Here is a 112329-nt window from a genome sequence, read left to right on the forward strand (position 1 = left end):
CACTTTGTTGGCAGAAGTGAAGTCGGACCACTGGACTTATGTGTTGCCCTTACAGGATCACCCGAACTGGCTTGTGCGTGGCGCTGCTGCCAACCTTACCTTCCCCCGTGCGGCATTTTTCCGAGCTTTGTTGCGTACGGTTGTTGAGTTGGATGAGCAACGGCAGCGCAGTGAAGACCTAGCCACCAGTCAGCGAAAACTGTAGGACACCCCCGCATACACCCCGAACCCTTCCCCCGGCGTCGAGCGGGCGATGTCCTGCCCGGCATCGTTGTACCCCGGCGTCACCGTCGCCGCGTAACGCTTGTTGGTCAGGTTGCGCAAGTCCAGCCAGGTCTGCCAGTCGCGCTTGGGCGAGTCCCAGCCCAGCCGCGCGCCGAGCAGGGCGTAGGCGTCGGCGTGGTAGCTGTTGGCATAGTCCACCTGCACCTTGGAGGCCATCTGCGTGTTCACCCCCGCGTAGAAGCCCGCCGGCCAGTCGTAGCGCAGTTCGGCCTGGTAGTAGTGCATGGGGATGCCGGGCAGGCGGTTGTCGCCGAACTTGTCGTCGTCGCGGTAGTGGAAGTCACTGAAGGCGTAGGCTTGGCGCAGGCTGAGCTTGCCGGTGCCGGGTTGCTCCCAGAGGAGGCTGTCCAGGCCGGCTTCGAGGCCCTGGTGCACGGTGGGGCTGGCGTTGAACTCCTTGAACGGCAAACCTTGCACGACTTCCACGTTCAGCAGTTCGTGGCGCACTTGGGCGTAGTACCAGGCCAGGTCCCAGCGCCCCAGGGCCGAATCACCGCGGGCGCCCAGTTCCAGGGTAGTGGCGGTCTGGTTCTGCATCTTCATCGGCTGGTTGTTTACCGGCGCGCTCCAGACCAGCGACCACGGGTGCGGCGGCTCCACCGAGCGGCTGAGGTTGCCGTAGACCTGCAGGTCCGGGCGGATGTCGTAACGCAGGCCCAGGCGTGGCGCATAATCCCAGTCATGCTGGCTGACCTTGCCGCCACTGCTTGGATAGGTGACATCGCTTTCACGGCGGGTGTAGATCATCGCCAGGCCCGTGGTCAGCCACAGGTTCGGAATAAGCTCCAGATCGTTGCCTGCATGCAACACAGTGTCCGAACCTTGGTAGCTGAAGTCGCGGGTGCGGGCCCCGAAATTGTCGCCGCCGGGGCGGGCGAACTGCGAGGCGCCGCTGTTGGGCAGGTGCTTGGTGGTGCGCCAGCCTAGCGTGGTCTTGCTCTCATGGCCAAACAGGGTGTCACGACGCAAGTAGTTCAGCGTGCCGCTGACATCGGTGTAGGCGACCTTCAGGCGCATCGGGCCTTCACGCAGGTCCATCGGGTAGTCGTGATAGACCAGCCCCGCCTCCAGGCGCGAATCGTCATCCAGGAAGAAGGTCGTCTTGTTGCCGACCCAGGTGCTGCCCGGTTGCGGGCGGCTGTCATCGCGGGCCAGGTAGGCAGGGTTTGCCGCGCGTGGATCGTGCTTGATCTGGCCTTTGGTCAGGCGTCCGGCCAGATCGTTCTCGGTCTCGCGGTAGCGCAGGTAGAAGCGCGTCTCCAGGTTCGGGTTGAAGCGATAGCCGACGTTGGCGGCGATGCCCTTGGCGCTGCCACTGCTGTGCCGCTGGAAGCCGTCGTACTCGGCGTCGGTAAGCGCTACGTAATAGTCGAGGTTGCCCAGCACCTGCCCGGAGCTGATGTGCCGGCGCTGGTAGCCACGGCTGCCGACTTCGTAGCGCACCTGCAAGGGTGCGGCATCGTAGCCGGTGTGGGTCACGTAGTTGATCGCGCCGCCCAGGGCCAGCGAGCCCTGGGCGAAACCGTTGGCACCGCGCAGCACTTCGGCGCGGCTCAGCCACAGCGGTTCGAACAGCTCATAGGGCGTGCCGCCGGGACCTGTCAGCGGCAGGCCGTCGAACATCGTGTAGACGCCCGAACCGTGGGCACCCGGCGCGCGGTTGATGCCCGAACCACGGATCGACAGCTTGATGCCGTCGTTGCCCGCCGACTGGGCGAACACTCCCGGCTGGTAGGCCAGCACATCCTGATTGGTCGCCACCCGGCCCTGGCCCACCTTGTCCATGTCCACCAGGTTGCTGGCGCCGGGGATTTCACGCAGGTGATCGGCGGCGGCTTCCAGCTCGGACTGTTGATGGTCCTGGATCAGCACCTGGTCGAGTTCGACGCGGTTGGCGGCCTGGGCGGAGCCGGCGACGAACAGGGCCAGCAGGGAGTAGGGCAGGGTGGGGCGCATGGGGACGAGGTTCCAGATCGGGTGCGGGAGTCTGACGCTGCAAAGGGCAGACGAAGCACAGTGGTCGATCTGTAATAGCCATGGGGCTGCGTTGCAGCCCTTTCGCCGGCAAGCCGGCTCCCACAGGGATCGCTGTTGTTCTGTGGGAGCTGGCTTGCCGGCGAAAGGGCCGCAAAGCGGCCCCAAAAAAGAACACCCCGCCGAGGCGGGGTGTCTTGTGTTGCTGGCAGCCGATCAGCCGATCAGTTGCAAACCAGCCTGCTGCACCATCTCCAGCAGCGGCTGCGGGTACACGCCCAGCACGAAGGCAAGGATCGCGATGGCCAGCAGCATCACGCCGCCGGTGCGCTGTTCCCACTTCAGCGGGGCGTCGTGGCGACGCAAGTTCGGCTCGACCAGGTACAGGGTGACCATGACACGCAGGTAGTAGTACACGCCGATGGCGCTACCGATCACCAGGGCGCCGACCAGCCACCAAAGGTGCGACTCGACGCCGGTGGCGATGATGTAGAACTTGCCGATGAAGCCTGCGGTCAGCGGGATACCGGCCAGCGACAGCATCATCACGGTCAGTACCGCGGTCAGGTACGGACGGCGCCAGAACAGGCCGCGGTACTCGTACAGGGCGTCGGCGTCACGGCCGGCGTATGGCGAGGACATCAGGGTGATCACGCCGAAGGCGCCGAGGCTGGTGATCACGTAGGTGACCAGATACACGCCCATGGCTTCCAGGGCCAGGCCCTTGCTGGCGACCAGGGCGATGACCAGGTAGCCGAAGTGGGCGATGGATGAGTAACCCAGCAGGCGCTTGAGGTTGCTCTGGGTCAGCGCCAGCAGGTTGCCGATGATGATCGACGCCACGGCGATGACTGCCAGTACGGTGCTCAGTACGCCGCTGCTGGCGGCGGGGGAGAGCATGAACAGGCGCACGACCACGGCGAATACCGCGACCTTGCTGGCGGTGGCCAGGAACGCGGCGACCGGCGCCGGGGCGCCTTCATACACGTCCGGGGTCCACAGGTGGAACGGCACCAGCGACAGCTTGAAGGCCAGGCCCACCAGCATCATGCCCAGGCCCAGTTGCGCCAGCAGGCTTGGCATGCTGGTAGCGGCCAGGGCCTTGCCCAGCTGGTCGAAGGTCAGGGCGCCGGCGTCGGCATACAGCAGCGCCATGCCGAACAGCAGGAAGGCGGAACCGGCGGCCGACAGCACCATGTACTTGATGCCGGCTTCCAGCGAGCGCTTGTTGAAGAACGCATACGCCACCAGGCCGTAGACCGGCACCGACAGCAGCTCCAGGCCGATGAACAGGCCGGCCAGGTGGTTGGCGCTGACCAGCACCAGGCCACCCAGTGCCGACATCAGCAGCAGCAGGTACAGCTCTTCACGGTTGCCTGGGAAGCCTTTGGAGCCTTCGCCGAGGTAGGCGTGGGCGAGGGTGACGCAGGCCAGGGTGGCCACCAGGATGATCGCCATGTACAGGCAGGCGAACTTGTCGATGGTCACCAGCGAGGTCACCGCCAGGGGCGCGACCTTCAGCGCCGGCAGGATCGACAGCAGGGCCAGGTTCAGGCCCACGGTGGACAGCAGGAAGGTCTGCGAGTGGTTGCGCTTCCAGGCGATCGCCAGCATCACCACCACCGTGGTGATGGTGGTGATCAGCATCGGCGCCAATGCGATGAAGTGTTGAGTGGTGAATTCCATAGCGCTCTTACCGGGCCGAAGCGAGTTGAGTGAAAGCGGAACCGAGCCACTGCTGCACACCGCTCATGGTGGCGGCAGAGGTGTCGAGGAACGGCTGCGGATACACGCCCAGCAGGATCAAGAGGCCAGCCAGGCCCAGCACCATGATCAGCTCGCGACTGTCCATGCCGGCCAGCACGGTGTCGGCCTTGGCCGGGCCGAAGTAGGCGCGGTGGATCATGATCAGCGAGTACACCGAGCCGAACACAAGGCCGGTGGTGGCGATCACGGTGATCCATGGGACGTGGGCGAAGCTGCCGATCAGGATCAGGAACTCGCCGACGAAGTTGCCGGTACCCGGCAGGCCCAGTGAGGCGGCGGCGAAGAACAGGCTGATGGCTGGCAGATAAGCGATGCGGTGCCACAGGCCACCCATCTCGCGCATGTCACGGGTGTGCAGGCGCTCGTACAGCTGGCCGGCCAGGATGAACAGCGCGGCGGCCGACAGGCCGTGGGCCAGCATCTGGATCACCGCGCCCTGCAGGGCCTGCTGGCTGCCGGAGTAGATGCCGATCAGCACGAAGCCCATGTGCGAAACGCTGGAGAAGGCCACCAGGCGCTTGATGTCGGTTTGCGCGAAGGCCAGGAAGGCCCCGTAGAAGATACCGATCAGGCCCAAGGTCATGGCGATCGGCGCGAACTCGGCCGAAGCGTTCGGGAACAGCGGCAGGGCGAAGCGCAGCAGGCCGTAGGCCGCAGTCTTCAGCAGGATACCGGCCAGGTCCACGGAACCGGCGGTCGGCGCCTGGGCGTGGGCGTCCGGCAGCCAGGAGTGGAACGGCACCACCGGCAGTTTCACCGCGAAGGCGATGAAGAAGCCCAGCATCAGGATGTACTCGACGCCGGCCGGCAGTTCGGCCTTGAGCAGGTCGCTGTAATTGAAGGTGATTACGCCGGTGCTGTTGTAGTTGACCAGCACCAGACCGAGGATCGCCACCAGCATGATCAGGCCGCTGGCCTGGGTGAAGATGAAGAACTTGGTCGCCGCGTAGATCCGCGTCTTCTTGCCGTCCGACGAGCTGTGACCCCAGAGCGCGATGAGGAAGTACATCGGCACCAGCATCATTTCCCAGAAGAAGAAGAACAGGAACAGGTCCAGGGCCAGGAACACACCGACCACGCCGCCGAGAATCCACATCAGGTTGAGGTGGAAGAAGCCGACGTGGCGCTGGATCTCTTTCCACGAACACAGCACCGACAGCACGCCGAGCAGGCCGGTGAGCAGGATCATCAGCAGCGACAGGCCGTCGAGGGCCAGGTGGATGCTGATGCCGAAGCGCTTGATCCACTCGACCTTGTATTCGAGGGCCCAGGCCGGTTCGGCACCCGGCGCCGGGGCCAGAGTGTAGTTGCCGTTCGCCCACAGCCACAGGCCGATGCCAAGCAGCAGGGACATGGTCAGCAGCGCGATCCAGCGCGGCAGGGTGGAGCCGAAGCGCTCACCCAGCCAGCACAGGAAGCCGCCGATGAAGGGGATCAGGATCAGCCAAGGCAAAATCATGACGGGTTGGTTTCCTTTGGCAAAGTCGCAAGATTCATGGTCATACCGCGGCCACTACCACGGCACCGAGTACCAGTACGGCACCGACGGCGATCGAAGCGGTGTACCAGCGCAGCTGGCCGGTCTCGGTCTTGCTCATGGCGACGTGACCGCCGCGAGCCAGGCGAGGAATGAGGCCGATGCTGCGGTCAACCGGATCCTTGCGCAGGATGTGGCTGATCAGCAGGTAAGGTTTGACGAAGAGCTTGTCGTAGATCCAGTCGAAGCCCCAGGCGGCGAACCACCAGGCCGACAGGACGCGACCGATACCACTGTTGGCGATCGCGGTGACCAGGCGACGCTTGCCCAGGAACAGCAGGGCCGACAGCAGGATACCGGCGATGGCGATGGCGCCCGAGGCGATTTCCAGCGAGTGCTTGGCTTCGCCACCGGCGTGGCCGGCGCTTTCAGGCAGCACGCCTGCCAGTGGCGGGTGGATCCAGGCGCCGACGAAGGTCGACAGCACGATCAGCACGCCCAGCGGCAGCCAGTGGCTGATGCCGTGGCCGGCGTGGGCTTCGGTCTTGGCTTCGCCGTGGAAGGCGATGAAGATCAGGCGGAAGGTGTACAGCGAGGTCATGAATGCGCCGACCAGGCCGGCGTACAGCAGGCCGCTGTTGCCGCTGGCGAAGGCTTCCCAGAGGATCTCGTCCTTGGAGTAGAAGCCCACGGTCAGGATCGGCAGGGCGGCCAGGGCGGCGCCACCGACCACGAAGCTGGCATAGGCCAGCGGCAGCTTCTTCCACAGGCCGCCCATCTTGAAGATGTTCTGCTCGTGGTGGCAGGCGACGATCACCGCACCGGAGGCAAGGAACAGCAGGGCCTTGAAGAAGGCGTGGGTCATCAGGTGGAAGATCGCCGCGTCCCAGGCGCCGACGCCCAGGGCCAGGAACATGTAGCCGATCTGGCTCATGGTCGAGTAGGCGAGGATACGCTTGATGTCGGTCTGCACCAGGGCGGCGAAGCCGGCCAGGACCAGGGTCACGCCGCCCACGACGCCGACCAGGTGCAGCACATCCGGCGCCAGCAGGAACAGGCCGTTGGTACGGGCGATCAGGTACACGCCCGCGGTCACCATGGTGGCGGCGTGGATCAGTGCCGAAACCGGGGTCGGGCCGGCCATCGCGTCGGCCAGCCAGGTCTGCAGCGGCAGCTGGGCCGATTTACCGACCGCGCCACCCAGCAGCATCAGGGTCGCCAGGACCATCCAGGTGTCACCGGCCTGGAACTTCTGCGGCGCCAGTACCAGCAGTTCCTGCACGTTCAGGGTACCCAGCTGGACAAACAGGATGAACAGGCCGATGGCCATGAACACGTCGCCGATGCGGGTGACGATGAATGCCTTCAGTGCCGCGTTACCGTTGTTGCGGTTGCTGTAGTAGAAACCGATCAACAGGTACGAGCACAGGCCCACGCCTTCCCAGCCGAAGTAGATGAACAGCAGGTTGTCGCCCAGCACCAGGAACAGCATGCTGGCGATGAACAGGTTGGTGTACGAGAAGAAGCGCGAGTAGCCGGCTTCGCCACGCATATACCAGGAGGCGAACAGGTGGATCAGGAAGCCCACGCCGGTGACCACGCCCAGCATGGTGACCGACAGGCCATCCACGTACAGGGTGAAGTTCGGCGCGAAGCCGTCCACCGACATCCACTGCCACAGCAGCTGGCTGTAAGCGCCGCCTTCAGGCGGGGCAACGTTGAACTGCCAGATCACGTAGGCGGCGGTGGCCGCCGACAGACCGACCGAGCCGACGCCGATCAGCGCCGACAGGTTCTCGGACCAGCGGCCGCGCGAGAACGACAGCAGCAGGAAGCCGATCAGGGGGAATACGAACGTCAGGAAGATAAGGTTCATCCGCGCATCTCACTGGCAGCATCGATGTCGAGAGTGTGGAAGCGGCGATACAGCTGCAGCAGGATCGCCAGGCCAATGCTGGCCTCGGCGGCTGCCAGGCTGATCACCAGAATGAACATCACCTGGCCGTCGGGTTGGACCCAACGGGCACCGGCGACGATGAACGCCAGGGCAGCGGCGTTCATCATGACTTCCAGGCTCATGAGCACGAAGAGGATGTTGCGGCGGACCATCAGGCCAACCAGACCTAAGCAGAACAGGATGCCGGCGACCGCCAGACCATGCTCGAGAGGGATAGCACCCATGATTTACTCCTTCGCCTCGTTGCGGCCCAGGTGGAAGGCGGTGACGGCTGCCGCGAGCAGCAGCATCGACGCCAGTTCGACCACCAGCAGGTACGGCCCGAACAGGCTGATGCCGACCTCTTTGGCGCTGACGGTGGTACCGCTGATGGCGGCGCCCGACGGGGTGACGAACAGCACGTAGAGCAGCTCCAGCAGCAGCAGGGCGGCGAGGATCACAGGCCCCGCCCAGATACCCGGCTTGAGCCAGCCACGCTCTTGGGCGACCGAGGCCGGCCCGAGGTTGAGCATCATCACCACGAAGACGAACAGCACCATGATGGCACCGGCGTAGGCGATCACTTCCAGGGCACCGGCGAAGGGGGCGCCGAGGGAGAAGAAGATCATCGCCACGGAAATCAGCGAGATGATCAGGTAGAGCAGGGCGTGCACCGGGTTGGTGCCGGTCACCACGCGCAGCGTGGAGACAACGGCGACACCGGATGCGAAGTAGAAAGCGAATTCCATCTTTCTGTCCTTATGGGAGCAAGCTCTTCACGTTGATCGGCTCGGCTTCGTTCTGTGCTGAGCCCTTCGGCTTGCCAGCGATCGCCATACCCGCAACACGGTAGAAGTTGTAGTCAGGGTTCTTGCCGGGGCCGGAGATCAGCAGATCTTCTTTCTCGTACACCAGGTCCTGACGCTTGAACTCGGCCATTTCGAAATCCGGAGTCAGCTGGATCGCGGTGGTCGGGCACGCCTCTTCGCACAGGCCGCAGAAGATGCAGCGCGAGAAGTTGATGCGGAAGAACTCGGGGTACCAACGGCCGTCCTCGGTCTCGGCCTTCTGCAGCGAGATACAGCCGACCGGGCAGGCCACCGCGCAGAGGTTGCACGCCACGCAGCGCTCCTCGCCGTCGGGGTCGCGGGTGAGGACGATGCGGCCACGGTAGCGCGGCGGCAGGTACACGGGTTCTTCGGGGTACTGCAGGGTGTCGCGCTTGCGGAACCCGTGGGAGAACACCATTGCCAGGCTGCGCAGCTGGGTGCCGGTGCCCTTAACGATGTCGCCGATATACTTGAACATGGGTCAAATCCTCACTGGGCCGCGACGGCTGGCGTGTTGTAAAGCACGATCGCAGCGGTCACCAGCAAATTGATCAGGGTCAGCGGCAGGCAGAACTTCCAGCTGAAGTCCATCACCTGGTCATAGCGTGGGCGCGGGATCGAGGCGCGCAGCAGGATGAACAGCATGATGAAGAACGCGGTCTTCAGGGCGAACCACAGGAACGGCACCTGCGGCAGCAGGCCGAACGGGCCGTGCCAGCCACCGAAGAACAGGGTCACCAGCAGCGCCGAGATGAGGATGATGCCGATGTACTCACCGACGAAGAACATGCCCCATTTCATGCCGGCGTATTCGATGTGGTAGCCGTCGGCCAGTTCCTGTTCCGCTTCCGGCTGGTCGAACGGGTGACGGTGGGTCACGGCGACGCCAGCGATGAAGAAGGTGCAGAAGCCGAAGAACTGCGGAATGATGAACCACAGGTTCTGGGCCTGGTAGTCAACGATGTCGCGCATGTTGAACGAACCCACCTGCACCACCACGCCCATCAGCGCCAGGCCCAGGAACACTTCGTACGACACGGTCTGCGCCGAGGCCCGCAGGCTGCCGAGCAGGGCGTACTTGTTGTTCGACGACCAGCCGGCGAACAGCACGGCGTAGACCGACAGGCCGGCCATGGCGAAGAAGAACAGCAGGCCAATGTTCAGGTCGGCCACGCCCCAGCCCGGGGTGATCGGGATGATCGAGAAGGCGATCAGCAGCGCACTCATGGCCACCACAGGCGCCAGGGTGAAGATCATCTTGTCGACGAAGGGCGGGTTCCAGTCTTCCTTGAAGAACATCTTCAGCATGTCGGCGGCGATCTGGAACATGCCGAACGGGCCGACGCGGTTCGGGCCGTAGCGGTCCTGCCACCAGCCCAGCAGGCGACGCTCGACGAAGCTGAGCAGCGCGCCGCAGACCACCACGGCCAGCAGCACCACGATGGCCTTGACGACCTGAATGATCACATCGATCACTTCGGGGGTGAACCAGCTCATTGTGCTGCCTCCTGCAGGCCTTCGACGGCTGCACCGAAGATGGCGGGCGGAATGCCGGCCAGGCCTTTGGGCAACGCAACCAGGCCAGCGCCCAGTTCTTCATTGATACGCAGCGGCAGGCGCAGTGACACGCCGGCCACGTTCAGGCTCAGCATCGCACCGTCGTTGACGCCCAGGCGGTCGGCTTCGGACTTGGCCAGGCCGACGTAGGCGGCCGGAATGCGCTCCTGCACCGGGGCGGCGCGGGAAGAGGACTCTTCGCTGCCGAACAGGTGGAAGAAAGGTACCGCGGTCCAGGTGCCGCGAGCCGGGTTGAACGCGCCCGGGATGGCGCTGAACCAGCTCAGGCGATCGCCTTGCGACTCGATCAGGCGCACGCCCGGGTCACCGGCACGCAGGTGGCCACCGACTTCGTCCTGGAACTTGTTCCAGGCTTGCGGCGAGTTCCAGCCCGGCGACCAGGCGAACGGCACCTGCTGGCGCGGTTCGGCCGAGCCCGAGTAGCCTTCCATGGAGAAGGCGAACGCGGTGTCCTTGTCCTGTGGGGTACGCGGCTCGTGCACGCTGATGTTGGCGCGCATGGCGGTACGGCCAGAGTAGCGCAGCGGCTCGCGGGCCAGTTTCATGCCCTTGATGCGGAATGCGGCGCTTGGCGCTGCGTTGACAATGCCGGCCAGTTGCGGGGCGGCTTCGGCGCAGGCGCTGGTGACGTGGTCCAGTTGGGTCCAGTCCACCGGCTTGTTCAGCAGGGTCGCACGCAGGGCGTGCATCCAGCGCCAGCCTTCGTGGATCTGGATGCTGCTGTCCAGGTACTGCGGGTCGAACACCTGGAAGAAGCGCTGGGCACGGCCTTCCTGGCTGACCAGGGTGCCGTCGCCTTCGGCGAACGAGGCGGCTGGCAGCACCAGGTGGGCGCGGTCGACTGTTGGGGTTTTCGAGTGGTCGGCGACGATCACCACCTTGGCCGCGGCCATGGCTGCGTCGACCTTGGCGGCCGGTACGCGGGCGTACAGGTCGTTTTCCAGCACGACGATGGCGTCGGCCTTGCCGCTGATCACGGCGTCCAGCGCCGCGTCGACGGACTCACCGCCCATCATCGCCATGCCCAGGCTGTTGGCCTCAGGCACGACCAGGCTCAGCGAACCGTTCTTCTCGCGCAGCTTGAGGGCCTTGGCGATGTTGGCGGCGGCTTCGATCAGCGCAGGATCCGCCAGCGAGGTACCGGCGACCACCAGCGGGCGGTTGGCAGCGACCAGGGCGTCGGCGATGCGCTGGGCCAGGGCCTTGGCTTCAGTGTCCAGTCCTTCGACGGCAGGGGCGCTTGGGTCGATGGCGTGGGCCACGGCGAAACCGATGCGGGCCAGGTCCGCAGGTGCGGCGTGTACACACTCTTCGGCCACGTCGTCCAGCTTGGTTTCAGCCAGCGAAGCGATGAACAGCGGGTACAGCGCGTGCTGGCCGATGTTCTTCACCGCGGCGTCCAGCCAAGGCTGCACGCGCATGGCGTCGGCCATGGCCTCGGCCTTGCCCTTGGTGGCCTGGCGCACGGCCAGGGCAACACGGGCGGCGGTCTGGGTGAGGTCTTCGCCGAGCACGAACACGGCGTCGTGGTCTTCGATGTCGCGCAGGGTCGGCACCGGCAGCGGGCTGTCGTTCAGCACGTTCAGCGCCAGGCGCACGCGGGCCAGTTCGCCAGCTTCCATACCGGAGTAGAAGTATTCGGCACCGACCAGCTCGCGCAGGCCGTAGTTGCTCTCGAGGCTGGCGCGTGGCGAGCCGATACCGACGATGGTGCGGCCGCGCAGCAGGTCGGCGGCCTTGTCCAGGGCGGCGTCGAGGGACAGCTTGGTGCCGTCGGCCAGGTGTGGCTGGCGTGGGCGGTCCTTGCGGTTGACGTAGCCGTAGCCGAAGCGGCCGCGGTCGCACAGGAAGTACTGGTTCACCGAGCCGTTGAAGCGGTTCTCGATGCGGCGCAGTTCGCCGTAGCGCTCGCCGGGGCTGATGTTGCAACCGCTGGAGCAGCCATGGCAGATGCTCGGGGCGAACTGCATGTCCCACTTGCGGTTGTAGCGCTCGGAGTGGGTCTTGTCGGTGAACACACCGGTCGGGCAGACCTCGGTGAGGTTGCCGGAGAACTCGCTTTCCAGCACGCCGTCTTCGACGCGACCGAAGTACACGTTGTCGTGGGCGCCGTATACGCCCAGGTCGGTGCCGCCGGCGTAGTCCTTGTAGTAGCGCACGCAGCGGTAGCAGGCGATGCAGCGGTTCATCTCGTGGGCGATGAACGGGCCGAGGTCCTGGTTCTGGTGGGTACGCTTGGTGAAACGGTAGCGGCGCTCGTTGTGGCCGGTCATTACCGTCATGTCTTGCAGGTGGCAGTGACCGCCTTCCTCGCACACCGGGCAGTCGTGCGGGTGGTTGGTCATCAGCCATTCGACGACGCTGGCGCGGAACGCCTTGGACTCTTCGTCTTCGATGGAGATCCAGGTGCCGTCGGAGGCAGGGGTCATGCAGGACATGACGATACGACCACGGGTGTCGTTCTCGTCGGTGTACTGCTTGACCGCACACTGCCGGCAGGCACCGACGCTACCAAGCGCCGGGTGCCAGCAGAAATAAGGGATATCGAGGCCGAGTGACAGACACGCCTGTAACAGGTTGTCCGCACCGTTGACTTCGAGCGCTTTGCCGTCTACGTGGATAGTGGCCATTGTTCAAAGTTCTTCGTTGGCCCGCGTGAGCGGGCGTGGCTAATGGAAATCTGTACGCCTGTGGCACGCCACGCTTCATGCGGGCCGGCCTGCAGGCTGGCGGGTGGCACGGACCACCCGCGTTCTATCTTTTTATGCGCCGACCACAATCGGCTTCGCCAGGTTCGGGCGCAGAGTGTCGGTAGCAGTTGCTGGCGCGACACCGGCCTCGAACTCGGACCTGAAGTATTTGATGGCACTGCCCAACGGCTCGACGGCACCTGGTGCGTGAGCACAGAAGGTACGGCCTGGGCCGAGGAAGTTGACCAGCCCCAGCAGCGTCTCGATGTCTTCGGCGCGGCCCTGGCCGTTTTCCAGTGCGCGCAGCATCTTCACACTCCACGGCAGGCCGTCACGGCAAGGGGTGCACCAGCCGCACGATTCGCGGGCGAAGAACTCTTCCATGTTGCGCAGCAAAGACACCATGTTGACGCTGTCGTCGACCGCCATGGCCAGGCCGGTACCCATACGGGTGCCGACCTTGGCGATGCCACCCGCATACATCTGCGCATCGAGGTGCTCGGGCAACAGGAAGCCGGTACCGGCGCCACCAGGCTGCCAGCACTTGAGCTTGAAGCCGTCGCGCATGCCGCCGGCGTAGTCCTCGAACAGCTCGCGGGCGGTGACGCCGAACGGCAGCTCCCACAGGCCCGGGTTCTTCACCTTGCCGGAGAAGCCCATCAGCTTGGTGCCGTGGTCTTCGCTGCCTTCGCGGGCCAGCGACTTGTACCAGTCGTTGCCGTTGGCGACGATGGCCGGCACGTTGCACAGGGTCTCGACGTTGTTCACGCAGGTCGGCTTGCCCCACACGCCGACAGCGGCCGGGAAGGGCGGCTTGGAGCGCGGGTTGGCGCGACGGCCTTCGAGCGAGTTGATCAACGCGGTTTCTTCACCGCAGATGTAACGCCCGGCACCAGTGTGCACGAACAGCTCGAAGTCGAAGCCCGAACCGAGGATGTTCTTGCCCAGCAGGCCGGCGGCCTTGGCTTCATCGATGGCGCGGTTGAGGTTCTTCGCCGCGGTGGTGTATTCGCCACGCAGGAAGATGTAGCCACGGTAGGCCTTCAGCGCGCGGGCGCTGATCAGCATGCCCTCGACCAGCAGATGGGGCTGTTGCTCCATCAGCATGCGGTCTTTCCAGGTGTTGGGCTCCATTTCGTCCGCGTTGCACAGCAGGTAGCGGATGTTCATGGATTCGTCTTTGGGCATCAGGCCCCACTTCACGCCAGTGGGGAAGCCCGCGCCGCCACGGCCCTTGAGGCCGGAGTCCTTGACGCTCTGCACGATGTCGTCGGCGGACATGTCGGCCAGCGCCTTGCGCGCGGCGGCATAGCCGTTCTTCGATTCATACTCGGTCAGCCAGACCGGCTCGCCGTCGTCACGCAGGCGCCAGGTCAGCGGGTGGGTTTCGGCCGAGCGCGCGATGCGGTTGGCCGGGCCGAAGGAAGTGATGGTCATACGTAACCCTCCAGCAGCTTGGAGACGCCGGCAGGTTGCACGTCGCCAAAGGTGTCGTCGTCGATCATCAGCGCCGGGGCCTTGTCGCAGTTGCCCAGGCAGCACACCGGCAGCAGGGTGAAACGCCCGTCCGCGGTGGTCTGGCCGAGGCCGATGCCCAGCTCGCTCTGGATCTGGCTGACCACCGACTCATGGCCGCCGATGTAGCAGACCATGCTGTCGCATACGCGGATGATGTGGCGGCCGACCGGCTGGCGGAAGATCTGGCTGTAGAAGGTGGCCACGCCCTCGACGTCGCTGGCGGGGATGCCCAGCACTTCGCCGATGGCGTAGATGGCGCCATCCGGCACCCAGCCGCGCTCTTTCTGCACGATCTTCAGGGCTTCGATGGACGCCGCGCGCGGGTCCTCGTAGTGGTGCATCTCGTGCTCGATGGCCGAGCGCTCGGTTTCGCTCAGGGCGAAACGGTCGGTTTGGATAAGCGTGCTGTTCATGCTTAGCGGTCCACGTCAGCCATAACGAAGTCGATACTGCCCAGGTACGCGATCAGGTCCGCGACCATGCTGCCTTTGATCACCGAAGGGATCTGCTGCAGGTGCGGGTAGCTCGGGGTACGGATCCGGGTGCGGTAGCTCATGGTGCCGCCATCGCTCGTCAGGTAGTAACTGTTGATGCCCTTGGTCGCCTCGATCATCTGGAACGACTCGTTGGCCGGCATGACCGGGCCCCACGAGACTTGCAGGAAGTGGGTGATCAGGGTCTCGATGTGCTGCAGGGTGCGCTCTTTCGGCGGCGGCGTGGTCAGCGGGTGATCCGCCTTGTACGGGCCTTCCGGCATGTTGCGCAGGCACTGGTCGATGATGCGGATGCTCTGGCGCATCTCCTCGACACGGACCATGCAGCGATCGTAGGCATCGCCGTTGTGGGCCAGCGGTACTTCGAATTCGAAGTTCTCGTAGCCGGAGTAGGGGCGCGCCTTGCGCAGGTCGAAGTCGCAACCGGTGGAGCGCAGGCCGGCACCGGTGGTGCCCCAGGCCAGGGCTTCCTTGGTGTTGTACGCGGCGACGCCGATGGTACGGCCCTTGAGGATGCTGTTCTGCAGGGCAGCCTTGGTGTATTCGTCGAGGCGCTTGGGCAGCCATTCGACGAAGTCCTTGACCAGCTTGTCCCAGCCGCGCGGCAGGTCGTGGGCGACGCCACCGATGCGGTACCAGGCCGGGTGCAGGCGGAAACCGGTGATCGCCTCGATCACGGTATAGGCGCGCTGGCGGTCGGTGAAGGTGAAGAACACCGGGGTCATGGCGCCGACGTCCTGGATGTAGGTACCCAGGAACAGCAGGTGGCTGGTGATGCGGAAGAATTCGGCGAGCATGATGCGGATCACGTCGACCTTCTGCGGCACCTGGATGCCGGCCAGCTTTTCCACCGCCAGTACGTACGGCAGGTTGTTCATCACCCCGCCGAGGTAGTCGATACGGTCGGTGTAGGGGATGAAGCTGTGCCACGACTGACGCTCGGCCATCTTCTCGGCGCCACGGTGGTGGTAGCCGATGTCCGGGACGCAGTCGACGATCTCTTCGCCGTCCAGCTGCAGGACGATACGGAAGGCACCGTGGGCCGAAGGGTGGTTGGGGCCGAGGTTGAGGAACATGTAGTCCTCGTTGGCGCCCGAACGCTTCATGCCCCAGGCTTCCGGGTTGAAGCGTGCCGATTCCTCTTCAAGCTGCTGCTTGGCCAGGGTCAGGCTGTAGGGGTCGAATTCGGTGGCGCGGGCGGGGTAGTCCTTGCGCAGCGGGTGGCCTTCCCAGGTCGGCGGCATCATGATGCGGCTCAGGTGCGGGTGGCCGGCGAAGTCGATGCCGAACATGTCCCAGACTTCACGCTCGTACCAGTTGGCGTTGGGCCAGATGCCGGTCACGGTGGGCAGGTTCAGGTCGCCTTCGCTCAGCGACACCTTGATCATCACGTCGCTGTTACGCTCGACCGACAGCAGGTGGTAGAACACGCTGAAGTCGGCGGCCGGCAGGCCGCGGCGCTGAGTGCGCAGGCGCTCGTCGACGCCGTGCAGGTCGTACAGCATGCTGTACGGCTTGGCGACGTTGCGCAGGAAGGTGAGGATTTCCTTGAGCTGGGCACGCTTTACCCACAGTACCGGCATGCCGGTACGGGTTTCCTGGGCGACGAAAGCGTCGGCGCCGAATCGGTTGTGCAGTTCGACGACCACATCCTGGTCGTCAGCCTTGTAAGGCGGAATATAAATAGCGTTGTCCGCTGTCATGGTCTCGGTCGCTTTGGGTCAACGTTAAGAATGAAGCCAGGCCGCCGGCTCCTGGGGGAGCGGGCGGCAGGTCGCTGGATCAGACTTCGTCGGGGCTGCGCAGGTTGGTTACCGCGATACGCTGTTCGCGACGCAGGTCTTTCTGGGCGGGCATCTCGGCACGGTAGATGCCTTGATCGCCAACCACCCAGGAAAGCGGGCGTCGCTCCTGGCCGATCGACTCCTGCAGCAGCATCAAGCCTTGCAGGAACGCCTCGGGGCGCGGTGGGCAGCCGGGCACGTACACGTCCACGGGGAGGAACTTGTCGACCCCCTGAACGACCGAGTAAATGTCGTACATGCCGCCGGAGTTGGCGCACGAGCCCATGGAGATGACCCACTTGGGTTCGAGCATCTGCTCGTACAGGCGCTGAATGATCGGCGCCATCTTCACGAAGCAGGTACCGGCGATGACCATGAAGTCGGCCTGACGCGGCGAGGCCCGGATGACTTCGGCGCCGAAGCGGGCGATGTCGTGGGGCGCCGTGAAGGCCGTGGTCATTTCCACGTAGCAGCAGGAAAGGCCGAAGTTGTACGGCCAGAGGGAGTTCTTGCGACCCCAGTTGACCGCGCCACGCAGCACATCTTCGAGTTTCCCCATGTAGATGTTCTTGTGGACCTGGTCTTCCAGCAGTTGATCGGTGACGGTTTCCCGTTCACCGACCGGATACTGCTCGTTAGGTGCGTCCGGATCGATTCTGGTGAGATTGTATTGCATGCCAAAGCCTCATTGTTTCAGCTTCGCTTGCCGCTTGCGGCGACCTTCGGGAGCCCAATCGAGCGCCCCGACGCGCCATAGGTAGACAAGACCTGCCAACAGAATTGCTATGAAAACGAGTGCTTCGACGAATCCGGTCCAGCCGCTTTCGCGGACGGACACAGACCATGCATACAGGAAGAGGGCTTCGATATCGAAGATCACGAACAGCATCGCGACCAGATAGAATTTGGCGGACAGGCGCAGGCGGGCGCTGCCGACGGGCAGCATGCCGGATTCGAAGGGTTCGTTCTTGGCGCGACCCCAGGCCTTGCTACCGAGCAGGCTGGACAGGCCGAGCATGAAGGCACACAGGCCGACGACACCCAGGAGGAAGATGGCAAAGCCCCAGTTGTGGGCGATGAGTCCTGCCGAATCGGACATGCTAGAAATCCTTATACAGAGACCCAGCTCTGCAGTCTGAAATAAGTAGAGCGGCGACGTGGTGTCGCAGACGCAGTGACCAAATGTCGCAGCTGAATCAATCGCGCTGATTTTATGGGTAAACCCAGTGCAAGTAAAATTTCCGTTGCAAATTTATTCGTAGGTTTAAGAACAAAAATCTTTCGTAACTGGCTGAAAGCCTTGAGTTTCGGGCATTGCACGTGGATTTGTTAATTATGTTTCTTACCTCGCGTAATGACTGGTTAGTTGCGTAATGATAATTAATATCATTTAACCTGAGCTGTATTGTTTTAGCTGTTCTGGGCCTTGCAAAGTTCATCAGCCGATCTGCCCACTTGCAAATGCGAAAAACTCTCGTTCTAGCAGCTTCCGGCGCAGCGCGTACCGCTCTGGATCAATGCTTTGTCGTTTGTGCTGCGGCTGACCGACGCGGCAATGAGCCACTGGCCGAGCCAGTAGGACAGGATGATCAGGTACTCGGCAGCGGCAAACGGGCTGACGAAGCGGTCGATGCCGATCAGGCTGTCGGAGAAGACGAAGGCGCAGGCACCCAGTGCGGCGACACCGCCGCAGGCCAAGGCGCGCCAGAGCATGCAGCCGATCGCCAGGGCATACAGCGCCACCGGGATCAGCAGTGGGCCCAGGCCGTGGCTGGCGAGCAGGCCGAACAGCGAGGCGCCCACCAGCAGTGCGAGGGCCAGTGACGGGTAGGCCGGGCGCTGGATCAGGCTGCAGTAACCGCGAAGGTACGCCAGGTGGGCGCAAAGGAATGCGGCCAGGCCGAACACGAACAGATCGCGGGGGATGGCCAGGAGGATGTCGCCCAGTACCGAGAAGGCCAAGCCGATCATGATCCAGCGACGGTAGGGCGTGGTGGGCATGGTCCTAAGCCAGGCGATCAGGGCCAGTACCGGAATGGGTTTGACCAGTAGGCCAAGCAGGGCATTGTCGCTCGCCAGTGCATATAGATAGCAGGTGGCGGCTGCGACGGCGATGGTGAGCAGGTGGCCAGGGCGGGGCATGGGCAGTCCTTGCTATGGGGTAGCCACAAGCTTAGACCTGATCTGCAACTTTGCTGGTGCGACGCGATTGCTGTAGGAGCGGCTTCAGCCGCGATCACCCGCGAAGCGGGTGCCAGATACCGCGTTGCCTGCATCGCGGCTAAAGCCGCCCTAAAAAAAGCGGAAAGCCCAGGAACCTTGCGGAACCTGGGCTTTCTGTTCAGTTCACCAGACTCAGTGGAACTGCTCTTCCTCGGTCGAACCGGTCAGTGCGGTTACCGACGATGCACCACCCTGGATCACGGTGGTCATGTCGTCGAAGTAGCCGGTGCCGACTTCCTGCTGGTGCGCCACGAAGGTGTAGCCTTTGCTGGCGTCGGCGAATTCCTGCTCTTGCAGCTTCACGTAGGCGGTCATGTCGTTGCGGGCGTAGTCGTGCGCCAGGTTGAACATGCCGTGCCACATGTTGTGGATGCCGGCCAGGGTAATGAACTGGTGCTTGTAGCCCATGGCCGACAGTTCGCGCTGGAACTTGGCGATGGTGGCGTCGTCCAGGTTCTTCTTCCAGTTGAAGGAAGGCGAGCAGTTGTACGACAGCAGTTGGTCCGGGTATTCCTTCTTGATCGCTTCGGCGAAGCGACGGGCTTCGTCCAGGTCCGGCTTGGCGGTTTCGCACCAGATCAGGTCGGCATACGGCGCGTACGCCAGGCCGCGGGAGATCGCCTGGTCGAGGCCGGCGCGGACTTTGTAGAAGCCTTCACGGGTGCGCTCGCCGATCACGAACGGCTGGTCGTACGGGTCGCAGTCGCTGGTCAGCAGGTCAGCGGCGTTGGCGTCGGTACGGGCCAGGATGATGGTCGGTACACCGGCAACGTCGGCGGCCAGACGGGCAGCCACCAGCTTCTGTACGGCTTCCTGGGTCGGTACCAGTACCTTGCCGCCCATGTGGCCGCATTTTTTCACCGAGGCCAGCTGGTCTTCGAAGTGCACGCCGGCGGCGCCCGCTTCAATCATGTTCTTCATCAGTTCGTAGGCGTTCAGTACGCCGCCGAAACCGGCTTCGGCGTCAGCCACGATTGGTGCGAAGTAGTCGATGTAGCCTTCGTCACCTGGGTTCTTGCCAGCTTTCCATTGGATCTGGTCGGCGCGGCGGAACGAGTTGTTGATGCGCTTGACCACGGTCGGTACCGAATCCACCGGGTACAGCGACTGGTCGGGGTACATCGACTCGGCCGAGTTGTTGTCGGCGGCAACCTGCCAGCCGGACAGGTAGATGGCCTGGATGCCGGCCTTGACCTGTTGCACTGCCTGGCCGCCGGTCAGGGCGCCCATGCAGTTGACGAAATCTTTTTCTGGGCGGAAGGACGGGTGGGCACCTTGGGTGACCAGCTTCCACAGTTTTTCCGCGCCCTGGCGAGCCAGGGTGTGCTCTGGTTGCAGCGAGCCACGCAGGCGAACGACATCGGCGGCGGTGTAGGTACGGGTCACGCCTTTCCAGCGCGGGTTTTCGGCCCAGTCTTTCTCGAGGGCTGCAATTTGCTGTTCGCGTGTCAGTGCCATGGAAATAAACCTCGTCGCATCGATCTTGAGTGTAATTGTGCTGATGCTCGGATACGCGGGTCAGAGGGCCAGGCTGCGCTGTCCGGGGGAGTGCGGCGGCGAACGGGGAAGTGCGAAGGGGAAGGGTGGGCAGGCCAGGCGAAGGTGTGCCCTGCAGGTTGGCTCGTGGATGCCTTGCTGCGGTGCGACGCGATTGCCAGAACTGCGGTGATGCGCTTCCGTCCCTCGGGACAACTTCTTCGTTGCAGTCGCAATCCCGTCGAACCGCCTTGTGGGCCGTATGGACACGAGGTGCCTCCACGGTGGGAGGAGCGCACCTCGAAGACCCTTGCCAGGGCCTCTGATTAGCGGGAGCGAGGCCATCATGCCCTTGGCGAAAAGAGCCTGTCAAACATTTTGTAGTGCTTTTTTCGGCTTACTACATCTTTGGTCTAATGCGACTTGGCGGTCAGTTTCAAGGCCCTTGGTCGAGGCCTTGAATTGCCTGGGTTCAGTCGAGAAGGTCGACTTTGACTCGCAAAGTCATGTTTTCACCGCGCTGGGTGCTGTAACTGAGGCTTGACGCACTGCGATCGGACTGACTCTGCTGGTTGAATCCGGCCAGGGTGATCCACTCGCCGAGCTTGCCGGTGACGGTCGTGTCGGTGCTCTGCACTTTCACTACATCGGCACGTTCCTGGCTCATTCGGTCGTTATTGGTGCTGATTTGCAGGCGAACGTTATCACCGCTCAGGCGTGGCGTGACGTAGAAGCCCCGGGTAACGTTGCGGTATTCGGTGTTGCTCTGGATGCGCCCGTAACCGTCGGTGGAAGTACTGGTGACGGGGATGCTCTGGCCCACCTGGATCAGTGCCGGCTGGCCGTCGCTGGCCTGTACCTGCTGCATGCCGCCTTCGCGGTTGGCGGTGCCGTAGCGGATCACGCGGGCATTGCCGCGGTTGTCCTGGAAGTTGCTGTCGTTGTTGTCGACGCTGATCAGCAGGCGTTTGGGCGCGGTGTCGAGCTGTTGCAGCAGGGCGCGCAGATCGTCAATGCGTTCCTGGCTGGCGTTGACGATCAGCTTGTCCTCGAAGGTGCTGACGCTGCCGTCCTTGCCCAGGAAGGACTGGGCGGCGGGCAGCAGTTCGGCGCTGCTGCGGTGTTGCAAGGGAATGACCTCGGTGGCGGCCTGGGCCGTAAGGCTGGCGGCCAGCAGCAGCGAGGCGAGGAGGGGGCGTAGCGGCATGTCCATGATCTCCGCGGGTGGAATGGACATGATGGCAAATTTGTCGGCATCTTGCTGGTTGTGGATCACAGCGGCATGCACAGGTCGGCTTTGCAGTGGTTGCAGTCAGGCAAATTCCGTAACATCCCGATCCTCGATTTCAAGCTCATTCCCTCGGCATTACGCTGCGTGGGAGCGGGCTTGCCCCGCGATTGCGTCCGGCCAGGCAATGATGAGTCGCCTGCAAGGCCTTGTCGCGGGGCAAGCCCGCTCCCACGCAGCGTAATGCCGGGGTTGTTTACAGGATCTCCATGAAACCCGCACGCCTACGCGCCGACCTGCTCGCCGGCCTCACCACTTCGTTCGCCCTGGTACCGGAGTGCATCGCTTTCGCCCTGGTGGCCCACCTCAACCCGCTGATGGGCCTGTACGGCGCCTTCATCATCTGCACCCTGACCGCGCTGTTCGGCGGCCGCCCGGGGATGATCTCCGGCGCCGCCGGTTCGATGGCGGTGGTCATCGTCGCCCTGGTGGTGCAGCACGGCGTCCAGTACCTGCTGGCCACGGTGCTGCTGGGCGGGCTGGTGATGATCCTGTTCGGCGCCCTGCGCCTGGGCAAGCTGGTGCGCCTGGTGCCGTACCCGGTGATGCTCGGCTTCGTCAACGGCCTGGCTATCGTCATCGCCCTGGCCCAGCTGGAGCACTTCAAGGAAGGCGAGCACTGGCTCAGCGGCGCGCCGCTGTACCTGATGATCGGCCTGGTGGCGTTGACCATGCTGGTGGTCTACGTGCTTCCCAGACTGACCCGCGCCGTGCCGCCAGCGCTGGTGGCGATCCTCGGCGTCGGCCTGCTGGTCTATCTGCTTGGCCTTCCAACCCGCACCCTCGGCGATATGGCGCACATCGCCGGCGGCCTGCCGAGACTGGCGCTGCCGGACATCCCCTGGAACCTTGAGACCTTGAAGATCATCGCGCCCTACGCGGTGCTGATGGCCATGGTCGGCCTGCTGGAAACCCTGCTGACCCTCAACCTCACCGACGAGGTCACCGAGAGTCGCGGTTACCCGGACCGCGAGTGCGTGGCCTTGGGCGCGGCCAACATGGTCTCGGGCCTGTGCGGCGGCATGGGCGGCTGCGCGATGATCGGCCAGACCGTGATCAACCTCAGCTCCAATGGCCGTGGCCGACTGTCGGGCGTGGTGGCGGGGGTGATGATCCTGCTGTTCGTGCTGTTCCTGTCGCCGTTGATCGAGCGTATTCCGCTGGCGGCGCTGGTCGGGGTGATGTTCGTGGTGGCCCAGCAGACCTTCGCCTGGGCATCGCTGCGGGTGCTGCACAAGGTGCCGGTGAGCGATGTGCTGGCGATCATCGCCGTGACCGTGGTCACGGTGTTCACCGACCTGGCCACGGCGGTGCTGTTCGGTATCGTCATCGCGGCCATCAATTTTGCCTGGCAGCACGCGCGCGAGCTGTATGCCGACAGTCATGAGGACGCCGAGGGGAGCAAGCATTACCAGGTGCACGGCACGTTGTTCTTCGCCTCGACCACGCCGTTCCTCAACCAGTTCGACCCGGCCAACGACCCGGCCAAGGTGACGCTGGATTGCCAGCACCTGAGCTTTGTCGATTATTCGGCGATCGCGGCGCTCAAGACCCTGCGCGAGCGCTATGCCAAGGCGGGCAAGCAGTTGCGGGTGGTGCATCTTTCCGAGCGCTGCAAGAAGCTGTTGAAGCGGGCAGGGGAGCAGCATTGAAGGCAATGGTTGCCTGCACCGGCCCTATCGCCGGCAAGCCGGCTCCCACAGGATTGTCACTGCACTCAAGAACTGTGCAGTACCTGTGGGAGCCGGCTTGCCGGCGATAGGGCCGTTATAGGAGAAAGGCTTACTCCCCGCGGTTTTTCTTGACGATGGTGTCGGCAATACTCGCCGGCGCCTCGGCGTAGCGGGTGAACTCCATCGAGAAACTCGCCCGGCCCTGGGTCATCGAGCGCATCGAGGTGGCGTAGCCGAACATCTCGCCCAAAGGCACCTCGGCACGGATCACTTTGCCGGCCGGGGTTTCGTCGCCATCCTGGATCATGCCCCGGCGCCGGCTCAGGTCGCCGAGGATATCGCCCTGGTACTCCTCGGGCGTCACCACCTCGACCTTCATCACCGGCTCCAGCAGCACCGCGCCGCCTTTCTGCGACAGCTGCTTGGTGGCCATGGAGGCGGCAATCTTGTAGGCCATCTCGTTGGAATCGACGTCGTGGTACGAGCCGTCGAACACCGCCGCCTTGAGGTTGATCAGCGGGTAGCCGGCGAGCACGCCGTTCTTCATCTGCTCCTCGATGCCTTTCTGGATCGCCGGGATGTATTCGCGCGGGACCACGCCGCCGACAATCTCGTTGACGAACTCCAGCCCTTCCTTGCCTTCGTCGCCGGGGGCGAAGCGGATCCAGCAATGGCCATACTGGCCGCGTCCGCCTGATTGGCGCACGAAACGCCCTTCGATTTCGCAGGTGTTGCGGATCTTCTCGCGGTAGGCCACCTGCGGCTTGCCGATATTGGCTTCGACGTTGAACTCGCGGCGCATGCGGTCGACGATGATGTCCAGATGCAACTCGCCCATGCCGGAAATGATGGTCTGGCCGGTTTCCTCGTCGGTCTTGACCCGGAACGACGGGTCCTCCTGGGCCAGCTTGCCCAGGGCGATGCCCATTTTCTCCTGGTCGCCCTTGGTCTTCGGCTCCACCGCCACCGAGATCACCGGGTCGGGGAAATCCATGCGCTCGAGGATGATCGGCTTGTCCATGTCGCACAGGGTGTCGCCTGTGGTCACGTCCTTCATGCCGATCAGTGCGGCGATATCGCCGGCGCACACGTCCTTGATCTCGGCGCGCTGGTTGGCGTGCATCTGCACCATGCGGCCGATGCGCTCCTTCTTGCCCTTGACCGAGTTGAGCACCGCATTGCCCGAGCTGAGCACGCCGGAATACACCCGGGCGAAGGTCAGGGTGCCGACGAACGGGTCGGTGGCGATCTTGAAGGCCAGGGCCGAGAACGGCTCCTTGTCGTCGGCGTGGCGTTCCAGGTGCTTGTCTTCATCGTCCGGGTCAGTGCCCTTGATCGCCGGGATTTCGGACGGGGCGGGCAGGTAGTCGATCACCGCGTCGAGCATCAGCGGCACGCCCTTGTTCTTGAATGACGAGCCGAGGATGGTCGGGACGATTTCGTTGGCGATGGTGCGTTGGCGCAGGGCGGCCTTGATTTCCTCGGTGGTGAATTCCTCACCTTCAAGGTACTTCAGGGTCAGTGCTTCGCTGGCATCCGCCGCCGCTTCCAGCATATGGGCACGCCACTCGTCGGCCAGGGCCTTCAGTTCAGCGGGGATCGCTTCCTCGCGGTAGCTGGTGCCCTGGTCGGCATCGTTCCAGTAGATGGCTTTCATCTTCACCAGGTCGATCTGGCCGATGAAGTTCTCCTCGCTGCCGATGGCCAGCTGGATCGGCACCGGGTGGTGGCCCAGGCGCTGGTCGATCTGTTTCACCACACGCAGGAAGTCCGCGCCCTGGCGGTCCATCTTGTTGATGTAGGCCAGGCGCGGCACATGGTACTTGTTGGCCTGGCGCCACACGGTCTCGGACTGCGGCTCGACCCCATCGGCGCCGCTGAACACCACCACCGCGCCATCGAGCACGCGCAGCGAGCGCTCCACCTCGATGGTGAAGTCGACGTGGCCTGGGGTGTCGATGATATTGAAGCGGTACTTGTGCTTGAACTGCTTGGTCGAGCCCTGCCAGAAGGCCGTGGTGGCCGCCGAGGTGATGGTGATGCCACGCTCCTGCTCCTGAGCCATCCAGTCCATGGTCGCGGCGCCGTCGTGCACCTCGCCCATCTTGTGGTTGACCCCGGTGTAGAACAGGATCCGTTCGGTGGTGGTGGTCTTGCCGGCATCCACGTGAGCGACAATGCCGATATTGCGGTACAGCTCGATGGGAGTCGTGCGGGCCATGGCGGGTCACCTGCGGGTGAGGATTCTCCCAAGGTAGCAGAGCGGGAGAATCCTGCCGGGGCGACCGTCAGTCGGCGAGCACCTGCAGCTGCCATTGGCCCTCGGCTTCACGCGCCAGGCCGCTGGCCGGCAACAGGGCCAGCAGGCGTTCGTGCAGGGCTGCGTCGGTGAAGGCCTTGAGGGTGGTCATGTCGAGCGCGCCGACGGTGATCAGTTCGGCCTTGGTGTAGGACAGCCACGCCTTTTTCAGCACCATCAACACGTCGCTGCCGGCGGTGCTGGCGAAGCGTCGGTGCAAGGTGCGGCCTTCCAGTTCGAAGCTGTGGCGGTGGCTATAGGTGCTCTCGTCACCATTGCCCTCGACGCAGCGGTGGCAGCGGCAGGGGCCGTCGCCGAAAGCGTTGCGCAGGTAGGCATTGAAGTCCACGACGGGCTTGAGGGTCAGGCGTTTGTCGACCTCGAACAGGTCGGCGATCAGGGGAAGTTCTGCGCTCACTCGGTATCCTCGCGTGGTGTGGCGTGCATCGGCGGGCACCCTAACAGATCGGGGCGGGGGAGGCCATGCCGTACCATCCATGAGGCCGCTAGAGACAACAACCACCGTCTGCCGTACCCTAGCGCCAATTTTCGCACCCTACCCCGAGGTAACCCCGCTTGAGCAGCAAGTACCCCTACATCGCCACCGTGACCGTCAGCGCCGAAGACCGTGGGGGCGACACCGAGGCTTCGGAAAACAGCAACATGCGCGTGGGCCTCGAGGCGGTAACCGAAGTGCTGAAGAAGGTGCATTTTGTCGGTACGCTCGCGGCACCGGAAAAAGGCGCCACGCACATCTGCGTCACGCTGGAGAATGGCCTTACTTACTACGGCCTGATCGTCAACGGTCATGCCGAACTCGAAGGCGGCTGGATCGCCTTCGAATGCGACATGCCCACCCCCGAAGAGCTGGGCCTGTAAGCCTTACCCCAGTTCAGCCAGGCACTGCTCGAGGATATCCAGCCCTTCCTCGAGCACCTCGGCCTCGATGGTCAGCGGCGCCAACAGGCGGATGATATGCCGCGCCTTGCCACTGGGCATCAGCAGCAACCCCTTGGCACGCGCCGCCTCCAGCACCTTGGCCAGTTGCGCCGGTGCCGGGCTGCCATCGCCGTTGACGAACTCCAGCCCGCGCATGGCGCCGACGCCGGTCAGGCGGCCGAGCGAACTGGACAATCCTGCGGCTTTCCAGCGTGCATGGCGTGCGACGATGGCCTGTTCCTGGCGTTCGCCCCAGGTGGCGAGGTTGGCGTCGGTCATCTGCGCAAGGCTCGCCAAGGCCGCCGCACAGGCGATCGGATTGCCCGAGTAGGTGCCGCCCAGGCCGCCCTTGGGCAGCGAGTCCACGATCTCCCGGCGGCCGACCACCGCGCCCAGGGGCATGCCACCGGCGATGCTCTTGGCCAGCAGCAGCAGGTCCGGCTCGATACCCAGTCGGGGGAAGGCGAAACGTTGCCCGGTGCGGCCGAAACCGGACTGGATCTCGTCGACGATGATCAGTATCCCGTGGCTGTCGCAGAAGCGGCGCAAGGCCTGGGCAAAGCTCGGATCGAGGGCGAGGAAACCACCTTCACCCTGCACCGGCTCGAAGATGAACGCCGCCACGTCCTCCACCGCCAACTCCACGCTGAACAGGCGTTCCATGGCCTTGAGCGCCTGTTCGCAGCTCACTCCGGTGTCCGGGCTGGGGTAGGGCAGGTGATAGACCGGGCCTGGCAGTTCCCCCACGCGTTGCTTGTACGGGGCTACCTTGCCATTGAGGTTGAGGGTGGCCAGGGTGCGGCCATGGAAGCCGCCGTCGAAGGCGACGACAGCGCGCTTGCCGGTGGCGCCGCGGGCGACCTTCAACGCGTTTTCCGCCGCTTCCGCGCCGCTGTTGGTGAGCATGCCGGCCAACGGGTAGCTGACCGGGACGAATTCACGCAGGCGCTCCATCAGCTCCAGGTAGGGGCCGTGGGGCGCGGCGTTGAAGGCGTAGTGGGTCAGGCGCGTGGCCTGCTGCTGGATCGCTTCGACTACCGCGGGATTGCAGTGGCCCAGGTTGAGCACGCCGATGCCGCCGACGAAGTCGATGTAGCGCTTGCCGGTGATATCCCAGACTTCGGCATTGCGACCATGGGAAAGCGTGATCGGGTGAACGATGGCAATGGACTGGCTGATGCTTGGCTGATTCATGTGCGCGGCGCCTGTGATTCGATGGCGTGAATATCGAAGTGTGCCGGGGGTATCCGCAAACGATTTATTGGATTGCTGTCATTCCTTTGAGTCATGAAATTATGCGGGGCCTGCCTACGCCGCCCGCTTGCTGGAATCGCGCCAAGATAAAAGGCGGCTGTGCCTTAAGGGGCAGCCGCCTTTTGCTGTTTCGCCTCGAGCCTTCGACCGTTGGGGTCAGTGGCGACGCTTGTGCTTGCGGTTGCTGTCGCCCATGTGGTTGCCGATGGCGCCACCGGCCGCGCCGCCCAGACCTGCGCCAATGGTCGATCCGTTGGAGCCGCCGAGCTTGCCGCCAATCAGCGAACCGCCCGCCGAGCCCAGGCCGCCACCGATGGCCGCTTCGGTACGGTTGCCCTTGCGCGCGCCGACCGCGCTGCCGGCCGCGCCACCGAGACCGGCGCCGATGGCCGCACCGGTGCTGCCGCCGATCTGTTTGCCCACGACGTTGCCCAGGGCGCCACCCAGGCCGCCGCCGATGGCCGCGGTGCCGTCACCGGCGAAAGCGCCCTGGCAGAGCAGCAGGCCGAGGGCGAGGGAAGGCAGAGTCAGACGCATGTTATGAACCTCAGGGGAGTCATCAGGGGGGGATTGCCGCACGGTCGCGGCAAGTCAGGGTTGCAAGGACGCTTCAGCGGTAGTAGCGGTCACGGTACTGGCGATCGTCATCGTCACGGTCATGACGATGGTGGTGACGGTGGCCGCGGTCACGATCGCGCCAGCCATCGTCATCATCGTGGTAATGGTTGCTGTAGCAGCCGCCGAGCAGCAGCAAGGTGGCGACCATGGAAAGGCTTGCAAGGCGTGTCATCACGATATAGGTCCTTGATCCGCAACGGTTTACGCGGTACCTCCTGAGACCGAAGGCGATCGATTTGGTTCTTGGGCGCGCAAGATTTTATCGCGGCGGCGATGAACGGCAGCGGCGATTCACCTAGTGTGGTGTTTTGCAAATACGACCAATAACTCGCGAGGGATTTTTGCGCTCAGGCAAGGCGTCGCGACGAGTCGTAGCCCAGCTACGGCGAGGAGCGACAACGCCGCATGAGCGCAAAAAGCGCCGCGAGTTATGGTCGTTATTTGTGAAACACCACACTTGTGCCCCGGCAGTGCTAGAGTCACCTTCTTTTTTGTCCCGAGGATGGAACATGCGAGCAATTCTGCCGATCACCGTGGCGCTGCTGCTGGCGGGCTGTGCATCGTCGACCATGGAAGCGGCGCGCGGCGGCGCACCCACCGCGCAGCTGGATTCGCACAAGACGCCGGATCTGGTGGCACAGTGCATCCAGTTCAGCTGGCAGGAAGAGAACACCTTCGGGGTCGACGCCAGCGGCTACCTGGAGGCTCGCAAGCAAGGTGGATTCACGGTTTACACCCGCGAAGCCGAGTCGTTCGTCGACGTTTACGCCCAGGCCGGCGGGACGCGGGTGGACTACTACGCGCAGAAGAACGACGGCATGGCCCTGCGCCGGCGGGCGGCAGCCGCGACCTGCCTGTAGGCCGCGCCCGGTCAGTGGCCCGATATCACATCGGCAGCAGCCGGTCCTGAATCACCTCCTTCATCACTAGCGTCGAACTCAGGCGCTTCACATTGGGAATGCTGGTCAGCTGTTCGTCATACAGCTTCTGGAAGGCCGGCAGGTCCCTGGCCACCACGTGCAGCAGGTAGTCGGGGTCGCCGAACAGGCGCTGGGCCTCGACGATCTGCGGGATCTCCCCCAGCGCCGCCTCGAAGTCCGCCACCGGCTGGCGGGTCACCTCGCGCAGGGTCACGAACACCAGCGCGGCGAAGTTCAAACCCAAGGCCGCCGGGGCCAGGCGGGCGTGATAACCGAGGATGGCGCCTGAGTCCTCCAGCGCCTTGAGGCGCCGGTGGCAGGGCGACAGGCTCAAGCCGACGCGGTCGGCCAGTTCGGTCACGGACAGGCGCCCGTCTTTTTGTAGCTCGGCAAGGATCTTTCGATCTGTTCGATCCATGGGGAAGATTATTCCATTACTTGGCTTGGTACGGGGAATATACGAAAGAAAATCCCTGGGCGATATCCGTAGTCTTTCTTTCACCGAAACCTGTGTAAGGAAGGCTCGAAATGGCCATGAATGTACTGACGGCGTTCTGGGCCGTTTCCCTGCTGTTCGTGATCACCCCCGGCGCCGACTGGGCCTACGCCATCTCGGCCGGCATGCGCGGGCGCTGGGTAGTGCCGGCGGTGGCGGGCATGCTGTCCGGCCATCTACTCGTCACCCTGGTGGTGGCCGCCGGCGTCGGCAGCCTGATTGCCGGGCACCCGCTGGCGCTGAGCTTGCTGACCCTTGCAGGTTGCATGTACCTGTTGTGGCTGGGCGGCAACCTGCTGCTGAGCCCGGCCGTGCCCGAGGCCGGCGCCGGAGGTGGGCAGGACTCGGGGTCGCGCTGGGCATTCAAGGGCCTGTGCGTCAGCGGCCTCAACCCCAAGGTGTTCCTGCTGTTCCTGGCGTTGCTGCCGCAGTTCACCGACCCGCAGTCGAGCTGGCCGCTGCCCTTGCAGATCCTGCTGCTGGGGTTGGTGCACCTGAGCAGTTCGCTGGTGATCTACCTGATGGTCGGTTATGGTGCCAAGGCCGTGTTGCGCACCCGGCCTGCCGCGGCGCAGGCCGTGGGACGGTTGTCCGGCGGGGTGATGATCCTGATTGCCGTGGGGCTGATAGCCGGGCAGTTGCGTTGAGCCTGTCAAGGACGGCGGGTTGGGCTATGCTGACGGCCCTCACGATTCGGACCTGACCCTCATGAAATACGCCGCCGTACTTCTGCTCAGCCTGCTGGCGCTCGTGGCCCACGCCGCGCAACCCGGCGACACCCTCGCGCCCTGGACATTGCTCGATCAGTACGACCAGCCCTACAGCCTGGGGGCCGATACCCGGGTCCTGCTGGTCGCCCGCGACATGGACGGTGCCAAGCTGGTCAACGCGGCCCTGGCCGAACAGCCCAAAGGCTACCTGGAGGCGCGGCATGCGGTGTTCGTCGCGGATATCCAGCGCATGCCGGCGCTGATCAGCAAGCTGTTCGCCATCCCGGCCATGCGTGACTACAGCTACCGCGTGCTGCTCGACCGCGAAGGCCGGGTCGCCAGCCGCTATGCCGGGGACGAAGGCAAGGTGCTGTGGCTGGCGCTGGATAACGGCGTGGTGGCAGCGCGCAACAGCTACGCCGATGCCGATGCCTTGAAGGCTGCGTTGGACCAGGCTGGCCGCTGAACCGGCCTGCCCGGTAGCTCAGACGAAGGCCTGGCGCAGCAGTTGCGGCAGCACCTCACCCGCCTTGCCGGGCAACATGAACGCCCGCGGGTGCTCGCAGGGCACGGGCTGCGGATTGACATGCACCACCGTTGCCCCCGCCGCCAGTGCCATGCGAGGTATCGAGGCCGCCGGCTGTACCAGGCCTGAGGTGCCTACCGACAGCAGTACATCGCACTGCTGCGCGGCGGCGAATGCCTGCTCCAGTACAGCCTCGGGCAACATCTCGCCAAACCACACCACACCGGGGCGCAGAGGCCCGGCGCAGCAAGCGCAGCGCGGTGGTTCCATACGGCAGCCGTGAGCGGCCTCCTCGGGCAGTGCCACGGGCTCATCCGCCGGGCGCGCGCAGTCCAGGCAGCGAAAGGCATCCAGCCGCCCATGCAGGTGCAGCACGGCGCGGCTGCCGGCGCGTTCGTGCAGGTCGTCGACGTTCTGCGTTACCAGGGTCAGCTTCGACACCTGCGCGGCCAGCGCGGCGATGGCCAGGTGACCCGCGTTGGGCGCGGCCTTGGCGATCCCGGCGCGGCGCATCTGGTACCAGCCCCAGACCAGCGCCGGGTCGGCGCGAAAGCCCTCGGCGCTGGCCAGCTGCGCCGGATCGAAGCGCGCCCACAGGCCGGTCAGCTTGTCGCGAAACGTGGCTATGCCACTTTCCGCGGACACCCCGGCACCGGTGAACACAACCACGTGGCGGGCCTGGGCAAGCAGCGTCGGATCGAATGGCATGAGGGCTCCCATGGTGCGGTGCAGGGCGGTCGGTCACTGTGCCAGTGGGTCGCGGGCCGGACAAGATCCGAGTGAACCCTCGGCGCGCGTGGCAACCCAAGCCAGTACAGCCAATAGGAGAAGACTCATGGAAATCGGAACAATCTGGTTCGTTGTCGCGCTCGTCGTCATCCTCCTGGAAATCTGGGCCATCTGGCACATCATCGGCAGTGATCGGCGCGCCGAGCGCAAGATGCTGTGGGTGGTGTTCGTCGTTTATGCACCGTTTCCGGGCTTGTTGTTCTGGGCCTGGCGTGGGCCGCGCGCGGTGAAGGGCAGGGCGGTGTTGCAGGAAAAATAGGCGCCGATCAAGGTGTGGCAGGCGGGGCTTGACCTCGACTTAACCTGAGGTTTGATACTCGGCCGCTCTTTCCATCGATGGAGCGCTAACATGACCCAGCCAGCCGCCTTTGCCCTGAGCAACCCCGAAGGCCTCTACGACCCCAGCGGCAATGCCTATTCCCACGTCGCCGAGGTACGCGCCGGCAGCCGCCTGCTGTATATCGCCGGCCAGGGCGGCGAGGACCTGCAGGGCAAGTTGTCGGCACGTTTCGACGAGCAGGCGCGCCAGGCCCTGGTGAACCTGAAGATCGCCCTGGCTTCCCGTGGGGCAACGCTTGAGCACGTGTGCAAGCTCACCCTGCTGGTGGTCGACCATTCCGAGGCGCGGCTGCGCCAGTGGGTGGCTGAGGCCGAGCGTGCCTGGGGCGGCAGGATGACCCCGACCTGCACCTTGATCCCGGTCCCGCGCCTGGCGCTGGACGGCATGCTGGTGGAAGTGGACGCGGTGGCGGCCTTGCCGCAGGGGTGACAGAACCCGTATCCATCGTCGTGGCGACGCGCCGCGAGGATGGATGCGACGCCGCCCCGCTGCAAACACCTGAGCGCCCAGGTAGACTCGCGCTCCCGCATTCATCGAGCCTGTACCATGACCCTCCCCGTCGACCTGCTCCAGACCGGCCCCGAGCATGCCGACCTGGTGCGCAACCTCTACCAGTTCTACGCCTACGAGTCTTCTGGCTGGGAGCAGGAAGATGTCGAGGCGGATGGGCGCTTCTACCTCCATGAGCCACACTTCACCCGCTACTGGCAAACCCCGGGCTGGAGCGCCAGCCTGATACTGGTGGACGGTTTCATCGCCGGCTTCCTGCTCATCGAGCGCAGTGAACTGCCCGGCATCGACGCCTGGGAGCTGGCCGACCTGTTCGTGCTCAAGAAATATCGCCGCCAGGGCGTGGGCCTGGCGGTAGCGCGGCGCACGCTGTGCGAGGGTCAAGGCGACTGGTTGGTGCGGTGCTACGGCGAGGATGCCCCGGCCCTGGCGTTCTGTCAGGCGGTACTGGCCGACCTGCCACGGCCAGTGCAGGAGATTGCCCTGGATGACGAGCCGTCGCTGCGCAATTTCCTGGTGACCCCGCGATTGCACTGAAGGACTGCGGGTCGAGCGCCAGCATGCTTTGTGCTCTCGCTGCCAGCGAAGATCGCTGGCGTTGACGGACATGTGCGAAAGTGGCCGATCAGCGAACGGAATGTACTGATTGGACCACAATGCTTTGTCCACCCTGTGGCTTCTCTTCTAGAATCCGCCCATGCCTGGGCGTCATGCCGGGGCAATCGCCCGAGAGCCCCATGAGTTCCAGTACACCGTTGTCCGGAGTCAACCAGCCACTGCGCGGTATCGCCCTGGTGGTCGTGGCCACCTTCCTGTTCGCCAGCCACGACGCTTTGTCGAAATTCCTCGGCGGGATCTATCCGATCATCATGGTGGTGTGGGTCCGTTACCTGGTGCACACCTTGCTGATGGCCGGGATCTTCCTGCCCAAGGCCGGCCTGGCGGTACTGCGCACCCGCCGACCGTTGTTGCAGACCTTGCGTGCGCTGAGCCTGCTCAGCACCAGCCTGCTGTTTACCGCCGGGCTGCAATACCTGCCGCTGGCGGAGGCGACCTCGGTCAACTTCCTCGCTCCGGTGCTGGTCACCGCATTGTCGGTGCCGCTGCTCGGGGAGCGGGTGAGCGCGGGGCAGTGGCTGGCGGTGGTCATGGGCTTCGTCGGCGTGCTGGTGGTGGTGCACCCGGGCGGGGCGATGTTCACCCCGGCAATCCTGTTCCCCTTCGGTTCGGCCCTGGGCTTTTGCTTCTACCAGTTGCTGACGCGCAAGCTGGCGGCCCATGACAGCCCGACCACCAGCAACTTCTACGCGGGCTTATGTAACACCCTGATCATGACAGCGCTGGTGCCGTTCTTCTGGCAGACGCCGCAGTGGCCGCATATACCGCTGATGCTGGCGCTGGGCGGTTGCGGGATGACCGCCCACCTGCTGCTGACCCAGGCGTTCCGCCACGCTGCGCCGGCGTTGCTGGCGCCGTTCAGCTATTGCCAGATCGTGTTCGCCGGGTTGCTGGGCCTGGTGGTGTTCGGGCAGGTGCCGGACGGTACGAGCCTGGTGGGCATCGCGGTGATCTGCCTCAGCGGGCTGGGGGCAGCCTGGATGCAGCGGCGGCGTTGAACGGCCCTTAACCCGCGCGTCCTTCGTGCTGTTTGCGGTATGCCCCCGGCTGCACCCCGATGGCCTTGGCGAACGCCCGGGTGAATGCCGCCACCGACTGATACCCCGCCTGCGCGCCTACCTGCTCGACGGTATTGCCAGCCTTGAGCAACTGGCAGGCATGGCGCATGCGCAGCGCCAGCAGCACTTGCCCGGGGGATTGCCCAGCCAGTTCGTTGAAGCGCTTGAAGAACGCCGAGCGCGACAGCCCCGCGCAGGCCGCCATGGCCTCTAGCGTCCAGGCCTGGCCTGGCGCCTCGATCAAGCGCTCCAGCAACCCGGCGAAGGCCGGCTGGCGGGCGAGGGCGACCAGCCCTCCCAGTGCCTGGCCGTCATGCACCTGCTGGCGCAGCACGTAGAGAAACAGCAGGTGGGTCAGGCGCTCCAGCAGCGCCTGCGAGGGTTGCGGGCGGCGGCACTCCTCGAGGATCAGCCCGAACAGCGCCCGCGCCGCGCTGCCGGCCGGATCGCTGGCGCGCAGCAGGATCCAGTCCGCCAGCCCGTCGACGATCAATGACGACAACCCCGACTGAAAGTGGAAGAAACCGCATACCAGCCCCACGCCGTCCCCGGCTTCCATGTCCAGCGCCCGCATGCTCCGGCGCGGCTGGGCACAGGCGTTGGCGGCATCCTCGTCGCCGGACAACCGATAGGCCAGGTCACGCAAGAGGAACACCGCGTCGCCGCTTTCCAGGCGCAGCGGCTGCGCCTGGCCGTCGATGTGCAGCCAGCAATGGCCCTGCACCACCAGGTGGAAGCTGGCCCGGCCCAGGCCTTGGGTGCTGGCGTGCCAGCCGCCGCAGTAGCGGCCCACATGGAACAGGCTGGCATCGAGCTCCAGGCTCTCTAATAACCAATCGACGAGGGGGCTGGAAGAAATCATCTAATGCAAGGACTCTGGAGCAAGGAAAGACGACTGATGAATATGGATGCTACTTCTTATAACCAACAGACTGTAGCGACCTACATCAAAGGAGACCACTCCAATGTCCGCGCGCATCACTCTACACAGCCTGCAGACCGCTCCGGAAGCCGCCCGCCCGTTCCTCGAGAACGCGCAGAAGAACTCCGGCTTCATCCCCAACCTGCTGGGCATCCTGGCCAACGCCCCGGCGGCGCTGGAAACCTACGTCACCGTTTCGGCGCTCAACGGCAAGTCCGAGCTGACCCTGGCCGAGCGCGAAGTGGTGCAGCTGATCGCCGCCACCCAGCACGGTTGCGACTTCTGTGTCGCCGGCCACACCGCGGTGGCCCTGAACAAGGCCAAGCTGCCTCAGGAAGTGGTCGATGCCCTGCGTGCCCGCGGCGAACTGCCCGACGCCCGCTACGAGACCCTGGCCGCGTTCGCCCGTGAAGTGATCGCCACCCGTGGCAACGTCAGCGACGCCACCTACCAGGTCTTCCGTGAAGCCGGTTTCAGCGAAGGCAGCGCGCTGGAAGTGATTCTCGGTATCAGCCTCGCAACCCTGTGCAACTTTGCTAATGTGTTCGCCCAGACGCCGCTCAACGACGAGCTCGGCAAATACCGCTGGCAGCCTTCGGCCTGACCGAGGCCTGATGCCGGCGCGCCCGGCGTTTCAAAAGGAGTTAGGGACATGCTTGACCATGCATTTCGACAATGGCTGGATGCCAATGCCGAGGCCATTGACCAGGGCCAGTGCGATCCGCACCTGGTGCTGGCGCAGATCGCCGAGTCGCAGTTGCTGCGCGTCGGCGTCGACCCGGCCCTGGGTGGCACGGGCGGCGACGTCAGCGAGGCGGTCGAGGCCATCGCCGCCATCGCCAGCCGGTCGCTGGCCGCGGCCTTCGTCTGCTGGGGCCAGCGCGCCTTCATCGAATACCTGCTGCAAAGCCCCAACCGGGAGCTGTGCAAACGGCTGATGCCCGACCTGCTCAAGGGCGAACTTGCCGGGGCCACCGGCCTGTCCAATGCCATGAAGTTCCTCTCTGGCATCGAGGCCTTGCAGGTGCGTGGCCGCCTTGCGGCCGATGGCTGGAACCTCGAAGGCCGGCTGCATTGGGTGACCAACCTGCGCAAGCGCGGTTTCGTGGTGGCGGCGGCTATTGAGGATGACGCCGGCGGCGCGCCGTTCGTGGTCGCCATACCCTCCAACGCGCCGGGCCTGGAGCGTTCCGACGATCTGCAACTGATGGGCCTGCAGTCGAGCAACACCGCGGCGCTGGCGTTCCACCAGGTGCCACTGGCCCGCGACTGGCTGCTGCATGACAACGCCCGCGAGTTCCTGCCCAAGGTACGCCCGGCGTTCCTGGCGCTGCAGTGCGGCATGGCCATGGGCCTGGCCCGGCGCGCGCTGGATGAAGTGCAGGAACACCTGCAAGGCCGTGGCTCGTTCCTCGAAGAGGCCCGCCAGGTGCTCAAGGAACGCCTGGAGAATACTGTCGGCGAGCTCAAGCAGGGGCTGCTCGACGGGCGCTTCCAGGGCCAACCGGCCGCCTTGTTCAAGTTGCGCATCACCCTCGCCGAATGCGCCGCCGATGCCGTGCAGCTGGAGCTTCAGGCCAGCGGTGGCAAGGCCTACCTGACGGCCTATGGTGAAGGCTTCGCCCGGCGTTGGCGCGAGTCGGCGTTCGTGCCGATCGTCACCCCGAGCCTGGTGCAGCTGCGCGCCGAACTGCAACGCCAGGCGGCCAGCGCATGACCGAAGTGCTGCTCGAAGCCTGTGAGATCAGCCTGGGCTACCCGCGCGACGATGGCTGGCAGGCGGTGCTGGAGCAGTTCGACCTGGCGCTGGCGCCCGGCGAGGTGGTAACCATCCTTGGCCCAAGCGGGGTCGGCAAGTCCAGCCTGTTGCGCGTACTGGCCGGGCTGCAACAGCCCCGTGGCGGTAGCGTGCACCTGCGCGGCGAGCCACTGCAGGGCCCGCACCCGCGCCTTGCGGTGGCGTTCCAGGACCCAAGCCTGCTGCCCTGGCTGAGCCTGGAAAAGAACGTCGCCTTCGGCCTCGACTTCGCCCGCCAGCCTAAGCTGGCGGCGGCCGAGCGGCGTGCACGGATCGACCACGCCATCGACGCGGTGGGCCTGGCCCATGCCCGTGGGCAGTACCCGGCGCAACTGTCCGGCGGCATGGCCCAGCGCACCGCGCTGGCCCGCTGCCTGGCGCGCCAACCCGAGGTGCTGTTGCTGGACGAGCCGTTCGGCGCGCTGGACGAGGTGACCCGCGCCGACATGCAGCAACTGCTGCTGCAACTGATCGCCACCCACAACACCGCCGCCGTGCTGATCACCCACGACATCGACGAAGCCCTGCTGTTGTCCGACCGCGTGCTGCTACTGGGCAACCACCCGGCGCGCACCCTCGGTCAGTGGCACATCGACCTGCCGCAGCCGCGGGCGCAGCGGGTCGAGGAGCTGGGCGCACTGCGTATCGAAATCCTCAAAACCCTTCGGCGGGCAAGCCGCACAGCCGAACCCACCCCATCCCCCTTGCCCTCGGAGGCTGTCCATGTGCATGGATGACTGCTGTTCCACCACGTCCCGTCGCGATTTTCTCAAGTTGAGCGCCATGCTCACCGCCGCCGGCGCCGTGCCGTTGCTGTCGAGCCTGCAGGCCCGCGCCGCCGCCGAGCCGGACGCGCCGGTGCGCATCGGCTACCTGCCGATCACCGATGCCACGCCACTGCTGGTGGCGCACAACAACGGCCTGTTCGAGGCCGAGGGCATCAAGGCCGAGCGCCCGGTGTTGCTGCGCAGCTGGGCACAGGTGATCGAGGCGTTCATCTCCGGGCAGGTCAACGTCATCCACCTGCTGTCGCCGATGACCGTGTGGGCGCGCTACGGCAGCAAGGTGCCAGCCAAGGTCGTGGCCTGGAACCACGTCGGCGGCTCGGGCCTGACCGTGGCCCCGGACATCACCGATATGAAGCAGCTCGGCGGCAAGACCGTGGCCATTCCGTTCTGGTACTCGATCCACAACGTGGTGCTGCAGCAGATGCTCACCGACAACGGCCTGAAGCCTGTGTCCAAGCCCGCCACCGCGCAGCTGGCGGACAACGAAGTCAACCTGCTGGTGCTGCCGCCTTCGGACATGCCGCCGGCCCTGGCCAGCAAGCGCATCGCCGGCTATATCGTCGCCGAACCGTTCAACGCCCTGGCCGAGAACCTCAAGGTCGGCCGCGTGCAGCGCTTCACCGGGGACGTCTGGCGCAACCACGCCTGCTGCGTGGTGTTCATGCACGAGCATGATCTGAACAATCGCCCGGAGTGGTCGCAGAAGGTGGTCAACGCCATCGTCAAGGCCCAGCACTGGACCCGCGAGCACCGTGCCGAGGCCGCGGCGTTGCTGTCCAAGGCCGGCCCCAACAAGTACACCCCGCACGAACCGGCGGTGCTGACCAAGGTGCTGGCGCCATCGGCCGATGACCGTGCCGGCTACATCGCCAGTGGCGCGATCCAGCACCAACAGTGGGACGAGAAGCGCATCGACTTCCAGCCTTATCCGTTCCCCAGCTACACCGAGGAGTTGGTCAAGCGCCTGAAGAACACCCTGATCGTCGGCGAGAGCGATTTCCTTGCCGCCCTCGATCCGGCCCAGACTGCCCGCGACCTGGTGGACGATCGCTTCGTGCGCAACGCCATCGCCGCGGTGGGTGGCCCGGCGGCGTTCGGCATTGCCGAGAATTTCCAGCGTAGCGAGGAGTTCGCGGTCTGATGCGCAGGCATTTCGTGCATGGCGCCCTGGGCCTGGCGGGCCTGGCGGCGCTGCTGTTGCTGTGGTGGGCGGGGGTGCGCCTGTTCGGTGCCGCCGATGGCCTGTCGGCGCGCTTCGCGCCCCAGGCCACGTTGCAAAGCCTGATCGAGCTGCTGGGGCAGGGTGAGGTCTACGGGCATATCTGGGTGAGCCTCGAGCGTATCCTCATTGGCCTGCTGCTGGCGCTGCTGATTGGTGTGCCGTTGGGCCTGCTGGTGGGCAGCTATCGCCACCTGGAGGCGGCGACCACGCCGGCATTCCAGTTCCTGCGCATGATCTCGCCGCTGTCGTGGATGCCGGTGGTGGTGATGCTGATGGGCGTGGGCGACCAGCCGATCTACTTCCTGCTGGCCTTCGCCGCGCTGTGGCCGATCCTGCTCAACACCGCCGCCGGGGTGCGCCAGCTCGACCCGCGCTGGCTGCAGTTGAGCCGCAGCCTCAGCGCCACGCGCTGGGAGACGTTGTGCAAGGTGATCATCCCCGGGGTGATCGGCCATGTGCTGACCGGCGTGCGCCTGGCCATCGGCATCCTGTGGATCGTGCTGGTGCCGTGCGAAATGCTCGGGGTGAGTGCCGGGCTTGGCTATTTCATCCTCGACACCCGCGACCGCCTGGCCTATTCGGAGCTGATGGCGATGGTGCTGCTGATCGGCGCACTGGGGTTCATGCTCGATGCCTTGGCGCGGGCGCTGCATCGACGTTGGGTGCATGCCTGAACAAAGAAGGCGCGTATAGCGAATCCTGGCGCGGATCTATGGGGGCGGCGTAGCGCAGCGCCCACAAAGTCCGCGTTCAATCTTGGTATCAAGCGCATCCCTGCGCCTGAGCTGGTCAGAAGCTGTACTTGGCGGTCAGCATCAGGTTGCGCGGATCGCCAAAGGTGTCGCCCCCGTAGTTCACCGAGCTGGAAATCGACGAGTAGTACTTCCTGTCGAACACGTTGTTGGCATTGAGCTGCAGGTCCAGGTGCTGGTTGACCGCGTAGCCGGCCATCAGGTCGGTCACCGCGTAGGCACCTTGCTCAAGGCGGTAGCGGCCGCCATCGGCCACGCTGAAGTCGTTGTACATGCGGCTCTGCCAGGTGACGCCGCCACCGACGCGCAGTTTTTCCAGCGGGCCCTGGAAGCGGTAGGTGGTGAACAGCTTGAGCTGGTGCTCGGGGGTGTCGGAGGACAGCGGCTTGTTGACGTTGGCGGGGTTCTTGGCGTCCTTGATGGTGTGCACGCGGGCGTAGGTGTAGCCGGCACCGATCTGCCATTGCTCGGTCAGCGCGCCTTGCACCTCGAAGTCGATACCCTGGCTGCGCACCTCACCGGAGGCTTCGTAGCAGGTGAACTGGCCCGCTCGGCAGACGCTCTTGTCGTCCACCTCGACCGCGCGGTTCTCCTGGTCGATGCGGAACACGGCAAGGCTGGCATTGAGCGCGCCATCGAAGTATTCACCCTTGATGCCTACCTCGTAGTTCTTGCCTTCGATCGGCCGTACCGGCGTGCCGCTGCTGTCCTGGCTGTCCTGTGGCTGGAAGATATCGGTATAGCTGGCGTAGACCGAGTGGTGTTGGTCCAGCTCGTAGATCAGGCCGGCATAGCGGGTGACGTTGCGGGTCACTTTGTAGTCGCCATCGTTGCTGCCGCGCTTGTCGTAGTCGTACCAGTCCAGGCGCCCACCGAGGATCAGCTTGAGCGGGTCGGCCAGGCTCAGGCGAGTGGTGGTGTACACGCCTTCCTGGTTGATCAGGTAGCGGCTGCTGCTGGTGTGCAGGAAGTCGGGCTTGCCGCCGTCGATGGGGTAGTCCATGTCGTAGGGGCTGTAGTTGCGCTCGCTCATGTCGTAGATGCGCTTGCTGGCGCCGACCACCAGTTCGTGGGTGCGCCCGAATGCCTCGAACGGGCCGCTGGCGAAGGTGTCCAGGCCCAGTTGGTTCTCGTCGTGGGCCGACTGGTAGACCGTTCGGCTCAGCGGCTTGGCCAGGTCCCAGCGCGACTGGTAGGAGCCGCGGAACAGCGCGTTCTGCTCACTGTAGGTGGCGTTGACCTGCAGCTTCCAGTCATTGGCCAGGCGCTGGCGCACCTCGGCGAACAGGGTATTGATCTCCTGGTCCTTTACCTCCCAGTCGGTGGCCGGGTTGTAGGAGCGTGGCAGGTCCAGGTGATGACCGTCGAGGGCGGTGGGGATCGCGCCCCAGAACACGTTGGTCTTGTCCTTCTGGTGGGAGAGGCCGAGGGTGAGGGTGGTGTCTTCGCTCAGGTCGGCCTCGGTGATCGCGTAGAACAGCCCGTGGTCCTCCTGCTGGCCGTCACGGAAGCCGTTGGCGTCCTGGTACGAGGCCACCACGCGGCCGCGCAGGGTGCCGCTGTCGTTGAGCGGGCTGGAGGCGTCCAGTTCGCCGCGGTAGTTGTCCCAACTGCCGGCGGCGCCGGTGAGGGTGACTTTCTGCTCCGCCAGCGGGCGCTTGCGCACCAGGTTGATCGCCGCCGAGGGCGTGCCGGAACCGGTGACCAGGCCGGTGGCGCCGCGTACCACTTCCACCCGGTCGAACATCGCCAGGTTCGGCTGCGCACCGACCACCCAGCCGGTGTAGGCGCTGGGGATGCCGTCGTACATGATGTTGTCGACGTCGAAGCCACGGGCCTTGTAGGTCTGCCGGCCTGGGCCGTTGGACTGGTTGAGGAACAGGCCCGGGGTGTACCTGGCCACGTCGTTGATGCTGGTCATGCCCTGGTCGTCCATGCGCTGGCGGGTGATCACCGTTACCGCCTGGGGCGTTTCGCGCATGGTCAGCGGCAACTTGGTGGCGGTGGACATGGCACCGGTGGTGTACGACTTCGATCCCTCGGTGGTGCTGCCCAGGCTGCTGTCGTCAATAGCCGTGGCGCCCAGCTCGATCACGGCAGGTGCCTGTTCGGCTGCCAGTGCGGGCGTGACGGTCGCCATGCAGATGGCCATGGCCAGCAGGTTGCGGGTTGGCGCGAAACGGTGGGTCAAGGGAAGCGATGACATGCCGAGCTTTATCCTTATTACTAGTGCTTATGAGAACGATTAGCAATAAGTATGTCGGGATTGCCCGGTCAAGAACAGGGTGGATGCATTGGAAATGATGAAATTTTCACAATTTTCTATTCGAATGGATTGTTTCTCCGGCTTTCGTGGCTACCGGTCCGCGCTACCTGGGCCAATCCGTTTACCTTGTTGTCGACCTATTTCCAGCGCTTGGCCATCGCGTTGCTTGCCGTGCCGTGCCTGGCCCACCAGCTCGGGGATCAGCGGCCCCTCGGGCAGATGACGCCAGAAGCGTCCGGGCAGATGCTGGCGTAGAGCGCCGGGGTTGAGCCGGGCAGGGTTGAAGGTGTGCCGGTAGTAGGCCAGCCACAGTTCGGCCCCGGGGTCGTCGGCGTTGCGCGCCCATTGCCGCCAGTCTTCCGGGCATTGGCGACGGTAGTCCAGTTGCGCGCCGTCGTAGCGGATGCCGTCGTGGGGCGTGGCGATCAGCCAGCGCTGGCGGCCCAGGCGTTCGGCGAAATGCCCGCTGGCGCTGTCGAGGATGTCATGCGCGGGTTCGTGGTAGGCCACCAGGTCCAGTTGCAGCTGCTCGGCCAGCGTCTCGGGCAGTGGCACGAAGCGCACGAAGGCATGCAGATGGTGAGCCTCGCGTCCGACCTGGCGGATGCGCCGTTGCAACTCGCTGCCCAGGCGGTCGCCGGCCAGCATCGCGGTGCGATCGCCATGGGCGACGCGCCAGAGCACCTCGTACAACAGGTTCCAGCGCTGCTCGCCGCGGTAGCGCCCGGCCTGTTCCAGCTGGGCCAGCAGCGCCGCTGGCACGCGGGCGTGGAACGGGCCGGGACCTGCGGGCAGGGGCGTGGGCACGGCCAGCAAGTCATCCATCCAGGTCTGGCCCCAGGTCACCGTGGCCGGGTCGATGCCGTGGCCGAGCAGTTGGCGGGCCTGGTCGCGCCAGGTGGCGAAGTCATCGCCGCACTCCAGCGCGATCATCCCCACAGCCCCATCTGCACGGGCGCCTGAGGTTCACGCAGGCGGGCCCGAAGCAGGCCGCTGCGCAGCTCGGCCTGGGCCGGGCGGTAGTCACTGGTGACGATGAACGGGCGGGCCTTCTCCAGCACGCAGCGCAACTGGATCAGGTCGTCGTAGCGGATGCGCCGCTCCCGGCGCAGGGCGACCAGGCGCTGCACGCTGCGCAGGCCGATACCGGGGATGCGCGCCAGCAACGCCGGCTCGGCGCGGTTGACGTCGAGCGGGAAGACCTCGCGGTTGGCCAGCGCCCAGGCCAGCTTGGGGTCGATGTCCAGGGCCAGGTTGCCGGTCTCGCCCAGCAGTTCGCCGGCCTTGTAGCCGTAACCGCGCAGGAGGAAGTCGGCCTGGTACAGGCGGTGTTCGCGCAGCAGCGGCGGTGCGGCCAGGGGCACGCTGGAGGGGCTGTCGGGGATCGGGCTGAAGGCGGAGTAATAGACCCGTTTGAGGCCATAGCCCTGGTACAGCGACTCGGCGTTGCGCAGCAAGGTGCTGTCGTCGGTGGCGTCGGCGCCGACGATGACCTGAGTGCTCTGCCCGGCGGGGGTGAAGCGTGGTGCCCGTGGTTCGCCGGCGACGGCCTGCTGGCCGTGGTGGATCACGCCCATGGCCTGGCGGATGGTGCTGGCGCGCTTTTCCGGGGCCAGGCGCTGAAGGCTGGCGTCGGTGGGCAGTTCGATGTTCACGCTCAGCCGATCGGCCAGGCGCCCGGCCTCCTCGATCAGCAGCGGGTCGGCGTCGGGGATGGTTTTGAGGTGGATGTAGCCGCGAAAGGCATGCTCTTCGCGCAGCAGGCGCGCCACCCGGATCAGTTGCTCCATGGTGTAGTCGGCCGAGCGGATGATGCCTGAGCTGAGGAACAGGCCGCTGATGCAGTTGCGCCGGTAGAAATCCAGGGTCAGGCGCACCACCTCCTCGGGGCTGAAGCGTGCCCGGGGCACGTTGCTGGAGCGGCGGTTGACGCAGTACTGGCAGTCGTACAGGCAGAAGTTGGTCAGCAGCACCTTGAGCAGCGACACGCAGCGGCCATCGGGGGTGTAGCTGTGGCAGATGCCCATGCCATCGGTGGCGCCGAGGCCGTCGCGGCCGCGCGAGCTGCGCTTGGGCGCGCCGCTGCTGGCGCAGGACGCGTCGTACTTGGCTGCGTCGGCGAGGATGCCGAGTTTGGCGATGAGTTGCATGGGGTGGTCCACTGAATACTGAATATTCATACAGTATTTCGGGATTAGCCTGATGGCAAGCCTTTGCCAATGGCTTCTGATCCGCCAGGCGCTGCCCCGTCGCCTGTGGGACACCCAAACGTTCGATTACAGAATTGTAATCTTCACGCCACCCCCCAGATAACCAAGGCTCCCTAAAGTCCCTCGCCAAAGCATTCCGCCGCTTGTCGACGAGGACTTCCGCCGTGCCCATCCCCCGCAAGATCGCCTTGCTCTGCCTGTTGCTGGCCGGCCCTGCCGGCGCCCAGGGCCTGAGCCTGGACCAGGCGCTCGACGCCGCCTTTGCCCAGAACCCGGACTTCGCCGCCATCGGCCGTGAGATCGGCATCGCCGAAGGCGAGCGCCGCCAGGCCGGGCTGATCCCCAACCCCGAGCTGTCCTGGGAGGTCGAGGACACCCGCCGCGACACCAGTACCACCACCGTGACCCTCAGCCAGGCCCTGGAGCTGGGCGGCAAGCGCGGTGCGCGGATCGAGGTCGCCGAGGCCGGTCAGGCGGTCGCCCGCCTGGAACTCGAGCGCCAGCGCAACAGCCTGCGCGCCGATGTGATCCAGGCTTTCCATGCCGCCTTGCGGGCGCAGACCGCGCTGGAGTTGGCGCAGCAGTCACAGGCGCTGACCGAACGTGGCCTGCGGGTGGTGGAGGGGCGGGTGCGCGCGGGGCAGTCCTCGCCAGTGGAGGCCACCCGCGCCCAGGTGCAGTTGGCCCAGGCCGAGGCGGCGGTGCGCCGGGCGCGAACCGAACGCACGGTGGCCAATCAAGCCCTGGCGCGGCTGACCGGCAGCGCCGAGGCCCGCTTCGACCGACTCGACGCCAGCTCGCTCTCGCCAGGCCCGGCGCCCAAGGCCGAACGCCTGCTGGCCACGGTCGAGCAGACCGCCGAATGGCGCCTGGCCGCGGCGCAGATCGAGCGTGGCGATGCCAGCCTGGGCTCCGAGAAGGCCCAGCGCATCCCCAACCTGACCGTGAGCCTGGGCAGCCAGTACAGCCGTGAGGAGCGTGAGCGGGTCAATGTGGTGGGGTTGTCCATGCCGCTGCCGCTGTTCGACCGCAACCAGGGCAACGTACTGGCCGCCGCGCGCCGCGCTGACCAGGCCCGCGATCTGCGCAACGCCGTCGAACTGCGCCTGCGCAGCGAAACCCGCAGTGCCCTGGAGCAGTGGGGCACGGCCATGGGCGAGGTGCAGGCGTATGACCGCACCATCCTGCCCGCCGCCCAGCAGGCGGTGGACACCGCCACCCGAGGTTTCGAGATGGGCAAGTTCGCCTTCCTCGATGTGCTCGATGCCCAGCGCACGCTGATCGAGGCGCGGGGCTTGTATCTCGAAGCGCTGGCCCAGGCGACTGATGCCCGGGCACAGGTGGAGCGGATCTACGGCGAGCTTTGAGCCTCGTCCCGTCGCGGGGCAGGCCCTGAACTGCAACGACTTTTCCAGCAGGAGCAACAATGACCAACCCACGCAAGCTCGCCATCCTCGCCGCCGCCCTGGCCGTTATCGGCCTCGGTGGCGCGGCCTGGACCGGCACCCTTGGCAAGGCCGGCGGCGGCCAGGCCCAACACGACGACCACGGCGAAGCCGGCCATGGCCATGACGAAGAGAAGGACGACGGACACGGCCACGGCGAGTCCGCAGGCGAGGGGCATGGCGAGGAGGAGGGCCAACTGCACCTGACTGCCGAGCAGATCCTGGCCGCCGGTGTGCAGCTGGCCACCGCCGGCCCGCGCACCTTGGGCACTGCCATCAATTTCCCTGGCGAAATCCGTTTCGACGAAGACCGCACCGCCCATGTAGTACCACGGGTTCCTGGGGTGGTCGAGTCGGTGCAGGCCGAGCTAGGCCAGGCGGTCAAGCGTGGCCAGGTGCTGGCAGTGATCGCCAGCCAGCAGATCTCTGAGCTGCGCAGCGAACAGCAGGCTGCGCAACGGCGCCTGGAGCTGGCGCGATTGACCTTCGAGCGTGAAAAACAGTTGTGGCAGGAGCGCATCAGCGCCGAGCAGGACTACCTGCTGGCCCGACAGGCGCTGCAGGAGGCCGAGATCGCCGCCGCCAACGCCGGGCAGAAGGTCGCCGCGGTGGCGCCGGCCGGCAAGGGCAACCGCTACGAGCTGCGCGCACCGTTCGACGCGATGGTAGTGGAAAAGCACCTGACCGTGGGCGAGGTGGTGGACGAGACCAGCAATGCCTTCACGCTATCCGACCTGAGCCGGGTCTGGGCCACCTTCGCCGTGGCCCCGCGCGACCTGGACAAGGTGGTCAGTGGCCGTGGCGTGACCGTCAGCGCGCCGGATCTCGGCGCCCAGGTGGAGGGCAAGGTCAACTACGTCGGCAGCCTGCTTGGCGAGCAGAACCGCGCCGCTACCGTGCGCGCCACCCTGGCAAACCCCAATGGCGCCTGGCGCCCCGGGTTGTTCGTCAACATCGCGGTTACCGTTGAGCGCTTCGACGCCGCGGTGGTGGTGCCGGAAAGCGCCCTGCAGACCTGGGAAGAGCAGACCGTGGTGTTCGCCCGCACCGATGAAGGGTTCGCGGCCCGCCCGGTCAAGCCGGGCCGACGTGATGCCGGCCAGGTGGAGATCCGCGAAGGCCTGGCCGCCGGTACCGAGGTGGCCGCCGCCGGCAGCTTCGTCCTCAAGTCCGAGCTGGGTAAAGGCTCGGCCGAACACAGCCACTGACCGGGGACGCTTTTCATGTTCGAACGCCTGATCCAATTCGCCATCGAGCAGCGTCTGGTGGTGATGCTCGCCGTAGTGCTGATGGCCGCCGTGGGCATCCACAGCTACCAGAAGCTGCCCATCGACGCCGTGCCCGACATCACCAACGTGCAGGTGCAGATCAACACCGCGGCGCCCGGCTATTCGCCCCTGGAGACCGAGCAGCGCATCACCTTCGCCATCGAGACCGCCATGGCCGGGTTGCCGGGCCTGAAGCAGACCCGCTCGCTGTCGCGCTCGGGCTTGTCGCAGGTGACGGTGATCTTCGATGACGGCACCGATATCTTCTTCGCCCGGCAACTGGTCAACGAGCGCCTGCAGGTGGCCCGCGAACAGTTGCCCGAGGGCATCGAGGCGGTCATGGGGCCGATCTCCACCGGCCTTGGCGAGATCTTCCTGTGGACGGTCGAGGCCAAGGAGGGCGCCGTGAAGGACGACGGCACGCCCTATACCGCCACCGACCTGCGGGTGATCCAGGACTGGATCATCAAGCCGCAGCTGCGCAATGTGCCGGGCGTGGCCGAAGTCAATAGCATCGGCGGCCATGCCAAGCAGTACCTGATCGCCCCGGAACCCAAGCGCCTGGCAGCCTACAAGCTGACCCTCAACGATCTGGTCGCCGCGCTGGAGCGCAACAACGCCAACGTCGGCGCCGGCTATATCGAACGCAACGGCGAGCAATTGCTGATCCGTGCCCCGGGCCAGGTGGCTTCGGCCGAGGACATCGCCAGCATCGTCATCTCCAGCGTCGACGGCACGCCGATCCGCGTCAGCCACGTGGCCCAGGTCGGCCTGGGCCAGGAGCTGCGCTCCGGCGCCGCCACCGAGAACGGCCGGGAAGTGGTGCTGGGCACGGTATTCATGCTGATCGGCGAGAACAGCCGCACGGTGTCCCAGGCGGTGGCGGCCAAGCTCGAGGAGATCAACCGCAGCCTGCCCAAGGGGGTGGTGGCGATCACCGTGTACGATCGCACCAACCTGGTGGAAAAGGCCATCGCCACGGTGAAGAAGAACCTCATCGAAGGCGCGATCCTGGTCATCGCGGTGTTGTTCCTGTTCCTGGGCAACATCCGCGCGGCGCTGATCACCGCCATGGTCATCCCATTGTCGATGCTGTTCACCTTCACCGGCATGTTCAGCAACAAGGTCAGTGCCAACCTGATGAGCCTGGGGGCACTGGACTTCGGCATCATCGTCGACGGCGCGGTGGTGATCGTCGAGAACGCCATCCGCCGACTGGCACATGCCCAGCAGCATCATGGCCGCATGCTGACCCGTTCCGAGCGCTTCCACGAAGTGTTTGCCGCCGCCCGCGAGGCGCGCCGGCCGCTGATCTACGGGCAGTTGATCATCATGGTGGTGTACCTGCCGATCTTTGCCCTGACCGGGGTCGAGGGCAAGATGTTCCACCCCATGGCTTTCACCGTGGTGATGGCGTTGCTGGGGGCGATGATCCTCTCGGTGACCTTTGTCCCGGCGGCCCTCGCGCTGTTCGTCACCGGCAAGGTGAAGGAAGAAGAAGGCGTGGTCATGCGCGCTGCCCGCCGCCGTTACGCCCCGGTGCTGGAGTGGGTGCTGGGCCGGCGCAACCTGGCCTTTGCCGGCGCCGCGACCCTGGTGCTGCTGTCCGGCTTGCTGGCCAGCCGCATGGGCAGCGAGTTCATCCCCAGCCTCAGCGAAGGCGACTTCGCCCTGCAGGCCCTGCGCGTGCCAGGCACCAGCCTGTCGCAGTCGGTGGACATGCAGCAGCGCCTGGAGAAGACCATCATCGAGCGGGTGCCGGAGGTGGAGCGGGTGTTCGCCCGCACGGGCACCGCCGAGATCGCCTCCGACCCGATGCCGCCGAACATTTCCGACGCCTATGTGATGCTCAAGCCGCGCGAGCAGTGGCCGGACCAGGGCAAGTCGCGTGACGCGCTGATCGCCGAGGTGCAGCAGGCGGCGGCCAGCGTGCCGGGCAGCAACTACGAGCTGTCGCAGCCAATCCAGCTGCGCTTCAACGAGCTGATTTCCGGGGTGCGCAGCGACGTGGCGGTGAAGGTGTTCGGTGATGACATGGAGGTGCTCAACCGCACCGCCGCGCAGATCGCCACCAGCTTGCAGCAAGTGACGGGGGCGTCCGAGGTGAAGGTCGAGCAGACCACAGGCCTGCCGGTGCTGACCATCGATATCGACCGCGACAAGGCCGCCCGCCACGGCTTGAACGTGGGCGATGTGCAGGATGCCATTGCCATCGCGGTGGGGGGCCGTACCGCCGGTACCCTGTACGAAGGCGACCGTCGCTTCGACATGGTGGTGCGTCTGTCCGAGGCGCTGCGCACCGATGTCGACGGGCTGTCGAGCCTGCTGATCCCGGTGCCGGCCAGTGCCGCCGCGGGCGCTGCGCAGATCGGCTTCATCCCGCTGTCCCAGGTGGCCACGCTGAACCTGCAGTTGGGTCCCAACCAGGTCAGCCGCGAAGACGGCAAACGCGTGGTGGTGGTCAGTGCCAACGTGCGCGGGCGTGACCTCGGCTCGTTCGTCGAGGAGGCGTCGCAGACCTTGATCGACCAGGTGCAGATCCCACCGGGCTACTGGACCCGCTGGGGCGGCCAGTTCGAGCAGTTGCAATCGGCGGCCGAGCGCCTGCGCGTGGTGGTACCGGTGTCGTTGTTGCTGGTCATGGCCTTGTTGCTGATGATGTTCAACAACCTCAAGGACGGTCTGCTGGTGTTCACCGGGATTCCTTTCGCCCTCACCGGTGGCGTGCTGGCGCTGTGGCTGCGCGACATTCCGCTGTCGATCTCGGCGGGCGTGGGCTTTATCGCGCTTTCCGGGGTGGCGGTGCTCAACGGTCTGGTGATGATCGCCTTTATCCGCAACCTGCGCGAGGAAGGGCGCGGCCTGCGCGCCGCAGTCGAGGAGGGCGCCCTGACCCGTTTGCGGCCAGTGCTGATGACCGCGCTGGTGGCATCGCTCGGGTTCATCCCGATGGCTCTGGCCACTGGCACCGGTGCCGAGGTGCAGCGACCGCTGGCGACGGTGGTGATCGGCGGGATCCTGTCGTCGACGGCGCTGACCTTGCTGGTGCTGCCGGCGTTGTACCAGTGGGCGCACCGGCGCGATGAGGCCGAGACTGCGTGAACCCCTGTCGCTGGGCAAGCCCTCTCCCACGAAGGCATTCACTTCGTGGGAGCGGGCTTGCCCCGCGATGCTTTAATGCCGACGCCACAGCCAGTGGTCCAGGCTCAACCTTCCAGAACCTTTCAACAGCAGTGGCAACAACGCCACCAGGTAGATCAGCGGCAGCTTGAAGTTGCCAAACCCTTGGTCGGTGATCGCATACCCCCGCCCCAGTTCCGCCAGGCTCGACCACTGGCTCGGCCAGTGCACCGCCGCGATCGCCACCACGGTCACCACCATCAGCACCGCCGAGGCCAGGCGGGTGCCGAGCCCGAGCAGCAGGAGCAGCGGGCAGAGCAGCTCGGCCCACATCGACAGTTGCCAGTTCAGGCCCGCTGGCAGCAAATCGAACGGGAACGGAAAACTGCCTTGCAGGTCGGTGAACCAGTTGGCGCCATTGAACTTCTCCAGGCCCGATTCGAAGAACTCCCAGGCCAGGAACAGGCGCAACGGCAGGTCGGCGCTCCAGCTACCGGCCCGGTCGAGGGCCATGAACGGGCGAGTCAGGGTATTTGTCAGCATGGTGATCTCCTTGTGTCAGTGCGACAGGGCAGTGGCGGCCCGGCGTGAGCGTTGGGCCTGCTTGGCGATGAGCTTGAGGGTAATGGCGGCGAACATCAGGGCGAACGCCAGCGGGTACCAACCGCCCATGGGGACGCGCTTGTAGAACGACAGGCAGAACACCGCCGCCAGCACCCAGGTGCCGGTGCTGTGCAGGCCCTTCCACAGGCGTGGACCGAGCACGCTCATCGGTGCCTTGAACGAGGTCAGGGCCAGCAACAGGATGAACAGGTAACCCACCGAGCCCGGGATGTTCGCCACGGCGCTGCGCCCGGCCCAGAACAACTCCGGGTAGCGATGCGCAAACAGGTAGATCAGCACACCATGCACGGTGTGCGAGAAGGCGAAGGCCAGGCCCAGGTATCGCCGTTCGCGCAGCAACTGGCGGCTGGCCCAGCCGGGTAGCAGGGTGACCAGCGTCGAAGCCAGGAAGGTCAGCAGGAACAGTGCGAAGGAGCTGCGTGCCGTGGCGCGGATGGCGCTGCTCAAGCCGTCGGCACCGAGCGGATGGGTGGCGATGACCAGAGTGGTCATCAGCAGGGTCAATGCCGCGAGGGCGTGGAACAGCTTCCAGCCAGTGGGCAATGGCAATACTTTCATGGGCAAGGGTCCCGGCGTGCTTGGCGACGGCGGGGGCCGTCGCGTGGTGTGGCCGGAAGTGTGCGGGGGCGGCGTATCGGCAGTGTGTCGCGGGAGGCTGGGTTATGTATCGCTGTGTAGCGGTGCTCAGCGGGTACTGGTCAGGCGCTGCTGCGCCGCCGCGCAACCGTTGATCTCCACTGCCTTTTGCAGGTAGGCCTGGCGCTGGCGCGGGTCCAGCTCGCCCAGCAGCCGGTAGATCTCGGCCTGATAGTCACGCTGGCGCCCCCACTGCAGCTGCAGGCCTTGTGGCCTGCTGCGGTTGCACGCCAGGCGGGTGGCCGGCTGCGGATAGTAGGCGGCATACAGGGTGGCCATGCTCGGGACTGCCTCCAGGGCCTCGCGGTAGGCGGGGCTGGCATTGTAGGGTGCGCACCAGTGGGCGATAGCCAGCGCCGGTGGGGCAAAACCTTGCTTGAGGCTGGCCTCGAGCAAGGGGCAGGCAGCCTCGGCGATCTGGTTGGCGGGCAGGTAGGTGGTGTAGTACAGCGCCAGTCGGTACTGGGCCACCGGGTGGCCGAGGGCGACGGATTTCTTCAGCAGCGCCACGGCCGTGGGCAGTGTGTGCGCCATGGCCTGGCCCTGGCGGCTGAGCTCAGGGTCGCCAACGGCGGTGCGCAGCGGGCTGGCGCTGTCGTCCTGGCTGTCGGCCTGCTCCAGCAGGGGCAATGCCTGGCGGTAAAGCAGGTCGGCATGCGGGTCGATGTTCACTTCCAGGGCCTGGGTGCCGACGGCGGCCAGCAGCAACGGCATCGCCACGGCCAGGCTGGCGCGATGGCTGCGACCCTGAGGGCGGGCCGGGAACGAAGGAACGTCTGGGATGGTCATGGCAGTTACGCGGTTGCCTCGGGCAAATCAGGAGCGACGACAGCGTATTCTATCCATCCGCGCCCCTTCCCCGAAAGCCCGGCGTACGGCCATCAGACCAGCTTGATTGGTGCGACCTTGCGCAGGGCCTGTCTTTCCTGGGCCAGCCCCAGCTTGGCGGTGATCACCTTGGCCAGCGCGTTATTGCCCAGGTCGTTGAAGTGCAGGCGGTCGACGAACAGGTGTTCGCTGAAGACCGGCGAGCTGCTGAGCATGCTGTTCATGTCATAGCACGGCACCGGCTCAGCCTGGTTCTTGATACGGCGAAAGAAGGCCATGTGCAGTTGGCTGTCGAAGGTGTCGCCGAGCAGGCGATCGAAATTCGACGGCTGGCGCTCAAGTTCGCCGAGCATGGCCTGTTCGGCGCTGGGCACGACCTCGCGGCACCAGGGCAGCAGCGGCTGGAGGATGAAGGTGAGGGTGGTATGGCCGTCGGCCAGCAGGCGATCCCATTGGCGCAGGGTGCGGCCGACGCAATCGGCGGCGCGGATCAGACGCTTGTCGGGACTGGACAGCGGCTCGATGTCCGGCCAGCGCGGTTGTCGCGCAGGCGCCAGAACCTGGCCCAGGCGTTGCCAGAGCGATTCGCGGCGTGCCTCGCCGGTAGCTTGCACCCCTTCGTTGAAGCGATTGAGAAAGTCCTGATAGGCCTGTGCCCGATGCGGATCCTGCGCGCCGGCCAGTACCTCGGCCAGGGCCTCCTGGGCCAGTGAGTTGAGGCCACTGAGCACCACCACATGACCGATCTGGCCAAAGCGGTGCTGGTGGGTGAGGAACATCAGCAGTTCCTGCGTGGCATTGAGCCCGCAACCGGTCAGGTTCAGCCAGATCTCGCCGGTCAGCATCGACAGGTAAGAGGCCACGGTGTGCTCGTCGGAGCTGGCGCCGATGCCCATGGCGGTGGAGCCGCCTACCAGCAGGTTGACCCGCGCCGCGCCGCCGCGTTCGGCCACCGAGAAGCGCTTGCCGGCGCAATGGCTGTAGCGCATGCCCAAAGCGTCGGTGTTGATGGTGCCGGAGCGGTAGCCGCGCTCATGCACGTACAGCGTGTGCGGTGCCCGGCGGCTGCCCAGTTGCAGGAAACGCTGGTAATCCTCTGCCAGTGGGTCGGGCGTGCCCATGCTGCCGGGGGTGGCGCTGTCGGTCGGTGTCATGGGCGCTCCTTGGTGTGAGGGCAGGCTCAGGCGGCCAGTTCCCTGATGTTGTAGGCCAGGCCGACAGCGGCAATCAGCAGCAGGGCGACACCCGAGGCCAGGCTGATCAGGCGGTTGCTGCGCGGCGAGGCGATCTTGCCGATGGCGAAGATGTAAAGGCTGAGCACGGCGAAATCGATGGCGATCCACAGCAGCGACAGCACCACCATGCTCTTGCCGAACGACTCGGTGATCTGGATGAACTGCGGGAAGAAGGCGATGAAGAAGATGATGTCCTTGGGGTTGGAGATACCGACCATGAAGCCCTGCAGCAAGCCGCCACGGCCCGGTTGCACAGCGGTTGCGGCCTGCGCGGCGCTCTCGGCCGGTACCTGCAGCGCTTCGCGCAGGGTGCCCAGGGCGATGTAGCCGATGAACAGGCAACCCAGCAGGCTCATGCCGCTGAGCCAGGTCTTGTCGATGGCCGCGCTGGTCAGGATGATCCAGGCGGCCGCGCCGATCAGTACCAGTGATGCCCAGTTGGTGCCGACCGCCGTGAACAGGGCTTTGCGCGAACCCGAGGCGGCGGCGGTATTGACGATCAGCGCCACCACCGGGCCGGGCGTGGCGATCAGCAGCAGGACGGTGAGGGCATAGGTGGCGGTCAGTGCGGTATTCACGTTCAGTTCTCGGTAGGGCGTTCAGCCATTGCGTGGGTGTGGAACGGGCAGCGCGCCGGGCTCGGCGAACCGGGCTCCTGCAGTTGGTACTGCTTCCATTCGAAGTTGTCGTCCTGGCCGAAGAAGCCAAGGGTCTCGGGCATGACGCCGTCGTTGTAGTGACGTACCCGCTCGCGGATGCGCGCACGGATGCGCTGGCCGCTCTCGGTGCTGGCGCTGGCCACTTCGTCGAAGCTCTCCCGCGGATTGATGACGAAGGCAATGTGCGGGCCCAGGTTGCGGCTTTTCATCAGGCGATGGGCGGGAAAGCTCATGTTGATGAACAGCGGCATGCCGGCGAAGCAGAATGACCAGCGTGCGTCATGTGGGTCCTGCGGGATCTCCTCGGGCCATGGCAGCGAGTCGCGGGCGTGGACCTCGCGCAGCACATCCCAGGCCAGCGCCTGCTGCGCCTCGAGCGAGGAGTCAGGGGCCGTTTCGAGAAACACCAGCAGCGGGTTTCCGATGCGCTGCTTGAGCGGGATCGGCTCGATGGTGGCGATGTAGTCGGCCAGGCCCAGGGCGATATCGTCGGCCAGCCGTGCGGCGCGAGCGAAGACGATATGGCAGGTGCGCGCCGTGACCGCCTTTCGCCCGAACAGGCAGGGGAAGTCAGGGTTGGCCAGGGTTTCCTTGAAGTGTTCTATGGTCTTGTGTGTCCAGTCGTGTCGGTTCTGGACATGTTCGTCGGCGAGCTCTAGCGCATCCAGGCGATAGCAGTTTCCATAACCCGTAAACATGATTTCCCCAGGTAGATCCGAAGGTAGCGTTAATAGAACTTTTTCGTCATATCCGTGCAGGTTGGTTATATATAATTGTTATTTACCGGCATTTTCGGAGATGGCCTCTGCGTTGTAAAACGCCTGGATCTATGACCTACTATTAGCTTCACTCATGCTCGGAAGGCGCCATGTCGGAACGGATTCAAGCCTTGCACGCCCTGCGGGCCTTCGAAGTGGCCTCGCGCTATGGCTCTTTCACCCGCGCAGCCCAGGAACTGGCCCTTACCCAAGGCGCGGTCAGCCATCACATCAAGACGCTTGAGGCCCTGTTTGGCTGCGACCTGTTCGAGCGTCGCGGGCCCAAGCTGCGCCTGACCGAGCACGGCCGTCTGCTGGCCCAGGAGCTCAAGGTCGGCTTCAAGATCATCGAGAATGCCTGTGCGCTGTTGCGCCAGGACCGCTATGGCGTGCGGCTCAAGGCGCCGTCCACGCTCACCGTGCGCTGGCTGCTGAGGGCCCTGGACGGCTTCAAGAAGGTCGACAACAGCTGTTCGGTGCAATTGTCGAGCGTGTGGATGGACATCGATGCGGTGGATTTCTATTCCGAGCCCTATGACTGCGCCATCCTGTTGGGTAACGGGCGCTTTGCCGCGGATGTGGAGAGCCTCAAGCTGTTCGATGAATGGCTGATCCCGGTATGCCACCCGAACTACCTCGAGCAGGCGCGGCCGGAACTCTCGGTGCTCTCCAGTTGCGAATTCCTCCACCCGTCGCCGGACCGCCGCGATTGGCGGCGCTGGCTGGCGCGCATGGACGCGCTGGACATCAGCATCGACCAGGGCCAGGTGTTCGACACTCTCGACCAAGGTATTTCAGCCGCCCAGCAGGGGCTGGGCATCTCGGTGGTCGACCTGGTGCTGGCCAGCGCCGACCTCGCCGCCGGTAACCTGGCCACGCCGTTTCCCCAGGCTGTGGCCACCGGCGACGGCTATTACATGACCTGGCTCAAGTCCAGCCCCAAGGCCCACCAGATGCACAAGTTGCGCGACTACCTGGTGGCGCAGGTGCCGCCGCTGTCGCATAAGGACATCAGCTACCTGTACGGCTGAGGTCGGTGGCTGGCAGCACTCGCTCGAGCATGAAGTCGATGAACACCCGCAGCTTGGGCGGCATCTGCCGCCCGGATGGCCACAGCAGGTAGAAGCTGCCGCGCCGCTCCATGAAGGGGTCGAGCACACTGACCAGGCTGCCGGCCGCCAGCTCCCGGCGCACGCTGAAGTCCGGCAGGCAGGTGATGCCACGGTGGTTGAGGGCGAAGCAGATGCGCGTCTCTACATGGTTGCAGACCATCGAGATGGGAATGGCGTAGTCCTGTTCGGGGTGCTCCCGGCGCAGCGGCCAGGTTTCCAGCTTGCCGCTGCTGGGGAAGCGGTAGTGCAGGCAGCTGTGCCCGCCGAGCTCGCGGGGGTGCTGCGGCGTGCCGCGTTCGCGCAGGTACTCGGGGGACGCCACCAGGCGATGCTGGAAGTGCCCGAGGAACTTGGCGTTCAGCCGTGAATCCAGGGGCTGGCCGCCGCGCATCACCACGTCGAAGCCTTCGCCGATGATATCCACCATGCGGTCGCTGAAGTCCAGGTCCAGCTCGATCTCCGGGTAGCGTGCCATGAACTCGGCCAGCGCCGGCATCACCAGCCCGGTCACCTGCGGCAGGCTCACCCGCAGGCGCCCGCGCGGCGCGCCGCTGGCCTGAGACAGTGCCTGCTCGGTGGCCTCGATCTCGGCCAGGATGCGCCGGCTGCGCTCGAGGAACAGTGTGCCCTCGGCGGTCAGGGTGATGCTGCGCGTGCTGCGGTGGAACAGGCGCACTCCCAGTCTTTCCTCCAGGCGGGCCACGCGTTTGCCCACGGCTGACGCGCTGATCCCCAGCGATTGGCCGGCGGCGACGAAGCTGCGGGCTTCGGCGACCCGAATGAAGACCATGAAGCCACTGAGGCTGTCCATGCTGTGCTCCGATTGCGGACGTTGGTGTCCTGACTGAGCGGAATTGTACCCGGCTTTTTCCGCAATACCCCAGCGGCGCAAGATGCCTGCCTGTTTGACCAACCGGAGACCATCATGCATTCACCTTCCCCGGCGGCCTGCGCCGGAGCATCCCCCGCCAGTGCCACGCGCCTGCCCCTGAGCGGCTTGCTGGCGCTGGCCTTGACCGGCTTCATCGCCATCCTCAGCGAGACCCTGCCGGCCGGCCTGCTCGACCAGATCGCCGACGGCATGCAGATCAGCCAGGCCATGGCCGGGCAATGGGTCACGGCCTACGCCTTGGGTTCATTGCTCACGGCCATCCCGCTGGTGACCCTGACCCAAGGCTGGTGGCGCCGTCGGGCACTGCTGCTGGCCATTGGCGGATTCATCCTGTTCAACGGGCTGACCGCGGTGTCGTCGGACAACACACTCACCTTGCTCCTGCGTTTTTGCACCGGTGCCGCCGCCGGCCTGGCCTGGGGCCTGATCGCCGGCCATGCGCGGCGCATGGTGGCACCCGCCCAGCAGGGCAAGGCCATGGCAGTGGCGATGCTGGGGCAGCCCATCGCCTTGTCGCTGGGTTTGCCCATCGGTACCTGGCTGGGGACATTTATGGGTTGGCGGGCAACCTTCGTGATGGTGACCCTGGCTGCATTGCTGCTGGTCGCCTGGGTGTTGCGGGCGGTGCCGGACTTTCCCGGCCAGGCCGCGGGCAAGCGCCCCGCGGCAATGGCAGTGTTGCGCACCCCGGGCGTGGCGCGGGTGCTGGTGGTGATCCTGGTGTGGATCCTTGGCCATAACATTCTCTACACCTACATCGTGCCGTTGCTCGCCGCGGCGGGCATGGCTGACGCGGTGGGCCAGGTGCTGATGACCTTCGGCCTGGCCTCGCTGGCCGGCATCGCCCTGGTCGGTCTGGGGGTCGATCGGCATCTGCGCGGGTTGGTGCTGTTGTGCCTGGCCGGCTTCGCCCTGGCGACCCTGGCCCTGGGGCAGGTGCAAGGCACACCCTGGCTGGTGCATGCCAGCGTGGCACTGTGGGGGCTGACCTACGGCGGCGCGCCGACGCTGCTGCAAACGGCCTGTGCCGATGCGGCAGGCGAGGGCGGCGACGTGGCGCAGTCGATGCTGGTGACCGTGTGGAACAGCGCCATCGCCCTGGGTGGCATCATCGGCGGGCTGTTGCTGGTGGGTGCCGGGGTAGGGGCGTTTGGCGCGGTGGTGCTGACACTGGTGGTGCTGGCATGGTTGCTGGTGCTGGGCGGACGCCGAGCCGGGTTCGCCGCCGGCGCTCGCTAGCCCGACGTCTGTATCCGCGAAGCAGCATTTCTGACGACAGGACAGTTACAATCAGCAGGTGCGAACAAAGCAGCGATTCGAGGTTCTCCCGCAGTGCAATTGCAACAAGGCTTCGTCCTGACCCGCCACTGGCATGACACGCCCGAAGGCACCTGCGTGGAGTTCTGGCTGGCCACCGACCAGGGGCCCCGGCGCGTGCGCCTGGCCCCGCAGCCCTCGGTGGCTTTCCTGCCCGCCGCCCAGGCCGAACACGCCCGCTTGCTGCTGGCAGATGAGCAGGGCGTCGAACTCAAGCCGTTGCAACTGCGCGACTTCGACCTGCGCCCGGTCATGGGCCTGTACTGCCGCCAGCACCGCCAGCTGATCGCCCTGGAAAAGCGCCTGCGCGGTGCCGGCATCGAGGTGTTCGAAGCTGATATCCGCCCGCCGGAGCGCTACCTGATGGAGCGCTTCATCACCGCGTCGGTGCGTTTCAATGGCCGCGCTGACGGCCAGGGCACCCTGCTCGATGCCCAGCTCAAGCCCGACCCCGGCTATCGCCCAGCCTTGCGCCTGGTGTCGCTGGATATCGAGACCAGCGAGCGTGGCGAGCTGTACAGCATCGCCCTGGAAGGCTGTGGCCAACGCCAGGTCTACATGCTGGGCCCGGCCAACGGCGACGCCGGCGAGGTGAATTTCGACCTGCATTACTGCCGCGACGGCGCCGAAATGATCACCTGCCTCAACCAGTGGCTGGCCCGCCACGACCCCGATGCGATCATCGGCTGGAATCTGGTGCAGTTCGACCTGCGCCTGCTGCACGAGCATGCCCAGCGCCTGAACGTGCCGCTGTGCCTGGGCCGTGACGGCGCACCGATGCACCTGCGCGAGCATGGCAGCCGCAGCCATTTTTTTGCCGAGGCGCCGGGTCGGTTGTTGATCGACGGTATCGAGGCCTTGCGTTCGGCGACCTGGAGCTTCCCCTCGTTCAGCCTGGAAAGCGTCGCGCAACAGTTGCTGGGCGAGGGCAAGGCAATCGACACGCCCTACCAGCGGATGGACGAGATCAACCGCCGCTTCGCCGAGGACAAGCCGGCCCTGGCCCGCTACAACCTCAAGGATTGCGAACTGGTCACGCGGATCTTCGCCCATACCCGGCTGCTGGAGTTTCTGCTCGAACGCTCATCGATCACCGGCCTTGCCGTGGACCGTAGTGGCGGTTCGGTGGCCGCGTTCTGCCACCTGTACATCCCGCACATGCACCGCCTTGGTTATGTCGCGCCCAACCTGGGCAGTGTCGAGGGCGAGGCCAGCCCGGGTGGCTTCGTCATGGATTCGCGGCCAGGCCTGTACGATTCGGTGCTGGTGCTCGACTACAAGAGCCTTTACCCCTCGATCATCCGCACCTTCCTCATCGACCCGGTGGGCCTGGTCGAAGGCCTGCGCCAGCCGGACGACACCTGCTCGGTGGAAGGTTTTCGCGGTGGGCGTTTCTCGCGCAGCCAGCATTGTCTGCCGGCGATCGTCGAACGTGTGTGGCAGGGCCGCGAGGCGGCCAAGCGTGATGGCAACGCGCCGCTATCGCAGGCCCTGAAGATCATCATGAACGCCTTCTACGGTGTGCTCGGCTCAAGCGGCTGTCGCTTCTTCGATCCGCGTCTGGCCTCGTCGATCACCCTGCGCGGGCACCAGATCATGCGCCAGACCCGGGCGCTGGTCGAGGCCCGTGGTTTCGATGTGATCTACGGGGATACCGATTCTACCTTCGTCTGGCTCAAGCACGCCCATGACGAACAGTCCGCAGCGCGCATCGGCCGGGAGCTGGTGGCCGAGGTCAACCAGTGGTGGCGCCAGCACCTGAGCGAAACGATGGGGTTGGAAAGCGCCTTGGAACTGCAGTTCGAAACCCATTACCGGCGTTTTTTGATGCCGACCATCCGCGGCACGGAAGAAGGCAGCAAGAAGCGTTATGCCGGCTTGGTGCAGCACGCCGACGGTGGTGACGAGATGGTGTTCAAGGGCCTGGAGTCGGTGCGTACCGATTGGTCGCCCCTGGCCCGGCAATTTCAGCAGGAGCTCTATGGGCGGGTGTTTCGCGGCCAGCCCTATCGCGACTACATACGCGATTATGTGTGGCGAACCCTGGCCGGCGAGCAAGATGAGCTGTTGATCTACCGCAAGCGCCTGCGTCGCCCCCTGGCCGACTACCAGCGCAATGTGCCGCCGCATGTGCGCGCGGCACGATTGGCTGACGAGTACAACACCCGGATGGGGCGACCACGACAGTATCAGCGCGGCGGCTGGATCAGCTACGTGATCACCACAGCGGGCCCGCAGCCACTGGAGAATCTGCAGGCGCAGATCGACTACCAGCACTACCTCAGCCGTCAACTTCAGCCGGTTGCGGATGCCATCTTGCCGTTCGTCAACGATAATTTCAGGGGCTTGACCGACCGCCAGTTGCCATTGTTCTGAGCGGGTGTCAGATATCTAGGCATCGACGGTGCCTGGCGTTGGCTAGTTTGATGCCTCCACGCATTCTGGAGGCAATCATGAAGGAAAGTCCCCGTCAGCAGCCGAACGCTATCGACTCCATTGCCGTCGCGCAGGCATACCAGGACCAGGTAATCGCAAAGCGTCTGCCATCTTGGGTAATACGCTTGAGCGAGCTGGAGTTCGCCTTGCTGGGCGATGCCCTGCGCCAGCTTCTGAAGTGCAACCGGCGCTTGTCGAGCGCGTTTGCGAGGATTCGCAACATCGATGCCTTCGCCAGGCCTTTGTTGCAGCTGGCGCTCCAGCCTTATGGCCGCCCGGATGTCGGAGCCCTGTATTTTCGCCGCTGGTATGTCTACGACGCACATACTGTCAGCTTCTTTACCGGGCGTGTACCCGTTCCCGCCAGCGACTACTACGACGTGCCATTGCTTGAGGCGGCACTGCGCAATTTCACCGAGGAGGAGCGGTATCAGCAGCCGCGACGCAATGCCGTAGTCGACGGCAAGGGTATGGTTCAGACCGGACTGTCGGCGTTGTCCTTCGCTGCGGTGTGTCGCACGCTGGACCTGGGGCGCCAGTATCAGCAACACCTGGACTCGATTCTACTTGCCGACGCAGGGGGGCAAGGCATCAGGGCGTCGCTGGCGCAGTTCCTGCGCAGCAGCATGCTGGCCGATGCTCTGCGGGCCAAGGCGCTGGGAGTGCTCAGCGAGGTCGAGCTGCAATGGGTGATCGGGCTGTGTCGCGACAACCAGCTCGGCAGGCTTCAAGGCGCCCCGGTCCATGTTCGGCAACTCAAGGTCTTTGGTTGCCCCGTGCAGCGTATCGTCGTGCTGGATGTCATCGACGAGGGATTGATCTACAACTCGAGCAAACGGGTGCTGGTGTATATGCCGGGCGACCCCCAAGGGCCGTGGAGTGCCAATGACGATCTGGAGGACTATACCCGCCGCGTGCTGGGCAAGCGGTTGCGCAAGAATGACTACCGCCGCTTCTTCAGTCGTTTTGTGCGCCGACGCGACAGCCGTCGTGTGTTCACTGCGATCAGCGAGCGCCTTGACGATGTGCCGGACTGGGCGACCCGCGATCTCGATGAGCAGACCACGGGCTATCCGCCGGCGCTGTTCGAGCATCTTGCCGATGCCTGGATTGCGCAGATCAAGGACGATGCGGCGATGATCGCGCCTCCCGTGGCCCAGCTGGATCGCGAGGTCCAGGCCGAGCACGACAAGTGTCTACGCGCCGAGGGCTGGGGGTTGCTTGCCGTGGCCGGGTTGTTCGTGCCGGTGCTGGGCGCCTTGTTGGCCGCGGTGATGGTCTATGAACTGCTCCAGGAAGCGTTCCAGGCCATCGGCGATTGGCGTGACGACGAGCGTGATGCCGCCTTGGAACACTGGTTGAATGTCGGCAAGCGCTCGCTGGCCGTGGCTGCGACCGCGGCCACCGTCGGCGTGGTACGCCGCGCCTGGTCCGAAGTGGATGCCTTGGTCACCGCGCGGCTGGACGACGGCAGTGAAAAATTGTGGAACGGCGATCTTCAGCCTTACCGCAGCGAGGTCCCGCCGGGCAGCGAGGTGATGGATGGGCAGGGCATCCGTCGACAGGGTGGGCGTTGCTGGATCGAGATGCAAGGGCATTGGTATCGAGTCACCCAGGAACACGCCGACGAACCGTTCCGGCTGCTGCCCTACCAGGGATATGGCCCGCAGTTGCGTCACAACGACGCGGGGGCGTGGCGGCTCTGGCACGAGCAACCGGCCGAGTGGAACGATTCGCACATGATGGTTCGCCGGCTGGGCAAACCTTTCAGCGACCTCGACGGGCATCAGATCGATCAGCTCATGACTATTCATGGTCTACAAGAGGACCATCTGCGGGAATGGCATGTCTATGGGAGGCGCGCCAACGCATTGGTAACCGACACGGCCAAGCGGATCCTGTTGGCGGGTCGCATCCAGGACCTGAGCGACCAACTGCGCGGTGGACTGCCGATCACCGACATGGCGCTGTTGCAGAGGGCGCAGGCCTTGCCCGGCGCTCAGGGCAAGGCTGGCCAGGCCCTTGCCGAACGGGTTTTGGCTCAGCGTCGCGACCTGTTGCAGCAGATGTACGAAGCGGCCTTTCCCGATACTGACGCCAGCTCGATCCTGCGCCGGGATTTTGCCGGCCTGCACCGCCTGGCAGCGGATGAGGTCTGGCACACGGCCAGTGACGATGATCGTGCAGCCCTGCTGGATACGCGGCGGGTACCGCTATGCATGGCCGAGGCGGCCAGGGACCAGGTTCTGAGCATTCGCACGGTGCGCGTGCACGAGGCGCTGACATTCGATACGCCGCAAACGCTGGATCTTGCGCAGGTCGTCCTGAATCTGCTGGCGCGCTTGCCGGGGGCATCCTCCGGCCCGGCTTGGCGTTTGTTCGACGGCGATGCCAGCCAGCCGTTGCTGGCCACGCAGGGTGATGGAGCAGTTCTGGACCTGGTCCATCGCGACGGTGTATTCAGCCGTCGTACACTCGAGGCGGCGCCTGCGGGCTCGGGCGAATTGTTCGACGTACTGAGCAGGGCCTTCAACGACGAGCAGCGTGCCGCGCTCGGCCTGGACGAGCCTTTGGCCCTGACCTTGCGGGCGAGACTCGCGACGCAGGCCATCGACCAGCGGAGCATGATTCTCGACTGGCTGGGCCGGGGCCGGCAAAGCGGCGCCTTCCTGGCCCCGCATCGGCTCGCGGATGGCCGGATCGGCTATCCCTTGAGCGGTGGCAGGTTCTGGGCCACGTTGGGTGTGCGTGCGCCGCGGGCTCTCGGGGCACGGCTGCGGGACCTGTATCCTGCGTTCAGCGACGAACAGGTGGGGCGTTGGCTTGAGGCAGCGGACGCGCAGGTGCGTCTGGATGCGCTGGAAGAGCAGTACAACGTGCTGCGCAACAACATGGACCGGTGGGTGCGGGGTGCATTCCCCTCGCTGGAATTGCTGGCCCGGCGTGCCTTTCGCAAGGACCTGATCGACTGTTGGCGTTGCCTGGTACCCGAGCTGGTCGGTGGCCTGCCGCAGATGGGTCGTTATATGCTGATTTTTGCTCATAGTCGTCTTCGGCATCTGCCGCGCATCCCTCCGTCCATCAGCTTTCCCCATATCTCGGTCCTCGAGCTGCGCAACATGCGCCTGGAAACGGTTGCGGATGACTTCCTTGGGGCGTTTCCCAATTTGCGCAGCCTGGAGATCACCAATTGTCGGCTCAGGCGTCTCCCCTTGCCGGAAACGCTCAGTGCGCATCTGCAGGTGCTCGACTTGTCAGGCAACCAGATTGCCCTGGATGAAGGCCAGGCTTTGGTCCTGGCCAGTTGTCGTTCGTTGGTGTACCTCAACCTTTCAGGTAACCCATTGCGCAGGAGCTTTTCGGTCTTTGGCATGCCGAGGCTCAATGCGCTGCACCTTCGAGGCTGTCAACTGGACAGCTTCCCCTATGGCATCATGGATAGCACGGAGCTGAACACGCTGGATCTCGCAGACAATGCCCTGCACGGGGTGCCCGAGGACTTTCACAGGTCGCAGGTGTGGAGGGGAGGGCGGGTAGACCTGCGTGGCAACCTGTTAGAGGCGTCATCGCAGTCGCTGAGTAGCTGGCATTGGCTGGAGGATAGCCGGGTCCCGTATCGCCTGCGTTGGATGGATGTCGCGCCAGATGACAGGCGTGAGGAGATGTCCGCCTTTTGGACGCGATTTGTAACGGATGAGGACGCCAAGGACTTGTTCGATACCCTGTCGTTACTGACAACCTCGGGCAATTTCAAGTCTGCGCCGCTGGCCAGGGATTTCGCGATCCGCCTGCTGGACATGTTCGAGCACATGGCCAAGGACCCAGTGCTCAAGCGCGAACTGTTCGATAACGCGGCCGTCACCGATTGCCAGGACAATGCAACCATTCGGTTTTCCGACCTTGAGCTGCGTGTACTGGTGTGGCGTGCACGGCACGGCGAGCTGGCGCGTCACCCTGAACGCGCCCTGCTGCATCTGGGCGGGCAGCTATGGCGGTTGAATGTACTGGACCAGGTGGCAGCGGAGCATGCCATCAGGCTAGGGGCAGGCAATGAGTCGATCGAGTTCGCCCTGGCCTATCGCATTGCGCTGCGCGGCGAGCTCGACCTGCCCATCCAGCAGGATGACATGCTGCATTTCGGGATTCCCAACCTCAGGCCTCAGGACATCCTACGGGCTAGGCATACGGTGCTTGCCGCGCAGTCAGCGACCAGCCTGGCCCAGTACCTGGCCAGACAACCGTTCTGGCAGGACTACCTGAGGGCAAATTACGCCCACCGGCTGAAGGTACCCCGAGAGATGCATGAAGCATTGCAACAGCTCATGGATCTGGGTGGCAGGGAGTCGGAAATCGAGCATCTGCATATCACCTATCAGCAGCGCGAGCATGAGCTGATGCTGCAATTGACCCGTGAGGCCATGGGCAGGGCGCGGACGATCACGCTGGACACCCCCTGAACCCTCGCGGCTTTGGGCTATGCTCTAACTGGGCTGCGATGTATCGGAAAATATCGCAGCTCGGCCATGGTAATCGGAGGTTACCTTTGCACCGAGCACGGCTGGGGCAACTCGTTTAGGCTCCCGCGTCGGATCTTTCTCCCTGATCCATAGTCTTTAGGTTTATCGAGAAAACAAGGAGATGCGCATGCTCGTTCGGTCACTGACCCTCGCCACCTTGCTCGCCGTAGCCGGCCCTTTGTACGCCGCCGACAGCGATGCCCCGCTGGCCAAGGAACTGGGCAAGGCCAGGCCGTTGGTGGTCATTGCCCCGAGTTCAGCCGACCCGACCCTGCGTGGCCTGGAAGAGGCGCTGAAAGAGCCTGCGACCCAGGCCGGATTCAAGGAGCGTGGCCTGGTGCTGTACAGCGTCGCCAACATGATGGGCAAGCGTGAGGACAAGAACCTCGAGCAGCAGACCACCATGGCGTTGATCCGAGAGCTCAAGCTGGGGGCCAGCAAGGGCACCAAGGTGATCCTGGTTGGCAAGGACGGTGAGCGGCATGTGCTCAAGGACGACGACAGTGGCGATAAGCTCGACCCGCAGGTGATCTTCAAGGCGGTCGATGCGCTGCCGGCCAGCGAGCAGGCGGTGACCGCGCCGGAGCCCGTGGCGGCGGCGCCAGCCGAGCCCAAGGCCAAGGACAGCAAGGCCAAGCCGAGCAAGCCCGCCAAACCCGCAGCGCCGCCCAAGCCACTGGAGGACTGAACCCTCTGTCACGGCCTTCTGTGCCAGCAGGGGGCCGTTCGTGTAGCTTTGTGTATCTGCGCCTCGCCCCGACCCATTGCCATACAAAACCACGCCCGGTCCGATACACCGGCGACACACCGCTGCGGCTCAATGGCTCCACTTTCCAACCACAGTGGAGCGACACCATGAAAACGACCCGTCAAACCCTCGGCCTGCTCGGCGCCACCCTGCTCGGCGGCATGGTCCTGGGCAACAGCGCTTTCGCAGTAGAACCGTTGGCCCAGGGCTATCAGCTGGCCGCTGCCAAGACCCCTGGCGAAGGCAAGTGCGGCGAGGGCAAATGCGGTGCCAGCGGCAAGGTCACGCAAAGCGAAGGCAAATGTGGCGAGGGCAAGTGTGGCGCCAGCGCCAAGGCCGGTGCCGAGGGCAAGTGCGGTGAGGGCAAGTGCGGCGACGCCTCGTTCGCCCGCACCGACAGCAACCATGATGGCAAGGTCTCGCGCGAGGAGTTCCTGGCCGTGGCCAAGGACCGGGCGGCCGACTTCGACAAGATCGACCGCAACCACGATGGCTTCATCTCCGAGCAGGAGGCCCACGATCACCTGGCGGCGATCTACAAGGCCAATGGCAAGGCGATGCCCGACGGGCTGTTCAGCCACCTGACCGGCGAGTCCTGACGCCTGTCGCGGGACCAGTCCGCTGCCACCGGAATCTGCCCTGTGGGGGCGGGCGGCCCCGCGATGCCGATCCCTGCAATACGGAACCCTCCGATCATGCCCCAACACACCTTGCACACCGGTCTCGGCCTGCGCCGCGGCCTGCTGCCCGACCTTTTGACCATGGAGGCGGGTGCGGTGGACTTCCTCGAATGCGCCCCGGAGAACTGGATCGGTGTCGGCGGCGCCTTCGGCCAGGGCCTGGCGCGCCTGGCCGAACGCTTTGCCATCGCCTGCCACGGTCTGTCGTTGTCACTGGGCGGCACCGCGCCGTTGGACCTCGGCTTCCTCCAGCGCACCCGGCAGTTCCTCGACCACCACCAGGTGCGGATGTACAGCGAGCACCTGAGCTATTGCTGCGATGACGGTCACCTCTACGACCTGATGCCGATTCCGTTCACCGACGAGGCCGTCCACCATGTGGCCGCCCGCATCCGCCAGGCCCAGGACATCCTTGGCCGGCGCATCGCCGTGGAGAACATCAGCTACTACGCCGCGCCGTACCAGGCGATGGCCGAGCTGGATTTCGTCCGCGCCGTGCTCGACGAGGCCGACTGCGACCTGCTGCTGGACGTCAACAACGTCTTCGTCAACGCCTGCAACCACCGTTACGACGCCCGGGCCTTCCTCGCCGGCCTTCCCCGCGAGCGGGTGGTGGGCATGCATGTGGCCGGTCACTATGACGAAGCGCCGGACCTGAAGGTCGACACCCACGGCGCGCCGGTCAAGGAGGATGTCTGGGCCTTGTTCGCCGACGCCTGCGAGCGCTTCGGCGCGCAACCCACCGTGCTCGAGCGCGACTTCAACTACCCGCCGCTGGCCGAGTTGCTGGCCGAGACGGCACGCATTCGCGATGTGCAACGTGCCCATGGAGCGTAAGACCATGACCGAAACCCTGCGCCACCAGCAGTTCACCCTGGCCCGTCATCTGCGCGACCCGGTCGGCAACCCGCCGCCGCCCGGTATCGAGGCGCGGCGCCTGAAGGTCTACCGCGAATTGTTCTATGGCGCCATCGAAGGGCTGTTGGCCGGCAGTTTTCCGGTGATGCGCCGGACCCTAGGCGATGAGCACTGGCATGCGCGGGTGCGTGACTTCTACGCCCATTACCGTAGCCAGACGCCGCTGTTTACCGAAGTAGCCGAAGCCTTCATCGACTACCTGCAGGGCGTCGCGCCGGACGCTCCCTGGCAGCTGGAGCTGGCGCACTACGAATGGATCGAAGCGCAGCTGTACCTGAGCGACGCCGAGGATCCGCCGCACGACCCGGGCGGCGACCTGCTGGTCGGCGAGCCGCTGCTGTCGTGCGTGGCCCGGGTTCTGGCCTACCGCTGGCCGGTGGAGCGCATCGGTCCCGAGTATCAACCCGACGAGGCGCCGGAGCAGCCCACCTTGTTGCTGGTGTACCGCGACGCCAACCTGCAGGTACGCTTCGCCCGGTTGGCGCCTTTGGCCTGGCAGCTGCTGGTGGGCTTGCCCGGTACCGGGCGCGAGCGCTTGCGGGCGCTGGGGGATCAGCACCTGCAGCAGGGGCTGCAGATGCTGCGACAGTTGCGTGAGCAGGGCATCATCGTCGGTATTCGAGATGCCCTGTAGGCGCGCGCAGATGTACCGTCAGGCCACCGGGATCAACGGATCGGCGGCCGCCAGCGCTGCCGCGCGGTCCGCTGCCGGCGGATAGATCCATACCGAATTGATCTGCTGCTTGAGCTGCTTGGCCTCGGCCTTGTCCGTCGGCGGCGAGACCGTGCGCTCCCATCCTTCGGTGTACACCGCGCCCCAGGCGCCCAAGTCCAGGCAGGTGACGTATTTGGGCTGGCTGTAGGTCATCGGTGCCACGCCGATCAGCTCGGCGGCAGCATTGTTGCCGGCGTAGCGACCCAGCGGGATGGCATGCTGACAGGACATCACTGCGAAGTTGCCAACCTCGTCGCAGGCGGCGTAGGCCACATCGCCCGCGGCATACACCGACGGGTTACCGATGACCTTGAGGTGGCCGTCCACATGCAGGCGACCTTGTCGGTCGCGTTCACCGCTGATCTGCTCGGTCAGCGGATTGGCCTTGAAGCCCACGGTCCAGATCACCGTGTTGGCGGCAATGCGTTCGCCGTTGTCGAGCAGCACGCCGCCACCATCCACCGACGCCACCGTGGCGCCACAGACCCACTCGATCCCCAGCGCCGCCGATGCCTGTTCGATGGCCGGGCGGATGCCGTCGCCCAAGGCGGCGCCGATCTTCGCGCTGCGGTCGACCACGACGATGCGCGGCTTGACCTTGTCGCCAAGGATCGCCCGTAGCCGGCTGGGCAGCTCGGTGGCGGTCTCGATGCCGGTGAAGCCGCCACCGGCCACCACCACGGTGTTGCGCGCCGGGCTGTCTGGGCGGGCGGCCAGGGACTTGAGGTGTTCTTCAAGGCGGGTGGCCGAGTCGATCTTGTCGACATCGAAGGCGTGCTGGTCGAAGCCTGCCAGCGCCGGGCGGTTGAGCAGGCTGCCGCAGGCCATGATCAGGCGGTCGTAACCCATCTTGGCTTCGATGCCACCCGTCTGCCGATAGGCCACCTGCTGGTTGGCCTGGTCGATGTGGTAGGCCGTGCCTTTGACGAAGCGCACGTTGACCGCGTCGAACACCGCCTGCAAGGGGGCGGCCATGGTGTGCACGTCCGGCTCGTAGAAGCGCGGGCGGATGTGTAGTTCAGCCTGGGGGGCGAGCACGGTGATCAGCACGTCGTCGCGTTTGTGCAGGTCGAGCAGGCGGGCGGCGCCGAGGGCGCTCCACAGCCCGGCGAAGCCTGCGCCAATGATCAGGATCTGTTTCATGAGGGGCTCCTGGATGCCGCGATTATGGATGTTGTCGCTGCGGCAGTGGAAAAAGGGTACGCCTTGGGGGTGAGCCTGGATTGCGGCCCGACAGGCGTGGTGCAGATGCTAAGCGTGCCCCGGGTTTGCCCCTAGGCCAAAGAACCCTGAATTTCGGCCAGCGGCACGCTGCGGGCGAAGCGGGCCCTATAGTCTCGCGGGGTCACCGCCAGGTGGCGCTGGAACGCCAGGCGCATGCGCTCCTCGCTGCCGAACCCGCACTGGCGGGCGACCTGCTCGATATGCTGGTCGGAGTTCTCCAGCAAGCGGCGCGCCGCCTCCAGGCGGAACACCTCGATGGCCTTGGCGGGGGTGCGGCCGGTCTTGTGCTTGTACACCCGAGTGAAGTTGCGCAGGCTCATGCGTGCCTGTTCGGCCAGCCGCTCGACCGTCAGCCGCGGGTCGCCCAGGTGCTCGCTGAGCCATAGGTGCAGGGTCTCGAAGGCGTCGCTGTCCTCGCCCTGGGCCTTGAGCAGCTCACTGAACTGCGCCTGGCCGCCGGGGCGCTTGAGGAATACCACCAATTCGCGGGCCACCTGCATGGCCACCTCGCGGCCGCAGTCGGCCTCGACCAGGGCCAGCGCCAGGTCGATGCCGGCGCTGACGCCAGCCGAAGTCCACACCTGATCCTGCTGCACGAAGATCGATTCGGCATCCACCTCGATGGCCGGGAAGCGTCGGTGCAGGGCATCGCACATCGCCCAGTGGGTGGCGGCCCGGCGGCCATCGAGCAGGCCGGCGGCGGCCAGCAGGAAGGTGCCGCTGCATACCGAAGCGGTACGTCGGGCGCGTTGGGCGGCCTTGGCCAGCCAGGCGACCAGTTCGGCGTGATCAGGGAGGGTGCGGACGATCTCCGGGGCGCCGGGCACGACCAGCGTGTCGAAGGGCTCGTGCAGCCAGGGCGCCAGTGGCTCGGTGGCGACGGCCAGGCCTTCGGCAGTGGGGACCAGGCCCCCTTCGAGGCTGGCGGTGACCACCCGGTAGCCGGGTAGGCCGCGCGCAGCACGGGCCTTGGTCGCGGCCCAGAACACCGTCTGCGCGCCGCTGAGGTCGAGCAGGCCCATCTGCGGGTAGGCGAGGAACAGCAAGGTGCGCGGCTGGTCAAGCGCGTGCACGGGCGCTGCGGGAATCTGCGGGATGTCGGTCATGGCGCGCTGCTTGTGGACGGGGCGTAGGCCCTAGTCGAGCAGTTGGCGCGATGATGTTCAAGCACGACGCGATGGCCGTCAGACCTGGGCTCTTGTGGGAGCGGGGCAAGCCCGCTCTCACGCTGTTACCTGGCCGATCTAGAAGCTGTAGTCCACCGTGGCGAAATACGAGCGCGGCGCGCCCAGCAGCCACTGTTCGCCGCTGTAGCTCGACTGGGCGTACTCGCGATCGAACAGGTTGTTCACCTGCAGGCCCAGGCGCACGTCGGGCAGCACCTGCCAGCCGATGTTGGCATCGACCACGGTGTAGCCCGGCACGCGTTGGTCATTGGCGGCGCTGGTATAGCGGGCGTCTACGTAGCGCAGGCCAATACCGGTGTCGACGCTTTGCCCGAAGCCTTTGCTCAGCCACAGGTTGGCGGTTCGACGTGGGACGTCCTGCGGGTGGTTGCCAGACCGGTCGTAGGAAACGCCTCGGCTGAGTTGAGTGAAATCATCGTACTTGGCGCGCACCAAGGCTGCGTTGCCCGACAGTTGCCATTGATTGCCCAGAGCCAGCTCCAGGCTTGCCTCCAGGCCATCGGAGGTCTGTTGGCCTGCCTGCTGGCTGCGCTTGGAGACCACGTCGTACACCGGCAGCTTCTTCTTGACGATGTGGTAGGCCGCCAACGTCCATTCGCCGCGTCCGTCCCAGAACCGTTGCTTGAGGCCGAATTCGGTCTGCTTGGCTTCGGTCAGTTCAAGGCGTTGCTCCGGGCGCAGGGTCAGCAGGTCACCGACACCATCCTCGCTGGTGGAGTACTGGCCGTACACCGACAGATCGTCAGTCAGCGCGTACACCAGGCCGGCGCGCCAGTTGCCGCCACGCAGGCTCTGGTCTTCGCGAGTGTCCTTCACCAGGTCGTTGCGGTCGATGTGGTTCTGGTCGCGGCGTATGCCGGTGACCAGCGACAGGCGCTCGGTCAGTTGCGTGCGGTTTTCGGCGAACAGCGAGAAGGTGCTGGTTTTCGACAGCGTCTGCGGGCGCGTCGGATCGGCACTGTGGAACCCGCCGGGTGCCGGCCGCCAAGGGTCGAGCGAGTCGGTGTAGCCATCTTCGTAGGGCGAGTTGCTGTCAATGTTGAAGCGGATCTTGTTGTACTCGGCGCCCACCACGGTCTTGCTGGCCAGGCCGAACAGCGAGTGATCGAAGGTGAAGCTCTGGCGGTCGCCGATCTGATCCTGGTTGTGCTTGATCTCCAGGAAACTGCCGCGCCGGATCACGCCGGCATCCCAGGCGTACTCCTCGGCATTGCGCCAGTGGCGACGGCTCTTGATGTAGTACAGCTGGTTGCTGGCGCTGATGCTGTCGCTGATGTTCCAGTCGCTGGTCAGTCGCGTCCATTCATCATGGTAGCGCTGCTCGTCATTGCTGACGTTGTAGTTCTTGTTGCGCACGCTGCTGCGCAGATGGCCGTCGATCAGCGGCGTGCCGTAGTAGTTGGCAGGTTGCGCGTCGCCGCGTTCGTGGGACAGGGTGAAGCTCAGGTCGTCACTGGCATCGAAGCGCAGCGCGCCGGAAAACGCCAGGCTGCGCGAATCGGTGCGGTCGACCCAGCCGTTGCCCGCCTGCTGGTTCAGGGTGGCGCGATAGCTCAGGCGCTCGCTCAGGCTGCCGCCGCTGTCCAGCCCCAGTTGCTGACGGTCCCAGGAGCCGTAGCCCAGGCGCAGGTGGTTGCGGATATCACCGCTGAAGGGCTTTTTCGGGATCACGTTGACCGTTGCCCCGGTGGCGCCTTCGCCATACAGCACCGAGGCAGGCCCACGGATCACATCGATACGCTCGACCATCCAGGGATCGACCGGGTAGGTGAGGGTGCCGGCGCCGGCGTACAGGCGCGACCCGTCGAACAGGGTCATCACCGAACTCTGGCCCGTGAAACCGCGCGCCGACAAGCCGGTGCCGCCATCGCCAGGGGTACCGATGAAGGTGATGCCCGGCGAGCGGGTCACGGCATCCTGCACCGTGGTGTTGTTGCGCTGCTGAATCTGCGCGGCGGTGATGCTGCTGGTGCTCGCCGGGGTTTCCAGGGCACTGAGGTTCAGGCGTGAACCGGCCTGGGTGGGGGTGGTCAGGTCGACGGTCTGCGGGTCGCGGCTGTCGGTGATCGCCGTGGAGGGCAGGGTGAGCGCAGGGCTGGGCTGCTCGTCGGCCAGCGCCGGCAGGGACACGGCCAGGCAGGCCGCCAGGGTGTGAAGCTTGTTGATACGGGACATGTCGTTCCACTGCTGCAGGAAAGAATGGATCCCGGTGGAAAACACGCAACGGCGAAGCGCGCGCAGGCGCGCACGCGAATACCGGCCTGCGCCCGCCCACCGCGGGTTGCCAAGTGAAGCCTCAGGCCGGTCTCCGGGCTTGCGAGGGTCGTGAAGCCTTCACCTTCCCATGCGTGTGCACAGTGGTCTGTCGAAGGGTTCGCTCGCTTACCGTTGCGGGGGCAGCGCCGGACTTGTCGTGGTATCGACTCACCGGCTTCCCGTTTCACCTTGCGCGCGGCGGCGCAGGGCACCTGAAACTGGCGCGCATCTGACCACCGAACGGGCAGGGAGTCAATCGTCTGGATGGGTGGGCTGAATCTTGCTGAATCGCGGTTCAGAGCGGTTGCCGTCAGGCAGGTATTGTCTGCGGCCAGGCCTCGTGCATTGGCGCAGGCCGCGCAGGGCGCTACCATCGGCAGCCAGCCTCCTTATCCAACACCAACAAGCCAAGGACGCGTATGACCGAGCACGCCCTGTCCCTGCAACAACTCGCCGCCCCCGAAGGCATCTGCTACGGCTGCGGCTGTTCCCACCCCAGCGGCCTGCATGTGCAGAGCCACTGGGACGCCGACGGCATCCACCTGTCGTGCCGGCATACCCCCGACCCGACTTTCACCGGCTGGCCCGGCCTGGTCTACGGTGGCCTGCTGGCCATGCTGGTCGACTGCCACTCCAACTGGACCGCCATGGCCTGTCACTACCGTGCCGAAGGCCGCGAACCTGGCACCTTGCCACGTATCGACTGCGTCACCGGCCAGCTTGGCCTGACCTACCTCAAGCCCACGCCCATGGGCGTCGAACTGCTGCTCAAGGCCCGGGTCGAGGGTGAGCTGGGGCGCAAGACCCGGGTGATCTGCGAGGTCTGGGCCGGGGATGTACTGACTGTCACCGCCGATTCGGTATTTGTGCGGGTCGACACCGAGAAGCTCAAGCGCCAGGCCCATGGCGACGCCTGAACTTGCACCGATGGGGTGGGGCTGGCATTGTCGAACGTGACCCGGCTGCCCGACAGGATGTTGCCATGCCCTACCAGATTCGCCCGGCCCGTGACGAAGACTGCGTGGCCCTGAGCCTTGTCGGCCAGGCGACCTTCGCCCTGGCCAGCCCGCCCGATAGCGCGGTCAGCGCCCAGCAACACTACATCGCCCACCATCTCCAGCCCGAACATTTCCAGGCGCACCTGGAGCACCCGCACAAGCGGTTGCTGGTGGTCGAACGGGATGGCCAGGTGCTGGGCTACAGCATGCTCGACCTGGCGCCCGGCAAGCTGGGTATTGCCGAGGCCGATCAACTGGCGGAAATCTCCCGTTGCTATGTACTACCCTGCGCCCATGGCACCGGCGCCGCGCAATTGTTGCTCGCCACCACCCTGGCCCAGGTCGATGGCCAGGCGCGTCTGACAGTCAATGAGCTGAACGCTCGGGCGATCGGTTTCTATCAGCGCAACGGCTTTCGCAAGGTGGGCGAGGCGATCTTCCCTTGTGGCGACGAGCGGCACCGCGACTGGGTGATGGCCAGGATGGCCAAAAACATTTTGACAGGGCTCTAGGATGGTATTTTCTGCCGTAATGTATAGATAAATACCCCCAAAAGTACCCCCAAATCAAACCCTCTAGATATGCGAGCGAGAGCGGAAAAACCTGACAGCGGTCGTCGAAGTGCACCTGGAATTCGGCATATGCAGTGGAAAAATACAGCAGGAAATCAAGACGGTCTGTCCGAGGCCGATTGAGCGAGGTCAGTCTGGCGGCTAATGCTTCGTCTGGAGCGCAGCAAGCTGGCTCCAGGTACGATTACGAAACAGATGTTACAGCCTCAGCGTATGCATGCCCTTCTCATAGTGCGGCCCGACGCAGAGGTCTGATTTGTCGAGCTCGGGATCAACCATAGAGGTTGTCATGATGACCTGGTGAGGCTTCTCACCGTACTCGGCGAGTGCTTCCACCAGCACTCTTTGGAAATTCTGGCTACGATCTGGGCCCATTCCCTTATCTTCGGTGTTGTCGAGCAGGAACAGCCTTGGGTAGCGCATACTGTCGTCCTCCAGCGACTCGAGCAGAATTGCTAGGTGGAAACTGTTTTTCAGAATGGTTTCGGAGCTCGCAGAGAATTTTGAACGGCCATCGACGAGCATGAAATCCTTGCCGAAATCGAACATGACGGTTCGCGCTTCGTTGAAGGCGGGTTCGAATCCGCCATCCTTTTTGAGAAGCTCAATCGTTTTGTCAGATAGATTCCCTTCAATGGTTTCCTGGCGTGAGCTGGTTTGCGCTTTGCTTACCGTGATTTGCTCACCGAGCTCCAGCATGGTCGCGTTAAGTGTCTGCTTTTTCTGAATCAGCCCTTCGACGGCCGTCACTAGCTTGGCTTTCGCGTCGTAGTTTTTGATCCGTTCTTCGACCGTACCGATCTTTGTTGAAAGCTCGTTGAGCTTGAGCACTCGGTCGGAACTCATGCGAAGAGCGGCGACATGATTGGACTTTACGGTCTGAAGATCGCGCTGCTTTGAACTGAGGTAGTGAGCATGCTCGCTCAGCTTGGTGCGCAGCTCCACGAGCACCTTAGTGCTTTCTTTCTTCTGGAACGCCAGCTCATTCAGTGCGGCGAGGTAGGATGCCTCTCTGGAGTTGTTATCCAGCTCGGTCTTGCACAGGTGGCACTGGTCCTTGGCTGACTCCGAAAGGCCCGTAAGGCAGCTTGGGCAGAATTTGAACCGAACTTCACCGAAGAAATCGTAGGCCATGCGGGACTCTTGCAGGGCTTTGATTCTTGATTCGATCGCTGTGATGAACAGTTCTGATTCGACGATCTCGTTGACCATCTCGGCTTGTCTGTTCGTGCGAATGTCGATTTCCTTGGTGAGCTCAGTGATTTGCCGGCTTGCTTGCTCAGCTTTGGCTTTGAGCGCTACGTCAGAGGTCGATTCGTCTGGTTGAGCGAGCAATGCATCTCGTTGCCCAAGCAGCGTCTGCAGCTCTTTGTGCGAGGCTTCAACCGCACTATTGAATGATGCTTCGCGCAACACCGCTTCTGAAGGAGAAATGAATCTGTAGATAGAGTCCAACTGGCCTTCAATTTTTGCGAACTCAGACTCGGCTTTAGAAAGCTGCTGCTTGAGAGCATAAATGCCGAGGTCGTCCAGGCCAAGCAAGAAATCGCCGATCGCTTGGCGCATGCTGGGTTTGTCGAACGTAGAGTGTTCGGCCCGCAATATTTTGTTTACCGGCGTGCCTTGGTCAACGAAGATCAGACGCAATATCTGGTGAATGGTGAGGTTTGCGTAATCGTCAGTCTGACTATGAGGCCATCCCAGCAGCTCAAAAATTTGCTGTGAGAAACTGAGTTTTTCGTCGCTGCGGGTGATCCCATAAGTTTGCCACACTGCCCCCGACTGGGCGGCTTTCAGCTGTTCGAAGCTCCCGCTGAAGAAGCTCATGGGAGGCTTCTTTCCAGGTTGAACCTGGCGATGGATTGTTAGGATGTGATCGTTCAATTCGATCTCAGCAAACACGCCATCGCAGGTTTGAGCCTCCTCGTTCCACCGATCTCCGGCAATGTCCCCGCCGAGTGCATAGAACAGAAAATCCATGATAGTGGATTTGCCTACGCTATTGGCACCTCGAATGATGTTTACGCCTCGGTGGAGAACCTCGTCATAGACTGCTTTGCCGCCTTTGGCGATGATGAAACGGTTGATGAAAAACGTAGAGGGCTTAGAGGTCATAAATGTACTCCATCAGGCCGGAGCGGAATTTAAGACCATTCGATCCGTTGAACTTCGTTTTCGGTAAGCCCTTGGTGATGACCTCGAATGCGTCGCTCTTGAGGAAGTCGTCGTTGTCCAGAAGAGCTGTATAGGCCGAGGGCAGGGAGTCAGGCTCTAGTTCCATGATGCCTTTGTCGAATGAGGATTTGGAAATGACGCCTTTCGCAATCAGTTCGAGCGTTGCGGTTTTCTGGAATGACTCGAGCTCGAAGAATGTACGTGCAGGGTTGCTTAGGTCTTCGAATTGCTCTGGAATCGTTGCTACTTTGGTCTTCAGCTTCCGGATCTCACTGGGCCAAGGCGTTATATTTTTGAGCTGGCTAGGGAAGAGGTAGTAGAAGTCGAGCATGCGCAGCAGCGGCCAACTGATCTGCTGATCAGCAGTGGCATGGAGAATGGACACGATTCTGTAGAGGCAGTGGTTGGCGTCAAAGGCCGGGTGGTACATCAGCATGGTGGCCGCTCCCAGATCAAATGACACTTGCCGGTCAGAAAGTAGAGCATCCCGGAAATCATGAACTGATCCACAGTGATATCTTCGGCCATCACCTCGCGGTAAATGGCATCCACGATCCCATTCAGGATCACACTGTCGATGACTTCATCTGGCGCTCCTTGCTTGAGTAGCGGGCGAACGTGCTCTTCAAAAGCGAAGCTGATTTTTTGAAGGATGTAGAGGAAGACGCCTTGCCGACGACGGTTGAGTTGCGACTTCATGAGGCGTTTGGCAAAGAAGTCCTTGCGTTCGATCGCCACCTCAAGAAGGTCGTCTCTGCCACCATTTCTGAGCTTCTGCTCAAGGCCGATCACGGGAGTTTGAGTTTTCTGGTTGGTGAAAAAATCCAGACGTTCAACGAACCACTGAAAGTCTTCATCATTTTCACTTAGCTCTTGGAATTTAGCCAAGGCACGCGTGATGGCTGTCGGGTCAGGCGCTGGAAGCTGGATGATGTAATTAGTGTCGTCACCCACCCTGAGGTTCCCGTGAATCTGGGAGCCCCACACATTCGCTTTATTCATTTATTTTCGCGGGTTGTGTTGTTACCGGCCTGGACGCTGCCATGAACGGTTGAGCTTTTGATATTAACTGTGTTGCTGCCTGGGGCAGTTTTTCTGCTGGCGTTGATCAGCGCTAGGCACAGGCCGAAAACCACGACCGCGACCAAGCCAAATAGAGCAAAGAGCTCCGTGTGCGTGAGGTTTTTCAGGTACGGAGAGGTGATGAGTTGCGGGTAGACTATGAAGCCGACGAAGGCAGCTACGCCAGCGATACCACAAGTCTTGACGACAACAGTCCAGAATCCTTCCATGACGTATCCATGAGGTGCAGTCAAAACGCTATCATTACGTATCGCGCCTCGACCGTAAAGCTGTAGATATGCACAGAGATCGAGTTTAGGCGTTCAGTCTTTGGAAATCATCGTGCATTCTTTAGTGCTCCAGTAGGAAGACGCGCCCAGGGAGGTCGTATCCACGGGTCACCCGAACGACGCCAAAATTCGCGGCGAGCGGTCGGCATGATGCTTTACTGCACATGATTTGGTCAGTCAGCGGTGTGCGACATGTGAGCGGAACTGTCGTGGCGAATTGCAAAGGAGGCTGCGTGGCGATCAAAGCAGTTTTTGTAGGCATCAATAAACACCTTGACGAGTCGATCCCGGAGCTGAGCGGGGCCCGTCGTGACGCTACAGCGTTATGGGCCTTGTTCACCGACACCGTTCAAGGCCTGGTCGGTCGTCTTCTGATCGATGAGGCAGCTTCGCATGCCGAGGTGTCGCAGGCCATCCTAGGAATGTTGTCGGCCGCAGGCCCGGACGACGTTGTGGTCATCACATTTGCTGGCCACGGCTCTCCCGACGGTAATCTGGTCTTGTATGACACCAGCGCAGCAGATCTAACCGGCACGGGCCTGTCGATGGCAGGGCTAGCTGATGCCTTCAAAGTGACGAAGGCTCGAGCAGTGCTCTGCGTGCTCGACTGTTGCTTCAGCGGGCAAGCGCCTGCGCGTGTGCTAGAGGTAACAGGACGTCCAAGAAATGCATTTGCGTTGTCTGGTGTTTATGGCGAGGGGCGCATTCTACTTGCGGCATGCGCAATCAATGAGTCTGCTTGGGAGCAGCCTGGCACCGGCCATGGCTTGCTCACGCATGCCGTGATCGAGGCTCTGACAAGTGCAGCCAGCGACTCGGTCAGCTTTCCGGAGGTCGCTGGCGAGATCATTCGATTGGCGCGCGTCGAAGCTGAACGGATGGGTGTGACACAGACCCCCGTTTTTCTCGGCAACATTCAGGGGGGGCTCGTATTCCCCGTTCTTAAGCGTGGTGATAACTACGCTGCTGTGTTCCCTTCGATAACTGTCCCGCAAATGTCGGGGTCGTTTGCGGAGCTTTCCGAGCATGGGTTTCTTCCGGAAATAGTCGATCAGTGGATGATGGAATTCCCGAGAGGCCTAAACGCGCTGCAACTCAAGGCCGTCAACGAGCAAGGAGTACTGGCCGGCAGATCGCTGCTGGTGGTCGCCCCGACTAGTTCGGGTAAGACCATGATCGGCGAATTGGCTGCGATTCAGGCGGTCACAGCTGGCAAGAAAGCGGTGTTTCTGCTGCCATATCGGGCATTGGTCAACGAAAAGTTCGAGGAGTTTAGCAAGCGGTATGGAGCTGCGGGGCTGCGCGTCGTTCGGTGCAGTGGTGACGCAACAGATGGTATTGGCCCTGTGTTGGGGGGGCGCTATGACCTGGGTTTCTTCACCTACGAAACCTTTCTTAATCTGGCGCTCGGTTCGCCGCGCCTGCTCAATCAGCTTGGCCTCGTCGTAATTGACGAAGGGCAGTTCATCACTGACCCGAATCGAGGCATTACGGTCGAGTTGATTTTGGCGCTTCTGCTGCGGGCGCGTCAGCGCGGCATCGAGCCGCAATTGGTGATCTTGTCGGCTGTCATTGGCAGCCTCAACAGCTTCGATCGATGGCTGGGCCTCCCCTTGTTGTTGTCCCGCGAGCGGCCTGTGCCCTTAGTCGAGGGCGTGCTCGATCGGCGCGGGATGTTCCAGTTCATCGATGTGGACGGCACCACCAACACCGAAGCCCTGTTGCCTGCGCATCGCATCGTGCAGCGTCGGGACAAGCCTAGCTCGCAAGACGTGATTGTTCCGCTGGTTCAGCAACTGGTCGCACAGGGAGAAAAGTTGCTGGTATTTCGCAACATGCGGGGTCCGGCACAGGGCTGCGCTAAATACTTGTCGAAGGAATTGGGCCTAGGGCCGGCGACTACCGTCCTGGACGTGCTGCCAGTTCAGGATCTGACCGGCGCTTCGCAGGACCTGCGGGAATGCCTTGCGGGTGGGACCGCGTTTCACAACACAAATCTCTTGCGCGCGGAGCGGGAAGCCGTCGAGAAAGGTTATCGCGACGCTGATGGCGGTATCCATGCTCTGGTGGCCACGACCACGCTGGCTGCTGGTATCAACACTCCGGCATCTACTGTGATCCTGGCCGAAAACAAGTTTGTTGGTGAGGACGGCCGGCCATTCACCGTCGCAGAGTACAAAAACATGGCGGGACGAGCGGGACGGCTCGGATACAACGAAACCGGCAAGGCCATTATCCTCGCCGACACGCCAATGGAACGCGCGCAGTTGTTCCAGAAGTATGTGCTCGGCGTGCCGGAAGATGTAATGTCATCCTTCCAGCAGCGGGACCTGCCAACCTGGACGCTGCGCTTGCTTAGCCAAGTCCGGGGCGTCCGTGCCACTGAAATTCCAGGGCTCCTAGTCAATACGTTCGGAGGCTACTCTGCATCACGTGCGAACCCTCAGTGGATCTCGATGGTAGAGCATGAAGTCACCGCTTTCATTGAACGTCTGTTGTTGGCCGGGCTAGCCGAACGCGAGGGCGAGTTGATCCACCTGACACTGCTCGGACGCGCCTGCGGCGCTTCGTCCTTGTCGTTTGAGTCGAGCCTGCGGCTGGTCGAATTGATGAAGCAGCTAAACGCCGAACAGACATCGCCTACTCAGGTACTTGCAATGGTGCAGGTTCTTGATGAAATGGACGCGATTTACACACCGGTCATGAAGCGGGGGCGATCGGAAAGCGTGCGCGCCAATGACGTAGGACAGCGGTTTGGGCAGGCGATGACTCAGGCACTGCAACGATATTGCCGGGATGAAATAGAGTTCTGGTGTCGATGCAAGCGCGCGGCGCTTTTGTACGACTGGATCGAAGGCGCTCCCGTTGATGCGTTGGAGAGGCGATTCTCGACGACACCCTTCGGAGGCGCCATCGGATACGGAAACATTATCGGTATCGCCGATGCAACCCGCTTTCACCTGCGTTCGACGCACCAAATCCTGTCGGCACTGTTCCCGGATCAGCCTGCGTTCCTGGCAGGACTCGATGAAGTCCTGCAGCGGCTTGAGTTCGGCCTCCCGGCTGGTGCGCTGCCACTCAGGAACTTGCCGCTTCCTCTCACCAGGGGGCAGTATCTGGGGCTCTTCAACGCGGGATGCTTGACGCCGGAAGACGTAAACGACTTGAGCGGAGAGGTACTCGTCGCATGCGTTGGTCCAAGTAGCGCGTCGCTGTTGAGGCCTCAAGTATGAATACCTGAGCCTTGCTCAGAGATGTGAGTTTTTTTGATAAGCGCGTCGCCACCGTCGCGTAGTGCTCTAGAACGGAGTCAACATAATGAGCGACTACTATAGTGACCGTCAGAACGGTCCACGCGCACGCACCGAGCAGGTGATTTCGTCCACGGTCTGGGCTGGTCTCGTGGCAACGGTGCATGCATTGATCAATAGCGGCGCATTCGGCCTACGCTTTCCCGAACGCTGTCCAGATGGGCAAGCCATTTCTGGCGGCGATTCGGATGCCTTGGCGGCTTCCGTAAGCGCAGAAATGCCAGGTTTGGCTTGGCCGTTGGAGACAGTCCTCGTTGAGGGGGAGGGATATTTCTGTGAGCGCCGACCTTTCGCGCCGGACACGTTGCTCGTCTTGGACTTTATAGAGTTTGTTCACGCATCAGTGGCAAAGCCGATCCCGGGGAGGTATCACGACTTCTTTGGTCATCACCACCTGAGTTTCGACCAAGAGGCGGGGCAGGAGGACTTCCGCGCGACCGTCAATCGCATATTCGCGCGTAACGGGGTTGCGTTCGAGATGCTGCGCAATGGTCAAATTGAACGGGTGCTCCCGCCGGTACTTGGCGAAGAGCTGAAACGAATCCTCTTCGATACCGGGGATCGCACGCTCGACAATATGCTCGATGAGTGCCGAGCCAAGTTTTCTGACCCGAATCCATTGGTACGCCGCGAAGCTCTCGAGCGGTTATGGGACGCATGGGAGAGACTCAAATCACTTGCTGACCCGAGCGACAAGAAGCGCTCGGTCAAGATCATTCTTGATGCCGTGACTTCCGTGCCGTTGCTGCGGGAGAGGCTGGAGATAGAAGCGACCGAACTGAACTCCATTGGAAACAGTCACCTCATTCGGCACTCGGAGATCAGCCAGGTGCCAGTCATTGATGTGGATCAGGTCGACTACCTGTTTCACCGCCTGTTCGCCATGATTCAGCTAATACTGAGAAAAAAATAGCAGCACGAGCTCTCGTAGATTGCGCGCTTATCCCGAGGGTCGCACAGGCGTCATGCTGTGTTTGTGACGCCTTGTTAAATGGAAAAGATTAACCGAGGGGAAAGCAGTGCTTGAATGGTACTTGGAGGTAAATGCCCTCTTTCGGGCAATGCGTCAGAAAGCAATTGATGCACAAGGTCTCCTTGCGAGCGACGATCAAGCAGGGGCTAAGCTGATCAATGGCTATTTGAAAGCCGACTATCAACTGCTGCGCAAGCTATGGAGCGGCGCAGGGTTCCCTGAGCAAGATATGGGAAATCTTGGGCGGCATATCGGATTTGGCGACCCCAGTGACTACGACGACATTCTTGCCCGCGACCTACCCCAGGTGGAGGCGCGTGCAGAAGCGCACGCGCGCGACGCAACGGGCACTAAACACAACATGGGCTTCGAGGAGCTGCTACATCCGGTTATTTTCGCGCATGCCTTCCAGCACTATACGCACGGGCACTATCGCGACGCCGTGTTGAATTCCGTCGTTGCAATCTTTGATTTGATGCGAGAGCGCACTGGCCTGGACCTCGACGGCGCGGCTCTGGCAACACAGGTGTTGAGCCTAGAAAAGCCGCACCTGATCCTCAGCGACCTCAATACGGACTCGGGCAGAAATGACCAGAAGGGGTTCCTGCAAATTTTGGTCGGTGCTTACCTTGGCATCCGCAACCCCAAGGCTCATTCGCTAAATCATGATCTCGACTCAGAGAAGGCCGCGCAGTATCTGATCTTCGCCAGCCTTCTAGCCCGACGGATCTACGAAGCGAAAGACGCTCAGAGCACCTGAGTCGCTCTAATTGCATCGGCGATTCTCGATCTGACTGCAATCATCTAGATTGAATACTCCCAACGCGAAGGCACCCCCATGACCGATCTTTCCGCATTCCCCATCACCGGCAAATGGCCGGCGCGGCACCCCGAGCGTCTGCAACTGTACTCGCTGGCCACGCCCAACGGGGTCAAGGTCTCGATCATGCTCGAGGAAATCGGCCTGCCCTACGAGGTGCACAAGGTCAGCTTCGAAACCGAGGATCAGTTGAGCCCCGCGTTCATCTCCCTGAGCGCCAACAACAAGATCCCGGCGATTCTTGACCCCGATGGGCCGGGGGGCCAACCGTTGCCATTGTTCGAATCGGGGGCGATCCTGCAGTACCTGGCCGAGAAGAGCGGCCAGTTGCTGAGCCAGGACCCGGCCCAGCGCTACCAGACCCTGCAGTGGCTGATGTTCCAGATGGGCGGCATCGGGCCGATGTTCGGCCAGGTGGGGTTCTTCCATTTCTTCGCGGGCAAGGAGTACGAGGACAAGCGTCCGCGAGACCGCTACGTCAATGAGTCCAAGCGCCTGCTGGCGGTGCTCGACCGCCACCTGCAAGGGCGGCAGTGGATGGTCGATGCATACAGCATCGCCGATATCGCCATCTTCCCCTGGGTGCGCAACCTGGTGGAGCGTTACAACGCGCGGGAGTTGGTGGAGTTCGACAGGTTCAAGGACGTGCAGCGGGTGCTGGCGCAGTTCCTCGAGCGCCCGGCCGTGCAGCGTGGCCTGAAAATTCCCGCTTGATCGCGCCTCACCTCTGTAGGAGCGGCTTTAGCCGCGATGCAGGCAACGCGGAGCCTGGCACCCGCTTTGCGGGTGATCGCGGCTGAAGCCGCTCCTACAGGATCAGAAGAGCTGGTTGAGTAGCCAGTACAGACACCCCGCCAGCACCATCGCCGCCGGCAATGTCAGCACCCAGGCCATCAGCAGGTTTACCAGCGTCTTGCGTTGAATCCCCGAGCCGTTGGCCACCATGGTCCCGGCCACCCCCGAGCTCAGCACATGGGTGGTCGATACCGGCAGGCCGAACATATCCGCCGCGCCGATGGTGCACATCGCCACCACCTCGGCCGAAGCGCCCTGGGCATAGCTCAGGTGGGTCTTGCCGATCTTCTCGCCCACTGTCACCACGATGCGCCGCCAGCCGACCATGGTGCCCAGGCCCAGGGCGATGGCCACCGCCACCTTGACCCACAGCGGGATATAGCGGGTGGCGTCGTCCAGCTGGCGCTTGAACAGTTGCACATGGCGGGCGGTGTCGGCGTCGTAGCGGGCCAGCTGGTGCTTGTCGATCTGGCGGATGGCTTCGCTGGCCAGGTACATGTCGTTGCGCACGTTGGCCATGGCCTCGGCTGGCACGCGCTTGAGCGAGCCATAGCCCTTGACCTCCTCGCCGATCATGCCAGTCAGCGCGGCCAGCGCCGGCAGCAGCTCGGGGCTGGCCGCAGAGGTGGCGACGAACGCGGTCAGCACCTGGCGTGGATCGGCCGGGGCGGTCGCGGGGGCGGCCCGTACCAGCGCTTGGCGGGTGACCTCGGCGACGGCCGAGAACTGCAGGGCCTGCTCGTTGGGCATGGTCTTGTTCAGGGCATAGGCCATTGGCAGGGTGCCGACCAGGATCAGCATGATCAGGCCCATGCCTTTCTGCCCGTCATTGGAGCCGTGGGCGAAGGATACGCCGGTACAGGTGAGGATCAGCACGCCGCGGATCCACCAGGGAGGCGGCGTCTGGCTTTCTGGTGCCTGGTACAGCTCGCGGCGCTTGACCAGCGCACGCAGGGCGAGCAGCAACAAGGCGGCGCAGGCGAAGCCGATCAAGGGCGAGAGCAGCAGGGCGTAGCCAACCTTGCTGGCCTGGGCCCAGTCAACGCCGCTGGTGCCATCGCGCCCGTGCATCAGCGCGTTGGCCACCCCCACGCCGATGATCGAGCCGATCAGGGTATGCGAGGACGAGGCCGGCAGCCCCAGCCACCAGGTGCCGAGGTTCCAGATGATCGCCGCCAGCAGCAGGGCGAAGACCATGGCGAAACCGGCCGACGAGCCGACCTGCAGGATCAGCTCCACCGGCAGCAGGGCGATGATGCCGAAGGCCACCGCGCCGCTGGACAGCAGCACCCCGAGGAAATTGCACAACCCAGACCACACCACCGCAACCGGTGCCGGCAGCGAATGGGTGTAGATCACCGTGGCCACGGCGTTGGCGGTGTCGTGGAAGCCATTGACGAACTCGAAGCCCAGGGCGATCAGCAGGGCCAGGCCCAGCAACAGGAAAGGGGTGATGGTGGTGACGACGGTGCCGCTGGCGCTGACGTCCTGCTTGAGGCTCCAGAAGGTGTAGGCCAGGCCCGCCAGCAGCAGGCCGAAGAACAAGGTGAGGGTGGCGCGTCCGGGTTTGTGGGCAAGGGGTGGGCCTGGGGTGCGCAGGCTCAGGTCGGGCTGGCTGGCCAGTGACGGGGTTGCCATGAGGGCTCCGGTTGGCGTCGGGCGGTGGTGCCGAAGGTATACAGCATAGAAACAATTCGTTACCGGGCCGTGACCTCGATCAATGAAGGCCCTAGGCTTGTAGGGGAACGATGTCGCAGGAGTACCTGATGATTCGCTGCAAACGCGTCTACGAGAGCGTCGAGGTGCAGGATGGCCAGCGCGTGCTGGTCGATCGCCTGTGGCCCCGCAATAAGCGCAAGGAAGACCTGCATGGGCAGTGGTTGCGCGAAGTCGCGCCCTCCGATGCACTGCGCAAGGCATTTCACGCCGGTGAATTGGACTTTGCAGCCTTTGTCCAGCGCTATCAGCAGGAACTGGCCGCCCACCCCGAGCACTGGTATCCGTTGCTGGACCTGGCCGGTAAAGGCGATTTGACCTTGCTCTACGCCGGCAAGGATACCGATCACAACAACGCCCAGGTCCTGGCCCGGTGGCTGGAGGATGAGCTGGAGCGCCGTGGCCCGGCCAGTTCACCGGTGTGCTATGCCCCTTGAACTGATTCCCGCCAGCGATGACTACCTGACGTTTGCCCGCGACCTTACCCGCCGCGCCATGCTGCCGTACTACCGCGAGTTCGACCTGCTGTGGATCGAGGAAGCCTTCGACGAGGCCTGGGGCTGGCGCGAACAGTGGTTGGTGGTCGAGGACGATCAGGTACTGGGGTTCTGCAGCCTCAGTCAGGATCGCCAGGCGTTGTTCATTCGCGAGTTGCACCTGTTGCCCGAATATCGAGGCCGCGGCGTGGGCGGCTGGGTGCTGGAGGAACTGGCCGCCTGGGCGGCGCAACGCCGGCTGCCATGGCTGCGGCTGATGGTGTTCGCCAGCAACCCGGCGCGGCGCCTGTACCAGCGCCGGGGCTTCGTTGAAGTGGGCATGGACGAGTGTTTCGTGCGGATGCAGCGCCCGGTCGCCTGAGCTACTACTGACGCAGCCGCACCATCCGCCCCTGGACCAGCGTCGCCTCCAGCACTTGTCCCTGCAGCGCCAGCAGGTCACCGGCCAGCAGGTTCTGCAGCAGCGCCTTGCCGTCGAAGGTATTGTTCCCCAACTCGACCTCCCGCAGTCCCTCGACCCGCACCACCGCCTTGCCCACCTGTCCCAGGCGATTGCCACTGAGCAGCAGCGGGCCCGGCAGGGGCGTGGCATTGCGCAGGCTGACGGCGTACTCCGGGGTGTTGCCGATGCGATTGCCGACCAGGGCCAGGGCCGCCACCTCGCTGGCGTCCAGCGCGCTGCCCTGGCTGCTGGCCAGCAGGTTGTCGTCGATCAGCAGCGGCGCCTCGGGCGTGGGCGCCAGGTTGCGCAGCTGGATGCCGTTGCCCCGGCTGTCGCCGATACGGTTGCCCGCCAGCCACACGGCGCCGCGCTGGTCGCTGATTTCGATGGCGGCCTTGGCGGCGCCAAGGATCAGGTTGCCCTCGACCAGCGCCCGGGTCTGGCCGCGCAAGCGCACGCCGCTGTTGTTGTCGATGCCCCGCACCTGATTGTCATGCAGGTGCAACTGGCTGTCGCGGGCGTCGATGGCGTATTGCTGCGAGCCTTCGAAGCGGCTGCCGGCGATGGTCGCCTGGCTGTGTTGCAGCTCCACCGCGCTGGACAATTCGCTGAACTGACTGCTTTCGACCAGCAGCGTGGCGGGGCGCGTACCGGCGGGTTGCTGGGTACTCAGCGCGGTGCTCAGGCCCCGGGACAGGTTGGCGTTGTAGCCCAGGCGCCGGAGCGTCGAGCCGATCACCTGGGTGTGGCTGCCGGCCCAGGCCACCACGAAGGGGCGCCAGGCGCGATCGGTGTTGCCCGGTTTGTCGCCGGCCACGCTCTCCAGTGTCGAACGCTCCAGCCCCAACCAGCCCTGGTTGATCAGCGCGGTGCCGGAAAAACTGTACAGGTAGAGATGGGCGCCCTCGAGCAGCAGCCCGGCATCGGCGCCGATCATCAGCGGGTAGCTGAGCAGGTAGCCATCCTTGTAGGGCCTGAGCACCCGCGGATCGCGCAGCGCGTCATGCAGTTGCGCCAGGGTGATGCTGCCACCGCGCAGCACCACGGCCTGCGGGTGGTGCGCCTGGTAGCCGGCGATGGCGCGGAACAGGCCATTGTTTACGAATGGCTCGAACGGCCAGCTGCCGGCCTGGGACGAGAACATCGGTTGCAGGCTCACGCTGGCGCGGCCTGCGGGAGGCGCTCGACGGGCCTGTTCGAAGCTTACGGCCTGGCGGACCTGGCGGCGCAGTTGGTCCAGCTGTTGCTGGTGCTGCGCCTGGGGCAGGGTGTCCATTACCGGCGCGGCCTGGGCGGTCGTCGCCAGCAGCAGGGCGGCCAGGCAGGAGAGGGAAAAACGGCTGAACGGTGCCATGGAAACGTCCTTGATCAAGGCAGGGTGGGGTAGGCCGGTTTGAGCAGGCCACCGATCTGGCTGTAGTTGTCCACCTCGCCGTCCTCGCTGTCGTACAGCTGGCGGGCGAGGGCGTGCCCGGGCCGGCGGGCGAGGAACGGGATCAGCCAGGCCAGCTTGTACGGCGCGACTTCGGCCTGGCGCTGGCCCTTGAGTTCGGGCAGGGTGTCCGGGGCGAGCACGCTGCTTGCGGCGAAACTGGCCAGTTGGTCGAGGATGCGCTGGTCGTCGTCGCTCCAGGGCAGGCCATTGGCGCGCGCCGATTCGCTCAGCAGCACCAGCGGCACCAGCGCGTACTGGCTGTAGTTGGCAGCCAGCCTGCTGCGCGCCACCTCCAGCGGCAGGTAGGCCTGGTCGCCCCTGCGCACGGCCTGGGCCAGGCCCCGGCGCAGGTTGCCGTCGGCCCAGCGGATGAAATCGTCGCGGCCCACCAGCATGCCGGCGGCGGCCACCGCCCAGGCGGCCCAGTAGTCGTGGTTGTTGAAGTACACGGTGGTGGACTGGCGGCGCGGGCTGTACTCGCGCATCACCTGTTCGCCAAGCTGGCTGAACCAACGGTGCTGCACGGGAGTGAGGCGGACCTTGCCGTCGGCCGCCGCCTGGGTCAGCAGCACCGCGCCGGCCATGGCCGCCAGCGCCCACTTGCGCGCCGCCATGCCGGTGTTGCTGGCATCCGGATCGAGCAGGGCACCGGCTTGCGCCCAATGCTCCAGCCACTGCTCCTGGCAGGCCAGGGCCATGTTGGCCTCCTGGGGCTTCTTCGCCTTCTGGAAGCGCTTGCCGGCCTGGATCACGCCTGCGATGAACTGTTTGACCTGCCGGGCAATGCGCTCGCTGTCGGCGTCGGGCGCGGCGCGCAAGGTCGACTTGCTGGCGTCGCGTTGATCGTACTTGCTCTGCAGGTGCAGGCTGCCGGTATAGGGTGGTGGCGGTTGCTTGCTGCAGGTCAGGCTCTGGTAGTCGGCGATCAGGGCCGACTGCGCGGTGGCGCGGGCGGGCCAGATGGTTTGCGCAGCATGGCCGGGGAGGGGCAGCAGGGCGATTGCAAGCAGCAGGGGCAACCCTGGGGCCGCTTTGCGGCCCATCGCCGGCAAGCCGGCTCCCACAAGTGCCGTGCATTCCCCTGTGGGAGCCGGCTTGCCGGCGATGGGCTGCGCAGCAGCCCCTATTATCGATTTCACAGGCACAGGCGAGTCTCCACATCAGTGGCGGCCGTGCCGGCCTTGGTCGGTTCGAGGAATACCGAGAGCAGGTTGGCGCCGGCGAACTCGGGCGCCCGGCTCAGCTCCAGGTAGTACTGGCCGCCACCGACCGCCGCCTCGCGACGGAACCACACCTTGTCGCGGGCACCGTTGTCGTAATAGACGATGATGTAGAAGTCCTTGACGTTCCTGTCGCTCAGGCGGATGTCGAGAAAGCCCTTGGACACCGCCTGCCGGGCACTTCCGGTATTGCTCAGCAGTTCGATGCGCTCGCCGACCTGCAGTGCCGGACGCTGCAGTTTCGTGCCCAGTAGCTCTTTGGACGTCTTGCAGCCACCGTGTATCGCGGGCACCAACTGGCGATACATCAAGGGCGAGTCCAGCCGGTAGTTGGCCGGCAGTTCCCAGACGATCAACTTGGGCGGCGCCTCGGGCTTGTAGTCGGCGGACAGCAGATATTCCAGGAGCGAGCCGTCCTCGCCCACGCCGGGCAGTGCATAGTTGAGCACATCCGTCTGCAGGTACTGTTTCAGGTAGCCGTCGAAGTTGAACTGCTTGCTCTCGTCCTCACGAGCCGCGGCATTGCTGTCGCCGACCAGGATCACCTCAGGGTCGGGCGCTTCGTCGAACAGGGCATCGCTGCTATCGGCCACAGGCACGGTCTGGTAGCCGCGTACGTACTGGAACCCGTAGTTGTTGCCGCAGATGTAGCTCAGGGCCAGGTTCAGCGTGCCGTCCTTGGGTACCATCACGCCGGGCTCGGTGCTGTAGCGTTTCTTGCTCAAGCCACTGTAGAACGGCTGGCGGCGGATCTCTTCGGCCATCAACCTGGCCGTGGCCTCGGCGCCGGCCGGCGTCCAGTGGTGGTCGCGGCGGAAGAAGTATTCGCCCTGAGGCGGCTGGCGCACCAGCTGCATCATCGGCGCCACCACCGCGCCGCCTTGGCGCAGTTGCCCCAGGTAGGTGTTGAGGTTGCGGCTGGCGCGTTCGAAGTCGAAGCCATGCAACTGGTCGGTGTAGAGCTTGTCGCGGTGCATCAGGCCGCGGGTCGGCTGGACCGCCATGGCCACCTGGATACCCTGGCGGTGGAATGCGTCCATCAGCCGGGCGAACTCCGGGCGCATGGGCGCGGGAATGCCGAAGTCGTTGGTCAGGTCGACCATCGAGCGGAACAGCCAGCGCTCCTTGCCGGGGACGATCTGACGCATCAGCTTCATGCGCCCTTCGGCATAGTGCTGCGGTTCGGCCAGGGCCGGGCAGACCATGCACTGCAGGTTCTCGCAGCCGGGCCGGGCGGGCTCGGCGGCCTGGCCGGGCAGGGCCGTCAGCGCCAGGGTGGCCGCCAGGCCAAGGGGGAGGAAGGTGTTCATGGGCCAGTCATCCTTGCGGCGGTGTGTCACTCGGTCGGGTCGATGCTGTTGGCCAGGCTCAGGCTGCGATTGCCAGGCAGCAGCACGTAGCTGTAGGAGCGGCCTTTCTTGAGAAACAACTCGTCGAAGCTGGCCACTTCCTGACCGCCGACATAGGCGGCGAAGTCGATCTTGATTTCGTTGACCATGCGCGCGCCAGTCTGGCCCTTGCTCAGGGCCTTGACCACCTCGTGCTTGCCGTCGGCGGTGCGCAGCGTGGCCTGGGCCGGGGTCAGGTTGTAGAAGGCCACCTGGGCCTTCTTCGGCTCGTTCACATACTGGTCGGCAATGAGCTGCAGTTGCTTGCCGTCGTACACCACGGTGCTGGCGGCGTTGGCCGCCAGGGTCGGCTCGATGGCCGTGGCGCCGATGCCGATCCGGTGTACCCCGGCCGGCACGAAACGGTAGCCGCTGAGCTGCCCCGGGGCGACCTTCTGCGCATTGAGCTTGCCGCTAAGGGCCACGTCGATGCTGTTATCGGACAGGTTGAGCACGCGCACGAAGGCCGAGTCGGCCGGGGCCACGGCGTCGTACAGGTCGGCATTGCCTTCGGCGGCCAGGGCGATGTGGCTGGCGGCGCTCAGGGCCAGGGCGGTGAACAGGGGCGAAAGCTTCATCAGGTTCTCCTTGGGACGTCAGAAATGCGCGGGCTGGGCGTCGCGGGCAAGCGCGCCTGGGCGATGGGCAAGCAGGGTGCGCAGGGGAAACTCCCAGATCACGGTGTCGATCTGCGGGTTGTGCAACTGGTCGCTGGTGAGGAACTGGTTCATCGCCTCGAACGGCCCACGGGCCTCTACGGCGACGGACAACAGGTCACGGTTGAGCGCTTCCTTGAGGAAGCCGACGAAGTTCCAATCGTCGATCTTGCTGTAGCTGGTGCCCACCAGCAGCAGGCTCTGCGCCTGTTCGGCGAACAGCTCGTCACTGCCCTGTGCGGCCTTGAGGGTTTCGTACAGTTCGATCGGATTGCCGCCGAACTGTGGCGCCAGGCGGGCATGGTCGAACTGCAGGTAGTTCATCAGGTCGCCCTTGACCGTCTTGTCGCCGGCCTTGTGCGAGACATACACCTGGTCACCGAGCAGGCGCGGGCGCTGGCGTGCCAGTTCATAGGCTGACAGCCGCGCGCCGTCCGGGCTCCAGTGGGTGTCGGACTTGAGGAACAGGCGCGGACCGGCCAGGTTGCGCAGGTAGGCGTCACGCAGCGGCACCACATCCAGGCGGCGCAGTTGCAGGTCGGCGACGAAGCGGTCGTAGAGGCTGGCCACCCGTGGGTCGAAGGCGCGCTCGGCATGGGTGGCATAGATATCCAGCTTCATCGGCAAGGGCAGCAGCACCAGGTGCTTGCCGTGCTCGGCCAGTTGCTGCTCGACCTTGGCGATCTGCGCCAGCTGGCTCGCCAGGTTGGCGTCCAGGTCGTTGGGCACGCGGTACTCCTGGCTGGTGTAGAGCCAACCGTCCTTGCCCAGCACCACGCCCTGGGTGCCCTCGCCGAACAGCTGGAAGCGTGCGTCGGCCCACAGCTGCACCGAGGGTTCGCGCAGGAAGAATCGCTTGTCGTAGACCTGCTCGAACTTGCGCAACAGCTTGCCGTCGACGAACAGGTTCCAGCTGTCGGTCTGGGCGCGGGCGAAGCTCAGCACTGGCGGCAGCGAGTAGACGAACATCGCCGCCAACGCCATGGCGAAGGTCACACCGTTGGCCTTGCTGGCCGTCTTCATCACCGGATACACGGCACTCTCCTAGAACTGGAAATACAGAAACGGCGAAAACGAACTGGCCGCCAGGCTGCTCAGCGCCAGCAGAAAGCCCGCCCACAGCAGCAGGCTGTGCAGCACCCCGACATGACGCATGAAGTAGCCGTCCTGGTTGCCGGCGTAGAAGCGCACGTTGTTGATCCCGGCCAGGATCAGCCAGGCGACTGCCACCAGGGCGAAGGCCATGGCCATCTTCGAGGCGCCGAGCACGTACAGCTCCAGCGAGCCGAAGCCGTTCAGGCCCAGCAGCGCCCGGTAGATGTCGAGGCTGTGGCGCAGGTCCATGGTGAAGAACAGCGGCATGCTCAGGATGATCAGCAGCGCGGTGCGCAGGTTGCGGCCCAGGCGGTACGGCGTGCTGACCTTGGTGGCCAGGCCGAACTTGCGCTCCAGCACCATGCCGATGCCGAAGAACAGCCCCCAGCAGATGAAGGCGAAGCTCGCCCCGTGCCACAGGCCCGACAGCAGCATGGTCCACACCAGCGCCGGCAGGGCGCCGGCCACGCGCTTGCGCACCAGGGGCATGTAGACGTAGTCGCGCAGGAAATGCGCCAGGGTCATGTGCCAGCGCGACCAGAACTCGGTGATGCTTTGCGACACATAAGGCTGGTTGAAGTTTTCCGGGAAGCGGAACCCCATCATCAGCGCGAGGCCCAGGGCCATATGGCTGTAGCCGGCGAAGTCGAAATACAGCTGCAGCGTCGACACCACCAGGCCGAACCAGGCATCGCTGAACTGCAGGCTGCCTTCGCCGATGAACAGCACGTTGATCGGCGCCAGGCGGTCGGCAACCAGCACCTTCATGATGAAACCGAGCATGAACCGGCACACGCCCAGCGAGAACAGCTCCAGCGAGTGGCTGCGCTGGCGCAACTGCGGGGCCAGCTGGCTGTAGCGCAGGATCGGTCCCGCCACCAGGTGTGGGAACAGCGCGACGAAGGCGGCGAAGTCAATGAAGCTGCGGGTCGGCGTGGCGTCCTTGCGGTAGATGTCGACGATGTAGCTTAGGGCATGGAACACATAGAACGAGATGCCCAGCGGCAGGAAGATGTTCTCCAGGGTCCAGGTGTCGATGCCCAGCGGCGCCAGCAGCAGGGCCAGCATCTCGGCGCCGAAGTTGGCGTACTTGAAGTAGCCCAGCGTCGCCAGGTTGCCGGCCACGCCCAACCACAGCAGGCGCAGGGCCCAAGGCTTGTCCGCGGCGTCCAGGCGTGCCTTGATGCCCAGGCCGAACGCGTAGTTCCAGGCGGTGATGGCGACGAACAGCAGCAGGAAGTCCGGGCGCCACCAGGCGTAGAACACGTAGCTGGCGGCAACGATCACCAGCGAGCGCCACCGCGGCCGGGCCAGGTAGTAGATAGCCAGGAACAGCGGCAGGTAGAGGAACAGGAATACGTTGGAGGCGAAGATCATGCTGGCCCGTCCTTAGTAGCTGATCACCACGCCGACACTCAGCTGGTAGTCGTCACCGCTGTCCAGCGCGCTGCCTGCGTTGAGGTAGCTGGCGCTGACCAGGGTGTTGACGTCCAGGTGCTTGCCGTCGAGGGCTACCGGGAACATCTTCCAGTAGTAGTTGAGGTCGATCATCTGGCCGACGTTGTCGCCCTTGCCGTGCAGCCCGGCGTTCAGTTCGCTCTGGCGTCGGGCGCGGGCATCGGCGGCCATGCGGATCGGCAGCGCGCCGCCCTCGTCGCGCAGGTTGAGCTGGGTCACCCGCAGGTCCAGGGCGCTGCGCGCGGTGGGGCGGGTCTCCAGGGCGAAGCCGTAGTAACTCAGGTTGCGCAGGTCGAGGGCGACGAACGCACTGGTCAGGCGCGTGCTGTACGAGCCCTGGCGGGTGATGCGGTCGGACTGGATCGGGTTGAGGCGGAAGCCGTCGTTGTCGTCGTCCGGCTTGTCGGTCAGGCCGCCGCGCAACGCCAGGCGCGGGGTCCAGGGCAGCGTCTCGAAGCGCTTGCCGACCTCGCCCAGCGCCGCCCAGCCTTTGCTGGTGTGGCCGGTGCGGGTGACGCCGTTGCCGGCGGTGTTGTCCATCTTGCCGTCCAGGGCCGCCAGTTCCAGGTGGTAGTCGGTGGCCAGGGGCAGGTTGTCGCCCTTGAAGAACAGTCCGTGGCGCCAGCCCTTGAAGTCGTAGCGATCGTCGACGTCGTGGTCGCTGCGGTCGTTCTCCTGCATCAGGCGCACCCCGACCTGGTTGTTCGGGCTCCAGCGATAGGCGTACTGGCCCATCAGGTACAGCGTGCGCTCTTCGCTCGCGGCCAGCGAATTGACGTCGGTGTTGTAGTTGTGGAATTTCTGCCCGAGCGCGACGAATGCGTCGGAGAAGGTGTCCTGATAGTCGAAGCGCACCGACTCCAGGCTGTCGTCCCACCAGATGCCGTAGTCGTCGGCGAAACGTTGGCGGCCGAACGACAGCGAGAAGCGCGGGTCGTCGCCGATCAGGTTGCGCTTGACGTACAGCTCGCGCAGTTCGGCGTACCAGCCCTCGGGTTGTTCGCGGGCATTGTTGTTGGTCGACTCGTTGGCCAGGTTGCTCGACTGGCTGGAGTCGTAGTTCAGCCACAAGCGGCCATAGACCATCCACCTGGCCCAGCGCTTTTCCGGCGAGTACCAGGCGAACGACGGCTCGTAGCGCAGGCTGTAGAAACTCTCGCGGTCGCGGCCGACCTGGGAGTCCTGCGGCCCGTAGCCGGTCTGCAGGGTGAGCTTGTTGAAGAACTCTGAAGTGATCACCGGCTCGCTGCCGTCAACGGTCGCGACGCGTATCGGCGCGCTGCTGTCGGCCTCGGGGCCGGTGACTTCCTCGGCTGCCAGCACCGTCAGCGGCGCCAGGGCGAGCAGGGCGCCGAGCAGGGGTGGGTGCGCTTTCACAGGGTGGGCTCCTTCAACAGATCGTTGCGCACGGCCAGGGCGCGCTCGATGTCATCCTTGGGCAAGGTCTTGTCCAGCCGTTTGATCAGGCCACGGGCGCGGGTCTCGCCGAGGTCGAGGGCGATGCGGGCGTAGGTGTAGGCCTTGACCGGGTCGTGGCAGATGGCCCGGCCGCGCAGGTGCACGGTGGCCATGCGGTACCAGGCGGCGGTCGAACCCTGCTCTGCCTGTTGCCGCCAGATGGCCAGGGCGCGCTCCTGGTCGGGCTGGTCGAGGCTGCCCTTGCTGTACAGGTCACCCAGGAGCAGGCGGGCGTCCGGGTAGTGGGCGGCGATCAGCTCGTCGATCAGTGCATGGGCCTTGTATGGGTCCAGGGTCAGCCAGTTATTGACCATGTAGAACTGGGCATCCAATGCCTTGGCGCGGGTCGGGTCCTTGGCCCTTACCTGGGTGATCAGCGCCTGGGCCTGTTCGGCGTTGTGCTCGGTGGGGTTGGAGATCATGAAGTTGGCCTTGGCCACCAGCGCTGGCAGGTAGCCACGGGCGACGGCGTTGTCCAGCCAGCGCTGGGCCTCGGCGATGCCGTCGGCGCGCAGCTGGTCGTCGGCCTTGTCGCGGGCCAGTTGCTCGGCCGTCGGCTCGACCTTGGCGCCCATGGCGCGGCCCTGGCGCTGCTCGCGTTCGGCGTTCAGTTCGGCGCGGGTGGTGCCGTGGATGCTGTCCAGCAGCGCACCGATGCGCTGCACCACCTCCACCGGCAGGCTGGTCATCTCCGGCTCCAGGCTGCGGGCGAAGGCGAGGAAGGCCGGGTCCTGGCGCTCGCCGAGGAAGCGGTAGTAACGCTCGATGCCGCGCGGGTCGATGCGTGCCGCCTGCTGGTACCAGCGCTCGGCCGCGGCGCGGTCGCCCTGGCGCTCGGCGACCACGGCGCGATACAGCTCCGGGCGGCAGTTGAGCAGGCAGCTCTGTTCGTACAGCGCCAGCAGTTCGGCGGCTCGCTCGCCGGGGAACAGCTGCGGATAGACCAGGAACACCTCCAGGCTGGTGCTGGTGCTGCGCGGATCACGGTCGTTGGGGTAGCGGGCCAGGGCCTGGCGCACCCATGCTTCGTGACTGCGCTGCAGGCGCGGGGTGCGGTCGAGCAGGCGTGCCAGCGAGGCCAGCGCCGGGATCTGGCCGTGGCCGTCGGCGAAGGCCTCCTGATACAGGCTCACGATGTCCTGGCGGCTGGCACTGTCGCTGTTGGCCAGCACATCGCCAAGCAGTTGCTTGGAGGCCAGGTCGCCACGCTCGGCGAGGGCGCGCAGGTCGCTGGTGACGTCGGCGCCCGGGTCCTTGTACAGCGCGTAGCGGATCTGCTCCAGGCTCTGCCCGGCCCAGCCGCTGCCTGCGCAGACCAGGCCGAGGCCGGCCAGCAACAGGCGCGGGGCGTTCTTGGCGTTCATGACCGGCCCTCAGTTGCCGCTGCCGAACGGCAGGCCCAGGTACAGGTCCACCGCCACGGCCTTCTGGTAGGCCGCCGCCGGCAGCGGGCTGTCCGGCTGGATGGTCAGCGCCAGGTTGTGGTTCAGCTCGTCGGAGCGGGCGTCCACCACCTTGCCGCTGAAGTGCTGGTCGAGGCCGAACACCTGCATGTCCACCGAGCGCACGCGGCTGACATCGGCGAGCTTGTCGAACGGCACGTTGGCGCGCACGAACATGGCCTCGCCCTTGGGCAGCAGGTGCATCATCGGCGCGGCCTTGTAGCCATAACCATCCAGCGGTTGCGATGGGTACCAGACCTGGCAGTCGCACGGGCTGTTGATCACCGTCTCGACGCTGGCGCGGCCCAACAACGCCTGCAGGTCGCCCGGGGCGAGGTCGGCCAGGGCTTTCATGTCCGCCGGGCTGGTGAAGCTGGTGGCCAGCTGGGTGGAGATGTTCGCCAGTGGCTGGCCGGCCTGCACTTCGCTCGCACCGGCGGGCAGCAGGTACTTCACGTAGCCGTTGTCCGGCATGCTGATGACCTGGGCGTTGCTCGCCACCGTGGCCTGCAGTGCCGGGATGCGGAAGAACAGCAGGTAGCCCTTGTAGCCGACGAAGCCCAGCGCGGCCAGGCCAGCGGCGGTGTACAGCGCGGTGCCGGCGATGGCCTTGAGGCGCTCGCCCGGCGTGCGCGCGCGGGCTTGCTGGTGCTTGCGCGCCTTGATGTAGTTTTCCCGCTGCATCACGTTGAACAGGCCGTTGATGTCGGCAACCTCGCCCGACAGGTAGGCGCTGATCAGGTAGCGCAGGATGTCGCGTTTTTGTGCGTCGAGGTCGACGAATTGCGCGCCGACCTCCTTGCCGCGCTGGGAGACGATGCGCACCTTGCCTTCGATCGCCAGGTCGACCTGGTTCAGACGCAGCTGGATCGACGCGTCGTACAGCGCGCCGATGGTCAACGGCGCTTCGTGCAGCAGGCCGATGCCGCCGAGCGAGATGTCGGCAAGGTCCGCTTCGAATGGCTCGCCCACGGCGCCGCGCAGGCGTACACGGGCGTTCATGCGGGTGCGCACGTACTGACGCTCGTCGATGGCTTCGTGGACAATGTTGGCCGGGGCCGCGGGGGTATTGGAAGTACTCATGTGCAGGCGCCTTTCCTTAACGTTGCGTGAGTTCTAGAAGCACGGTGATGACCCCGAAGAAGATGGCGATCGAGGAGCACAACATCGCCTTCGAGGACCAGCGGTTGAGGCTGGCGTCGAAGTCGACGCTGCCGGTGGCCAGGGTGGTCTTCTGCCGCGTCCAGCGTTGCTGGTCCATGTGGAACATCGCGTAGACCTTCATCAGCGAACCGACGATCTGGTTGTAATAGAGAACGAAGGGGTACATCGGGCTGACCGGGTGCCCGGCGAAGATGAACAGCACGGTCACCAGGCTGCGCGAGAGCAGCACCCAGAACAGGTACACCAGCAGGTACTGGATACCGAACACCAGGCCCGCCACCACCGAGGCGGTCAGGCCCATCAGGCAGGTCCACATCGACACCCGCTGGTCGAGCAGCACGTACAGGGTGAACAGCCCCAGGCGCGCGCGGCCGAGCAGGGCCGTGGCGCGGAAGTTCTGCCGCAGCGAGTTGCCGTACCAGCGGAACATCAACTGGCGGGTGGCGACCCAGAAGCTGTCACTGGGTGGGTGCTCGACGGTCAGGGTGTGGCTGTCGGGCACGTAGAAGGTGTCCCAGCCGGCGCGCATCAGGCTCAGCCAGCTGGACTTGTCGTCGCCGGTGAGGAACTGGAAGCGGCCCAGGCGCCAGTGCTCGAGGAAGTCCGCCTCGACGTCGCGGATGAAGGCCGGGTCGGTCATCACCCCGGCGCGGAAGAACGACAGCCGCCCGGTCAGGGTCAGCACCCGGTGCGACAGGGCCATCGAGCACATGTTGATGTGCCGCTGCACGAAACGCATCGAATGCCACTGGCGCATCCAGCGGCTGCCCTCGACCTCACAGAACTCGTTGGTGGTCAGGCCACCGACGTCGGGCAGCACGGCGAACAGCTTGACCGCCCGCTCGACGCAGCCGGGCAGCATCATGGTGTCGCCGTCGACCACGCCGACTACCGCATCTTCCAGCGGCATCTGCCGCGACAGGGCACGGAAGGCGTGGGCCAGGCCATCGCGCTTGCCGGTGCCGCGGGCGCGGACGATGACCAGGCGGATGTCGTCGCGGCCCTGCACCTCGTCGCGCATGATGTCCTTGATGAACTGCTCGTCACCTTTCTCGACGATCGAGGCGATCACCGTGCACGGCAACTTGAGTCGTTGCACCTCCTGGAACACCGACTGGTACACCTTGAAGGTGGTGTGGGTGGGGATGCGAAAGCTCGTTACCACCATGAACATGTGCGCTGGCAATGCCGCGTCGCCCAGGCGCTCGACCTGGCGGCGCAGGCGCGGGAAGCGCCAGTGCAGGAAATACATGCCGCGCAGGTAATGAACGATGGCGTTGCCGTAGCGCCACATGCCCAAGGTGCCGATGATGAAGATGAACTGGTGGTGGCCAGGGTCCAGGTACTGCGGCGCGACCATCTGTGCGGCCAGCGCGATGAGCCCGGCGAGCATTGCCCAGGCACAGAAGGTGGCCGCTGCGCGCAGATACCCCGGGGCCGCGAGAGGCCGCTGTCGTTGTCGTTCCATGGCGCTGTAGCTCCTTGGGTCGGGGCCCGCTGCAGGGGCGGGCGTCGGCGTGCCTTACCAGCAGATGCCGTGGTGTTGGGCGTTGCTGCCGCCGGCCATGAAGCCGACCAGGTCGATCACCTGCTTGCCGGCGTCGAGCGCCTGCACGAAGCGTTCGTCGTTGTTGCCCAGCACGATTACCTCGGCTTCATCGATCACCTGCTGCAGGTCGCTGCGCAGCAGGGCGCTGACATGGGGGATCTGTTGCTCGATGTACTGGCGGTTGGCGCCGAACTGTCGTGCATGCTCGACGTTGGCGTCGAAGATACGCAGCTCGTAACCTTTCCCGATCAGTTGCTCGGCCAGGGTCACCAACGGGCTCTCGCGCAGGTCGTCGCTGTTGGCCTTGAAGGCCAGGCCCAGCAGGGCGATGCGGCGCTTGCCGGCCTGGGTCACCAGGTCGAAGGCAGCCTGCACCTGGCTGCGGTTGCTGGCCATGATCGAGCCGAGTAGCGGGTGCGCCACGTCAAGCTGGCTGGCGCGGTAGGTGAGGGCGCGCACGTCCTTGGGCAGGCACGAACCGCCAAAGGCGAAGCCCGGGCGCAGGTAGTAGCGCGACAGGTTAAGCTTGTAGTCCTGGCAGACCACATCCATCACTTCGCGGCCATCGACCCCGGAGGCCTTGGCGATGTTGCCGATCTCGTTGGCGAAGCTGACCTTGGTGGCGTGCCAGACGTTGCAGGTGTACTTGATCAGTTCGGCGACCTCGATCGGCTTGCGGATCACCGGGGCGTCCAGGCCCTGGTACAGCGAGGCGAGCAGGTCGCCGGAACGGCTGTCGAGTTCGCCGATCACGGTCATGGCCGGGAAGTCGTAGTCCTGGATCGCCGTGCTCTCGCGTAGGAACTCCGGGTTGACCGCCACGCCGAAGTCGCGGCCGGCCTGCTTGCCCGAGGCCTGCTCGAGCAGCGGGATGACCACGTTCTTCACCGTGCCCGGCAGTACCGTGCTGCGCACCACCACGGTGTGGCGGCTGGCCTTGTCGCGCAGGGCCGCGCCGATCTCGCGGCACACCGCCTCCATGTACACCAGGTCGAGGTCGCCATTGGCCTTGCTCGGCGTGCCGACGCACAGCAGCGACAGCTCGGTGGCGAGGATCGCCGCCTGCACATCGGTGGTGCCGCGCAGGCGCCCCTGGCGCACACCGTCGAGCAGCAGTTGCTCCAGGCCCGGCTCGACGATGGGCGAGCGACCCTGGTTGATCATGTCGATCTTTGCCTGGGCGACGTCCACCCCCAGCACCTGGTGTCCGCGTGCCGACAGGCAACCGGCGCAAACCGCCCCCACATAGCCAAGTCCGAAGATACTGATGTTCATAGATCCCTCTCCCCAGGCGCGGCGCAAGGCCGGCCGAGATACTCAGTTCAAGAAGTTACGCAAATGCCAGACGCGCAGAATCAAGCCGCGCTAGATAGGTAGCGGTACAGGCTGTTTCGTGGTGGTCTTTTTACATCCTAAGGAGTTTTCTGAAAGTTCGGCAAGCTTTATTACTTCCTGTGTTGTTTTTAGTAATTTTTCTTTGAGTGAAAGTTAAAAATTACTTTTAAATCAATAAGTTAAAGTTTGATATAAGTTGGGCGTCAAAAAATTTACACCCCTGTTTGTGTCGATAAAATGACGCCAAAATGGTGATTTTCGTCATGTTGAACTGATCTGAAAGGTTTTCTCGCAGGTGCTTGTTCGACTCTTTGTTCATCTGCTCGATAGTTAAATATGGCTTGGTTTTCCTTTGCGCCATCGTGGGCAACCCTGCTCTACGACGTATTTACGCGTCACGTTGCGAGCCCGGGGTTGTCCCCCCTCAATCCGGCCCATGGCGCAATGATGGCTTGCAACGATTGGATCCAATTGGCATAGTGCCGGTCGATTGTGCAGACATTCACTCGGGTGCGGGATGCACCTTTCTTCCATTCATGCAAAGGAGGCAAGCAGATGAACGGATTTGGTCCGCGACTCAGAGAAGAGCGCGAACGCCTGGGGCTGACCCAGCGCATATTTGGCGATATCGGCGGTGTCGAGCCCAACGCCCAGGGCAAGTACGAAAGCGGCGAACGCACGCCGCGCATGGACTACCTCGCGGCGGTGGCCAGCCGGGGGGTGGATGCGCTGTATGTGCTGAGCGGCGTGCACACCCCTGCGCCCCTGGACAGCCTCACCTCGGATGAGAACCGCCTGCTAGGCGCCTTTCGCCGCCTGCCGTCGGCCGACCAGGCTGCGGTGTGGCACCTGCTCAACCGCCTCGCGGGTGAGGAAGGTGGCCATGAAGGGCTGCGCATGCGCCGGCCTGACCGGCAGGCATATTTCCATGACGCTTTGCGCTAGGTTCGTTGTGAAAAATTTTGTTAAGGTGGCGGGATCCAATCGCCCCACTGACGAGGTGTCTGCTTGATTAGGGTCCTGGTGGTCGACGATCACGATCTGGTGCGTACCGGCATCACACGCATGTTGGCCGACATCGACGGGCTGCAGGTGGTGGGGGAGGCGGACTCTGGTGAGTCCGCCCTCAAACTGGCCCGCGAGCTCAAGCCGGACGTGGTGCTGATGGACGTGAAGATGCCAGGGATCGGTGGCCTGGAGGCAACGCGCAAACTGCTGCGCAGTCATCCGGACACCAAAGTGGTCGCGGTGACCGTGTGCGAGGAAGATCCGTTTCCCACCCGCCTGTTGCAGGCGGGTGCCGCGGGCTACCTGACCAAGGGCGCCGGGCTCGATGAAATGGTCCAGGCCATCCGCCTGGCCTTCGCCGGCCAGCGCTACATCAGCCCGCAGATTGCCCAGCAGCTGGCACTCAAGTCATTTCAGCCCCAGGGGTCGCCGTTCGATGCGTTGTCCGAACGGGAAATACAGATTGCGCTGATGATCGTCGGTTGTCAGAAGGTGCAGATCATCTCTGACAAGTTGTGTCTGTCACCCAAGACCGTCAATACTTACCGTTATCGAATCTTCGAAAAACTCTCGGTCACCAGTGACGTCGAACTGACCTTGCTGGCCGTCCGCCACGGTATGGTCGACGCAAGTCTGTAAAGCACACCTCATGTCACAAACCTTTGATGCAAGCGCGTTCCTGGCGACCTGCAGTGGTCGCCCGGGCGTGTACCGGATGTTCGACGGCGACGCACGCCTGCTGTACGTGGGCAAGGCCAAGAACCTCAAGAAACGCCTGGCCAGCTATTTCCGCAAGACGGGGCTGGCGCCGAAGACGGCTGCCCTGGTGGGGCGCATCGCCCAGGTCGAGACCACCATCACCGCCAACGAAACCGAGGCGCTGCTGCTCGAGCAGACGCTGATCAAGGAGTGGCGGCCGCCCTACAACATTCTGCTGCGCGACGATAAGTCCTACCCCTACGTGTTCTTGTCCGACGGGGAGTTCCCACGCCTGGGTATCCACCGCGGCGCGAAGAAAGCCAAAGGCCGCTACTTCGGTCCGTACCCCAGCGCCGGCGCCATCCGCGAGAGCCTGAGCCTGCTGCAAAAGGCGTTCTCGGTTCGCCAGTGCGAGGACAGCTACTACGCCAACCGCACCCGCCCGTGCCTGCAATACCAGATCAAGCGCTGCAAGGGGCCGTGCGTGGGGCTGGTCTTGCCCGAAACGTACGCCGAGGACGTGCGCCACTCGGTGATGTTCCTCGAGGGCCGCAGCCAGCAGCTGGGCAATGAGCTCAACGCCGAGATGGAAAAGGCCGCCATGGCCCTGAATTTCGAGAAGGCCGCCGAGCTGCGCGACCAGATCGCCCTGTTGCGCCGGGTCCAGGACCAGCAGTACATGGAAGGCGGCTCCGGTGATGTCGACGTGGTGGCGGCTTTCGTAAACCCGGGCGGCGCCTGCGTGCACCTGATCAGCGTGCGTGGCGGCCGGGTGCTGGGCAGCAAGAACTTCTTCCCCCAGGTGGGCATCGAGGAGGAGGTGGCCGAGGTCATGGCCGCGTTCCTTTCCCAGTACTACCTCGGCAACGCCGAACGCGAACTGCCGGGCGAGCTGATCGTCAACGTGGTGCATGACGACTTCGCCGCCATCACCGAGGCGGTACAGACCTTGCGTGGTCGCGAACTGAACATCAGCCACCGTGTGCGCGGCACCCGGGCGCGCTGGCAGCAACTGGCGGTAACCAACGCCGAGCAGGCCCTCAACGCCCGATTGGCCAACCGCCAGCACATGGCCGCCCGCTTCGAGGCGCTGGCCCAGGTACTGGGCCTGGACGAAGTGCCGCAGCGCCTGGAGTGCTATGACATCAGCCACTCCAGCGGCGAGGCCACCGTGGCCAGCTGCGTGGTGTTCGGCCCGGAAGGCCCGCTCAAATCCGATTACCGCCGCTTCAACATCGAAGGCGTGACTGCCGGCGACGACTACGCCGCCATGCACCAGGCGCTGATGCGCCGTTACGGGCGGATCAAGGACGGCGAGGGCAAGCTGCCCGACGTACTGCTGGTGGACGGCGGCAAGGGCCAGTTGAACATGGCCCGCGAGGTGATGCAGGAGCTCGGCCTTACCGATCTCACCCTGCTCGGGGTGGCCAAGGGCGTGACCCGCAAGGCCGGTTTTGAGACACTCTACCTGAACGACGTGGCCCACGAGTTCACCCTCAAGGGTGACTCGCCAGCCCTGCACCTGATCCAGCAGATCCGCGACGAAGCCCACCGCTTCGCCATCACCGGCCACCGCGCCCGGCGCGGCAAGGCCCGGCGTACCTCGAGCCTGGAGGACGTCGCCGGGGTAGGGCCCAAGCGCCGCCGCGACCTGCTGAAACATTTCGGCGGCCTGCAGGAGCTCAACCGCGCCAGTGTCGACGAGATCGCCAAGGCCCCCGGCATCAGTAAAAAGCTTGCCGAGTCGATTTATGCCAGCCTGCATAGCGAGTAGAATGCCGGGTTCAACTCGCAGCCAGTCGTACCGATGAATATTCCAAACCTGCTCACCGTTCTACGCGTCCTGCTCATCCCGATCTTCATCCTGCTGTTCTATGTGCCCTATCACTGGAGCTACATGGCCGCCAGCACGGTGTTCGCCATCGCCGCCGCCACCGACTGGCTCGACGGCTACCTGGCGCGTCGGCTGCAGCAGAGCACCCCGTTCGGCGCCTTCCTCGACCCGGTGGCCGACAAATTGATGGTCGCCGTGGCCCTGGTGCTGCTGGTGCAGGTGCACGCCAACTTCTGGCTGACGCTGCCGGCGGCGGTGATCATTGGCCGCGAGATCGTGGTCTCGGCGCTGCGCGAGTGGATGGCCGAACTCGGCGCCCGCGCCCATGTGGCGGTGTCGAACCTGGGCAAGTGGAAGACCGCCGCGCAGATGCTGGCGCTGGTGATCCTGCTGGCCAACCCGCCGCTGCTGACCTTCTGGGTGGTGCTGGGCTACGGCTTGCTGCTGGTGGCGGCGGGACTGACCCTGGTGTCGATGGTGCACTACCTGGTGGCCGCCTGGCCGCACCTGCGCGAAGGTTCGGAGCAGAAGTAAAAGTTTTTTTGAATCAAGGGGTTGACGCCGTTCTGTAAATCGCTAGAATGGCACCCATCACGACGCGGGAATAGCTCAGTTGGTAGAGCACGACCTTGCCAAGGTCGGGGTCGCGAGTTCGAGTCTCGTTTCCCGCTCCAATATTTAGCTCCATAGAGTTCCACTGAATTCCATGGAGAAAGAAAAAAGGACCTTAGGGTCCTTTTTTTGTTTGTGCTGTATTCCACCGACGTCTTCTGCTTTCCGGCAGCATCCAGTGATTTTCAGTCCATTTTTCTGTCTATTTTTCCGAATCCCTTAGCTCTTGTAGTGGTCAACTAATCCCGGACACTGCGTTAAGTTTTTCCTCAGCAACAGCGGGCGCCAGCCCGCTGTTGAACTGATGCGGTCGCTGCCAGTTGTAGCGTTGCATCAAAAAGCGACCGATATCCTGCTGTGCCAGCGAAGCGCTCATGTAGCCCGTGGTCGGTACCCATTCTGTTTTCAGGCTGCGAAAAAACCGCTCCGTTGGCGCATTATCGTGACAGTTTCCTCGGCGGCTCATGCTCTGCTTGAAGCGATAACGCCACAGACGCTGACGGAAGCTACGACTGCCATATTGACTGCCTGTCCGAATGAAATAGCACGTTCTGAGGGCGGCCGCGCTTCTCATAGGCCATGTCCAAAGCCTTGGTCACCAGGTCAGCATCGGGCTTCGATGAAAACGCCCAGCCTACTACTCGGCGTGCGAAAAGGTCGATCACGGCCGCCACATAATGCCAGCGACCTTGCGCCCAAACATACGTGATATCTCCGCACCAGTTGTTCGGGTTGCAAGCGCCGAGGGCAGCCACGCTCTATTCAAGCTCTAAGCCGTTACTGATATTTCTGCCAGTATCAACACTGGGTTGTTCATCGTATCGTTTCCGTGTAGTCGTTAGCAGAAGCGAATTCTGCGTGCACGGAGGCTAGCGAAATGAACTTGATCGCTCATTCGCTTGAAAACCCTGAGCACACGCTCATCGACATGACGCTGATGATGGAGAGGATCGCAGTGCAGCGGCCCTACTTTGCGTTTGAAAGGCTTTACCACACAGTTTATGACGACTGGGATATCTGCGGCGACTTCATACCTGAGCAGCCGTTGGGGCAAGAGCTTGGGCCCATTGCAATTGCTGAAGCGGGTAGGCACCTGGCTATTTTGGGCTCATGCGCCGCAGCGCTCACGCAACCGGCGGGGGAGCGTATTTATTACCTTGCAATACACGCAATTTGGTCAATGGGCGCCTGTCCAATAATCGCGCCTGAGACGACAATGCTCACGGCCCGTGCAAAAATAGTTGATCGTACGAAGAAGAGAGTTAAGGCAAAGACTGAATTGCTTTTTGACGGGGAAGTTGTGGGGGCGCTTCAGGTGGAGTACCAGATTTTGTCAGAGAAGCTCTTCGGTGCATTGTTTGGTGCGTTTTGGCAAGAAGAGCATAAAGAAGTAGTCGAATCGCCCTATAGCACCGCGCTTGACCTCAGGCTGTCTTCCATTAAACGTCATGCTGTCAAGGCGCAATGTGCGGGGGAAGCTGAGGGGCACTGTGCGGGTCACTTCCCCCACTATCCTATGTGGCCTGTGGCTGTGGTGATATACGGTTTGACTCAAGTGCTATCGTTTTTGTTGGAAAAACGACTGAAACGACCCTTCCGTTTCAAGGCGCTGGAAGCAGAAGTCCATGCTCTACAACTGGTAAGTGCCCACGAACCGCTCACCTTCTACGCGGGTGTCAAGTCGCTGTTGCGCACGAAGCGTACCTGCCGGATGAGATGCGTTGCCTCCTTGGGTGCGAAAACGGTCGCTGTACTAAAAACAACAGTTGCCATAGAAGACCCGCCGAATCGATAGCCAGGGGTGTTGATGCAGCGTCAGTGTTCTCGGAACTGAAAAGCTGCGGTGGCTGGTGTTTTCAATTTGTCCTTGCCAACACTCCCTGAGCTCCCCGAGGGGATCAGTTTCAGTCACCTCACCGAGTTGGCGTTATTCGAGCTGAGGCTGACTTTGTCGCCAGAGCGTTTTATACAGGCATTCCCAAATCTGCGAACATTAGAGCCACCCGATCATCCAGCAGCCGTTCAAAGATATCCGACTGCCACGCAGCTTGTTGCAACCAGCCATCCTCGAGGCACCCTACGCCATATGAGAAAGGGCGCTACAGTCCGCAAGAAACGGAGAGCATCCCCCCGCACCGCACCCGATAGTACCCGCGCACCCTGCAAATCACCTTCAGGACGAGGTACAGATCATGCAACTGGCAGGCAAAGTGGCAATCATCACCGGTGCCAGCTCCGGCATCGGCCGTGCGGCGGCGAAATTGTTCGCCCGGCACGGCGCCAACCTGGTGCTTACAGCGCGGCGCCAGGTCGAGCTCGAGCAGTTGGCGGCGGAGATCACGGCAGCCGGACACGGTCGGGTCTTTACGGTGGCCGGTGACATCACCGATGCGGCGCTGGCCAGGGAACTGGTGGACACGGCGGTGTCGTGCTTCGGTGGCCTGGACATCGCCTTCAACAATGCAGGCACCCTTGGTGAGCTGGCTGCTGTTCCCGAGCTGACGCTGGACGCCTGGCAACATACCTTGCATACCAACCTGACCAGCGCTTTCCTCGGCGCCCAGGCGCAGATTCCGGCGCTGCTGGCCCGTGGCGGTGGCTCGCTGATCTTCACCTCGACCTTCGTCGGCCACGCGGTGGGCATGCCGGGCATGGCCGCTTACGCGGCCAGCAAGGCAGGCCTGGTCGGCCTGGTCCAGGTTATCGCGGCGGAGCAGGGCGCCCAGGGTATACGCGCCAACGCGTTGCTGCCGGGCGGTACCGACACGCCGATGGGCCGCAGTGTGATGAGCAGCCCCGAGGCCCAGTCCCATGTCGAAGGCTTGCACGCCCTCAAACGCCTGGCCAGGCCGGAGGAAATCGCCGAGGCGGCACTGTTCCTGGCCTCGGACGCATCAAGCTTCATGACCGGGTCGGCGATGGTGGTGGATGGCGGGGCATCGGTGGTGCGCGGCTGAGGCGGACGGTAGCGTGCCATGGCTGGATCATTACGTCACCGCGGCGATCAGGTCGATTTCCACGGGGGCATTCTTCGGCAGCCTGAGCACGCCGACCGAAGTTCGTGTATGAGCGCCGGCTTCGCCAAACACACTGTACAAGACCTGCGAAGCACCGTTGGCCACCTCGCTCTGCCGGGTGAACGCTTCGGCCGACTGCACGAACACGGTCATGCGCAGGATGGCGCGGATGTTATCCAGTGAGCCAACCCGTTCACGCACCAATGCCAGGCAGCGCAGGGCGCTGACCATGGCCGCGGTGCGTGCATCCTTCAGGCTGACTTCGCTCCCCACCCGGCCGGGGTGGATCACCTCTTCGTCAATGCGCGGGATCTGCCCGCTGACGTACACAACGCCTTCATGGCGCACGGTGGCGGCGTAGTCGCCACCGAGTTTCAACCCTGCTTCGAAGGTGTAACCCAGCTGATCAAGTATCGCGGCAAACTGTGCTTCACGGGACATAGGGCGCTTCTCGGTCTCTTCATGGCCTCGGGGCGGTATGCGCTAGGCGCAAGCCGGATGCCGATGCATAGTAGATAGGCGCTGGCCGCAGGGGCAGGGCAACTTCGGATGGAAACCTCTGAACTTTACTGCCGGGACGACCAGTACAATGCAGCGACAGCGCGCCGTGATCGCCGCGATCGAACTCCAGTCGGGGCAACCGCTGGTGCAGCAGATTGCCGAGTGTTTTGCCGAAGCCATCGGAAATGGGGCTTTGGCCCCAGGGGTGCGGTTGCCGCCCATTCGTGAGTTGACCGAGCTGTTGGGCGTGAGCAAGTCCACGGTGGTCGAGGCCCTGGACCGACTGCGCGCCAGCGGGCTGGTGGTATCGCGCCAGGGCGCTGGCCACTATGTGGCACGCGATGCCCAGGCCATGGGCACGGAGGCTGTGCGCAATCTGCTGCCCCAGGACCCGGTGAGCGTGCTCCGTCACGCACTGCTGACGGACAACGGCATGCTGCGTCCCGGCTGCGGCTTCCTGCCGCCCTCATGGATGCCCGTGGATACCCTGCTCAAGGCCATGCGCGGGTGCCTGCGGGCCAGCGAGTTGCGCATGGGAGAGTATGGCTCGGCGGCAGGCTACCTGCCGCTGCGTCAATGGCTGCGCCTCAAGCTCGGCACTTTGGGCATCGATGTCCCGGTCGAGCAGATCGTCACCACCGCCAACACCATGCAAGGCGTTGACATGCTGTTGCGCCTGATCCTGCGCAGCGGGGACAGCGTTTTGGTCGACGACCCGTGCTATTTCAACTTCCGCGCCAACCTGCCTTACCACGGCGCCCGCCCGGTTTGCGTGGCGCGATCGGTGGAAGGCATCGATTTCGTGGCCTTCGAGCAACTGCTGATTGCCCATCGCCCGCGGGTCTACCTGACCAACAGTGCCTTGCACAATCCAACGGGGCATTCCTTTTCGGCAGCACAGGTCCACCGCCTGCTGGAGCTGTGCCAGCGCTATGGCGTGCACGTCATCGAAGATGATCTGTACTGCGATATCCAGCATAAACGAACGCCCCGGCTGGCGGGGGTCGGTGGGCTGGACAACGTCAGCTATGTCTGCGGCTACTCGAAGACCCTCACCGCCAATTGCCGCGTCAGTTACCTGGCCGTGGGCGCCGAATTGGCGGGGCAACTGACGCTGCTAAAGATGAAGTGCGGCGGCGTGACGTCCGAGCTGACCGAGCAGGTGATTCATCGCCTGCTGACCGAAGGGAGCTATGAGCGGCATACGCGCAGGGTCGTCGACCGGCTGCATGAGGCCAGTGGGCGGGTGGCTGGCTGGTTGCGCGAGGCGGGGTGCGAGGTGGCGTCGTGCCAAGGGGAGGGGCTGTTCCTGTGGACCCGGCTGCCTGCCGAAGTCGATGGCGAGGCCATCGCCATGAGCGGCTTGCAACATGGTTTGGTGCTGTCACCCGGCACCTTGCTGAGCGCCCAGGCCGATGCCCGGGCGTTCATGCGTTTCAATGTCGGTCACAGTGACAATGTGAAGGTCCGCGACACCTTTCTGCGCCTGCTCGACAGCCACTGAGCTGTCGAACAGGCGCGGGCCCCGGGGTTACTTCAATCGGCCTGCTTGGGCGCAAATCGCAGGATCAGGCAGGCAATCACTGCCGATAGCAGCGAGCCCAACAAGATGCCGATCTTGGCTGCATCGATCTTCTCGGCCTGGCCCGGGAAGGCCAGTTCGCCGATGAACAGGCTCATGGTGAAGCCGATACCACAGAGCATCGCCACGCCGTAGATCTGCAGCCAGCTGGCGCCTTGGGGTTTGCTGGCCAGGCCGGTCTTGACCGCCAGCAGTACACCACCGAACACGCCGAGCTGCTTGCCCAGCAGCAGGCCCAGGGCAATGGCCAGCGGCAGCGGGGCAAAGATGTCGCCAAGGCCCAGGTCGCCGAACGAGACGCCGGCGTTGGCAAAGCCGAAAGCAGGCACGATGAGGAAACCGACCCACGGCGCCAGGCCATGCTCCAGTCTGAGCAGCGGGCTGGCCTCGCGGGCCTCGCTGTTACCTGTGCTGTAGGGGATCAGCAGGGCACCGACCACGCCGGCGATGGTGGCGTGCACGCCCGACAGCAGGGTCACGTACCACAGCGCGGCCACGCCGATCAGGTAGGGCCACAGGCTGACCACGCGCAGGCGATTGCAGGCCAGCAGGATGGCGATGATGCCGGCGGCAGCGGCCAGTGCCAGCAGGTTCAGCGACGAGGTGTAGAACACCGCGATGATCGCCACCGCGCCCATGTCGTCGATGATCGCCACCGACACCAGCATCACCTTGAGCGACAGCGGTGCATGCCGCCCGAGCAGGGCCAGGGCGCCGACCGCGAAGGCAATGTCGGTGGCGGCGGGGATCGCCCAGCCGTTGGACAGCCCGGGTTCACCGCCAGCCACCGCGAGGTAGATGAGCGCCGGCACGGCCATGCCCATCAGTGCCGGCAGTGCCGGCAGGCGGCGCTGTTCCCAGCTGGCAAGGCGGCCGTCGACCAGCTCGCGCTTGATCTCCAGGCCCACCAGCAGGAAGAAGATCGCCATCAAACCATCGTTGATCCACATGTGCACGGTCATCGGGCCGAGTTTGTCGGTCAGTACCGGGCCGACGGGCAGGTGCAGCAGGTGCTGGTAGGCACTGGCCCAGGGGCTGTTGGCGATGACGATGGCCAGCGCGGCGGTGAACATCAGCAATACGCCGCCGGCCGCTTCGGTGGCCAGCAGGTGACGCAGCATCGAGCGCGGCTTGACGGTTGGAAGGGATGCAGTCATGTAACGGTCCTCGTTCATGGCATCACCCTCGCAATGGCAGTGGCGCGGCGGGCAACGGGCACGGCGAGACGCTGGCTCCGGACTGTACGGGCCACTGCGGCGAAGGGCGAGAAGAAGGATAGGGAATGCGGCGCAGCAACCCACGCCGTGAAGACACGGGGCAGGAAGGGCCATGGGGAATGGGGGCATGCGTGCAACATAGACGGATCTCACGGAAAACAAATGAATGTTCTCCGTATTCGGGAAGGCTCCCGGGCGCACGCAGCACACGCCAGGCGGCCATTCTAGCGATGCGGGCGAAGATGTGCTTCAACATTTTGCGTCCAAATGTTGCCAGGTCACGGTACGGCACTGCGGTATCGGCCATCACCCGATGGCAATGCTGCTAGAACCACCGCTATCTTGATGATGCTTGTACACCTGCCCATCGAAATCCTGTCAGCGCACCCGCTCACGGCTTTTCAGCGCGAGGTCGAGGGCCTTTCGCATGTCCAGCCGCGCCGACCGCCCGACATCCTTGTCACCGAGCTGATAGTTGCGCTCCGACGGCAGGATGGGCGCGGTGAGGTCCTCGGCATCCATCCGTTCGAAGTCGTGCTGGTCACCGATGCTCATGGCACTGCGGCGCAACAGCATGCGCACCTGTTCGGGCTGCAGGTTCGGGTTGATCGACAACATCGCCGCCACCAGGCCCGTGACCATCGGCGTGGCATAGGAGGTACCGCAATGCACTGCGCCGGGTTGCCCTGCTTCGAGGGTCGAGGCGTGGGTGCAGGCGGCTGCGGTGATGTCCACACGCATGTCCATGTTCGAGCTGCTGCGCCTGACGGCAAAGGCCGGGTCGTCCACGTCGCGCTCGACACCCTCGGCGCGCTGGTGGCCGCCGACCACCAGCAACTGCTCGGTGATGAACGAGGAGGGCAGGCGGTATTCGTCGGTGCCGGCAAAGGTCGAGCCATTGCCGGCGGAGTTCACCACCAGCACATCGGGGTGCGACTTGCGCAGCCAGAGGAAGAATTCTTCCAGCAGTTCCTCATAGCCGCCCATGGCAAGGCCTGAGCGCAACAGGGAGTCGACTTCGTCACCCTCGGCGTTTCGAGTACCGACACGGTGGATGCCCCAGCTCCAGTTGAGCACGCGCACGCCGTCCTCGACGAGGTTGACCGAGGCCGCGATATTGGCGGTGATACCCGCATCGGAGTTGCGCTCGACGATGACCTCGAAACCGCCGCTGGCCGGTTCCAGGCCGCGCAGGAAACCGGTGTTGCCGCCATTGTCCCAGCCGGCGGCAAGAATGCCGGCGACCGTGCTGCCATGAGAGTCAGGTTGTTCGGCATCGCGGGCATACAGGCATGTGCGGGGAATGGCGCAGGCACCGAGGTAATCGACAAAGTCCGGGCTGTCGAAGTCGACATCGCGCTCGATCAGCCCAATGCGCAACGGCTGTGGCTGGAGGACAGTCTGC

The 112329-nt window shown here is 64.3% G+C and carries 98 protein-coding genes, 1 tRNA gene, 1 pseudogene and 1 riboswitch (2 of these 101 cut by a window edge); of the genes and pseudogenes, 42 read left to right on the forward strand and 58 right to left on the reverse strand.

Features of this window, described 5'->3' with window-relative positions; translation table 11 throughout:
- Nucleotides 1–205 carry the 3' portion of a hypothetical protein gene (locus tag ACVWY1_RS03665; protein ID WP_277504910.1) on the forward strand. It extends 482 nt beyond the left edge of the window, so 205 of the gene's 687 nt are visible here — the last part of the coding sequence; its start codon lies beyond the left edge, outside the window; the stop codon is at nucleotides 203–205.
- Here the strand turns inward: ACVWY1_RS03665 and ACVWY1_RS03670 are convergent.
- The 17 genes from ACVWY1_RS03670 to ACVWY1_RS03750 form a co-directional block, all read right to left on the reverse strand.
- Entirely contained in the window at nucleotides 190–2241 is a 2052-nt protein-coding gene (locus ACVWY1_RS03670) for a TonB-dependent receptor family protein (protein WP_277504907.1), read from the reverse strand. The genes ACVWY1_RS03665 and ACVWY1_RS03670 overlap by 16 nt on opposite strands.
- Nucleotides 2242–2475: 234 nt before the next feature.
- Complete coding sequence (nuoN, locus tag ACVWY1_RS03675; RefSeq protein WP_102685131.1) at nucleotides 2476–3945, reverse strand: NADH-quinone oxidoreductase subunit NuoN; 1470 nt, start codon at nucleotides 3943–3945, stop codon at nucleotides 2476–2478.
- Nucleotides 3946–3952: 7 nt separating this feature from the next.
- On the reverse strand, nucleotides 3953–5485 hold the full coding sequence (gene nuoM, locus ACVWY1_RS03680; protein WP_102685132.1) for an NADH-quinone oxidoreductase subunit M: 1533 nt from the start codon (nucleotides 5483–5485) through the stop codon (nucleotides 3953–3955).
- Nucleotides 5486–5525: 40 nt separating this feature from the next.
- The gene (gene nuoL, locus ACVWY1_RS03685) at nucleotides 5526–7379 is read right to left on the reverse strand and encodes an NADH-quinone oxidoreductase subunit L (RefSeq protein ID WP_102685133.1); all 1854 of its coding nucleotides are present in this window, start codon (nucleotides 7377–7379) and stop codon (nucleotides 5526–5528) included.
- Nucleotides 7376–7684, reverse strand: coding sequence for an NADH-quinone oxidoreductase subunit NuoK (gene nuoK / locus ACVWY1_RS03690; RefSeq protein WP_023631349.1), 309 nt, complete (start codon nucleotides 7682–7684; stop codon nucleotides 7376–7378). Before nuoK ends, nuoL begins: the two co-directional genes overlap by 4 nt.
- A gap of 3 nt (nucleotides 7685–7687) precedes the next feature.
- Complete coding sequence (gene nuoJ / locus ACVWY1_RS03695; protein WP_023631348.1) at nucleotides 7688–8188, reverse strand: NADH-quinone oxidoreductase subunit J; 501 nt, start codon at nucleotides 8186–8188, stop codon at nucleotides 7688–7690.
- 10 nt (nucleotides 8189–8198) lie between these two features.
- On the reverse strand, nucleotides 8199–8747 hold the full coding sequence (nuoI, locus tag ACVWY1_RS03700) for an NADH-quinone oxidoreductase subunit NuoI (RefSeq protein ID WP_003251442.1): 549 nt from the start codon (nucleotides 8745–8747) through the stop codon (nucleotides 8199–8201).
- Between the two features lie 11 nt (nucleotides 8748–8758).
- Nucleotides 8759–9766 (reverse strand): NADH-quinone oxidoreductase subunit NuoH, encoded by a 1008-nt coding sequence (gene nuoH / locus ACVWY1_RS03705; RefSeq protein ID WP_046855038.1) that lies wholly within the window; start codon nucleotides 9764–9766, stop codon nucleotides 8759–8761.
- Complete coding sequence (gene nuoG, locus ACVWY1_RS03710; protein ID WP_111533048.1) at nucleotides 9763–12477, reverse strand: NADH-quinone oxidoreductase subunit NuoG; 2715 nt, start codon at nucleotides 12475–12477, stop codon at nucleotides 9763–9765. The genes nuoH and nuoG overlap by 4 nt, the downstream gene beginning before the upstream one ends.
- 132 nt (nucleotides 12478–12609) lie before the next feature.
- A complete protein-coding gene (nuoF, locus tag ACVWY1_RS03715; RefSeq protein WP_110700800.1) occupies nucleotides 12610–13974 on the reverse strand; it encodes an NADH-quinone oxidoreductase subunit NuoF in 1365 nt (454 codons plus the stop codon).
- Complete coding sequence (gene nuoE, locus ACVWY1_RS03720) at nucleotides 13971–14468, reverse strand: NADH-quinone oxidoreductase subunit NuoE (protein ID WP_012313767.1); 498 nt, start codon at nucleotides 14466–14468, stop codon at nucleotides 13971–13973. The genes nuoF and nuoE overlap by 4 nt, the downstream gene beginning before the upstream one ends.
- A gap of 2 nt (nucleotides 14469–14470) precedes the next feature.
- Nucleotides 14471–16252, reverse strand: a complete 1782-nt coding sequence (gene nuoC, locus ACVWY1_RS03725; RefSeq protein ID WP_023630474.1) for an NADH-quinone oxidoreductase subunit C/D — start codon at nucleotides 16250–16252, stop codon at nucleotides 14471–14473.
- 79 nt (nucleotides 16253–16331) lie between these two features.
- Nucleotides 16332–17009, reverse strand: a complete 678-nt coding sequence (locus ACVWY1_RS03730) for a NuoB/complex I 20 kDa subunit family protein (protein ID WP_008096180.1) — start codon at nucleotides 17007–17009, stop codon at nucleotides 16332–16334.
- 9 nt (nucleotides 17010–17018) lie between these two features.
- Nucleotides 17019–17432, reverse strand: a complete 414-nt coding sequence (locus ACVWY1_RS03735; RefSeq protein ID WP_011534614.1) for an NADH-quinone oxidoreductase subunit A — start codon at nucleotides 17430–17432, stop codon at nucleotides 17019–17021.
- A gap of 380 nt (nucleotides 17433–17812) precedes the next feature.
- Nucleotides 17813–18475, reverse strand: coding sequence for a lysoplasmalogenase (locus tag ACVWY1_RS03740; RefSeq protein WP_139670026.1), 663 nt, complete (start codon nucleotides 18473–18475; stop codon nucleotides 17813–17815).
- A gap of 213 nt (nucleotides 18476–18688) precedes the next feature.
- Nucleotides 18689–20014: an isocitrate lyase gene (gene aceA / locus ACVWY1_RS03745; protein WP_110700796.1), complete on the reverse strand. Its 1326-nt coding sequence runs from the start codon at nucleotides 20012–20014 to the stop codon at nucleotides 18689–18691.
- A gap of 490 nt (nucleotides 20015–20504) precedes the next feature.
- Nucleotides 20505–21269 (reverse strand): secretin N-terminal domain-containing protein, encoded by a 765-nt coding sequence (locus tag ACVWY1_RS03750; protein WP_277504897.1) that lies wholly within the window; start codon nucleotides 21267–21269, stop codon nucleotides 20505–20507.
- Nucleotides 21270–21529: 260 nt separating this feature from the next.
- Here ACVWY1_RS03750 and ACVWY1_RS03755 point away from each other — a divergent pair, with 260 nt between their 5' ends.
- Nucleotides 21530–22972, forward strand: coding sequence for a SulP family inorganic anion transporter (locus tag ACVWY1_RS03755; RefSeq protein ID WP_277504896.1), 1443 nt, complete (start codon nucleotides 21530–21532; stop codon nucleotides 22970–22972).
- A 130-nt stretch (nucleotides 22973–23102) separates the two neighbouring features.
- Here ACVWY1_RS03755 and fusA read toward each other — a convergent pair whose 3' ends face one another.
- Together fusA and ACVWY1_RS03765 are read right to left on the reverse strand one after the other, a co-directional pair.
- Nucleotides 23103–25214, reverse strand: a complete 2112-nt coding sequence (fusA, locus tag ACVWY1_RS03760) for an elongation factor G (protein ID WP_277504895.1) — start codon at nucleotides 25212–25214, stop codon at nucleotides 23103–23105.
- A gap of 67 nt (nucleotides 25215–25281) precedes the next feature.
- Nucleotides 25282–25710 (reverse strand): hypothetical protein, encoded by a 429-nt coding sequence (locus tag ACVWY1_RS03765; protein ID WP_277504894.1) that lies wholly within the window; start codon nucleotides 25708–25710, stop codon nucleotides 25282–25284.
- A 158-nt stretch (nucleotides 25711–25868) separates the two neighbouring features.
- Between ACVWY1_RS03765 and ACVWY1_RS03770 the strand changes: the two genes are divergently transcribed.
- Complete coding sequence (locus ACVWY1_RS03770) at nucleotides 25869–26171, forward strand: hypothetical protein (protein WP_046855047.1); 303 nt, start codon at nucleotides 25869–25871, stop codon at nucleotides 26169–26171.
- 3 nt (nucleotides 26172–26174) lie between these two features.
- Here the strand turns inward: ACVWY1_RS03770 and ACVWY1_RS03775 are convergent, their stop codons facing one another.
- From ACVWY1_RS03775 to ACVWY1_RS03785, 3 genes are all read right to left on the reverse strand, one after another.
- Entirely contained in the window at nucleotides 26175–27425 is a 1251-nt protein-coding gene (locus ACVWY1_RS03775; RefSeq protein ID WP_277504891.1) for a 2-aminoadipate transaminase, read from the reverse strand.
- 216 nt (nucleotides 27426–27641) lie between these two features.
- Nucleotides 27642–28022, reverse strand: coding sequence for a glycine zipper domain-containing protein (locus tag ACVWY1_RS03780; RefSeq protein ID WP_110700784.1), 381 nt, complete (start codon nucleotides 28020–28022; stop codon nucleotides 27642–27644).
- Between the two features lie 73 nt (nucleotides 28023–28095).
- Entirely contained in the window at nucleotides 28096–28275 is a 180-nt protein-coding gene (locus ACVWY1_RS03785) for a hypothetical protein (protein ID WP_110700782.1), read from the reverse strand.
- Nucleotides 28276–28612: 337 nt separating this feature from the next.
- On the opposite strand from ACVWY1_RS03785, the gene ACVWY1_RS03790 reads away from it, so the two are divergent.
- Nucleotides 28613–28963: a hypothetical protein gene (locus ACVWY1_RS03790; protein ID WP_046855051.1), complete on the forward strand. Its 351-nt coding sequence runs from the start codon at nucleotides 28613–28615 to the stop codon at nucleotides 28961–28963.
- Between the two features lie 25 nt (nucleotides 28964–28988).
- On the opposite strand, the gene ACVWY1_RS03795 is transcribed toward ACVWY1_RS03790, so the two are convergent.
- On the reverse strand, nucleotides 28989–29441 hold the full coding sequence (locus tag ACVWY1_RS03795; RefSeq protein ID WP_110700780.1) for an Lrp/AsnC family transcriptional regulator: 453 nt from the start codon (nucleotides 29439–29441) through the stop codon (nucleotides 28989–28991).
- 110 nt (nucleotides 29442–29551) lie between these two features.
- Here ACVWY1_RS03795 and ACVWY1_RS03800 point away from each other — a divergent pair, with 110 nt between their 5' ends.
- Together ACVWY1_RS03800 and ACVWY1_RS03805 are read left to right on the forward strand one after the other, a co-directional pair.
- On the forward strand, nucleotides 29552–30166 hold the full coding sequence (locus ACVWY1_RS03800; RefSeq protein ID WP_457377794.1) for a LysE family translocator: 615 nt from the start codon (nucleotides 29552–29554) through the stop codon (nucleotides 30164–30166).
- 61 nt (nucleotides 30167–30227) lie between these two features.
- Nucleotides 30228–30695 (forward strand): FAD/FMN-containing dehydrogenase, encoded by a 468-nt coding sequence (locus ACVWY1_RS03805; RefSeq protein ID WP_457377795.1) that lies wholly within the window; start codon nucleotides 30228–30230, stop codon nucleotides 30693–30695.
- 18 nt (nucleotides 30696–30713) lie between these two features.
- Here the strand turns inward: ACVWY1_RS03805 and ACVWY1_RS03810 are convergent, their stop codons facing one another.
- The gene (locus tag ACVWY1_RS03810) at nucleotides 30714–31463 is read right to left on the reverse strand and encodes an SIR2 family NAD-dependent protein deacylase (protein ID WP_457377796.1); all 750 of its coding nucleotides are present in this window, start codon (nucleotides 31461–31463) and stop codon (nucleotides 30714–30716) included.
- 127 nt (nucleotides 31464–31590) lie between these two features.
- Between ACVWY1_RS03810 and ACVWY1_RS03815 the strand changes: the two genes are divergently transcribed.
- The 4 genes from ACVWY1_RS03815 to ACVWY1_RS03830 all read left to right on the forward strand — a co-directional run bounded on the left by ACVWY1_RS03815 (nucleotide 31591) and on the right by ACVWY1_RS03830 (nucleotide 34010).
- Nucleotides 31591–31803, forward strand: a complete 213-nt coding sequence (locus ACVWY1_RS03815; RefSeq protein ID WP_031315336.1) for a PLDc N-terminal domain-containing protein — start codon at nucleotides 31591–31593, stop codon at nucleotides 31801–31803.
- Between the two features lie 90 nt (nucleotides 31804–31893).
- On the forward strand, nucleotides 31894–32313 hold the full coding sequence (locus ACVWY1_RS03820; protein WP_102684083.1) for a RidA family protein: 420 nt from the start codon (nucleotides 31894–31896) through the stop codon (nucleotides 32311–32313).
- Nucleotides 32314–32430: 117 nt separating this feature from the next.
- Nucleotides 32431–32931 (forward strand): GNAT family N-acetyltransferase, encoded by a 501-nt coding sequence (locus ACVWY1_RS03825; protein ID WP_457377797.1) that lies wholly within the window; start codon nucleotides 32431–32433, stop codon nucleotides 32929–32931.
- A 200-nt stretch (nucleotides 32932–33131) separates the two neighbouring features.
- Nucleotides 33132–34010, forward strand: coding sequence for a DMT family transporter (locus ACVWY1_RS03830; protein ID WP_139670043.1), 879 nt, complete (start codon nucleotides 33132–33134; stop codon nucleotides 34008–34010).
- Between the two features lie 7 nt (nucleotides 34011–34017).
- Here ACVWY1_RS03830 and ACVWY1_RS03835 read toward each other — a convergent pair whose 3' ends face one another.
- The gene (locus ACVWY1_RS03835; RefSeq protein ID WP_457377798.1) at nucleotides 34018–34932 is read right to left on the reverse strand and encodes an AraC family transcriptional regulator; all 915 of its coding nucleotides are present in this window, start codon (nucleotides 34930–34932) and stop codon (nucleotides 34018–34020) included.
- A 103-nt stretch (nucleotides 34933–35035) separates the two neighbouring features.
- On the opposite strand from ACVWY1_RS03835, the gene ACVWY1_RS03840 reads away from it, so the two are divergent.
- From ACVWY1_RS03840 to ACVWY1_RS03860, 5 genes are read left to right on the forward strand one after another with little or no spacing between them, the layout of a single operon-like run.
- The gene (locus ACVWY1_RS03840; protein WP_457377799.1) at nucleotides 35036–35596 is read left to right on the forward strand and encodes a carboxymuconolactone decarboxylase family protein; all 561 of its coding nucleotides are present in this window, start codon (nucleotides 35036–35038) and stop codon (nucleotides 35594–35596) included.
- A gap of 48 nt (nucleotides 35597–35644) precedes the next feature.
- Entirely contained in the window at nucleotides 35645–36709 is a 1065-nt protein-coding gene (locus ACVWY1_RS03845; protein WP_277504878.1) for an acyl-CoA dehydrogenase family protein, read from the forward strand.
- Nucleotides 36706–37527, forward strand: coding sequence for an ABC transporter ATP-binding protein (locus ACVWY1_RS03850; RefSeq protein ID WP_139670049.1), 822 nt, complete (start codon nucleotides 36706–36708; stop codon nucleotides 37525–37527). The genes ACVWY1_RS03845 and ACVWY1_RS03850 overlap by 4 nt, the downstream gene beginning before the upstream one ends.
- Nucleotides 37514–38719, forward strand: a complete 1206-nt coding sequence (locus ACVWY1_RS03855) for an ABC transporter substrate-binding protein (RefSeq protein WP_102684090.1) — start codon at nucleotides 37514–37516, stop codon at nucleotides 38717–38719. The genes ACVWY1_RS03850 and ACVWY1_RS03855 overlap by 14 nt, the downstream gene beginning before the upstream one ends.
- On the forward strand, nucleotides 38719–39474 hold the full coding sequence (locus tag ACVWY1_RS03860) for an ABC transporter permease (protein WP_102684091.1): 756 nt from the start codon (nucleotides 38719–38721) through the stop codon (nucleotides 39472–39474). Before ACVWY1_RS03855 ends, ACVWY1_RS03860 begins: the two co-directional genes overlap by 1 nt.
- Nucleotides 39475–39589: 115 nt before the next feature.
- Here ACVWY1_RS03860 and ACVWY1_RS03865 read toward each other — a convergent pair whose 3' ends face one another.
- The 3 genes from ACVWY1_RS03865 to ACVWY1_RS03875 form a co-directional block, all read right to left on the reverse strand.
- Complete coding sequence (locus ACVWY1_RS03865; protein WP_139670051.1) at nucleotides 39590–41758, reverse strand: TonB-dependent siderophore receptor; 2169 nt, start codon at nucleotides 41756–41758, stop codon at nucleotides 39590–39592.
- A gap of 150 nt (nucleotides 41759–41908) precedes the next feature.
- Nucleotides 41909–42751 (reverse strand): TIGR03915 family putative DNA repair protein, encoded by an 843-nt coding sequence (locus tag ACVWY1_RS03870; protein ID WP_277504875.1) that lies wholly within the window; start codon nucleotides 42749–42751, stop codon nucleotides 41909–41911.
- Complete coding sequence (locus ACVWY1_RS03875) at nucleotides 42748–43968, reverse strand: putative DNA modification/repair radical SAM protein (RefSeq protein WP_102684094.1); 1221 nt, start codon at nucleotides 43966–43968, stop codon at nucleotides 42748–42750. Before ACVWY1_RS03875 ends, ACVWY1_RS03870 begins: the two co-directional genes overlap by 4 nt.
- A 224-nt stretch (nucleotides 43969–44192) precedes the next feature.
- On the opposite strand from ACVWY1_RS03875, the gene ACVWY1_RS03880 reads away from it, so the two are divergent.
- Genes ACVWY1_RS03880 through ACVWY1_RS03890 form a run of 3 tightly spaced genes read left to right on the forward strand, consistent with a single transcriptional unit; the run spans nucleotide 44193 to nucleotide 49843 of the window.
- Complete coding sequence (locus ACVWY1_RS03880) at nucleotides 44193–45395, forward strand: TolC family protein (RefSeq protein WP_457377800.1); 1203 nt, start codon at nucleotides 44193–44195, stop codon at nucleotides 45393–45395.
- Between the two features lie 59 nt (nucleotides 45396–45454).
- Nucleotides 45455–46681: an efflux RND transporter periplasmic adaptor subunit gene (locus ACVWY1_RS03885; RefSeq protein ID WP_457377801.1), complete on the forward strand. Its 1227-nt coding sequence runs from the start codon at nucleotides 45455–45457 to the stop codon at nucleotides 46679–46681.
- 15 nt (nucleotides 46682–46696) lie between these two features.
- Entirely contained in the window at nucleotides 46697–49843 is a 3147-nt protein-coding gene (locus ACVWY1_RS03890) for an efflux RND transporter permease subunit (protein ID WP_457377802.1), read from the forward strand.
- A gap of 72 nt (nucleotides 49844–49915) precedes the next feature.
- On the opposite strand, the gene ACVWY1_RS03895 is transcribed toward ACVWY1_RS03890, so the two are convergent.
- From ACVWY1_RS03895 to ACVWY1_RS03920, 6 genes are all read right to left on the reverse strand, one after another.
- The gene (locus ACVWY1_RS03895; protein WP_139670063.1) at nucleotides 49916–50404 is read right to left on the reverse strand and encodes an HvfX family Cu-binding RiPP maturation protein; all 489 of its coding nucleotides are present in this window, start codon (nucleotides 50402–50404) and stop codon (nucleotides 49916–49918) included.
- 15 nt (nucleotides 50405–50419) lie between these two features.
- Nucleotides 50420–51043 carry a ferric reductase-like transmembrane domain-containing protein gene (locus tag ACVWY1_RS03900; RefSeq protein WP_457377803.1) on the reverse strand — a complete coding sequence of 208 codons (624 nt, stop codon included), beginning with the start codon at nucleotides 51041–51043 and terminating at the stop codon, nucleotides 50420–50422.
- Nucleotides 51044–51169: 126 nt separating this feature from the next.
- Nucleotides 51170–51835: a hypothetical protein gene (locus tag ACVWY1_RS03905; RefSeq protein WP_102684100.1), complete on the reverse strand. Its 666-nt coding sequence runs from the start codon at nucleotides 51833–51835 to the stop codon at nucleotides 51170–51172.
- Nucleotides 51836–52002: 167 nt separating this feature from the next.
- Entirely contained in the window at nucleotides 52003–53103 is a 1101-nt protein-coding gene (locus tag ACVWY1_RS03910) for a hypothetical protein (RefSeq protein ID WP_046855073.1), read from the reverse strand.
- A 26-nt stretch (nucleotides 53104–53129) separates the two neighbouring features.
- Nucleotides 53130–53762, reverse strand: a complete 633-nt coding sequence (locus tag ACVWY1_RS03915; RefSeq protein ID WP_139670069.1) for a LysE family translocator — start codon at nucleotides 53760–53762, stop codon at nucleotides 53130–53132.
- A gap of 2 nt (nucleotides 53763–53764) precedes the next feature.
- On the reverse strand, nucleotides 53765–54541 hold the full coding sequence (locus ACVWY1_RS03920; RefSeq protein ID WP_457377804.1) for a YqcI/YcgG family protein: 777 nt from the start codon (nucleotides 54539–54541) through the stop codon (nucleotides 53765–53767).
- Between the two features lie 170 nt (nucleotides 54542–54711).
- Between ACVWY1_RS03920 and ACVWY1_RS03925 the strand changes: the two genes are divergently transcribed.
- Nucleotides 54712–55632: a LysR substrate-binding domain-containing protein gene (locus ACVWY1_RS03925; protein ID WP_102684104.1), complete on the forward strand. Its 921-nt coding sequence runs from the start codon at nucleotides 54712–54714 to the stop codon at nucleotides 55630–55632.
- Here ACVWY1_RS03925 and ACVWY1_RS03930 read toward each other — a convergent pair.
- Nucleotides 55613–56524 carry a LysR family transcriptional regulator gene (locus ACVWY1_RS03930; protein WP_110700737.1) on the reverse strand — a complete coding sequence of 304 codons (912 nt, stop codon included), beginning with the start codon at nucleotides 56522–56524 and terminating at the stop codon, nucleotides 55613–55615. The two genes, ACVWY1_RS03925 and ACVWY1_RS03930, sit on opposite strands and share 20 nt — an antisense overlap.
- Before the next feature lie 114 nt (nucleotides 56525–56638).
- Between ACVWY1_RS03930 and ACVWY1_RS03935 the strand changes: the two genes are divergently transcribed.
- The 7 genes from ACVWY1_RS03935 (at nucleotide 56639) to ACVWY1_RS03965 (ending at nucleotide 67855) form a co-directional block, all read left to right on the forward strand.
- A complete protein-coding gene (locus ACVWY1_RS03935; RefSeq protein WP_457377805.1) occupies nucleotides 56639–57844 on the forward strand; it encodes an MFS transporter in 1206 nt (401 codons plus the stop codon).
- A 93-nt stretch (nucleotides 57845–57937) separates the two neighbouring features.
- Entirely contained in the window at nucleotides 57938–60298 is a 2361-nt protein-coding gene (locus ACVWY1_RS03940) for a DNA polymerase II (RefSeq protein WP_258701474.1), read from the forward strand.
- Nucleotides 60299–60375: 77 nt separating this feature from the next.
- Nucleotides 60376–64815 (forward strand): NEL-type E3 ubiquitin ligase domain-containing protein, encoded by a 4440-nt coding sequence (locus ACVWY1_RS03945; protein ID WP_277504865.1) that lies wholly within the window; start codon nucleotides 60376–60378, stop codon nucleotides 64813–64815.
- A gap of 187 nt (nucleotides 64816–65002) precedes the next feature.
- Nucleotides 65003–65563, forward strand: coding sequence for a DUF4174 domain-containing protein (locus ACVWY1_RS03950; RefSeq protein WP_139670079.1), 561 nt, complete (start codon nucleotides 65003–65005; stop codon nucleotides 65561–65563).
- A 167-nt stretch (nucleotides 65564–65730) separates the two neighbouring features.
- Nucleotides 65731–66222 (forward strand): HvfA family oxazolone/thioamide-modified RiPP metallophore, encoded by a 492-nt coding sequence (locus tag ACVWY1_RS03955; protein WP_102684110.1) that lies wholly within the window; start codon nucleotides 65731–65733, stop codon nucleotides 66220–66222.
- 96 nt (nucleotides 66223–66318) lie between these two features.
- On the forward strand, nucleotides 66319–67140 hold the full coding sequence (locus ACVWY1_RS03960; RefSeq protein ID WP_277504864.1) for an HvfB family MNIO-type RiPP peptide maturase: 822 nt from the start codon (nucleotides 66319–66321) through the stop codon (nucleotides 67138–67140).
- A 4-nt stretch (nucleotides 67141–67144) separates the two neighbouring features.
- The gene (locus tag ACVWY1_RS03965) at nucleotides 67145–67855 is read left to right on the forward strand and encodes an HvfC family RiPP maturation protein (protein WP_277504863.1); all 711 of its coding nucleotides are present in this window, start codon (nucleotides 67145–67147) and stop codon (nucleotides 67853–67855) included.
- 18 nt (nucleotides 67856–67873) lie between these two features.
- On the opposite strand, the gene ACVWY1_RS03970 is transcribed toward ACVWY1_RS03965, so the two are convergent.
- The 3 genes from ACVWY1_RS03970 to ACVWY1_RS03980 all read right to left on the reverse strand — a co-directional run bounded on the left by ACVWY1_RS03970 (nucleotide 67874) and on the right by ACVWY1_RS03980 (nucleotide 72522).
- Complete coding sequence (locus ACVWY1_RS03970) at nucleotides 67874–69079, reverse strand: NAD(P)/FAD-dependent oxidoreductase (RefSeq protein WP_457377806.1); 1206 nt, start codon at nucleotides 69077–69079, stop codon at nucleotides 67874–67876.
- A gap of 131 nt (nucleotides 69080–69210) precedes the next feature.
- A complete protein-coding gene (locus ACVWY1_RS03975) occupies nucleotides 69211–70266 on the reverse strand; it encodes a GlxA family transcriptional regulator (RefSeq protein WP_430944704.1) in 1056 nt (351 codons plus the stop codon).
- Between the two features lie 138 nt (nucleotides 70267–70404).
- Nucleotides 70405–72522, reverse strand: coding sequence for a TonB-dependent receptor (locus ACVWY1_RS03980; RefSeq protein WP_457377807.1), 2118 nt, complete (start codon nucleotides 72520–72522; stop codon nucleotides 70405–70407).
- Nucleotides 72523–72629: 107 nt separating this feature from the next.
- Nucleotides 72630–72834: riboswitch (cobalamin riboswitch) on the reverse strand.
- 188 nt (nucleotides 72835–73022) lie between these two features.
- Here ACVWY1_RS03980 and ACVWY1_RS03985 point away from each other — a divergent pair.
- Entirely contained in the window at nucleotides 73023–73520 is a 498-nt protein-coding gene (locus ACVWY1_RS03985; RefSeq protein ID WP_102684116.1) for a PaaI family thioesterase, read from the forward strand.
- Between the two features lie 65 nt (nucleotides 73521–73585).
- Nucleotides 73586–74113: an N-acetyltransferase family protein gene (locus ACVWY1_RS03990; RefSeq protein WP_457377808.1), complete on the forward strand. Its 528-nt coding sequence runs from the start codon at nucleotides 73586–73588 to the stop codon at nucleotides 74111–74113.
- A 258-nt stretch (nucleotides 74114–74371) separates the two neighbouring features.
- Here the strand turns inward: ACVWY1_RS03990 and ACVWY1_RS03995 are convergent, their stop codons facing one another.
- From ACVWY1_RS03995 to ACVWY1_RS04010, 4 genes are read right to left on the reverse strand one after another with little or no spacing between them, the layout of a single operon-like run.
- Nucleotides 74372–76288, reverse strand: coding sequence for an AAA family ATPase (locus ACVWY1_RS03995; RefSeq protein ID WP_457377809.1), 1917 nt, complete (start codon nucleotides 76286–76288; stop codon nucleotides 74372–74374).
- Nucleotides 76278–76784 carry an ABC-three component system middle component 5 gene (locus ACVWY1_RS04000; protein WP_457377810.1) on the reverse strand — a complete coding sequence of 169 codons (507 nt, stop codon included), beginning with the start codon at nucleotides 76782–76784 and terminating at the stop codon, nucleotides 76278–76280. The genes ACVWY1_RS03995 and ACVWY1_RS04000 overlap by 11 nt, the downstream gene beginning before the upstream one ends.
- A complete protein-coding gene (locus tag ACVWY1_RS04005; RefSeq protein WP_457377811.1) occupies nucleotides 76778–77302 on the reverse strand; it encodes an ABC-three component system protein in 525 nt (174 codons plus the stop codon). The genes ACVWY1_RS04000 and ACVWY1_RS04005 overlap by 7 nt, the downstream gene beginning before the upstream one ends.
- Nucleotides 77303–77346: 44 nt before the next feature.
- Nucleotides 77347–77640: a hypothetical protein gene (locus ACVWY1_RS04010; RefSeq protein ID WP_457377812.1), complete on the reverse strand. Its 294-nt coding sequence runs from the start codon at nucleotides 77638–77640 to the stop codon at nucleotides 77347–77349.
- Nucleotides 77641–77933: 293 nt separating this feature from the next.
- Between ACVWY1_RS04010 and ACVWY1_RS04015 the strand changes: the two genes are divergently transcribed.
- The 4 genes from ACVWY1_RS04015 (at nucleotide 77934) to ACVWY1_RS04030 (ending at nucleotide 83518) form a co-directional block, all read left to right on the forward strand.
- Complete coding sequence (locus ACVWY1_RS04015; protein ID WP_457377813.1) at nucleotides 77934–80933, forward strand: DEAD/DEAH box helicase; 3000 nt, start codon at nucleotides 77934–77936, stop codon at nucleotides 80931–80933.
- Nucleotides 80934–81018: 85 nt separating this feature from the next.
- Nucleotides 81019–81924, forward strand: coding sequence for an AbiJ-NTD4 domain-containing protein (locus tag ACVWY1_RS04020; protein ID WP_457377814.1), 906 nt, complete (start codon nucleotides 81019–81021; stop codon nucleotides 81922–81924).
- A 106-nt stretch (nucleotides 81925–82030) separates the two neighbouring features.
- On the forward strand, nucleotides 82031–82744 hold the full coding sequence (locus ACVWY1_RS04025) for a TIGR02391 family protein (RefSeq protein ID WP_457377815.1): 714 nt from the start codon (nucleotides 82031–82033) through the stop codon (nucleotides 82742–82744).
- A gap of 78 nt (nucleotides 82745–82822) precedes the next feature.
- Complete coding sequence (locus tag ACVWY1_RS04030) at nucleotides 82823–83518, forward strand: glutathione S-transferase N-terminal domain-containing protein (protein WP_457377816.1); 696 nt, start codon at nucleotides 82823–82825, stop codon at nucleotides 83516–83518.
- A gap of 102 nt (nucleotides 83519–83620) precedes the next feature.
- Here the strand turns inward: ACVWY1_RS04030 and ACVWY1_RS04035 are convergent, their stop codons facing one another.
- The gene (locus ACVWY1_RS04035) at nucleotides 83621–85237 is read right to left on the reverse strand and encodes an inorganic phosphate transporter (protein WP_457377817.1); all 1617 of its coding nucleotides are present in this window, start codon (nucleotides 85235–85237) and stop codon (nucleotides 83621–83623) included.
- A 128-nt stretch (nucleotides 85238–85365) separates the two neighbouring features.
- Here ACVWY1_RS04035 and ACVWY1_RS04040 point away from each other — a divergent pair, with 128 nt between their 5' ends.
- On the forward strand, nucleotides 85366–85752 hold the full coding sequence (locus ACVWY1_RS04040; protein ID WP_457377818.1) for a DUF488 domain-containing protein: 387 nt from the start codon (nucleotides 85366–85368) through the stop codon (nucleotides 85750–85752).
- On the forward strand, nucleotides 85742–86173 hold the full coding sequence (locus ACVWY1_RS04045; protein WP_102684119.1) for a GNAT family N-acetyltransferase: 432 nt from the start codon (nucleotides 85742–85744) through the stop codon (nucleotides 86171–86173). The genes ACVWY1_RS04040 and ACVWY1_RS04045 overlap by 11 nt, the downstream gene beginning before the upstream one ends.
- Before the next feature lie 4 nt (nucleotides 86174–86177).
- On the opposite strand, the gene ACVWY1_RS04050 is transcribed toward ACVWY1_RS04045, so the two are convergent.
- The 11 genes from ACVWY1_RS04050 to ACVWY1_RS04100 form a co-directional block, all read right to left on the reverse strand.
- Nucleotides 86178–87608, reverse strand: coding sequence for a right-handed parallel beta-helix repeat-containing protein (locus ACVWY1_RS04050; RefSeq protein ID WP_277504852.1), 1431 nt, complete (start codon nucleotides 87606–87608; stop codon nucleotides 86178–86180).
- 14 nt (nucleotides 87609–87622) lie between these two features.
- Entirely contained in the window at nucleotides 87623–88732 is a 1110-nt protein-coding gene (locus tag ACVWY1_RS04055; RefSeq protein ID WP_277504851.1) for a polysaccharide lyase, read from the reverse strand.
- Nucleotides 88733–88824: 92 nt separating this feature from the next.
- Nucleotides 88825–90219 carry an alginate O-acetyltransferase AlgX-related protein gene (locus ACVWY1_RS04060; protein WP_457377819.1) on the reverse strand — a complete coding sequence of 465 codons (1395 nt, stop codon included), beginning with the start codon at nucleotides 90217–90219 and terminating at the stop codon, nucleotides 88825–88827.
- Nucleotides 90220–90245: 26 nt separating this feature from the next.
- The gene (locus ACVWY1_RS04065; RefSeq protein ID WP_110700697.1) at nucleotides 90246–90875 is read right to left on the reverse strand and encodes an alginate O-acetyltransferase AlgF; all 630 of its coding nucleotides are present in this window, start codon (nucleotides 90873–90875) and stop codon (nucleotides 90246–90248) included.
- Between the two features lie 18 nt (nucleotides 90876–90893).
- On the reverse strand, nucleotides 90894–91988 hold the full coding sequence (locus tag ACVWY1_RS04070; protein ID WP_457377820.1) for an alginate O-acetyltransferase: 1095 nt from the start codon (nucleotides 91986–91988) through the stop codon (nucleotides 90894–90896).
- A gap of 9 nt (nucleotides 91989–91997) precedes the next feature.
- Entirely contained in the window at nucleotides 91998–93425 is a 1428-nt protein-coding gene (locus tag ACVWY1_RS04075) for an MBOAT family O-acyltransferase (protein WP_277504846.1), read from the reverse strand.
- 12 nt (nucleotides 93426–93437) lie between these two features.
- Nucleotides 93438–94883 carry an alginate export family protein gene (locus ACVWY1_RS04080; RefSeq protein WP_457377821.1) on the reverse strand — a complete coding sequence of 482 codons (1446 nt, stop codon included), beginning with the start codon at nucleotides 94881–94883 and terminating at the stop codon, nucleotides 93438–93440.
- Complete coding sequence (locus ACVWY1_RS04085; RefSeq protein ID WP_457377822.1) at nucleotides 94880–96328, reverse strand: sel1 repeat family protein; 1449 nt, start codon at nucleotides 96326–96328, stop codon at nucleotides 94880–94882. The genes ACVWY1_RS04080 and ACVWY1_RS04085 overlap by 4 nt, the downstream gene beginning before the upstream one ends.
- A gap of 9 nt (nucleotides 96329–96337) precedes the next feature.
- Nucleotides 96338–97489, reverse strand: coding sequence for a PilZ domain-containing protein (locus ACVWY1_RS04090; RefSeq protein WP_111532183.1), 1152 nt, complete (start codon nucleotides 97487–97489; stop codon nucleotides 96338–96340).
- Nucleotides 97490–97505: 16 nt separating this feature from the next.
- Nucleotides 97506–99038 carry a glycosyltransferase gene (locus ACVWY1_RS04095; RefSeq protein ID WP_457377823.1) on the reverse strand — a complete coding sequence of 511 codons (1533 nt, stop codon included), beginning with the start codon at nucleotides 99036–99038 and terminating at the stop codon, nucleotides 97506–97508.
- A gap of 54 nt (nucleotides 99039–99092) precedes the next feature.
- The gene (locus tag ACVWY1_RS04100; RefSeq protein WP_457377824.1) at nucleotides 99093–100394 is read right to left on the reverse strand and encodes a nucleotide sugar dehydrogenase; all 1302 of its coding nucleotides are present in this window, start codon (nucleotides 100392–100394) and stop codon (nucleotides 99093–99095) included.
- Nucleotides 100395–101009: 615 nt separating this feature from the next.
- Between ACVWY1_RS04100 and ACVWY1_RS04105 the strand changes: the two genes are divergently transcribed.
- The 5 genes from ACVWY1_RS04105 (at nucleotide 101010) to ACVWY1_RS04125 (ending at nucleotide 104669) form a co-directional block, all read left to right on the forward strand.
- Nucleotides 101010–101399 carry a helix-turn-helix domain-containing protein gene (locus ACVWY1_RS04105; RefSeq protein WP_046855102.1) on the forward strand — a complete coding sequence of 130 codons (390 nt, stop codon included), beginning with the start codon at nucleotides 101010–101012 and terminating at the stop codon, nucleotides 101397–101399.
- A 63-nt stretch (nucleotides 101400–101462) separates the two neighbouring features.
- Nucleotides 101463–102101, forward strand: coding sequence for a response regulator transcription factor GacA (gene gacA, locus ACVWY1_RS04110; protein WP_023631421.1), 639 nt, complete (start codon nucleotides 101463–101465; stop codon nucleotides 102099–102101).
- 10 nt (nucleotides 102102–102111) lie between these two features.
- Nucleotides 102112–103935 carry an excinuclease ABC subunit UvrC gene (gene uvrC / locus ACVWY1_RS04115; protein WP_457377825.1) on the forward strand — a complete coding sequence of 608 codons (1824 nt, stop codon included), beginning with the start codon at nucleotides 102112–102114 and terminating at the stop codon, nucleotides 103933–103935.
- Between the two features lie 33 nt (nucleotides 103936–103968).
- Entirely contained in the window at nucleotides 103969–104529 is a 561-nt protein-coding gene (gene pgsA / locus ACVWY1_RS04120; protein ID WP_038706385.1) for a CDP-diacylglycerol--glycerol-3-phosphate 3-phosphatidyltransferase, read from the forward strand.
- A gap of 64 nt (nucleotides 104530–104593) precedes the next feature.
- A tRNA-Gly gene (locus tag ACVWY1_RS04125) sits at nucleotides 104594–104669 on the forward strand.
- A gap of 173 nt (nucleotides 104670–104842) precedes the next feature.
- Here ACVWY1_RS04125 and ACVWY1_RS04130 read toward each other — a convergent pair.
- Nucleotides 104843–105338, reverse strand: a pseudogene (locus tag ACVWY1_RS04130) (IS3 family transposase); the annotation flags it as partial.
- Nucleotides 105339–105484: 146 nt separating this feature from the next.
- Here ACVWY1_RS04130 and ACVWY1_RS04135 point away from each other — a divergent pair.
- Together ACVWY1_RS04135 and ACVWY1_RS04140 are read left to right on the forward strand one after the other, a co-directional pair.
- On the forward strand, nucleotides 105485–106402 hold the full coding sequence (locus tag ACVWY1_RS04135) for a hypothetical protein (RefSeq protein WP_277504833.1): 918 nt from the start codon (nucleotides 105485–105487) through the stop codon (nucleotides 106400–106402).
- A gap of 397 nt (nucleotides 106403–106799) precedes the next feature.
- Complete coding sequence (locus tag ACVWY1_RS04140; protein WP_277504832.1) at nucleotides 106800–107564, forward strand: SDR family oxidoreductase; 765 nt, start codon at nucleotides 106800–106802, stop codon at nucleotides 107562–107564.
- A 30-nt stretch (nucleotides 107565–107594) separates the two neighbouring features.
- Here the strand turns inward: ACVWY1_RS04140 and ACVWY1_RS04145 are convergent, their stop codons facing one another.
- A complete protein-coding gene (locus ACVWY1_RS04145; protein ID WP_102682888.1) occupies nucleotides 107595–108065 on the reverse strand; it encodes a RidA family protein in 471 nt (156 codons plus the stop codon).
- Between the two features lie 148 nt (nucleotides 108066–108213).
- On the opposite strand from ACVWY1_RS04145, the gene ACVWY1_RS04150 reads away from it, so the two are divergent.
- Nucleotides 108214–109629 (forward strand): aminotransferase-like domain-containing protein, encoded by a 1416-nt coding sequence (locus ACVWY1_RS04150; RefSeq protein WP_457377826.1) that lies wholly within the window; start codon nucleotides 108214–108216, stop codon nucleotides 109627–109629.
- 32 nt (nucleotides 109630–109661) lie between these two features.
- On the opposite strand, the gene nhaA is transcribed toward ACVWY1_RS04150, so the two are convergent.
- Both nhaA and ACVWY1_RS04160 read right to left on the reverse strand, forming a co-directional pair.
- The gene (gene nhaA / locus ACVWY1_RS04155) at nucleotides 109662–110864 is read right to left on the reverse strand and encodes a Na+/H+ antiporter NhaA (protein WP_139670262.1); all 1203 of its coding nucleotides are present in this window, start codon (nucleotides 110862–110864) and stop codon (nucleotides 109662–109664) included.
- A 438-nt stretch (nucleotides 110865–111302) separates the two neighbouring features.
- Nucleotides 111303–112329, reverse strand: the 3' portion of a protein-coding gene (locus ACVWY1_RS04160; protein WP_457377862.1) for a S8 family serine peptidase. Its footprint extends 689 nt past the window's final position; only the last 1027 of its 1716 coding nucleotides appear in the window; the start codon falls outside the window, past its right edge; it ends in the stop codon at nucleotides 111303–111305.

This window comes from Pseudomonas sp. TE6288 (assembly GCF_054062095.1).

What these genes read in the sequence shown, in the direction of transcription:
- nuoK (WP_023631349.1), bottom strand. Translation starts at nt 7,684, where the DNA reads ATGGGTGCTATCCCTCTCGAGCATGGTCTGGCGGTCGCCGGCATCCTG.
- ACVWY1_RS03990 (WP_457377808.1), top strand. Translation starts at nt 73,586, where the DNA reads ATGCCCTACCAGATTCGCCCGGCCCGTGACGAAGACTGCGTGGCCCTG.
- ACVWY1_RS03805 (WP_457377795.1), top strand. Translation starts at nt 30,228, where the DNA reads ATGAAATACGCCGCCGTACTTCTGCTCAGCCTGCTGGCGCTCGTGGCC.
- ACVWY1_RS04150 (WP_457377826.1), top strand. Translation starts at nt 108,214, where the DNA reads ATGCAGCGACAGCGCGCCGTGATCGCCGCGATCGAACTCCAGTCGGGG.
- ACVWY1_RS03950 (WP_139670079.1), top strand. Translation starts at nt 65,003, where the DNA reads ATGCTCGTTCGGTCACTGACCCTCGCCACCTTGCTCGCCGTAGCCGGC.
- ACVWY1_RS04140 (WP_277504832.1), top strand. Translation starts at nt 106,800, where the DNA reads ATGCAACTGGCAGGCAAAGTGGCAATCATCACCGGTGCCAGCTCCGGC.
- ACVWY1_RS03910 (WP_046855073.1), bottom strand. Translation starts at nt 53,103, where the DNA reads ATGACACCGACCGACAGCGCCACCCCCGGCAGCATGGGCACGCCCGAC.
- nuoI (WP_003251442.1), bottom strand. Translation starts at nt 8,747, where the DNA reads ATGTTCAAGTATATCGGCGACATCGTTAAGGGCACCGGCACCCAGCTG.
- ACVWY1_RS03740 (WP_139670026.1), bottom strand. Translation starts at nt 18,475, where the DNA reads ATGCCCCGCCCTGGCCACCTGCTCACCATCGCCGTCGCAGCCGCCACC.
- ACVWY1_RS03820 (WP_102684083.1), top strand. Translation starts at nt 31,894, where the DNA reads ATGACCCAGCCAGCCGCCTTTGCCCTGAGCAACCCCGAAGGCCTCTAC.
- ACVWY1_RS03925 (WP_102684104.1), top strand. Translation starts at nt 54,712, where the DNA reads ATGTCGGAACGGATTCAAGCCTTGCACGCCCTGCGGGCCTTCGAAGTG.
- ACVWY1_RS03855 (WP_102684090.1), top strand. Translation starts at nt 37,514, where the DNA reads ATGTGCATGGATGACTGCTGTTCCACCACGTCCCGTCGCGATTTTCTC.
- ACVWY1_RS03775 (WP_277504891.1), bottom strand. Translation starts at nt 27,425, where the DNA reads ATGAATCAGCCAAGCATCAGCCAGTCCATTGCCATCGTTCACCCGATC.
- ACVWY1_RS04040 (WP_457377818.1), top strand. Translation starts at nt 85,366, where the DNA reads ATGATTCGCTGCAAACGCGTCTACGAGAGCGTCGAGGTGCAGGATGGC.
- ACVWY1_RS04030 (WP_457377816.1), top strand. Translation starts at nt 82,823, where the DNA reads ATGACCGATCTTTCCGCATTCCCCATCACCGGCAAATGGCCGGCGCGG.
- ACVWY1_RS03730 (WP_008096180.1), bottom strand. Translation starts at nt 17,009, where the DNA reads ATGCAATACAATCTCACCAGAATCGATCCGGACGCACCTAACGAGCAG.
- ACVWY1_RS03835 (WP_457377798.1), bottom strand. Translation starts at nt 34,932, where the DNA reads ATGATTTCTTCCAGCCCCCTCGTCGATTGGTTATTAGAGAGCCTGGAG.
- ACVWY1_RS03985 (WP_102684116.1), top strand. Translation starts at nt 73,023, where the DNA reads ATGACCGAGCACGCCCTGTCCCTGCAACAACTCGCCGCCCCCGAAGGC.
- ACVWY1_RS03780 (WP_110700784.1), bottom strand. Translation starts at nt 28,022, where the DNA reads ATGCGTCTGACTCTGCCTTCCCTCGCCCTCGGCCTGCTGCTCTGCCAG.
- ACVWY1_RS03935 (WP_457377805.1), top strand. Translation starts at nt 56,639, where the DNA reads ATGCATTCACCTTCCCCGGCGGCCTGCGCCGGAGCATCCCCCGCCAGT.
- ACVWY1_RS03885 (WP_457377801.1), top strand. Translation starts at nt 45,455, where the DNA reads ATGACCAACCCACGCAAGCTCGCCATCCTCGCCGCCGCCCTGGCCGTT.
- ACVWY1_RS03750 (WP_277504897.1), bottom strand. Translation starts at nt 21,269, where the DNA reads ATGTCCATTCCACCCGCGGAGATCATGGACATGCCGCTACGCCCCCTC.
- ACVWY1_RS04035 (WP_457377817.1), bottom strand. Translation starts at nt 85,237, where the DNA reads ATGGCAACCCCGTCACTGGCCAGCCAGCCCGACCTGAGCCTGCGCACC.
- ACVWY1_RS03785 (WP_110700782.1), bottom strand. Translation starts at nt 28,275, where the DNA reads ATGACACGCCTTGCAAGCCTTTCCATGGTCGCCACCTTGCTGCTGCTC.
- ACVWY1_RS03830 (WP_139670043.1), top strand. Translation starts at nt 33,132, where the DNA reads ATGAGTTCCAGTACACCGTTGTCCGGAGTCAACCAGCCACTGCGCGGT.
- ACVWY1_RS03980 (WP_457377807.1), bottom strand. Translation starts at nt 72,522, where the DNA reads ATGTCCCGTATCAACAAGCTTCACACCCTGGCGGCCTGCCTGGCCGTG.
- ACVWY1_RS03790 (WP_046855051.1), top strand. Translation starts at nt 28,613, where the DNA reads ATGCGAGCAATTCTGCCGATCACCGTGGCGCTGCTGCTGGCGGGCTGT.
- ACVWY1_RS03825 (WP_457377797.1), top strand. Translation starts at nt 32,431, where the DNA reads ATGACCCTCCCCGTCGACCTGCTCCAGACCGGCCCCGAGCATGCCGAC.
- ACVWY1_RS04095 (WP_457377823.1), bottom strand. Translation starts at nt 99,038, where the DNA reads ATGGAACGACAACGACAGCGGCCTCTCGCGGCCCCGGGGTATCTGCGC.
- ACVWY1_RS03995 (WP_457377809.1), bottom strand. Translation starts at nt 76,288, where the DNA reads ATGACCTCTAAGCCCTCTACGTTTTTCATCAACCGTTTCATCATCGCC.
- fusA (WP_277504895.1), bottom strand. Translation starts at nt 25,214, where the DNA reads ATGGCCCGCACGACTCCCATCGAGCTGTACCGCAATATCGGCATTGTC.
- ACVWY1_RS04135 (WP_277504833.1), top strand. Translation starts at nt 105,485, where the DNA reads ATGAACTTGATCGCTCATTCGCTTGAAAACCCTGAGCACACGCTCATC.
- ACVWY1_RS04060 (WP_457377819.1), bottom strand. Translation starts at nt 90,219, where the DNA reads ATGAACACCTTCCTCCCCCTTGGCCTGGCGGCCACCCTGGCGCTGACG.
- ACVWY1_RS03800 (WP_457377794.1), top strand. Translation starts at nt 29,552, where the DNA reads ATGGCCATGAATGTACTGACGGCGTTCTGGGCCGTTTCCCTGCTGTTC.
- nuoC (WP_023630474.1), bottom strand. Translation starts at nt 16,252, where the DNA reads ATGACAGCGGACAACGCTATTTATATTCCGCCTTACAAGGCTGACGAC.
- ACVWY1_RS03945 (WP_277504865.1), top strand. Translation starts at nt 60,376, where the DNA reads ATGAAGGAAAGTCCCCGTCAGCAGCCGAACGCTATCGACTCCATTGCC.
- ACVWY1_RS03870 (WP_277504875.1), bottom strand. Translation starts at nt 42,751, where the DNA reads ATGATCGCGCTGGAGTGCGGCGATGACTTCGCCACCTGGCGCGACCAG.
- ACVWY1_RS04000 (WP_457377810.1), bottom strand. Translation starts at nt 76,784, where the DNA reads ATGCTGATGTACCACCCGGCCTTTGACGCCAACCACTGCCTCTACAGA.
- nhaA (WP_139670262.1), bottom strand. Translation starts at nt 110,864, where the DNA reads ATGACTGCATCCCTTCCAACCGTCAAGCCGCGCTCGATGCTGCGTCAC.
- ACVWY1_RS03735 (WP_011534614.1), bottom strand. Translation starts at nt 17,432, where the DNA reads ATGTCCGATTCGGCAGGACTCATCGCCCACAACTGGGGCTTTGCCATC.
- ACVWY1_RS03840 (WP_457377799.1), top strand. Translation starts at nt 35,036, where the DNA reads ATGTCCGCGCGCATCACTCTACACAGCCTGCAGACCGCTCCGGAAGCC.
- nuoG (WP_111533048.1), bottom strand. Translation starts at nt 12,477, where the DNA reads ATGGCCACTATCCACGTAGACGGCAAAGCGCTCGAAGTCAACGGTGCG.
- nuoN (WP_102685131.1), bottom strand. Translation starts at nt 3,945, where the DNA reads ATGGAATTCACCACTCAACACTTCATCGCATTGGCGCCGATGCTGATC.
- ACVWY1_RS03755 (WP_277504896.1), top strand. Translation starts at nt 21,530, where the DNA reads ATGAAACCCGCACGCCTACGCGCCGACCTGCTCGCCGGCCTCACCACT.
- ACVWY1_RS04085 (WP_457377822.1), bottom strand. Translation starts at nt 96,328, where the DNA reads ATGAACGCCAAGAACGCCCCGCGCCTGTTGCTGGCCGGCCTCGGCCTG.
- aceA (WP_110700796.1), bottom strand. Translation starts at nt 20,014, where the DNA reads ATGGCACTGACACGCGAACAGCAAATTGCAGCCCTCGAGAAAGACTGG.
- ACVWY1_RS03845 (WP_277504878.1), top strand. Translation starts at nt 35,645, where the DNA reads ATGCTTGACCATGCATTTCGACAATGGCTGGATGCCAATGCCGAGGCC.
- ACVWY1_RS03975 (WP_430944704.1), bottom strand. Translation starts at nt 70,266, where the DNA reads ATGACCGACATCCCGCAGATTCCCGCAGCGCCCGTGCACGCGCTTGAC.
- ACVWY1_RS04020 (WP_457377814.1), top strand. Translation starts at nt 81,019, where the DNA reads ATGAGCGACTACTATAGTGACCGTCAGAACGGTCCACGCGCACGCACC.
- ACVWY1_RS03810 (WP_457377796.1), bottom strand. Translation starts at nt 31,463, where the DNA reads ATGCCATTCGATCCGACGCTGCTTGCCCAGGCCCGCCACGTGGTTGTG.
- ACVWY1_RS03670 (WP_277504907.1), bottom strand. Translation starts at nt 2,241, where the DNA reads ATGCGCCCCACCCTGCCCTACTCCCTGCTGGCCCTGTTCGTCGCCGGC.
- ACVWY1_RS03965 (WP_277504863.1), top strand. Translation starts at nt 67,145, where the DNA reads ATGACCGAAACCCTGCGCCACCAGCAGTTCACCCTGGCCCGTCATCTG.
- ACVWY1_RS03970 (WP_457377806.1), bottom strand. Translation starts at nt 69,079, where the DNA reads ATGAAACAGATCCTGATCATTGGCGCAGGCTTCGCCGGGCTGTGGAGC.
- ACVWY1_RS03865 (WP_139670051.1), bottom strand. Translation starts at nt 41,758, where the DNA reads ATGTCATCGCTTCCCTTGACCCACCGTTTCGCGCCAACCCGCAACCTG.
- nuoM (WP_102685132.1), bottom strand. Translation starts at nt 5,485, where the DNA reads ATGATTTTGCCTTGGCTGATCCTGATCCCCTTCATCGGCGGCTTCCTG.
- nuoL (WP_102685133.1), bottom strand. Translation starts at nt 7,379, where the DNA reads ATGAACCTTATCTTCCTGACGTTCGTATTCCCCCTGATCGGCTTCCTG.
- ACVWY1_RS04100 (WP_457377824.1), bottom strand. Translation starts at nt 100,394, where the DNA reads ATGAACATCAGTATCTTCGGACTTGGCTATGTGGGGGCGGTTTGCGCC.
- ACVWY1_RS04090 (WP_111532183.1), bottom strand. Translation starts at nt 97,489, where the DNA reads ATGAGTACTTCCAATACCCCCGCGGCCCCGGCCAACATTGTCCACGAA.
- ACVWY1_RS03850 (WP_139670049.1), top strand. Translation starts at nt 36,706, where the DNA reads ATGACCGAAGTGCTGCTCGAAGCCTGTGAGATCAGCCTGGGCTACCCG.
- nuoE (WP_012313767.1), bottom strand. Translation starts at nt 14,468, where the DNA reads ATGAACAGCACGCTTATCCAAACCGACCGTTTCGCCCTGAGCGAAACC.
- ACVWY1_RS03955 (WP_102684110.1), top strand. Translation starts at nt 65,731, where the DNA reads ATGAAAACGACCCGTCAAACCCTCGGCCTGCTCGGCGCCACCCTGCTC.
- ACVWY1_RS03875 (WP_102684094.1), bottom strand. Translation starts at nt 43,968, where the DNA reads ATGCAACTCATCGCCAAACTCGGCATCCTCGCCGACGCAGCCAAGTAC.
- ACVWY1_RS04055 (WP_277504851.1), bottom strand. Translation starts at nt 88,732, where the DNA reads ATGGGCCGCAAAGCGGCCCCAGGGTTGCCCCTGCTGCTTGCAATCGCC.
- ACVWY1_RS03895 (WP_139670063.1), bottom strand. Translation starts at nt 50,404, where the DNA reads ATGCTGACAAATACCCTGACTCGCCCGTTCATGGCCCTCGACCGGGCC.
- ACVWY1_RS04065 (WP_110700697.1), bottom strand. Translation starts at nt 90,875, where the DNA reads ATGAAGCTTTCGCCCCTGTTCACCGCCCTGGCCCTGAGCGCCGCCAGC.
- ACVWY1_RS03920 (WP_457377804.1), bottom strand. Translation starts at nt 54,541, where the DNA reads ATGTTTACGGGTTATGGAAACTGCTATCGCCTGGATGCGCTAGAGCTC.
- ACVWY1_RS03905 (WP_102684100.1), bottom strand. Translation starts at nt 51,835, where the DNA reads ATGCCGTTGCTGCTGGCCGCCGTCGGCACCCAGGCCCTGGAAGTGAAC.
- ACVWY1_RS03900 (WP_457377803.1), bottom strand. Translation starts at nt 51,043, where the DNA reads ATGAAAGTATTGCCATTGCCCACTGGCTGGAAGCTGTTCCACGCCCTC.
- ACVWY1_RS04010 (WP_457377812.1), bottom strand. Translation starts at nt 77,640, where the DNA reads ATGGAAGGATTCTGGACTGTTGTCGTCAAGACTTGTGGTATCGCTGGC.
- nuoF (WP_110700800.1), bottom strand. Translation starts at nt 13,974, where the DNA reads ATGACCATCACTTCCTTCGGCCCGGCCAACCGCATCGCGCGCTCGGCC.
- nuoH (WP_046855038.1), bottom strand. Translation starts at nt 9,766, where the DNA reads ATGAGCTGGTTCACCCCCGAAGTGATCGATGTGATCATTCAGGTCGTC.
- pgsA (WP_038706385.1), top strand. Translation starts at nt 103,969, where the DNA reads ATGAATATTCCAAACCTGCTCACCGTTCTACGCGTCCTGCTCATCCCG.
- ACVWY1_RS03815 (WP_031315336.1), top strand. Translation starts at nt 31,591, where the DNA reads ATGGAAATCGGAACAATCTGGTTCGTTGTCGCGCTCGTCGTCATCCTC.
- uvrC (WP_457377825.1), top strand. Translation starts at nt 102,112, where the DNA reads ATGTCACAAACCTTTGATGCAAGCGCGTTCCTGGCGACCTGCAGTGGT.
- nuoJ (WP_023631348.1), bottom strand. Translation starts at nt 8,188, where the DNA reads ATGGAATTCGCTTTCTACTTCGCATCCGGTGTCGCCGTTGTCTCCACG.
- ACVWY1_RS04045 (WP_102684119.1), top strand. Translation starts at nt 85,742, where the DNA reads ATGCCCCTTGAACTGATTCCCGCCAGCGATGACTACCTGACGTTTGCC.
- ACVWY1_RS03860 (WP_102684091.1), top strand. Translation starts at nt 38,719, where the DNA reads ATGCGCAGGCATTTCGTGCATGGCGCCCTGGGCCTGGCGGGCCTGGCG.
- ACVWY1_RS03960 (WP_277504864.1), top strand. Translation starts at nt 66,319, where the DNA reads ATGCCCCAACACACCTTGCACACCGGTCTCGGCCTGCGCCGCGGCCTG.
- ACVWY1_RS03890 (WP_457377802.1), top strand. Translation starts at nt 46,697, where the DNA reads ATGTTCGAACGCCTGATCCAATTCGCCATCGAGCAGCGTCTGGTGGTG.
- ACVWY1_RS04105 (WP_046855102.1), top strand. Translation starts at nt 101,010, where the DNA reads ATGAACGGATTTGGTCCGCGACTCAGAGAAGAGCGCGAACGCCTGGGG.
- ACVWY1_RS04050 (WP_277504852.1), bottom strand. Translation starts at nt 87,608, where the DNA reads ATGGCACCGTTCAGCCGTTTTTCCCTCTCCTGCCTGGCCGCCCTGCTG.
- ACVWY1_RS03795 (WP_110700780.1), bottom strand. Translation starts at nt 29,441, where the DNA reads ATGGATCGAACAGATCGAAAGATCCTTGCCGAGCTACAAAAAGACGGG.
- ACVWY1_RS03930 (WP_110700737.1), bottom strand. Translation starts at nt 56,524, where the DNA reads ATGGACAGCCTCAGTGGCTTCATGGTCTTCATTCGGGTCGCCGAAGCC.
- ACVWY1_RS04145 (WP_102682888.1), bottom strand. Translation starts at nt 108,065, where the DNA reads ATGTCCCGTGAAGCACAGTTTGCCGCGATACTTGATCAGCTGGGTTAC.
- ACVWY1_RS04075 (WP_277504846.1), bottom strand. Translation starts at nt 93,425, where the DNA reads ATGATCTTCGCCTCCAACGTATTCCTGTTCCTCTACCTGCCGCTGTTC.